Origin of the sequence: Lysinibacillus alkalisoli, from assembly GCF_014643595.1 — a bacterium.
Classification (GTDB): Bacteria; Bacillota; Bacilli; order Bacillales_A; family Planococcaceae; genus Metalysinibacillus; species Metalysinibacillus alkalisoli.
Genome location: NZ_BMJT01000003.1, coordinates 57,672 through 173,014 on the forward strand (window position 1 = coordinate 57,672; position 115,343 = coordinate 173,014).

At 37.5% G+C, this 115,343-nt stretch carries 131 protein-coding genes, 1 riboswitch and 1 other annotated feature (2 of these 133 cut by a window edge); of the genes, 114 read left to right on the forward strand and 17 right to left on the reverse strand.

Annotated features, from left to right (window positions below):
• From IEW44_RS04670 to IEW44_RS04705, 8 genes are all read left to right on the forward strand, one after another.
• Positions 1-625: the final stretch of a DnaD domain protein gene (locus IEW44_RS04670; protein ID WP_188613882.1), read on the forward strand. 2,006 nt of this gene lie to the left of the window's left edge; the window shows 625 of its 2,631 coding nt (coding positions 2,007-2,631); its start codon lies beyond the left edge, outside the window; the stop codon is at positions 623-625.
• A gap of 15 nt (positions 626-640) precedes the next feature.
• The gene (gene dnaI / locus IEW44_RS04675; protein ID WP_188613883.1) at positions 641-1,561 is read left to right on the forward strand and encodes a primosomal protein DnaI; all 921 of its coding nucleotides are present in this window, start codon (positions 641-643) and stop codon (positions 1,559-1,561) included.
• 322 nt (positions 1,562-1,883) lie between these two features.
• Positions 1,884-3,827: a threonine--tRNA ligase gene (gene thrS, locus IEW44_RS04680; protein WP_188613884.1), complete on the forward strand. Its 1,944-nt coding sequence runs from the start codon at positions 1,884-1,886 to the stop codon at positions 3,825-3,827.
• A 167-nt stretch (positions 3,828-3,994) separates the two neighbouring features.
• Complete coding sequence (locus IEW44_RS04685) at positions 3,995-4,450, forward strand: Lrp/AsnC family transcriptional regulator (RefSeq protein WP_188613885.1); 456 nt, start codon at positions 3,995-3,997, stop codon at positions 4,448-4,450.
• A 210-nt stretch (positions 4,451-4,660) separates the two neighbouring features.
• Positions 4,661-5,044, forward strand: a complete 384-nt coding sequence (locus IEW44_RS04690) for an ABC transporter permease family protein (protein WP_188613886.1) — start codon at positions 4,661-4,663, stop codon at positions 5,042-5,044.
• A 2-nt stretch (positions 5,045-5,046) separates the two neighbouring features.
• Positions 5,047-6,648, forward strand: a complete 1,602-nt coding sequence (locus IEW44_RS04695; protein WP_188613887.1) for a gamma-glutamyltransferase family protein — start codon at positions 5,047-5,049, stop codon at positions 6,646-6,648.
• A complete protein-coding gene (locus IEW44_RS04700) occupies positions 6,645-7,205 on the forward strand; it encodes a chromate transporter (RefSeq protein WP_188614199.1) in 561 nt (186 codons plus the stop codon). The genes IEW44_RS04695 and IEW44_RS04700 overlap by 4 nt, the downstream gene beginning before the upstream one ends.
• Positions 7,202-7,738 (forward strand): chromate transporter, encoded by a 537-nt coding sequence (locus tag IEW44_RS04705; protein ID WP_188613888.1) that lies wholly within the window; start codon positions 7,202-7,204, stop codon positions 7,736-7,738. The genes IEW44_RS04700 and IEW44_RS04705 overlap by 4 nt, the downstream gene beginning before the upstream one ends.
• 151 nt (positions 7,739-7,889) lie before the next feature.
• Here the strand turns inward: IEW44_RS04705 and IEW44_RS04710 are convergent, their stop codons facing one another.
• Entirely contained in the window at positions 7,890-9,572 is a 1,683-nt protein-coding gene (locus tag IEW44_RS04710; protein ID WP_188613889.1) for a methyl-accepting chemotaxis protein, read from the reverse strand.
• 257 nt (positions 9,573-9,829) lie between these two features.
• Positions 9,830-9,976 (forward strand) — a sequence feature (ribosomal protein L20 leader region).
• Positions 9,977-10,072: 96 nt separating this feature from the next.
• On the opposite strand from IEW44_RS04710, the gene infC reads away from it, so the two are divergent.
• The 6 genes from infC to IEW44_RS04740 all read left to right on the forward strand — a co-directional run bounded on the left by infC (position 10,073) and on the right by IEW44_RS04740 (position 14,405).
• Positions 10,073-10,576, forward strand: coding sequence for a translation initiation factor IF-3 (infC, locus tag IEW44_RS04715; RefSeq protein WP_188613890.1), 504 nt, complete (start codon positions 10,073-10,075; stop codon positions 10,574-10,576).
• 36 nt (positions 10,577-10,612) lie between these two features.
• Positions 10,613-10,813: a 50S ribosomal protein L35 gene (gene rpmI / locus IEW44_RS04720; RefSeq protein WP_108306712.1), complete on the forward strand. Its 201-nt coding sequence runs from the start codon at positions 10,613-10,615 to the stop codon at positions 10,811-10,813.
• Positions 10,814-10,858: 45 nt separating this feature from the next.
• The gene (gene rplT / locus IEW44_RS04725; protein WP_188613891.1) at positions 10,859-11,218 is read left to right on the forward strand and encodes a 50S ribosomal protein L20; all 360 of its coding nucleotides are present in this window, start codon (positions 10,859-10,861) and stop codon (positions 11,216-11,218) included.
• A 64-nt stretch (positions 11,219-11,282) separates the two neighbouring features.
• Positions 11,283-11,543 (forward strand): DUF1294 domain-containing protein, encoded by a 261-nt coding sequence (locus IEW44_RS04730; RefSeq protein WP_188613892.1) that lies wholly within the window; start codon positions 11,283-11,285, stop codon positions 11,541-11,543.
• Positions 11,544-11,759: 216 nt separating this feature from the next.
• Positions 11,760-12,716 (forward strand): BMP family lipoprotein, encoded by a 957-nt coding sequence (locus tag IEW44_RS04735; RefSeq protein WP_188613893.1) that lies wholly within the window; start codon positions 11,760-11,762, stop codon positions 12,714-12,716.
• A gap of 12 nt (positions 12,717-12,728) precedes the next feature.
• Positions 12,729-14,405: a methyl-accepting chemotaxis protein gene (locus IEW44_RS04740; RefSeq protein WP_188613894.1), complete on the forward strand. Its 1,677-nt coding sequence runs from the start codon at positions 12,729-12,731 to the stop codon at positions 14,403-14,405.
• Between the two features lie 103 nt (positions 14,406-14,508).
• On the opposite strand, the gene fabI is transcribed toward IEW44_RS04740, so the two are convergent.
• Positions 14,509-15,282, reverse strand: coding sequence for an enoyl-ACP reductase FabI (gene fabI / locus IEW44_RS04745; protein WP_188613895.1), 774 nt, complete (start codon positions 15,280-15,282; stop codon positions 14,509-14,511).
• 118 nt (positions 15,283-15,400) lie between these two features.
• Positions 15,401-15,649 carry a ferredoxin gene (locus IEW44_RS04750; RefSeq protein ID WP_188613896.1) on the reverse strand — a complete coding sequence of 83 codons (249 nt, stop codon included), beginning with the start codon at positions 15,647-15,649 and terminating at the stop codon, positions 15,401-15,403.
• Between the two features lie 95 nt (positions 15,650-15,744).
• Here IEW44_RS04750 and IEW44_RS04755 point away from each other — a divergent pair, with 95 nt between their 5' ends.
• The 62 genes from IEW44_RS04755 (at position 15,745) to cyoE (ending at position 70,337) form a co-directional block, all read left to right on the forward strand.
• The gene (locus IEW44_RS04755; RefSeq protein WP_188613897.1) at positions 15,745-16,740 is read left to right on the forward strand and encodes a YpbB family protein; all 996 of its coding nucleotides are present in this window, start codon (positions 15,745-15,747) and stop codon (positions 16,738-16,740) included.
• A gap of 1 nt (position 16,741) precedes the next feature.
• The gene (locus IEW44_RS04760) at positions 16,742-18,139 is read left to right on the forward strand and encodes a RecQ family ATP-dependent DNA helicase (RefSeq protein WP_188613898.1); all 1,398 of its coding nucleotides are present in this window, start codon (positions 16,742-16,744) and stop codon (positions 18,137-18,139) included.
• Between the two features lie 78 nt (positions 18,140-18,217).
• The gene (locus IEW44_RS04765; RefSeq protein WP_188613899.1) at positions 18,218-19,012 is read left to right on the forward strand and encodes a LysM peptidoglycan-binding domain-containing protein; all 795 of its coding nucleotides are present in this window, start codon (positions 18,218-18,220) and stop codon (positions 19,010-19,012) included.
• A 130-nt stretch (positions 19,013-19,142) separates the two neighbouring features.
• The gene (locus tag IEW44_RS04770; protein WP_188613900.1) at positions 19,143-19,874 is read left to right on the forward strand and encodes a metallophosphoesterase; all 732 of its coding nucleotides are present in this window, start codon (positions 19,143-19,145) and stop codon (positions 19,872-19,874) included.
• A gap of 59 nt (positions 19,875-19,933) precedes the next feature.
• On the forward strand, positions 19,934-20,902 hold the full coding sequence (locus IEW44_RS04775) for a YpdA family putative bacillithiol disulfide reductase (protein WP_188613901.1): 969 nt from the start codon (positions 19,934-19,936) through the stop codon (positions 20,900-20,902).
• 14 nt (positions 20,903-20,916) lie between these two features.
• Positions 20,917-21,885 carry an asparaginase gene (locus IEW44_RS04780; RefSeq protein WP_229704163.1) on the forward strand — a complete coding sequence of 323 codons (969 nt, stop codon included), beginning with the start codon at positions 20,917-20,919 and terminating at the stop codon, positions 21,883-21,885.
• Between the two features lie 148 nt (positions 21,886-22,033).
• A complete protein-coding gene (gene prsW, locus IEW44_RS04785; RefSeq protein WP_188613903.1) occupies positions 22,034-22,708 on the forward strand; it encodes a glutamic-type intramembrane protease PrsW in 675 nt (224 codons plus the stop codon).
• 20 nt (positions 22,709-22,728) lie between these two features.
• Complete coding sequence (locus IEW44_RS04790) at positions 22,729-23,382, forward strand: flagellar brake protein (RefSeq protein WP_188613904.1); 654 nt, start codon at positions 22,729-22,731, stop codon at positions 23,380-23,382.
• A 95-nt stretch (positions 23,383-23,477) separates the two neighbouring features.
• Entirely contained in the window at positions 23,478-24,152 is a 675-nt protein-coding gene (gene cmk, locus IEW44_RS04795) for a (d)CMP kinase (protein ID WP_188613905.1), read from the forward strand.
• 93 nt (positions 24,153-24,245) lie between these two features.
• The gene (gene rpsA / locus IEW44_RS04800) at positions 24,246-25,385 is read left to right on the forward strand and encodes a 30S ribosomal protein S1 (RefSeq protein WP_188613906.1); all 1,140 of its coding nucleotides are present in this window, start codon (positions 24,246-24,248) and stop codon (positions 25,383-25,385) included.
• Between the two features lie 157 nt (positions 25,386-25,542).
• Positions 25,543-26,421, forward strand: coding sequence for a M23 family metallopeptidase (locus IEW44_RS04805; RefSeq protein ID WP_188613907.1), 879 nt, complete (start codon positions 25,543-25,545; stop codon positions 26,419-26,421).
• A 110-nt stretch (positions 26,422-26,531) separates the two neighbouring features.
• A complete protein-coding gene (der, locus tag IEW44_RS04810; RefSeq protein ID WP_188613908.1) occupies positions 26,532-27,842 on the forward strand; it encodes a ribosome biogenesis GTPase Der in 1,311 nt (436 codons plus the stop codon).
• 15 nt (positions 27,843-27,857) lie between these two features.
• Positions 27,858-28,877: an NAD(P)H-dependent glycerol-3-phosphate dehydrogenase gene (locus IEW44_RS04815; protein ID WP_188613909.1), complete on the forward strand. Its 1,020-nt coding sequence runs from the start codon at positions 27,858-27,860 to the stop codon at positions 28,875-28,877.
• A gap of 300 nt (positions 28,878-29,177) precedes the next feature.
• On the forward strand, positions 29,178-29,390 hold the full coding sequence (locus IEW44_RS04820) for a DUF2768 domain-containing protein (RefSeq protein ID WP_188613910.1): 213 nt from the start codon (positions 29,178-29,180) through the stop codon (positions 29,388-29,390).
• 25 nt (positions 29,391-29,415) lie between these two features.
• The gene (locus IEW44_RS04825) at positions 29,416-30,210 is read left to right on the forward strand and encodes a YphF family lipoprotein (RefSeq protein WP_229704164.1); all 795 of its coding nucleotides are present in this window, start codon (positions 29,416-29,418) and stop codon (positions 30,208-30,210) included.
• A gap of 129 nt (positions 30,211-30,339) precedes the next feature.
• Positions 30,340-30,612, forward strand: coding sequence for a non-specific DNA-binding protein Hbs (gene hbs, locus IEW44_RS04830; protein WP_188613911.1), 273 nt, complete (start codon positions 30,340-30,342; stop codon positions 30,610-30,612).
• 189 nt (positions 30,613-30,801) lie between these two features.
• Positions 30,802-31,371 (forward strand): GTP cyclohydrolase I FolE, encoded by a 570-nt coding sequence (gene folE, locus IEW44_RS04835; protein ID WP_188613912.1) that lies wholly within the window; start codon positions 30,802-30,804, stop codon positions 31,369-31,371.
• A 61-nt stretch (positions 31,372-31,432) separates the two neighbouring features.
• Positions 31,433-31,651, forward strand: a complete 219-nt coding sequence (mtrB, locus tag IEW44_RS04840) for a trp RNA-binding attenuation protein MtrB (RefSeq protein ID WP_188613913.1) — start codon at positions 31,433-31,435, stop codon at positions 31,649-31,651.
• A 31-nt stretch (positions 31,652-31,682) separates the two neighbouring features.
• Positions 31,683-32,393 (forward strand): heptaprenyl diphosphate synthase component 1, encoded by a 711-nt coding sequence (locus IEW44_RS04845; RefSeq protein ID WP_188613914.1) that lies wholly within the window; start codon positions 31,683-31,685, stop codon positions 32,391-32,393.
• Positions 32,394-32,399: 6 nt separating this feature from the next.
• Positions 32,400-33,104 carry a demethylmenaquinone methyltransferase gene (locus IEW44_RS04850; RefSeq protein WP_188613915.1) on the forward strand — a complete coding sequence of 235 codons (705 nt, stop codon included), beginning with the start codon at positions 32,400-32,402 and terminating at the stop codon, positions 33,102-33,104.
• A 19-nt stretch (positions 33,105-33,123) separates the two neighbouring features.
• A complete protein-coding gene (hepT, locus tag IEW44_RS04855; RefSeq protein WP_188613916.1) occupies positions 33,124-34,101 on the forward strand; it encodes a heptaprenyl diphosphate synthase component II in 978 nt (325 codons plus the stop codon).
• Between the two features lie 89 nt (positions 34,102-34,190).
• The gene (gene ndk, locus IEW44_RS04860; protein ID WP_188613917.1) at positions 34,191-34,607 is read left to right on the forward strand and encodes a nucleoside-diphosphate kinase; all 417 of its coding nucleotides are present in this window, start codon (positions 34,191-34,193) and stop codon (positions 34,605-34,607) included.
• A 138-nt stretch (positions 34,608-34,745) separates the two neighbouring features.
• Positions 34,746-35,516, forward strand: coding sequence for a CheR family methyltransferase (locus tag IEW44_RS04865; protein ID WP_188613918.1), 771 nt, complete (start codon positions 34,746-34,748; stop codon positions 35,514-35,516).
• Between the two features lie 173 nt (positions 35,517-35,689).
• The gene (gene aroC, locus IEW44_RS04870) at positions 35,690-36,871 is read left to right on the forward strand and encodes a chorismate synthase (RefSeq protein ID WP_188613919.1); all 1,182 of its coding nucleotides are present in this window, start codon (positions 35,690-35,692) and stop codon (positions 36,869-36,871) included.
• A 1-nt stretch (position 36,872) separates the two neighbouring features.
• Complete coding sequence (aroB, locus tag IEW44_RS04875; protein ID WP_188613920.1) at positions 36,873-37,958, forward strand: 3-dehydroquinate synthase; 1,086 nt, start codon at positions 36,873-36,875, stop codon at positions 37,956-37,958.
• Positions 37,955-38,320 (forward strand): chorismate mutase, encoded by a 366-nt coding sequence (gene aroH, locus IEW44_RS04880; RefSeq protein WP_188613921.1) that lies wholly within the window; start codon positions 37,955-37,957, stop codon positions 38,318-38,320. Before aroB ends, aroH begins: the two co-directional genes overlap by 4 nt.
• 20 nt (positions 38,321-38,340) lie before the next feature.
• The gene (gene hisC, locus IEW44_RS04885; protein ID WP_188613922.1) at positions 38,341-39,441 is read left to right on the forward strand and encodes a histidinol-phosphate transaminase; all 1,101 of its coding nucleotides are present in this window, start codon (positions 38,341-38,343) and stop codon (positions 39,439-39,441) included.
• Positions 39,438-40,535, forward strand: a complete 1,098-nt coding sequence (locus tag IEW44_RS04890; RefSeq protein ID WP_188613923.1) for a prephenate dehydrogenase — start codon at positions 39,438-39,440, stop codon at positions 40,533-40,535. Before hisC ends, IEW44_RS04890 begins: the two co-directional genes overlap by 4 nt.
• Positions 40,536-40,549: 14 nt before the next feature.
• Positions 40,550-41,839: a 3-phosphoshikimate 1-carboxyvinyltransferase gene (gene aroA / locus IEW44_RS04895; protein ID WP_188613924.1), complete on the forward strand. Its 1,290-nt coding sequence runs from the start codon at positions 40,550-40,552 to the stop codon at positions 41,837-41,839.
• Between the two features lie 95 nt (positions 41,840-41,934).
• Positions 41,935-43,191 carry a tetratricopeptide repeat protein gene (locus IEW44_RS04900; RefSeq protein ID WP_188613925.1) on the forward strand — a complete coding sequence of 419 codons (1,257 nt, stop codon included), beginning with the start codon at positions 41,935-41,937 and terminating at the stop codon, positions 43,189-43,191.
• Positions 43,192-43,205: 14 nt separating this feature from the next.
• A complete protein-coding gene (locus IEW44_RS04905; RefSeq protein WP_188613926.1) occupies positions 43,206-43,721 on the forward strand; it encodes a ReoY family proteolytic degradation factor in 516 nt (171 codons plus the stop codon).
• 99 nt (positions 43,722-43,820) lie between these two features.
• On the forward strand, positions 43,821-44,273 hold the full coding sequence (locus IEW44_RS04910) for a DUF2487 family protein (protein ID WP_188613927.1): 453 nt from the start codon (positions 43,821-43,823) through the stop codon (positions 44,271-44,273).
• A 152-nt stretch (positions 44,274-44,425) separates the two neighbouring features.
• On the forward strand, positions 44,426-44,935 hold the full coding sequence (locus tag IEW44_RS04915; protein ID WP_188613928.1) for a Rieske (2Fe-2S) protein: 510 nt from the start codon (positions 44,426-44,428) through the stop codon (positions 44,933-44,935).
• A gap of 21 nt (positions 44,936-44,956) precedes the next feature.
• Complete coding sequence (gene qcrB / locus IEW44_RS04920; RefSeq protein ID WP_188613929.1) at positions 44,957-45,631, forward strand: menaquinol-cytochrome c reductase cytochrome b subunit; 675 nt, start codon at positions 44,957-44,959, stop codon at positions 45,629-45,631.
• Between the two features lie 48 nt (positions 45,632-45,679).
• The gene (locus IEW44_RS04925; RefSeq protein ID WP_188613930.1) at positions 45,680-46,492 is read left to right on the forward strand and encodes a menaquinol-cytochrome c reductase cytochrome b/c subunit; all 813 of its coding nucleotides are present in this window, start codon (positions 45,680-45,682) and stop codon (positions 46,490-46,492) included.
• Between the two features lie 69 nt (positions 46,493-46,561).
• Positions 46,562-47,173: a lipoprotein heptaprenylglyceryl N-acetyltransferase LhaT gene (gene lhaT / locus IEW44_RS04930; protein WP_188613931.1), complete on the forward strand. Its 612-nt coding sequence runs from the start codon at positions 46,562-46,564 to the stop codon at positions 47,171-47,173.
• Between the two features lie 74 nt (positions 47,174-47,247).
• Positions 47,248-47,895: a zinc metallopeptidase gene (locus tag IEW44_RS04935; protein WP_229704178.1), complete on the forward strand. Its 648-nt coding sequence runs from the start codon at positions 47,248-47,250 to the stop codon at positions 47,893-47,895.
• Between the two features lie 390 nt (positions 47,896-48,285).
• Positions 48,286-48,621: a nucleotide pyrophosphohydrolase gene (locus IEW44_RS04940; RefSeq protein WP_373286128.1), complete on the forward strand. Its 336-nt coding sequence runs from the start codon at positions 48,286-48,288 to the stop codon at positions 48,619-48,621.
• The gene (gene dapB / locus IEW44_RS04945) at positions 48,618-49,406 is read left to right on the forward strand and encodes a 4-hydroxy-tetrahydrodipicolinate reductase (protein ID WP_188613933.1); all 789 of its coding nucleotides are present in this window, start codon (positions 48,618-48,620) and stop codon (positions 49,404-49,406) included. Before IEW44_RS04940 ends, dapB begins: the two co-directional genes overlap by 4 nt.
• A gap of 15 nt (positions 49,407-49,421) precedes the next feature.
• The gene (gene mgsA / locus IEW44_RS04950; protein ID WP_188614201.1) at positions 49,422-49,814 is read left to right on the forward strand and encodes a methylglyoxal synthase; all 393 of its coding nucleotides are present in this window, start codon (positions 49,422-49,424) and stop codon (positions 49,812-49,814) included.
• A 23-nt stretch (positions 49,815-49,837) separates the two neighbouring features.
• The gene (gene bshA, locus IEW44_RS04955) at positions 49,838-50,980 is read left to right on the forward strand and encodes an N-acetyl-alpha-D-glucosaminyl L-malate synthase BshA (protein WP_188613934.1); all 1,143 of its coding nucleotides are present in this window, start codon (positions 49,838-49,840) and stop codon (positions 50,978-50,980) included.
• A complete protein-coding gene (locus IEW44_RS04960; protein ID WP_188613935.1) occupies positions 50,967-52,139 on the forward strand; it encodes a CCA tRNA nucleotidyltransferase in 1,173 nt (390 codons plus the stop codon). Before bshA ends, IEW44_RS04960 begins: the two co-directional genes overlap by 14 nt.
• Entirely contained in the window at positions 52,120-53,100 is a 981-nt protein-coding gene (locus tag IEW44_RS04965) for a biotin--[acetyl-CoA-carboxylase] ligase (RefSeq protein ID WP_188613936.1), read from the forward strand. The genes IEW44_RS04960 and IEW44_RS04965 overlap by 20 nt, the downstream gene beginning before the upstream one ends.
• Before the next feature lie 206 nt (positions 53,101-53,306).
• Positions 53,307-54,146, forward strand: coding sequence for a 3-methyl-2-oxobutanoate hydroxymethyltransferase (gene panB, locus IEW44_RS04970; protein WP_188613937.1), 840 nt, complete (start codon positions 53,307-53,309; stop codon positions 54,144-54,146).
• Positions 54,143-54,976 carry a pantoate--beta-alanine ligase gene (panC, locus tag IEW44_RS04975; RefSeq protein WP_188613938.1) on the forward strand — a complete coding sequence of 278 codons (834 nt, stop codon included), beginning with the start codon at positions 54,143-54,145 and terminating at the stop codon, positions 54,974-54,976. The genes panB and panC overlap by 4 nt, the downstream gene beginning before the upstream one ends.
• Entirely contained in the window at positions 54,961-55,344 is a 384-nt protein-coding gene (gene panD, locus IEW44_RS04980) for an aspartate 1-decarboxylase (RefSeq protein WP_188613939.1), read from the forward strand. The genes panC and panD overlap by 16 nt, the downstream gene beginning before the upstream one ends.
• Before the next feature lie 116 nt (positions 55,345-55,460).
• The gene (locus tag IEW44_RS04985; protein WP_188613940.1) at positions 55,461-55,934 is read left to right on the forward strand and encodes an RNA polymerase sigma factor; all 474 of its coding nucleotides are present in this window, start codon (positions 55,461-55,463) and stop codon (positions 55,932-55,934) included.
• Positions 55,931-56,953: a hypothetical protein gene (locus IEW44_RS04990; RefSeq protein WP_188613941.1), complete on the forward strand. Its 1,023-nt coding sequence runs from the start codon at positions 55,931-55,933 to the stop codon at positions 56,951-56,953. The genes IEW44_RS04985 and IEW44_RS04990 overlap by 4 nt, the downstream gene beginning before the upstream one ends.
• Positions 56,953-57,333, forward strand: coding sequence for a hypothetical protein (locus IEW44_RS04995; protein ID WP_188613942.1), 381 nt, complete (start codon positions 56,953-56,955; stop codon positions 57,331-57,333). Before IEW44_RS04990 ends, IEW44_RS04995 begins: the two co-directional genes overlap by 1 nt.
• 48 nt (positions 57,334-57,381) lie before the next feature.
• Positions 57,382-60,144 (forward strand): ATP-dependent DNA helicase DinG, encoded by a 2,763-nt coding sequence (gene dinG, locus IEW44_RS05000; RefSeq protein ID WP_188613943.1) that lies wholly within the window; start codon positions 57,382-57,384, stop codon positions 60,142-60,144.
• 29 nt (positions 60,145-60,173) lie between these two features.
• Positions 60,174-60,656, forward strand: coding sequence for a cell wall elongation regulator TseB-like domain-containing protein (locus tag IEW44_RS05005; RefSeq protein ID WP_188613944.1), 483 nt, complete (start codon positions 60,174-60,176; stop codon positions 60,654-60,656).
• Positions 60,657-60,671: 15 nt separating this feature from the next.
• Positions 60,672-61,865 (forward strand): pyridoxal phosphate-dependent aminotransferase, encoded by a 1,194-nt coding sequence (locus tag IEW44_RS05010; RefSeq protein ID WP_188613945.1) that lies wholly within the window; start codon positions 60,672-60,674, stop codon positions 61,863-61,865.
• Between the two features lie 25 nt (positions 61,866-61,890).
• Positions 61,891-63,186: an asparagine--tRNA ligase gene (gene asnS / locus IEW44_RS05015; RefSeq protein ID WP_188613946.1), complete on the forward strand. Its 1,296-nt coding sequence runs from the start codon at positions 61,891-61,893 to the stop codon at positions 63,184-63,186.
• A 69-nt stretch (positions 63,187-63,255) separates the two neighbouring features.
• The gene (locus IEW44_RS05020) at positions 63,256-63,969 is read left to right on the forward strand and encodes a DnaD domain-containing protein (RefSeq protein WP_188613947.1); all 714 of its coding nucleotides are present in this window, start codon (positions 63,256-63,258) and stop codon (positions 63,967-63,969) included.
• An 11-nt stretch (positions 63,970-63,980) separates the two neighbouring features.
• A complete protein-coding gene (gene nth, locus IEW44_RS05025; protein WP_188613948.1) occupies positions 63,981-64,637 on the forward strand; it encodes an endonuclease III in 657 nt (218 codons plus the stop codon).
• A complete protein-coding gene (locus tag IEW44_RS05030) occupies positions 64,634-64,930 on the forward strand; it encodes a YpoC family protein (protein WP_188613949.1) in 297 nt (98 codons plus the stop codon). Before nth ends, IEW44_RS05030 begins: the two co-directional genes overlap by 4 nt.
• Before the next feature lie 85 nt (positions 64,931-65,015).
• Positions 65,016-65,492 (forward strand): thioredoxin family protein, encoded by a 477-nt coding sequence (locus IEW44_RS05035; RefSeq protein WP_188613950.1) that lies wholly within the window; start codon positions 65,016-65,018, stop codon positions 65,490-65,492.
• A gap of 195 nt (positions 65,493-65,687) precedes the next feature.
• Positions 65,688-66,407, forward strand: coding sequence for a tetratricopeptide repeat protein (locus IEW44_RS05040; protein ID WP_188613951.1), 720 nt, complete (start codon positions 65,688-65,690; stop codon positions 66,405-66,407).
• Between the two features lie 206 nt (positions 66,408-66,613).
• Positions 66,614-67,810 carry an NAD(P)-dependent malic enzyme gene (locus IEW44_RS05045; protein WP_188613952.1) on the forward strand — a complete coding sequence of 399 codons (1,197 nt, stop codon included), beginning with the start codon at positions 66,614-66,616 and terminating at the stop codon, positions 67,808-67,810.
• A 56-nt stretch (positions 67,811-67,866) separates the two neighbouring features.
• Positions 67,867-68,424 carry a hypothetical protein gene (locus IEW44_RS05050; protein ID WP_188613953.1) on the forward strand — a complete coding sequence of 186 codons (558 nt, stop codon included), beginning with the start codon at positions 67,867-67,869 and terminating at the stop codon, positions 68,422-68,424.
• Positions 68,425-68,510: 86 nt separating this feature from the next.
• The gene (locus IEW44_RS05055; RefSeq protein WP_188613954.1) at positions 68,511-69,146 is read left to right on the forward strand and encodes an alpha/beta hydrolase; all 636 of its coding nucleotides are present in this window, start codon (positions 68,511-68,513) and stop codon (positions 69,144-69,146) included.
• 237 nt (positions 69,147-69,383) lie between these two features.
• Entirely contained in the window at positions 69,384-70,337 is a 954-nt protein-coding gene (gene cyoE / locus IEW44_RS05060; protein ID WP_188613955.1) for a heme o synthase, read from the forward strand.
• 86 nt (positions 70,338-70,423) lie between these two features.
• Here cyoE and IEW44_RS05065 read toward each other — a convergent pair whose 3' ends face one another.
• Together IEW44_RS05065 and IEW44_RS05070 are read right to left on the reverse strand one after the other, a co-directional pair.
• Complete coding sequence (locus tag IEW44_RS05065) at positions 70,424-70,654, reverse strand: CsbD family protein (RefSeq protein WP_188613956.1); 231 nt, start codon at positions 70,652-70,654, stop codon at positions 70,424-70,426.
• 88 nt (positions 70,655-70,742) lie between these two features.
• Positions 70,743-71,927, reverse strand: coding sequence for a YbfB/YjiJ family MFS transporter (locus IEW44_RS05070; RefSeq protein ID WP_188613957.1), 1,185 nt, complete (start codon positions 71,925-71,927; stop codon positions 70,743-70,745).
• A gap of 280 nt (positions 71,928-72,207) precedes the next feature.
• On the opposite strand from IEW44_RS05070, the gene IEW44_RS05075 reads away from it, so the two are divergent.
• Complete coding sequence (locus IEW44_RS05075) at positions 72,208-73,302, forward strand: aminotransferase class I/II-fold pyridoxal phosphate-dependent enzyme (RefSeq protein ID WP_188613958.1); 1,095 nt, start codon at positions 72,208-72,210, stop codon at positions 73,300-73,302.
• Between the two features lie 81 nt (positions 73,303-73,383).
• On the opposite strand, the gene IEW44_RS05080 is transcribed toward IEW44_RS05075, so the two are convergent.
• From IEW44_RS05080 to IEW44_RS05090, 3 genes are all read right to left on the reverse strand, one after another.
• Entirely contained in the window at positions 73,384-73,956 is a 573-nt protein-coding gene (locus IEW44_RS05080) for a hypothetical protein (protein ID WP_188613959.1), read from the reverse strand.
• The gene (gene ispG, locus IEW44_RS05085; protein WP_188613960.1) at positions 73,949-75,055 is read right to left on the reverse strand and encodes a flavodoxin-dependent (E)-4-hydroxy-3-methylbut-2-enyl-diphosphate synthase; all 1,107 of its coding nucleotides are present in this window, start codon (positions 75,053-75,055) and stop codon (positions 73,949-73,951) included. The genes IEW44_RS05080 and ispG overlap by 8 nt, the downstream gene beginning before the upstream one ends.
• Before the next feature lie 111 nt (positions 75,056-75,166).
• Positions 75,167-75,679: a DUF1189 family protein gene (locus IEW44_RS05090; protein ID WP_188613961.1), complete on the reverse strand. Its 513-nt coding sequence runs from the start codon at positions 75,677-75,679 to the stop codon at positions 75,167-75,169.
• 101 nt (positions 75,680-75,780) lie between these two features.
• On the opposite strand from IEW44_RS05090, the gene IEW44_RS05095 reads away from it, so the two are divergent.
• The 9 genes from IEW44_RS05095 (at position 75,781) to IEW44_RS05135 (ending at position 85,086) form a co-directional block, all read left to right on the forward strand.
• Positions 75,781-76,260, forward strand: coding sequence for a DUF456 domain-containing protein (locus IEW44_RS05095; RefSeq protein ID WP_188613962.1), 480 nt, complete (start codon positions 75,781-75,783; stop codon positions 76,258-76,260).
• Positions 76,261-76,377: 117 nt separating this feature from the next.
• Entirely contained in the window at positions 76,378-76,983 is a 606-nt protein-coding gene (locus IEW44_RS05100) for a superoxide dismutase (protein WP_188613963.1), read from the forward strand.
• A gap of 210 nt (positions 76,984-77,193) precedes the next feature.
• A complete protein-coding gene (locus tag IEW44_RS05105) occupies positions 77,194-79,398 on the forward strand; it encodes a peptidoglycan D,D-transpeptidase FtsI family protein (RefSeq protein ID WP_188613964.1) in 2,205 nt (734 codons plus the stop codon).
• Positions 79,399-79,622: 224 nt separating this feature from the next.
• On the forward strand, positions 79,623-80,600 hold the full coding sequence (locus IEW44_RS05110) for a PstS family phosphate ABC transporter substrate-binding protein (protein WP_188613965.1): 978 nt from the start codon (positions 79,623-79,625) through the stop codon (positions 80,598-80,600).
• A gap of 62 nt (positions 80,601-80,662) precedes the next feature.
• Positions 80,663-81,607 (forward strand): phosphate ABC transporter permease subunit PstC, encoded by a 945-nt coding sequence (pstC, locus tag IEW44_RS05115; RefSeq protein ID WP_188613966.1) that lies wholly within the window; start codon positions 80,663-80,665, stop codon positions 81,605-81,607.
• Positions 81,607-82,485 carry a phosphate ABC transporter permease PstA gene (pstA, locus tag IEW44_RS05120; RefSeq protein WP_188613967.1) on the forward strand — a complete coding sequence of 293 codons (879 nt, stop codon included), beginning with the start codon at positions 81,607-81,609 and terminating at the stop codon, positions 82,483-82,485. The genes pstC and pstA overlap by 1 nt, the downstream gene beginning before the upstream one ends.
• 71 nt (positions 82,486-82,556) lie before the next feature.
• Complete coding sequence (gene pstB, locus IEW44_RS05125) at positions 82,557-83,336, forward strand: phosphate ABC transporter ATP-binding protein PstB (protein ID WP_188614202.1); 780 nt, start codon at positions 82,557-82,559, stop codon at positions 83,334-83,336.
• A 14-nt stretch (positions 83,337-83,350) separates the two neighbouring features.
• Positions 83,351-84,010: a phosphate signaling complex protein PhoU gene (gene phoU / locus IEW44_RS05130; RefSeq protein ID WP_188614203.1), complete on the forward strand. Its 660-nt coding sequence runs from the start codon at positions 83,351-83,353 to the stop codon at positions 84,008-84,010.
• A 122-nt stretch (positions 84,011-84,132) separates the two neighbouring features.
• A complete protein-coding gene (locus tag IEW44_RS05135; protein ID WP_188613968.1) occupies positions 84,133-85,086 on the forward strand; it encodes an HNH endonuclease in 954 nt (317 codons plus the stop codon).
• An 11-nt stretch (positions 85,087-85,097) separates the two neighbouring features.
• On the opposite strand, the gene IEW44_RS05140 is transcribed toward IEW44_RS05135, so the two are convergent.
• Genes IEW44_RS05140 through IEW44_RS05150 form a run of 3 tightly spaced genes read right to left on the reverse strand, consistent with a single transcriptional unit; the run spans position 85,098 to position 86,491 of the window.
• A complete protein-coding gene (locus tag IEW44_RS05140; RefSeq protein WP_188613969.1) occupies positions 85,098-85,631 on the reverse strand; it encodes a hypothetical protein in 534 nt (177 codons plus the stop codon).
• Between the two features lie 51 nt (positions 85,632-85,682).
• Complete coding sequence (locus IEW44_RS05145) at positions 85,683-86,105, reverse strand: MltG/YceG/YrrL family protein (RefSeq protein WP_188613970.1); 423 nt, start codon at positions 86,103-86,105, stop codon at positions 85,683-85,685.
• Between the two features lie 2 nt (positions 86,106-86,107).
• Positions 86,108-86,491 (reverse strand): hypothetical protein, encoded by a 384-nt coding sequence (locus IEW44_RS05150; RefSeq protein WP_188613971.1) that lies wholly within the window; start codon positions 86,489-86,491, stop codon positions 86,108-86,110.
• A 164-nt stretch (positions 86,492-86,655) separates the two neighbouring features.
• Between IEW44_RS05150 and rpmG the strand changes: the two genes are divergently transcribed.
• From rpmG to IEW44_RS05170, 4 genes are all read left to right on the forward strand, one after another.
• A complete protein-coding gene (gene rpmG, locus IEW44_RS05155) occupies positions 86,656-86,805 on the forward strand; it encodes a 50S ribosomal protein L33 (RefSeq protein WP_188613972.1) in 150 nt (49 codons plus the stop codon).
• Between the two features lie 61 nt (positions 86,806-86,866).
• Entirely contained in the window at positions 86,867-87,457 is a 591-nt protein-coding gene (locus IEW44_RS05160; RefSeq protein WP_188613973.1) for a 5-formyltetrahydrofolate cyclo-ligase, read from the forward strand.
• On the forward strand, positions 87,441-87,650 hold the full coding sequence (locus tag IEW44_RS05165) for a YqgQ family protein (protein ID WP_188613974.1): 210 nt from the start codon (positions 87,441-87,443) through the stop codon (positions 87,648-87,650). The genes IEW44_RS05160 and IEW44_RS05165 overlap by 17 nt, the downstream gene beginning before the upstream one ends.
• A gap of 300 nt (positions 87,651-87,950) precedes the next feature.
• Positions 87,951-89,852, forward strand: coding sequence for an LTA synthase family protein (locus IEW44_RS05170; RefSeq protein WP_188613975.1), 1,902 nt, complete (start codon positions 87,951-87,953; stop codon positions 89,850-89,852).
• 125 nt (positions 89,853-89,977) lie between these two features.
• Here IEW44_RS05170 and IEW44_RS05175 read toward each other — a convergent pair whose 3' ends face one another.
• Entirely contained in the window at positions 89,978-90,154 is a 177-nt protein-coding gene (locus tag IEW44_RS05175) for a DUF2759 domain-containing protein (RefSeq protein WP_188613976.1), read from the reverse strand.
• A 157-nt stretch (positions 90,155-90,311) separates the two neighbouring features.
• Here IEW44_RS05175 and IEW44_RS05180 point away from each other — a divergent pair, with 157 nt between their 5' ends.
• Positions 90,312-90,956: an MBL fold metallo-hydrolase gene (locus IEW44_RS05180; RefSeq protein ID WP_188613977.1), complete on the forward strand. Its 645-nt coding sequence runs from the start codon at positions 90,312-90,314 to the stop codon at positions 90,954-90,956.
• A 46-nt stretch (positions 90,957-91,002) separates the two neighbouring features.
• Here IEW44_RS05180 and IEW44_RS05185 read toward each other — a convergent pair whose 3' ends face one another.
• Positions 91,003-91,245, reverse strand: a complete 243-nt coding sequence (locus IEW44_RS05185) for a DUF2626 domain-containing protein (protein ID WP_188613978.1) — start codon at positions 91,243-91,245, stop codon at positions 91,003-91,005.
• Positions 91,246-91,506: 261 nt separating this feature from the next.
• Here IEW44_RS05185 and comGA point away from each other — a divergent pair, with 261 nt between their 5' ends.
• The 11 genes from comGA to gcvPB all read left to right on the forward strand — a co-directional run bounded on the left by comGA (position 91,507) and on the right by gcvPB (position 100,032).
• A complete protein-coding gene (gene comGA, locus IEW44_RS05190) occupies positions 91,507-92,508 on the forward strand; it encodes a competence type IV pilus ATPase ComGA (protein WP_188613979.1) in 1,002 nt (333 codons plus the stop codon).
• A complete protein-coding gene (gene comGB, locus IEW44_RS05195) occupies positions 92,498-93,559 on the forward strand; it encodes a competence type IV pilus assembly protein ComGB (RefSeq protein WP_188613980.1) in 1,062 nt (353 codons plus the stop codon). Before comGA ends, comGB begins: the two co-directional genes overlap by 11 nt.
• Positions 93,560-93,569: 10 nt before the next feature.
• A complete protein-coding gene (gene comGC, locus IEW44_RS05200; RefSeq protein ID WP_188613981.1) occupies positions 93,570-93,872 on the forward strand; it encodes a competence type IV pilus major pilin ComGC in 303 nt (100 codons plus the stop codon).
• The gene (gene comGD / locus IEW44_RS05205) at positions 93,869-94,303 is read left to right on the forward strand and encodes a competence type IV pilus minor pilin ComGD (RefSeq protein ID WP_188613982.1); all 435 of its coding nucleotides are present in this window, start codon (positions 93,869-93,871) and stop codon (positions 94,301-94,303) included. The genes comGC and comGD overlap by 4 nt, the downstream gene beginning before the upstream one ends.
• Positions 94,293-94,583 (forward strand): type II secretion system protein, encoded by a 291-nt coding sequence (locus tag IEW44_RS05210; protein WP_188613983.1) that lies wholly within the window; start codon positions 94,293-94,295, stop codon positions 94,581-94,583. Before comGD ends, IEW44_RS05210 begins: the two co-directional genes overlap by 11 nt.
• A complete protein-coding gene (gene comGF / locus IEW44_RS05215) occupies positions 94,580-95,002 on the forward strand; it encodes a competence type IV pilus minor pilin ComGF (RefSeq protein ID WP_188613984.1) in 423 nt (140 codons plus the stop codon). The genes IEW44_RS05210 and comGF overlap by 4 nt, the downstream gene beginning before the upstream one ends.
• Positions 94,986-95,180 (forward strand): hypothetical protein, encoded by a 195-nt coding sequence (locus IEW44_RS05220; RefSeq protein WP_188613985.1) that lies wholly within the window; start codon positions 94,986-94,988, stop codon positions 95,178-95,180. The genes comGF and IEW44_RS05220 overlap by 17 nt, the downstream gene beginning before the upstream one ends.
• A gap of 19 nt (positions 95,181-95,199) precedes the next feature.
• Positions 95,200-95,712 carry a shikimate kinase gene (locus IEW44_RS05225; RefSeq protein ID WP_188613986.1) on the forward strand — a complete coding sequence of 171 codons (513 nt, stop codon included), beginning with the start codon at positions 95,200-95,202 and terminating at the stop codon, positions 95,710-95,712.
• A 153-nt stretch (positions 95,713-95,865) separates the two neighbouring features.
• Positions 95,866-95,954: riboswitch (glycine riboswitch) on the forward strand.
• A 161-nt stretch (positions 95,955-96,115) separates the two neighbouring features.
• Complete coding sequence (gcvT, locus tag IEW44_RS05230) at positions 96,116-97,210, forward strand: glycine cleavage system aminomethyltransferase GcvT (protein ID WP_373286129.1); 1,095 nt, start codon at positions 96,116-96,118, stop codon at positions 97,208-97,210.
• A gap of 22 nt (positions 97,211-97,232) precedes the next feature.
• Entirely contained in the window at positions 97,233-98,579 is a 1,347-nt protein-coding gene (gene gcvPA / locus IEW44_RS05235; protein ID WP_188614204.1) for an aminomethyl-transferring glycine dehydrogenase subunit GcvPA, read from the forward strand.
• Entirely contained in the window at positions 98,572-100,032 is a 1,461-nt protein-coding gene (gcvPB, locus tag IEW44_RS05240; RefSeq protein ID WP_188613988.1) for an aminomethyl-transferring glycine dehydrogenase subunit GcvPB, read from the forward strand. The genes gcvPA and gcvPB overlap by 8 nt, the downstream gene beginning before the upstream one ends.
• 166 nt (positions 100,033-100,198) lie before the next feature.
• On the opposite strand, the gene IEW44_RS05245 is transcribed toward gcvPB, so the two are convergent.
• Positions 100,199-100,588, reverse strand: coding sequence for a rhodanese-like domain-containing protein (locus tag IEW44_RS05245; protein WP_229704165.1), 390 nt, complete (start codon positions 100,586-100,588; stop codon positions 100,199-100,201).
• Between the two features lie 116 nt (positions 100,589-100,704).
• Here IEW44_RS05245 and lipM point away from each other — a divergent pair, with 116 nt between their 5' ends.
• Positions 100,705-101,535, forward strand: coding sequence for an octanoyltransferase LipM (lipM, locus tag IEW44_RS05250; RefSeq protein WP_229704166.1), 831 nt, complete (start codon positions 100,705-100,707; stop codon positions 101,533-101,535).
• Between the two features lie 222 nt (positions 101,536-101,757).
• On the forward strand, positions 101,758-102,852 hold the full coding sequence (locus IEW44_RS05255; RefSeq protein WP_188613989.1) for an S-layer homology domain-containing protein: 1,095 nt from the start codon (positions 101,758-101,760) through the stop codon (positions 102,850-102,852).
• Positions 102,853-103,013: 161 nt separating this feature from the next.
• On the opposite strand, the gene IEW44_RS05260 is transcribed toward IEW44_RS05255, so the two are convergent.
• Entirely contained in the window at positions 103,014-103,952 is a 939-nt protein-coding gene (locus tag IEW44_RS05260) for a DUF1385 domain-containing protein (protein ID WP_188613990.1), read from the reverse strand.
• A gap of 193 nt (positions 103,953-104,145) precedes the next feature.
• Between IEW44_RS05260 and aroQ the strand changes: the two genes are divergently transcribed.
• From aroQ to IEW44_RS05295, 7 genes are all read left to right on the forward strand, one after another.
• Entirely contained in the window at positions 104,146-104,586 is a 441-nt protein-coding gene (gene aroQ, locus IEW44_RS05265) for a type II 3-dehydroquinate dehydratase (protein WP_188613991.1), read from the forward strand.
• Entirely contained in the window at positions 104,580-105,641 is a 1,062-nt protein-coding gene (locus IEW44_RS05270; RefSeq protein ID WP_188613992.1) for a M24 family metallopeptidase, read from the forward strand. Before aroQ ends, IEW44_RS05270 begins: the two co-directional genes overlap by 7 nt.
• Before the next feature lie 19 nt (positions 105,642-105,660).
• Positions 105,661-106,218, forward strand: a complete 558-nt coding sequence (gene efp, locus IEW44_RS05275) for an elongation factor P (protein ID WP_188613993.1) — start codon at positions 105,661-105,663, stop codon at positions 106,216-106,218.
• A 394-nt stretch (positions 106,219-106,612) separates the two neighbouring features.
• Positions 106,613-107,110, forward strand: a complete 498-nt coding sequence (gene accB / locus IEW44_RS05280) for an acetyl-CoA carboxylase biotin carboxyl carrier protein (RefSeq protein WP_188613994.1) — start codon at positions 106,613-106,615, stop codon at positions 107,108-107,110.
• Between the two features lie 14 nt (positions 107,111-107,124).
• The gene (gene accC, locus IEW44_RS05285; protein WP_188613995.1) at positions 107,125-108,489 is read left to right on the forward strand and encodes an acetyl-CoA carboxylase biotin carboxylase subunit; all 1,365 of its coding nucleotides are present in this window, start codon (positions 107,125-107,127) and stop codon (positions 108,487-108,489) included.
• 591 nt (positions 108,490-109,080) lie between these two features.
• Positions 109,081-109,965: a putative RNA methyltransferase gene (locus IEW44_RS05290; RefSeq protein WP_229704167.1), complete on the forward strand. Its 885-nt coding sequence runs from the start codon at positions 109,081-109,083 to the stop codon at positions 109,963-109,965.
• Between the two features lie 102 nt (positions 109,966-110,067).
• Positions 110,068-110,454 (forward strand): Asp23/Gls24 family envelope stress response protein, encoded by a 387-nt coding sequence (locus tag IEW44_RS05295; protein ID WP_229704168.1) that lies wholly within the window; start codon positions 110,068-110,070, stop codon positions 110,452-110,454.
• Between the two features lie 130 nt (positions 110,455-110,584).
• On the opposite strand, the gene IEW44_RS05300 is transcribed toward IEW44_RS05295, so the two are convergent.
• The gene (locus IEW44_RS05300; RefSeq protein WP_188613998.1) at positions 110,585-111,454 is read right to left on the reverse strand and encodes a YitT family protein; all 870 of its coding nucleotides are present in this window, start codon (positions 111,452-111,454) and stop codon (positions 110,585-110,587) included.
• Positions 111,455-111,557: 103 nt separating this feature from the next.
• Positions 111,558-112,724, reverse strand: coding sequence for an MFS transporter (locus IEW44_RS05305; RefSeq protein WP_188613999.1), 1,167 nt, complete (start codon positions 112,722-112,724; stop codon positions 111,558-111,560).
• Between the two features lie 399 nt (positions 112,725-113,123).
• Between IEW44_RS05305 and nusB the strand changes: the two genes are divergently transcribed.
• The 3 genes in view from nusB to xseA are tightly spaced (at most 49 nt apart) and all read left to right on the forward strand, a layout consistent with a single transcriptional unit that may run on beyond the window.
• On the forward strand, positions 113,124-113,501 hold the full coding sequence (nusB, locus tag IEW44_RS05310; protein ID WP_188614000.1) for a transcription antitermination factor NusB: 378 nt from the start codon (positions 113,124-113,126) through the stop codon (positions 113,499-113,501).
• Positions 113,502-113,531: 30 nt separating this feature from the next.
• Positions 113,532-114,380, forward strand: a complete 849-nt coding sequence (folD, locus tag IEW44_RS05315; RefSeq protein ID WP_188614001.1) for a bifunctional methylenetetrahydrofolate dehydrogenase/methenyltetrahydrofolate cyclohydrolase FolD — start codon at positions 113,532-113,534, stop codon at positions 114,378-114,380.
• 49 nt (positions 114,381-114,429) lie between these two features.
• Positions 114,430-115,343: the 5' portion of an exodeoxyribonuclease VII large subunit gene (gene xseA, locus IEW44_RS05320; RefSeq protein WP_308421626.1), read on the forward strand. Its footprint extends 436 nt past the window's final position; only the first 914 of its 1,350 coding nucleotides appear in the window; it begins with the start codon at positions 114,430-114,432; its stop codon lies off the right edge, out of view.

Below are 115,343 nucleotides of genomic sequence, written 5' to 3' on the forward strand. Positions count from 1 at the left end.
AAATGTGTTAGTTGAATATGTGTTTGGGTTAAAACAACAACTCCCTAAACGCTATGTAGAGACGATTGCGAATACATGGCGATTGCAACAAATTGATACTGTATCAAAAGCAAAAGAGGCCACACAGTTCTCTCAACAGTACCAAGCCCAAATTACTGAGGCAAACGTTGTTGATGACAAGTTTGTGCAGTATGAAGGCCATACCCCACAAGCATTTTTACAACAATTGTTTAAAGGTAAGCCTTTAGAAAAAGATATTAAGATGGCAGAGACCTTGGTATTAAAACAAGAAATGCCCATCGGTGTCGTGAATGTGTTAATGGAGTATATTTTTACTATTAAAGAGGGCGTATTAAATGAGCGTTATGTAGAGACAATTGCTACGTCATGGCGTGCAAAAGAAATTCATACGACAGAGCAAGCTGTCAATGAAGTAACAAGAGCTAATAAAGCGTATGAGGAGCGACAAAAAAGAGCTCAAGTTAAGCCATGGGGCAAAGTAGAAGTAGTGCCAGACTGGTTAGATAAAACGTATGATACCGTGACGCCACCAACACAGGAAGAGGCCATTGACTTTGAACAAGAGCGTGAGAAGATTATGGCTTTATTAAATCGTAAACAATAATGGATGGTGAATGCTATGGAGCCAATAAAAAAAGCGTTAGAACGTATGCAAATTCCTAATTTTAGCGAACGCTATGAGAATGCTCGGCAAGAGATATTAGGTCATCCTGATATTCAAAATTTTATTCAACAACATCAATTAGAAGCATCAGAAGTAGAAAAGGCGTTGCCTAAGTTTTTAGAATATGTGGAGCAAGCCGCTGTGTGTTGTCATCAAGGTAGTGTGAAGGCATGCACAAACACTGTGCCAGGTTGTGTGCCTGTCTTGATAAAAGATGCCTATGCAATTAACGTGAAATATGTAGCCTGTCAGCAAAAGAAACGAGAAGATGAACAACGTCAAGTTGCTGCGCGTATTACAAGTTTACACATGCCTAAAGATACATTAAATGCTTCTATGCAAAATATTGATTACAATACGAAAGAGCGCCTAGCATTAGGGACGTTTATAGGCCATTTCTTATTGCAAATCAAACAAGGACAAACACCAGCTAAAGGGCTATATTTGCATGGCTCTTATGGTGTAGGTAAGTCGTATGTTTTAGGCGCTTTAGCTAATGATTTAGCTTTACTCGGTGTGGCGTCTGTGTTAGTTTATGTACCTGAGTTTTTATTGGAATTAAAGCAAGCGATTGATGATCGAACATTACTAGACAAAATCAAATTGGTGAAAGAAGCACCAATCTTAATGTTAGATGATTTAGGGGCAGAGACATTAAGTGCTTGGTCAAGAGATGAAGTATTAGGCTCTATTTTACATTATCGAATGGCAGAAAAATTACCTGTATTCATTTCGAGTAATTTTGATTATGATGAGTTAGAAGAACATTTCGCTCACGTAAAAGGGAATGTAGAACGGGTGAAAGCAACGCGTTTAATGGAGCGTATTAAAGCTACGACAGAGCCAATCAATATGACAGGTGAAAGTCGTCGCTAATAAAGGGTTGCCAAATCACTCAATGAGGCGTATACTGTCTGTATTCAAATAACAAATGCGATGATGTAGGACATGAACATGATGTATCAACTTAGCAGAGAGGGAAGTCGCTGGCTGAAAACTTCCTAAGCAGAGCATAATGCTTTACTCCCTACTAGCAGTAAAAGGGTCAAATCTTTTACCGTACCCAGCACGTTAGCTGATGTAGAGCTTCGTCTAAACTATTTTGTTTGGAAGGAAGAAGGGTGGAACCACGAGCACAATCCTCGTCCCTTTTAGGACGAGGATTTTTTGTGTGTAAAAAAAGAAGGAGTGTATTAACATGGCAGAGATGATTCAACTTACTTTTCCAGATGGTGCAGTGAAGGAGTTTCCTAAAGGCACATCAACAGATGATGTAGCGGCTTCAATTAGTCCAGGGCTACGTAAAAAAGCATATGCAGGTAAAATTAATAATGAAGTAGTTGATTTATCAACACCAATCGATGTGGATGCATCGATTGCAATTATTACACAAGATGATGAAGAAGCGCTAGAAGTATTACGTCATTCAACAGCTCATTTATTAGCACAAGCTGTTAAACGTTTATATCCAGATGCCAAATTAGGGATAGGCCCTGTTATTGAAAATGGCTTTTACTATGACATTGACTCTCCGACAACAATTACAGCAGAAGACTTGCCAGCAATTGAAAAAGAGATGAAAAAAATTATTGCAGAAAATATACCTGTTACGCGCAAAGTGGTTTCTCGTGAGGAAGCAAAAGCGCTTTATGAAGAAGTTGGCGATGAATATAAATTAGAGTTATTAGATGCTATTCCAGCAGGGGAGCAAGTATCAATTTATTATCAAGGCGATTTCTTTGATTTATGTCGTGGGGTGCATGTGCCTTCAACAGGTAAAATCCGTGAATTTAAATTATTATCATTAGCAGGCGCTTATTGGCGTGGTGATTCTAATAATAAAATGTTACAACGCATTTATGGTACAGCATTCTTTAAGAAGGATGAACTCAAACATCATTTACAAATGCTTGAAGAAGCAAAGGAACGTGATCATCGTAAATTAGGACGAGAGCTAGAAATCTTCCACCTTAGCCAAAAAGTAGGCATGGGTTTACCATTATGGTTGCCAAATGGCGCAACAATACGCCGTACAATCGAGCGTTATATCGTAGATAAGGAGCTTTCACTAGGTTATAGCCATGTATATACGCCTGTATTAGGTTCTAAGGAGTTGTATCAAACATCAGGTCACTGGGACCATTATCAAGAAGATATGTTCCCTGCTATGGAACGTGACAATGAAACCTTTGTGTTACGTCCAATGAACTGCCCTCACCATATGATGGTTTATAAATCAAAAATGCGTTCGTATCGTGATTTGCCAATTCGTATCGCTGAGTTAGGAAATATGCATCGTTATGAAATGAGTGGCGCTGTTTCTGGTTTACAACGTGTAAGAGGGATGACATTAAATGATGGCCATAACTTTGTGCGTCCAGACCAAATCCGTGATGAGTTAGTACATGCACTTGAACTTGTACGTGAAGTATATAGCGATTTTGGGATTGAAGATTTCCGTTTCCGCTTATCTTATCGTGACCCAGCAGATACAGAAAAATATTTTGATGATGATGAGATGTGGGAAAAAGCACAAAAAATGTTAAAAGAAGCTGCAGATACTGTAGGGCTAGCGTATTACGAGGCAGAGGGTGAAGCGGCTTTTTACGGGCCTAAAATAGATATTCAAGTGAAAACAGCAATTGGTAAGGAAGAAACATTATCAACTGTACAGCTAGATTTCTTACTACCCGAACGCTTTGATTTATCTTACATTGGCGAAGATGGCAAACATCACCGCCCAGTTGTTATTCACCGTGGTGTGGTCTCTACGATGGAACGTTTCGTAGCCTTCCTATTGGAGGAATATAAAGGGGCTTTACCGACATGGTTGTCACCAATTCAAGTGCAAGTGATTCCTGTATCAAATGATGCACACTTTGACTACGCTAAACAAGTGGAAGTTGCTTTATTAAGAGCTGGTGTACGTGTTGAGATTGACCACCGTGAAGAAAAATTAGGCTATAAAATTCGCGAAGCGCAAATGCAAAAGATCCCTTATATGCTAGTGCTTGGTGACAAAGAAAAAGAAACCGAAGGCGTAAATATTCGTCGTTACGGTTCAAAAGACTCTGAAACAGTTGCATTAGAAGATTTTGTAGCATTGATTACAGAAGAGATTACAACAAAAAAGAAAAAATAAGTATGAGCTAGAGCACTGATAATATGCAGTGCTCTTTTTCTATGATAATAGTAGAGTAGCTCATTTATTAATGAACTCACTTTTTTACGTAATGTGAATTTTCTTTCCATTCCTATTCTTAGCTCATATAATAAAGGTAAGGTACTATGAGGATTGGAGGAATGGCAATGACTACCGAGATTGATGAGATGGATAAGAAAATAATAAATATTTTAATACAAAATAGCCGTATTTCATTTGCAGAGATGGGTAAAGAATTAAATTTATCGCGTGTAGCAATACGGGAGCGTGTTAATAATCTACGTGAAAAGGGTGTAATTGAAGCTTTTACAGTTGTTGTTAATTCAGAGAAAGTAGGCAAACAAGTATCTGCTTTTTTTGAGGTAGATTGTGAGCCAATGTATTTAGTAGAAGTCGCGCAAAAATTAGCAGATAATGAAAATGTAGCGAGTTGTTATCAAATGACAGGCCCTTCAACGTTACATATGCATGTTTTAGTTGATGATTTTTTAAGTTTAGAAAAATTTATCAATGAGGAACTTTATGCGTTAGAAGGCATTAGTCGTGTTGAGAGTCATATTTTATTGCGTCGATTTAAAAGTAGAAGAGGCCTTAAATTATAAAATAAGAAGTAAAGACATCCATTTTATAGGTTGTCTTTTTTGTTAGTGACGATTTTTTCAAATGAATGTAAAAAACAATATAGAATTTACAAAGGAATAAATTTTTTGAAAAAACATAGACTATTCAGAAATATTAATCTATAATGTGATTTATTGATTGAACATTTGTTAATAATAATCAATGAAATGATTAACAATTGAGATGATAAAGTGCTGTTAAAAGTAATCATTAGTCGATTACTACAAGTAGTTATATTACTAATTGGTATTTCTTTTCTTGTTTTTAGCTCTATGCATCTAGCGCCAGGAGACCCAGCAGAAATGGTTGCTGGTGTAACAGCGACAGCACAAGATATTCAACAAGTAAGAGATAATTTAGGGTTAGATGCCTCGTTTATTGTGCAATATGGTTGTTATTTATCAAATGCTGCACAATGTGATTTACCCAATCCACCATTTGACTGTCCTTTTTATATAAGATGTCCTATTGCACAAAATATTTGTAGTGAGCAAAAGCCAAGGCGGGAAGCCTATCATGAAACACATTATGTAGCATGTCATTTTAAAGATGCAAGTAAATTGGAGGTTATATAAGTATGGATTATTTACATCATCCCTTCCCAAGTAAACGTACAACAACGATTGCAAAAAAGGGAATGGTTGCTACATCTCATCCATTAGCTGCACAAGCAGGATTAGAGATTTTACAAAAAGGTGGAAACGCTATAGATGCAGCCATTGCAACGGCCGCGGCATTAACAGTAGTAGAGCCAACATCGAATGGCATTGGTGGCGATGCATTTGCATTAGTGTGGATGAAAGATAAACTATATGGTTTAAATGGTTCAGGGCCATCGCCACAAAACATTTCTAAAGAAGCGCTTGTAGCAAAAGGGCTTGATAAAATTCCTATGTACGCCGTTGTACCTGTTACAGTTCCTGGTGTGCCAGCAAGTTGGGCAGCTTTGGCTAAACGCTTTGGTAAGTTAAGCTTACAAGAAACTTTAACCCCAGCAATCCGCTATGCAGAAGAGGGGCACCCTATTTCGGTCATTACAGGTCAGTTTTGGCAGATGGCGTATCAAAAATTTCAACAACAATGTACAAGTCTCGTCTTTCAACCTTGGTTTGATACATTTTCGATTGCGGGGCGTATGCCAGAAATTGGCGAGATTTGGCGATCACCAGGGCATGCAAGGACGTTGCGTTTAATTGCAGAAACAGATGCTAAAGCTTTTTATCAAGGAGAGTTAGCAGATGAAATTGACGCTTTCATGCGTGAACATGATGGTTATTTAACCAAACAAGACTTAGCTAACTATGAGCCGGAATGGGTAGACCCTATTTCAGTAAATTATAAAGGTTATGATGTATGGGAGATTCCCCCAAATGGGCAAGGCATTGTCGCTCAAATGGCACTTAATATTTACCAACATAGTACACCTAAATGGCATGATGCAGAAACAGTACATCAACAAATCGAAGCTATGAAACTCGCTTACACAGACGGCAAAGCATATGTGACAGCACCAGAAGATATGCCTATTACAACCGATGAATTATTATCTCAAGCTTATGGGGCTTCGCGCTTTGCAGAGATTACAGACAAGGCATTAACACCTAAGCCCTATCCTATTCCAAAGGGGGGTACAGTGTACTTAGCAACAGCAGATGATGAAGGGAATATGGTGTCGTTTATTCAAAGTAATTATATGGGATTTGGCTCAGGTGTTGTTGTGCCAAACACAGGTATTGCTTTACAAAATCGTGGTTATGATTTTTCGATGGACGAAACTCATCCTAACTTCTTAAAACCAAATAAAAAAGTGTATCATACCATTATTCCTGGGTTTTTAACAAAAGATAATCAAGCGGTGGGACCATTTGGTGTTATGGGTGGTTATATGCAGCCTCAAGGTCATTTCCAAGTGGTGACAAATACTGTGGACTTTGCAATGAATCCACAAGCTGCTTTAGACATGCCAAGGTGGCAATGGATTGGCGAGAAAACAATTCATGTAGAGCCTCACTTCCCTAATGATTTAGCGCTTGCATTAAAGCGTAAAGGTCATGATATTGCAGTCATGATTGATGGTGGCACATTTGGTCGTGGTCAAATTATATGGCGTGATATTACTACAGGTGTTCTTTATGGTGGGACAGAATCACGTACGGACGGAGCAATTGCTGCTTGGTGAATGACACAACAAAAACGTATTGGCATCTTTTTTTAGCTTTTTTTAGAGTGGGAATTTTAGGTTTTGGTGGGGGCCCTACAGTAGTGCCGTTAATTCAACACGAGGTAGTTAAAAAAAATTGCTGGCTTAATGATGATGATTTTTCTCAAATACTAGCTATAGGTAATGCATTGCCAGGCCCTATCATTACAAAATTAGCAGGCTATATTGGTTACCGAGTTAAAGGTATAGTAGGATGTGTAATTGCCATTATAGCAAGTGTAGTGCCAACGGTTATACTATTGATTGTTATTTTAGAAATACTTGTGAAATATCGTGATAATGTTTATATTGCGGGTATGATTGGTGCTATTTTCCCTGTAGTAGCAGTAATGATGGCTGTAATGGCGTATGAATTTTTACAAAAATCTTGGCAAGACTTAAAAACGTTGAAATTCATTATAATTCTTGCTATTGTTACGGTTGCTTTATGGTTGAAAGTTTCGCCACCAGTAATTATTATTGCAACAATTATTTTTATCTTCGTACCTTTAATATGGAGGCGGCCAAAATCATGATTTATATACAAATATTTTGGGCATTTTTTATTTCAGGTATTTTGTCTTATGGTGGAGGCCCTTCTGTTATCCCTTTAATTAAAGAGCAAGTTGTAGATCGCTATCATTGGATGAATAACCACGATTTTTCAGAAATGATAGCGGCAGCGAATGCATTACCAGGCCCAATTGCAACAAAAATGGCGGGGTATATTGGCTATGATGTTGCTGGTTGGCAAGGCGCAACAGTAGCGTTATTTGCAGCTATTGCACCGACATTACTAATGATGATTGCTCTATTGGGCATCTTAATGAAATATAAAAATAGTGTCTACGTTAAAAATTTAACAGCTTATATACGTCCCATTATTGGTGTATTATTCGTGCTTATTACTGTGGAGTTTGTGATGGATGCCATTAAAGCGAGTAATATCCTATTTACAGTCATGTTAATGGTAATTTCCTTTGTTTTATTACAAAAGATGAAATGGCATCCTGCTATTGTAATAGGTGTTGCTATGGGGCTTGGGGCATTGCGCATTTATTTCATTTAAATAAGTGTATAACAATGCTTGATGTTAGTGAGGCTGATTTAGTCATATGAAAAGGAAATTGCCTAGGCAATTTCCTTTTTGAATGGCTGATAAAGGATATTATCTGCTCATCTGCTATGCGTTTTTTTGTTTGAGGCATACAAATTTATGGTTAAAATTTAAACTGGTTGACTGCACTTTGTAAGGTAACAGAACGTTCTTTTAACTGGTTAGCCTCTTCTTGCAAATCTTGTAACGTTTGATGTTGCATATCCATGGTTTCTAATGTAGTGGAAGCACCCTCTGCAATTTGCCCAGCATTAGTAGCAATTTCGTTAACAGAAGCGGCAACTTCTTCCGCAGCAGCAGAGATTTGTTCTGTTACAGCAGAAATATCTTCTACTTGGTTTTGCATGTGATCGATGGCGTTTGTAATATGCTCAAATGATGTGCCAGCTTTTGCAATGACATTAACACCTTCTGTGACTGTAGTTAAATTTTCTTGTATCGCAGTCTCAACATTTTGTGTTTCTTGTTGAATAGTTGCTGTTAAATGGCTAATTTGAACGGCAGATGCATTAGATTCCTCCGCTAATTTCCGAACTTCATCTGCAACAACGGCAAAGCCTTTACCATGGTCACCCGCACGCGCGGCTTCAATGGCCGCATTTAAGGCAAGTAAGTTAGTTTGTTCTGTAATGGCAGTAATTACAGCTGTCATTTTTTCAATTTCTTGTGATTGTTGAATTAAGTTTTCAATTAAGGTTGTTGTTAGCTTTGTTGATTGTTGGATATTATTCATTTGAACGGTAGCCGATTCAATTGCTATGCCACCTTCATGTGCTACTTGTGCTGTGTCAGTAGATGTATGGTGTAAAACTTGAGCAGACTCTGCGATTTTTTGTACAGCTTTTGCTGTCTCGTCCATAGCTACTGCACTATCTTGAGCAGACTGTGACGTGCCCACCATATTTTCTGTGACATTACGTGATGATAATGCCACTTCTTGCGCAGCCTTTGTCATATCGGTAGTTGTGATAGTAAAATGTTCAGCCGTTTGATTGAGATGGCGGGCATTTTCCTGTAAAGATTGCGTAAGTGTTTTTAGCATTTGTTTCATTTGATTAAAAGCGGTTGTTAATTGTCCTACTTCATCTTTAGAGACAACGGGTAGGTCGTCTGTACGTAAATCGCCGTCCGTCACTTTTTGAACATCAGCTTGTAGTAAACGAATTGGTCGAACGACAATGCGTGTTAAAATCATCCCAATAACAATGCCTAAAATAACAGCCACCCCTCCAATAACAATAGCTACAATAGCAGCTTGATTGGCGGTGTTTTCGGCACCTGCTTTAGCTTTTGCAATAAAAGCATCAATACCCTTTGCTAATTCTTGATGGGCTTCTTCAATAATGGCTTCGTGTTTAGCTGTTGTTTCGTTGTAAAATCGTAAAGCTTCATTATGTTTGCCGGCTGTGTATAGCGTGATTGCTGTTTCGGCATCTTTAGAAAAGGCACGATGTTGATCAGCAATGTTTTGCATAATTTTAGCGCTTTCTTCTTGGTTTGCTAACTCTGTTAAGTGAGCGATGGTTTGTGTCTTTTCTCCCTCTAATGTAGCGAAATTATTTGCTGCACCAGGTATATCAAGTAACGTATCTTGCACAGCGGTCATTTGAGCATTGTAGTCACTTTCTAATGTGCGCACATATGATAGTAATGGGAGAGCTTCTGCCAATGTAGAATTATATTGATCTTCAACTTGCTTTAATTGAAAGAAGATCGTAGCACAAGCAATGACAGTTAAAGAATTTAAAATTGTAAATACAGTAATAAACTTTTGACGGATAGTCATGATGAAAAACCTCCTACATGATGTACTGATTATATCTAATATACTAATAAAAAGGGATATAAAAGGTAAAAACTATGCAATGTGTGGCATATCACGGTGAAATATGTACTACTTTTAGGAAATGTATGAGAGATTAGGTGATATGAGTTATATCGTATCCAAGAGGTTTTTATTTAATGACAATATGTTGAACGATTATAGATTGACATTTGTTTAATAAACATGTTATTATGTATAAGGTTAATGAATACAGATTGTGGTTCAAGCAGAAGCTGCCCGCTTCTCACCTGATTTAGACGCACTTTGCTGTTTACAGGTTTGACTAGTTGAATTGTAATACGTTGGTAAACGTATGCACATATAGCGGGCGGACATCTCTTATATGTCCGTCTTTTTTTTATGGGCATGAGGTAAGAGTATGTACCGTTCAATTAGGCATATAATAGCTTAATTCATGTATTCGCTATAACATTTGGAGGTGGATTACTATTAGCAAAGACATGTATGTAAACGAAGGCATTCGCGCACGTGAAGTACGTTTAATCGATCATAATGGTGACCAATTAGGTGTGAAATCACGTAACGAGGCGTTAGACATTGCTGCTCGTGTAAACTTGGATCTTGTCCTTGTAGCCCCTCAGGCGAAGCCACCAGTCGCTCGTATCATGGACTATGGTAAATTTAAGTTTGAGCAACAAAAGAAAGATCGCGAAATTCGTAAAAATCAAAAGGTCATCGTAATGAAAGAGGTTCGTTTGAGCCCAACGATCGATGAGCATGATTTCCAAACGAAACTGCGCAATGCGATTAAGTTCTTAAGCAAAGGCGATAAAGTAAAAGCGTCAATCCGTTTCAAAGGGCGTGCTATTACGCACAAAGAAATTGGACAACGTGTACTAGACCGCTTTGCGGAAGAATGCGCTGAAGTCGGAACGGTTGAAACAAAACCGAAGATGGAAGGCAGAAGCATGTTCTTAGTATTACAACCTAAGAATGAAAAATAATTTCATTTCATTGATTTAGTTTAGGAGGAAATTAATATGCCAAAAATGAAAACTCACCGCGGCGCGGCGAAACGTTTCAAAAAGACAGGTACAGGTAAATTAAAGTTTGACCGTGCTTACGGTTCTCACTTATTCGCTAACAAATCTACTAAGCAAAAACGTCATTTACGTAAAGCTAAAGTAGTTTCTTCAGGCGATTTCAAACGTATCCGTACATTATTAACTTACATGAAATAATTTAAAACAATTCGATTCTAGAGAATCAAGCAGGAGGTAATGATTATGCCACGCGTAAAAGGCGGTACAGTAACGCGCAAGCGTCGTAAAAAAGTTTTAAAATTAGCTAAAGGTCACTTCGGATCTAAGCATACTCTATATAAAGTTGCGAACCAATCAGTAATGAAAGCAGGTATGTACGCATACCGTGACCGTCGCAACAAAAAACGTGACTTCCGTAAATTATGGATTACACGTATTAACGCAGCTGCACGCATGAATGGTCTTTCTTATAGCCGTTTAATGCACGGTTTAAAAGTAGCAGGTATTGAAGTGAACCGTAAAATGCTTGCTGACTTAGCTGTAACAGATGCTCAAGCATTTGCACAATTAGCTGAAGAAGCTAAAAAAGCAGTAGCTAAATAAAAAACACACTTCAACTGGTAAGTTGCATTTCCGCAACCTACCAGTTTTTTATTAGGAGGATAAAATGACAGCCGTTGTTATTGCTTACATTACCGTGATGAGTACATGCTTATTTATTGCTATGGGATATGATAAAACGCAGGCTAAAAAAGGAAAGTGGCGTATGGAAGAGGCGACGCTTCATATTTTAGCGTTTTGTGGTGGTGCTATTGGTGGTGTATTGGCCATGTATTTGTTCAGACATAAGACGAGGAAGAATGCCTTTGCCTTTGGTTTTCCATTGTTGGCCGCTATTCAAACTTTCATTATTGTGACATTACTCTAATCCTAATATAAAAGATCTTATCGTATGCAGTGGCAATGAGGCACTGTATGCGATTTTTTTAGTCTGAAAAATCAAATAACTAACGATTTGTAATAAGATTACGGGTGATTTACCACCATTGTTTAACCAGTATTGCAGTACTAAATGATTAGTGCTAATGTATTGTAGTAGTTTATTAATGATAAGCATAAAGTTTTATATGAAGGGGATTAATATATGAAGAAAATAGGTGTTTTAACCCTGCTTATAACGTTGTTATTAACAGGCTGTACGTCCAAGGAAAGTACAACAGCTAAAACAGTAGCAGAACGTTATCATGTAGGTCTTATGTTATCGGATATGGGATTAGGTGATTTGTCGATTAGTGACTTAGCTTTTGATGGTCTTGTGCGTGCAACAGAAGATTTTGATATTGTATTTCGTTATTTAGACCCACAAGAGGTTAAAGATTATGAGCAAGGTATTGAACAATTAGTAAAGCAAAAAAATGATGTTATTTTTGTGATTGGTTATATGCCACAAGAGGCTTTAGAAAAAGTAGCGAAAAAATATCCAAAACAACAATTTGTTATTGTAGATACTGTGTCAGACTCCCCTAATATTTCCTCTATTACGTTTGATGAAGAGCAGGGAAGTTATTTAGCAGGAGCGCTTGCTGCCACTATTACTCAATCGAATGTCATTGGTTTTATAGGTGGGGAAGATGTGGATGTGATTCATAATTTTGAACGAGGTTATATAGAAGGAGCTAAAAAAGTAAAGCCAACGATTGATGTACTTACACAGTACGCTAATACCTATACAGACGAAGCAAAAGGTACAGCAATCGCAAAAGAAATGATTACTAGTAAGGCAGATGTTCTCTTTGCGGCTGCTGGCATGACAGGAACAGGTGTATTAAGAGAGGCAGCAAGAGCTAAAGCTTATGCAATTGGTGTAGATTCTGACCAATACTTTTTAGCAGAGAAAGCTGTCGTAACATCTATGATGAAAAACATTGACGTTGCTGTGTATGAATATATTCGTAAAGATATCGAAGCGCCACGTTCGCAAATGGGACAACATATTACAATGGGTATTCAAGATAATGGGGTAGGTTTAGCGCCAATTCGGGTGATTGATCCTATTGCGCCAGTAGAACAAGCCATTGAAAAAATAAAGCGGGCGATGTAGGGAGGTAGTATGATGTCCATTCAAAAAAAGTTGATGATACATGCGTTACTCATTATTGCAATCTTTAGTATAATGCTCTCATTTATTGTTTATCATTTAAAATCGGTACAACAGTCGAATGCGAATACAGTGCCGGAATTAATGGTGATTCAAGAAGCACAGCTGCAAGTAAATAATATGCAACAACAGCTTGAGAATTATGCAGTTCTTATTAATGTCCCTCAAGATGAGGCGGTTGTTACACAAATGACGAGCACAATGGAAACGACAGTCAAGAAATTAGATAAAACTATTGGACAAATTGAGCAAATACCTTTTACTGGCGAGGCTAAAAATACCGTACAAATGCTTGTTAAGCGGTATCAGTTAATAAAGGAAGAGACGTTTGCTATCATTCCTACTAAAGATGTGACAGCAACAAAACGTTTAGCGGTACGTACAGGCGGTATTAGCAATGATATCGAGCATATTAGCCTCTACCAACAAGACGATTATTATAAAATGTTAGAAGGGTTGAACAAACGTATACAAAATGTCATATGGTATACCATCATTGGCACATTATTCATTGTTATTTTAGCTATTACATTAACGTATCTTGCCACGCGTAAAATTACAAAACCATTAGCAACTATAGCCAATCATGCAGTACATATTGCAGATGGTGATTTACGTATCGAAAAAATGACTTATACGAATAACGATGAGTTAAAACAGTTAAATGATGCCTTTCACTCAATGGGTGAATCTTTACAACAACTCATTCAACGCATACAACAAACAGGTGTCGGCGTAGAACAACATACAGCGCAAATTGTAAAAGATAATACTCACGTGAAGGAGATGAGTAATGCTATCACATTAGCATCAAGCGAGCTAGAACAAGGCACACATGAAATTAAATCGAGTGTACAAAATACAGTGAATTTAGCAGAGCGCATGAATGCCACATTTGACGATACAGTTGCAATGGCAACGCATAATGTACAACGTGGAAAAGATATGATGCAGGCAATTGAGGATAGCCAACGCCATATTGAAGCGCAACGTGAGACGATGCAAGCGAGTATGACCACAAGTGAGAAAATGGAAAGTGCTTTTAATGAGTTAAAACAACAAACAGTAGAAATTGAAGAGATGGCACAAAGTGTTTCAGCTATTTCTGACCAGACACAATTATTAGCTCTTAATGCCTCCATTGAAGCAGCACGTGCAGGCGATTCTGGTAAAGGTTTTGCTGTAGTGGCAGAAGAAGTAGGTAAGTTAGCAGCCGACTCTACAACAGCTACCACAACGATATTTGATCTTGTGCAAGCTATACAGCAACAATTTGCCATCTTTACAACAGCGATTGAGCAAAATCAACAAGTAAATCAAGAACAACACAATGCTACAGAGCAAGCTGTGAAAGCCTTTACCTTTATTCAACATAAAATCACGAGCATGATGCAAGATATTAGTCAAATGGCTACGGATATGCAACATACCAAAATGCAAAGTGAACAAACCGTTGCTAATATGGAAGAAATGAGTAGTATTATTGAAGAAAACGCAGCAAATACCACGCATATTTCACAAGCAACAGACGAGCAGTTAGAGGCATTAACACAAGTAGCTAAGCAAATTATTCATTTGCAACAATTGACAAATGAACTAATGAGTGGTGTTAATCGCTTTAAATTAAAATAACTGCTATTTAATATAATACAGAAAAAAGGCACTGACAATTATAATCGTCAGTGCCTTTTGAGATTGTTTTGAATACTCATATAAACCAGTTTATAGTAAGAGGTTATCCCATAATATGATAGCCACTATCAATATAAATCGTTTCGCCTGTGACACCACGTGATAAAGGTGATAACATGACGACCGTCATATCTGCTACTTCATCTTGAGAGATATTACGTTTTAACGGAGCGGTTTCTTCGATTTTGTGTAAAATCGTGTTAAAAGAAGGTACGCCTTTAGCGGCTAACGTACGTACAGCACCTGCTGAAATAGCATTAACACGAATATTGTCTTGGCCAATATCGGCAGCTAAATAGCGCATAGCCGCTTCTAATGCAGCTTTAGCGACGCCCATAACATTATAACCATCTAACACACGCTCAGCACCTAAATAAGTCATAGTAACGATAGCGCCGCCTTCTGTCATATAAGGATGGGCAGCTTTAGCCGCAGCAATTAAAGAATAAGCACTTGTATCTTGTGCAAATGCATAACCTTCACGTGATGTCTCTAAAAAACGATTATGTAAATCTTCTGCACGTGCATGTGCAACAGAGTGAACGATGCCATGAATGGTGCCGAATTTTTCGCCAATCTCTGTGAATGCTGTTGCAATACTTTCATCACTGTTAACATCACATTGTATAACAGTGGCTTTATAATTATTTTTTTCAAGTAAGAGGTTTAATTTTTTGGCAGAGCGCTCTTGGCGATAAGTAAAAATGACATTGGCTCCTACCGCAAATAGTTTTTTAGCAATCCCCCAAGCGATACTTCGATCATTAGCGACGCCCATAACTACAATGTTTTTATTTTCTAATTGTAAAATATCCATTTCACAAAACTCCTTCATGATATCAGTTATTAGTACCAACTACTAATCATACTATCATGTGCAAGAAAACCACGCAATAAAAAATCGGTAAACCGTTAAGATTTACCGATGCTTGCTACTATTCAAATTTTAATGAATCACCGTCAAATGTTTCTTCTGCTACTTTAATAGAATCTGTTGGACAACCTTCAAATGCGTCCTCCATGTCTTCTAACAAGTCTTCTGGCACTTCTGCAGTCCCCATGTTATCATCTAAAATAACGAAGGCAATCCCTTCATCATCATAGTCATAAATATCTGGCGCAGCAGCACCGCAAGCGCCACAAGCGATACATGTATCTTTATCAACGATTGTATACTTAGCCATTGTATTCTCTCCTTTGCATATCCACTAATGTTCCCATTACATTTTAATGCTGTTTTTCATACATTTCAACAGTAACAACTCAATTGGAGGAATTTATGTCAATGTTTAAGCAATTGGTTCATCATATTTTAACAAAATTGCAACAAGAACGTACAGTATCTTCCGTCTATCATTTGCTTAAAGGCAAAAAATCTGGACAAACTTTAGAAGATGTAGGCATGTATCAGTTGCACGCTTTTTATCACTTGCTCCCTAAACTTAAAAGAAGTGTGTACGATGAAGTTATTGTAGCATTAGAGCAAGAGCATAAAATACAACGCACAGAGCAAGGATATATTTTACATGAGCCTTACGAAGGTCATTATCATTTTAATGGTTGGATTTATCGCGGTAAAGAGCATCTTTTTTTTGAACGCTGTGTGCTAGTCACACAAACATTATCCCATGTCAAAGCACAAGATATGCACTTTACACCCATGGTCAAGTCCATTACAACTCAACAATTTGTGAAGCAATTTTTACAAGCGGAACATTATCACGATAACCAGTTAACAACACGTTGGCTAACAGAGTTAAAGCAGGCGCTACAACACGCTGATTTAACAGAGATGATGCGTGTAAGTTTTGTTTATCGTTTAAGTGGTCATGCATTACCAGGTTATACATGGCAACAATTAGCAGATGCGCAAAAGATGAGTGTGTTAGATATGCAAATCATTTTTATTGAGAGTTTACACATTATGATGCAAGCTAAAACACCACTTTTACTCGCATTACAAAAAGATTGTATAACGAGCAACTTTTTAACGGTGTCATCACGTCAAACATATGAGATGTTGCAGCTAGGTTATACGCTTGAGCAAATTAGCCAACAACGTTCCTTAAAAATAAATACGATACAAGACCACATTGTTGAGATTGCACGCAATGTACCAGGCTTTTCACTTCAGCCATATGTGCAAGCAGATACGGTTCGCCAAGTGTGGGAAGCTGTCAACGCTTATCAAACATTTAAACTTAAAACATTACAAGAAATTTTACAACTACCATATTTCGAATTAAAGCTTGCTTTGACACGAAAGGGGGAATAGTATGTTACACCACTTAAAACATTATTTAGGTTATAATGAGTTCCGCCCTGGGCAACAAGAAGTGGTTGAAGCTTTATTACAAGGTAAAGATGTGCTGGCACTTTTACCCACAGGTATGGGCAAGTCGCTCTGTTATCAATTAACAGGGAAAATGATGCAACGAACAGTATTGATCATTTCACCTCTGCTTTCCTTAATGCAAGACCAAGTAGAACAAATGAAGAAGATGGGTATTAAGCGCGTTATAGCATTAAATTCATTTTTAACAAGAATGGAAAAACAACAAGCTTTACAACAGTTATCGCAATATGAATTTATATTTACCTCTCCCGAAATGCTACAACAAGGTGATGTAAAGGAGAGACTGACTCAATTAAATATTGGTTTAATTACTATAGATGAAGCCCACTGTATTTCACAATGGGGCTATGATTTTAGACCTGACTATTTGCGCTTAGGCAAATGGCTGAAGTCGCAAAAAAACATACCTATTTTAGCGCTTTCTGCCACTGCAACTTATGAAGTAATGGACGATATAAAAAAAGTGTTGCACATGACATCACCCTTTGTATACTTGCATAATATGGACCGTAAAGAATTACATTTCAGTCGAAAGTGGTTTAATACTACAGATGAAAAGGTAAGATGGATTAAGGAGCATGTTATGCAAACAATGGGGCCAGGCATTATCTACACGCCGTCTCGTAGAAAGACAGAAGAAATTGCCCGATTATTACAAGATGTGCATATTCAAGCCGCTGCCTATCATGCTGGTCTAGAGTCACATGATAGACAGTTAATACAAGCACAATTTATTGCCAATGAGTTGGAATGGATCGTTGCTACTAGTGCTTTTGGAATGGGTGTTCATAAACCAAATATTCGGCAAGTCATTCATGAAACGATGTCACCAAGCCTTGCTCATTATATGCAAGAAGCAGGTAGGGCTGCACGTGATGGTCAAGATGCAGTTGCCACGTTATTGTGTGCACCGGGAGACGATGAAATTATTCGCTTCTTAGCCTTAGATGATCTTCCGACTAAAAATATGGTGACAGACTTTTATGCAGGGCGCCAACTTGAGCTGAGTGAAACCCAGCTGCGTGTTTTGACGTATTGGTATAGTGAATGGTCTTATGATGAAGCAATTCAAAAATTAAAAGAGCTTATAACACAGAAGATGACAGCTATTCGTGCTACCCAAGATGTTTTGTACACGGATGAGTGTATGCGCGTCTTGCTAATGTCGCACTTTGGCCAAAGTAAACAAGTAGAGGAATTGTGTTGTAGTTTGTGTAGTGATGCAGTGGATAATTTAATTAAAGTGAGAAAGTGGATGCCACTGCCGCAGCAAATGAAGCTAAATTGGCAAGAGAGATTGGACAAGCTTCTAAATTAACATGGCCTCAAACGTTTACAATTCGGGTTTTATTCGTCATAATGTGTTATAGAAAGCTTAGTTGGAGGGTAATTACATATGAGCAAAAATGATGATTACAAAGATAAATTTGAAGCGCATCGTCAAGCTATAGGTAATGAAGAAGAAGACGATCAACAAAAGATGTCACGCACAGAGCGTTATAAAACGGACAAAGGTGAAAAAATTCAGCCTTCAAATCGTAAATTTACAAGAGTGTTGTTCGCAGCTTTTATTATTTTACCATTAGCATGTCTGGTGTATGCGATATTCTTTTATGAACCAGGGGATAAAATTCCTGAAGCAAAAGACAATGATGAAATGGAAATTGTAGATAATAAAGACGACAAAAAAACAGATGCTGAGAAAGAAAAAGAAGAAGAGCAATTAGCGAAAGAAAAAGAAGAAAAGAAAAAAGCGGAAGCTGAAAAGAAAAAAGAAGAAGCTAAAATAGCAAAAGAACAAGCCGAAAAAGCAGAAGCGGATAAAAAGGCAGAAGAAGAACGTCAAGCGGAAGCACAGCGTCAACAAGAAGCACAACAACGTGAGGCTGAGCAACAACGCCAAGCCGAAGAACAGCAACGTCAAGCGCAAGCCGCTGAGCAACAACGCCAAGCCGAACAACAAAGACAAGCTGAGGAAGAACGCAAACGACAACAGCAACAACAAAACCAGAACAAAAATCAGAACCAAAATCAACAACGTTCACATACGGTGCAAAAAGGTGAAACATTATATCGTATTGGTGTAAATTACTATGGTAGCGGAGACGAAGGCACACTGCAAAAAATCCGAAGTGCCAACGGTCTTTCATCAAATAATATTGTTGTAGGCCAGACTTTAGTATTGCCATAACTTTATGAACTTGTAAGAGTGAATTTACAGTTAGTCATCATGCTAACTATAAATTCACTCTTTTTTTATAAACTTTTTGGCAGCGTAAACGTCAAAAAATATAACATTTAAAATAAAAGAAGGTTTTATTATGATAATCGCTATCCCCGCACTACTCATAAGTTTATTACTGCTTTATATGTGGTATGAAGCCAATCAAAACAATATCGTCACACATACTATCCCTACAACATATACAAACCAATACCACATCGCATTTATTTCGGATGTGCATGCACGTAAAATTCACTATCATCTGTTACAAAAGATGCGACATGTGGATGCGGTTATTATTGGTGGTGATTTTTGTGATAAAAGAACACCAATCCAACTAGTGGAGCGAAACCTACAAACGCTCGCAACACTAGGTAAAATATATTATGTTTGGGGGAATAATGACCGTGAAATAGAGGAAGCTCAACTACGTGCATTATTTAAAAAATATCATGTGACAGTACTAGAAAATGAAAGTGTGATGTTACAGGAGAAATTATGGCTTTGTGCGATTGAAGACACATCGACGAGAAAATATAGCTTTGAGAAAGCTTTTGCAAGTGTGCCACAAGCTGTAGATACTATTTGTGTGTCGCATAATCCTGGCGTTTTTAATCGTGCATATGTTTATAAACCCACGTTATTATTAGGTGGACATTGGCATGGTGGACAGATTAGGCTAGGGCCATATGGTATGCGTCCACTTGGTTATACAAAAATTGATGAAATTTCAGAAGTAGTAAGCAATGGGTACGGCACTACATTACTACCACTGCGTTTATTTGCCCGTCCAGAAGTACATCTCATTACATTACATGCACAAAAGTGAGTTTTTTTTATGTACTCGTATTATAATGAATAAGGAATGATATAAAGGAGTGTTAGATGATGAAGCAAGTAGATGCGCTTATCGTAGGTGGAGGGCCCTGTGGCTTAGCAGCGGCTATTGCGTTACAAGAACAGGGGCTACAACCCATAGTGATTGAGAAGGGAAACATTGTTAACGCTATTTATAACTATCCTACACATCAAACTTTTTTTAGTACAAGTGAAAAGTTAGCTATTGGTGATGTACCATTTATTATTGAAGAACGCAAGCCCAAAAGAAACCAGGCACTTGTCTATTACCGTGAAGTAGTAAAACGCAAGCAGTTACAAATACATCGTTTTGAAACCGTTTTGCATGTGAAAAAAGAAGGAGCGCTTTTTCATGTAGAGACAACAAAAGAGCGGTATCAAACCCCATATGTGATTATTGCCACAGGCTATTATGATAATCCAAACTATATGGAGATTCCGGGTGAAGACTTAGCTAAAGTGCATCATTATTTTAAAGAGGCGCATGAGTGCTTTGATCAAGATGTATTAGTAATTGGTGGTAAAAACTCAGCGATTGATGCTGCATTAGAATTGAATAAAGCAGGTGCGCGTGTAACAGTAGCCTACCGTGGCAGTACCTATTCACCAAGTATTAAACCATGGGTGCTCCCTGAATTTGAAGGAGTTGTTCGTAGTGGAGAGGTGAATATGTTGTTTGATACGAATGTAGAAGCTATTACTGCGCATGCTGTAACATTAAATATTGCTGGTGAAGAACGCGTGATCCCAAATGATATCGTATTTGCTATGACAGGCTATCATCCTGACCATGCTTTTATAAAGGAGATGGGTGTCGAGATTGACGAAGCTACTGGCCGTCCAACTTTTAATCTTGATACGATGGAAACTAATGTAAGCAACTTATTTATTGCAGGGGTTATTGCAGCAGGTAATAATGCGAATGAAATCTTTATCGAAAATGGCCGATTTCATGGTCAATGTATCGCACAAGCAATTGCTCAAAAAATACAACAATAAGGGTGGTAATAACCGTGAAAAAGAAAGTGGCGTTAATTACAACAGGTGGCACAATTGCGAGTACGCGTAATGAACATAACAAATTAGAGTCAGGGAAGTTAAATGGCAACGAAATATTAGCGATGTGTCAATTAGAAGATGAAATTGACATCACATTAGTTGATTTGTTCCAAGTACCTTCTATGCATGTAACATTCCAGCACTGGAATCAATTACATAATGAAATTGAACGTTTATTTCAAGACGATTCGATTTGTGGTGTTGTTGTCACTCATGGTACAGACAGCTTAGAAGAGACGGCTTACTTTTTAGAACTTACGGTAAATGACCATCGTCCTGTTATTGTAACAGGTTCACAAAAGTCACCAAGTGATACAGGGACGGATGTGTATGCCAACTTGCGTAATTCTTTATTAGTTGCTGCAGATCAAAGTAGTCGTGACATTGGAACATGTGTGGTGTTTAATGAAAAGATATTTCATGCTAAATATGTGAAGAAAACTCATTCTTCTAGTATCAATGGTTTTGGTGCTATTGGTTATGGCATGCTAGGTTATATTGATAATGATGAGGTTGTGATTTATCAAAAGCCAACAAAGAGAGAATATTATCGCATACAACATACATACCCTTATGTAGAAATTGTGACAGCGTATTTAGGTGCAACAGAAGCACTATTAAACTATTTATTATCAACCGATATTAAAGGTGTCGTATTAGTAGGAGCAGGACGAGGTCAAATTACCCCCGCTATGACAGAAGCAGTCGAGGCACTTTGTCAAAATGATGTGCGAGTTGTATTAACAACAGCAACAGAAGAGGGGCGTGTATTTCCAACGTATGATTACTACGGTAGTGCAAACAATTTAGAGCAACGTGGTGTGATTATGGGCGGCGATTTTGAAGCTAAAAAAGCACGTATTAAACTCATGTTAATGTTAGCGAATGATGAGACCAACTATCATTCGTTTATGCATGGGTAAATGGTATGTAACAGGCGGCTTAAAACTGTTGTTTTGAGTCGTTTTTACTACAAGATAAGCAGATAAATTTACGTTAGCAATTTTACAGAAATGGCTGAAAATAATGGTATAATATGATACATAACGCTTATCGAGAGGAGCGGTTATTTTGTTAATTTTGTTATCCGCTGCTATCGCACCAGGTTTAGCGCTATTTAGCTATTTCTATTTGCGAAATCAGATGGCTACGGAACCACGAAGAACGCTCTTTCATACATTTATTTATGGCCTATTAATTACATTCCCCATTTTATTTATTCAATATGTATTTATTGAAGAAGGTGTTATATCGCATGGCTTTTTTCAAGATGTCTTATTTTCTAGTACAATGGAGGAATTTTTTAAGTGGTTTATCTTATTGATTACTATTTATAATCATGGAGAGTTTGATGATCCCTACGATGGCATTTTATACGGGGCGAGTATATCCTTAGGGTTTGCCACATTAGAAAACGTATTATATTTATTAACGTATGGTTTAGATACCGCATTTTTACGTGCATTATTACCTGTTTCAAGTCATGCTTTATTTGGTGTAGTGATGGGTTATTATTTTGGTCAATCTAAATTCTCCCCGAAAAAAGGCAAGAAAACCTTAATTGTGCTAGCTTTAATAGCGCCGATGTTATTGCACATTATTTATAACACCATTCTTACATTTAGAGGACAGTGGTTATATTTAATTGTGCCTTTCATGCTCTTCTTATGGTGGTTTGGTTTACGCAAAGTAAAACAAGCACATATTCATTTAGTACGACATTTGCATGAGCAAAATAAAATTTAACACGTATGAGGAGATTTAAAATGGAGTTAAAGGCAGGTACAGAATTTTATTTAGAGCCCACTTATACCGATCGTGTAGAGCGCTTTCGTTGTAAAGTGGGCGAAACAACAAACGAGGCAATATTTATTCATTATCCAATCAATACGTTGACACAAAAAACCGCATTTTTTGTAGATGGTATGCAGTTTAGAGTTACTTACATGGTAGATAATAATTCATCGTATGCTTTTCAAACAGAAGTAATAGGGCGAAAAGTAGTTGACCAAATTCCTATGTTAATGTTAACGATGCCAAAAGATGAAGATGTGCAGAAAATTCAACGTAGAGAATATGTACGAGTTGAGACAGCTGTAGACGTAGCGATTAGTATTGATGGACAGCATTATCAATATGTCACGGAAGATGTGAGCGCAGGTGGTGTAGCATTAAAGTTACGTAATGATACGGTGTTAAAAGAAACAATGGAAGTACTTGTGACTATGGTATTGCCATTTACAGACGGTACCATCTCATATGTAACAACAGAAGCTACGGTGATGCGTATTTTTGAGAGGGAGCCGATGCGCATTGCCTCTTTGCAATTTACAGATACAGATGAGTTAGATAAACAGCATATCGTTCGTTTTTGTTTTGAGCGTCAGTTAGCAGACCGAAAAAAACAAACAGAAATTTAATACACTTCGCCTTTCTCAGTGCAGAAGGGCGATTTTTTTAGTTAAAAGTGAGAGTATGATAAACTAAATAAGATTGTTAAAAGGAAGGTAAGATGATGATGAAAAACATTCAAATCGCCATTGACGGGCCAGCAGGTGCAGGCAAGAGTACCATTGCTAAAATTGTAGCAGAAGCTTTGCAATTCACATATATTGATACAGGGGCTATGTACCGTGCCGTAACATATGAAGCCTTGCAAAGACAAATCCCTTTACATGACGAACAAGCTTTAACAGCTCTTGCAAAACAATTAAATATTACGTTACAACCATCATCAGATGGCCAGCTTATTTTTATTGATGGTCGAGATGTGACAGCAGTTGTACGTTCGCAAGAAGTAACAGCCAATGTATCTGAAGTGGCTGCACATGCAGGGGTTAGACAGTTGATGGTAACAGCACAACAAAAGCTTGCTAAAGCAGGTGGTGTAGTGATGGATGGTCGAGATATTGCTACGCATGTCTTGCCACAAGCAGAACTTAAAATATTTATGTCAGCCACTGTGGAAGAACGTGCTAAAAGACGTTTATTAGATAACGAAGCACGAGGTATTCCCTCTACATTAGAAGCATTAAAGCAAGATATTGCACGCCGTGACCAATTTGATAGTGAACGAGAAGTCTCGCCATTAATTCAAGCTGAGGACGCTGTATTTTTAGATACAACAACATTGTCAATTGAAGAAGCTGCACAAGCTATTTTACAATTGGCACATGAAAAAATGGTATAAATCAATATTTTTTCAAAAAAAGATGGTTATTTTTTGTCTTTGAGGGAAAACTTTAATAAGATAGATAGTGAAGGATGCGAAGGAGGGTTACATATGTCAGAGGAGACAAACATTACAAACAGCAGTTTTAATGAAGGAGATATCGTTACAGGTGTAGCAGAGCAGGTGGAATCAAAATCAGTTACTGTTTCAATTCCTGGTGCACCATTCGATGGCGTTGTACCAATTAGCGAGATCTCAAGCTTGCATATTGAACAAGCTTCTGATGCCGTATCTGTAGGCGATAAATTAGAGTTAATGATTACTAAAGTAGAAGAAGAGAATTTTGTATTATCCAAACGTAAAGTGGATGCTTTAAAAGCATGGGACGATTTAGAAACACAATTTGAAGCGGGTGAAGTATTCGAAGCGGAAATTAAAGATGTTGTAAAAGGTGGCCTAGTAGTTGATTTAGGCGTGCGTGGCTTTGTACCTGCCTCATTAGTGGAAGATTATTTCGTAGAGGACTTTGAAGACTATAAAGGTCAAACGTTAACACTTAAAATTGTAGAGCTTGACCGTGAGAAAAATCGTCTGATCTTATCTCACCGTGCAGTTGTTGAAGAAGGTAAAGCCAAACAAAAACAACAACTGATTAATGAGATTGAAGTGGGCAATGTACTAGAAGGTAAAGTGCAACGATTAGCCGACTTTGGTGCATTTGTCGATATTGGTGGCGTAGATGGTTTAGTGCATATCTCACAAGTTGCTCATGAACATGTCTCAGATGTGCGCGATGTGTTAAAAGAAGGCGATGCTGTTACTGTAAAAGTATTATCTGTTGACCCAGATAATAACCGTATTTCGTTATCTATTAAAGATACACTGCCAGGACCATGGTCAAACATTGAAGAGAAAGCAGCTGTTGGTGCGGTGTTAGATGGTACAGTTAAACGTTTAACTTCATTTGGCGCATTTGTCGAAGTTTTCCCTAATGTTGAAGGTTTAGTGCATATCTCACAAATCGCACATAAACATATTAATACACCACAAGAAGTGTTAAAAGAAGGCCAAGACGTACAAGTAAAAGTCTTGGATGTTAATGCGGAAGAAGGACGTTTATCACTAAGCATTAAAGCATTATTAGAGGATGAAGGCGCTGAGGAAGTCATTGACTATGAATTGCCTGAAGAGACGTCAGGTTTCTCATTTGGTGATGTGATTGGCGACCAATTAAAAAACTTTAAAAAATAAATCGTAGACATCCTATCTAATTCGTAGACGAGATCTAATACAGGTCTCGTCTATTTTTTTGTATGGGGAAATTGTTGAGAACGATTATCAATAATTTTCGAATAATAGTATCATTTTTCCTATCACTTCAAGTAGAATAGAGAGAGGAGGGTATAAAATGATTTTACAAATGATTATTATTTATATTATGCCAATTGCTTTTACTATAATGATTTGTGTAAAACAGCATAATCGCCTTGTATGGCTTTTTAATAGTTTATTGCTACTGGCATTTACGATATGGATTTTCCAAGCAGGAGCATGGGACCTCGTTTATTGGTACCGTTACATTATGCTACTTATAGCTATATTTGCAGTTGTAATGACAGGTATTAAAAATCAAGCTTTACCATGGATTCAAGGTAGATATAAGTTTGATATCTTTATCTCTGGCGCATTAGCTTTATTTTTTATCGTAAACTCGTTTAATATTATGGATAATTACAGCTATGAAGGAAAGGTTATGCATATCGCATCGCCATTGCAAGATGGGGTATTTATGGTAGTGCAAGGTGGTGGTGGTACAGGTTTAAACTATCATGCTGCGTATCCCCCACAGCGCTATGCCATGGACATTGTAGAGTTAGCGTATTATACTTCACGTGCTAAAGGCATTATGCCAAAAGCGTTATCAGATTATGTGATTTATGAGACACCTATTTACAGCCCTTGTAACGGTGTTGTGACGAGTGTAGAAAATAATTTACCTGATATGAAAATAGGAGCAACAGATAAGGACAATGCAACAGGCAATCATGTGGCAATTCAATGTGAGGAGACGGATGCAACGCTTTATTTGGCTCATATGAAAACAGGTACTGTAGAAGTAGCAGAAGGTGATGTATTACAAGTAGGTGAGCGATTAGGTCAAGTGGGCAATAGTGGTAACACAAGCGAGCCACATCTCCATATTCATGCAGAGTTGGACGGGAATGGTGTCCCTTTACTTATTAATGATCGTTTCTTAAAGCGAAATTCTTTATTAAAAATGCAATAAAATATTGTCAAACATGCCCTAGCACGCTATGATTGCTAGGGCATTTAGATGAAAGTTGATACTTTCTCATGTATAATGTACGCATATTGAGGTTGGAAGGATTGAATAAAATGACGAAACCAGTAATAGCCATCGTAGGTCGTCCGAATGTCGGAAAGTCTACGATTTTTAACCGTATAGTTGGCGAACGTATCTCGATTGTTGAGGACGTACCTGGCGTTACACGTGACCGTATATATAGCTCTGCAGAGTGGTTAACACATGATTTTAATATTATTGATACAGGCGGCATCGAGATTGGTGATGAGCCTTTTTTAGAGCAAATTCGTCAACAAGCTGAAATCGCTATGGATGAAGCAGACGTTATTGTCTTTATGACAAATGGGCGCGAAGGTGTTACAGCAGCTGATGAAGAAGTAGCAAAAATTTTGTATAAAACGAAAAAGCCAGTTGTTTTAGCTGTTAATAAAATTGATAATCCCGATATGAGAGAAATGATTTACGATTTCTATGCATTAGGATTTGGTGAACCTTTCCCAATCTCTGGCTCACATGGTTTAGGTTTAGGTGATTTATTGGACGAAGCAGCTAAGCATTTCCCGAAAGAAGAAGATATCGGATATGGAGACGAAGTAATTAAATTTTCTTTAATTGGTCGTCCAAATGTAGGGAAATCCTCATTAGTTAACACCTTTTTAGGTCAAGACCGTGTTATTGTGAGTGATGTAGCAGGTACGACACGCGATGCTATTGATACACCATATCATTATGATGAACAAGATTATGTCATCATTGATACAGCAGGCATGCGTAAAAAAGGTAAAGTATATGAATCAACAGAAAAATATTCTGTGTTACGTGCTTTACGAGCGATTGAACGTTCAGACGTTGTCTTGATTGTATTGAATGCTGAGGAAGGGATTCAAGAGCAAGACAAAAAGATTGCAGGCTATGCACATGAGGCTGGTAAAGCGGTTATTATTGTGGTTAACAAATGGGATACTATTGAAAAAGATGATAAAACAATGAAGCGTTTTACAGATGATATTAGGGAGAATTTCCTATTTTTAGATTATGCACCTATTATTTTTGTGTCAGCTAATACAAAACAGCGCGTGCATCAAATTTTACCAATTATCAATCGTGTAAGTGAAAATCATGCTATGCGTATTCAATCATCCATTTTAAATGAAGTGATTGAGGATGCCGTTGTACGTAACCCTGCGCCTTCTGACAAAGGTAAACGACTACGTGTGTACTACACAACACAAGCAGCGATTAAACCACCAACATTTATTGTGTTTGTAAATGAGCCAGAATTAATGCATTTTTCTTATGAGCGTTTTATTGAAAATCGCATTCGAGAAACATTTGATTTTGAAGGCACGCCAATTCGTCTGATTACACGTGCACGTACGTAAATAGGAGTGATTAAGGTGGAAAAAATAACGGTTTTAGGTGCAGGTTCATGGGGCACAGCACTTGCTATGGTTTTAGCTGAAAATGGACACGATACATTATTATGGTCTCATCGTGAGGACCAAGCGACTGAAATTGCACAAGGACATACAAATGAACGGTATTTGCCAAACCTTACGTTGCCAACAACTTTGCGTGCAACAGCCAATCTACAAAATGCTACGGCACATGCTGATATTTTTATCGTTGCTGTCCCTACAAAAGCAATAAGAGAAGTTTGTCAGCAATTGAATGATTATTTAACAAAACCTGCATTGTTTGTTCCAGTATCAAAAGGGATCGAACCGCATACACATAAACGTGTATCAGAAATGATTTTAGAATCTGTGTTACCTCAATATGTCGATGATGTTGTTGCTTTATCTGGACCAAGTCATGCCGAAGAAGTTGTGAAACATCATCCTACAACGATTACAGCAGCTTGTGTTAATTTATCAGCGGCTGAAAAGGTACAGGATTTATTTATGAATCAATATTTCCGAGTGTATACAAATGAAGATATTATAGGTGTAGAGATTGGTGGCGCCTTAAAAAATGTGATTGCTTTAGCTGCTGGGATTACAGATGGTTTAGGTTATGGGGATAATGCTAAAGCAGCTCTCATTACAAGAGGATTAGCTGAAATTACGCGCTTAGGTGTAAAAATGGGGGGCAATCCATTCACTTTCTCTGGTTTAACAGGTATGGGTGATTTAATCGTCACTTGTACGAGTGTACATTCTCGTAACTGGCGAGCAGGGAATTTACTAGGGCAAGGGCATAAACAACAAGAAGTACTTGCTCAGATGGGGATGGTTGTTGAAGGAGTTCGCACTACCCAAGCAGCATATCAGCTTGCTCATAAATATGAAGTGGTCATGCCCATTACGAATGCGTTATATGCGGTATTATTTGAAGATGAAGAACCAAAAGTAGAAGTGGATAAACTTATGATGCGCATGAAAAAACGTGAAATAGACGAAATGATGCAAGAATAATAAAAGATTAAAACGGTCTTGTAGTGGCTATTATTAACCTAGCAGGCGTTTAGCGATAGATGCTAGACTCTGTTAACTATTTACAAAATTTAGCAATTTCAATGATAAACGAAAAAGTGGTAAGGAAAGATTCATTTTTCCTTACCACTTATTTTGTGCACGCCTTTAAAATGTTACGATTTTTAAGTGATCTTGTCACAAAATAAAATTAGTCATTAAAAACCACTGGCGGTTTCTGTTCTTTTTATGTTTACATAGTATAATGAAAAAGATGAACTTGTGAAGAAAGGTGGTATTTTATTGGGTCCGCTAGCACATATGCCTGCGTTAGATGTGATGTGGGTTTCTTTTTATTGTATTGGTTTTTTATTAGCTTCTATTTTGTTAATTTATTTAAGCCGCAATAAAATAAAAAATGGTTTTGTACGAGTCATAATAAATTTAATTGCGTATATTTTATTTGGATTAGGCTCGTTTTTAATGGTATTAATTGTTGCCACATGGCCAGCGTAATTGATAGGGTAGAGGTGAATTATACATGAAGAAACAAGGAACACTTATCGTGTTTTTAGTAATAGCTGTTATGGCATTATCAGGTTGTATGTTTCCTGATAGTGAAAAGGCAGCCAATCAAATTCCTTATGCTGACCAACTTGCCGCAGTACAACAGGCTGTAAATCAGTATAAAGAGGATACAGGTGGGCTTGTACCCATTAAGGACCGTGACATGGATACAGACCCTTATATTAAGTATTTAATTGATTTTGAGAAATTAGTACCGCGTTATATGGCAGAACCTCCTGGTACAGCCTATGAAAAAGGTGGCATCTATCAATACACGATTTGGGATCCCGAAAATACAGCAGAAGTAAAATTAGTGGATTTAAACATACCTGAGCGTATGCGTGAGATTAAAATTCGTGCAATGGGGAGATATTTACCAACGAAAGACTTAATTAATCCTTTAGCGTTTCGCATCGATTACGAAGCTTTAGGTTTTAAAGAAGAAATTACAGTGAAAAGTCCCTATTCACAACATCAGTTGCCAATATTTATGACAGGAGATGGCGAATTACATGTGGATTATACGTTAGATTTAGCGGATATTTTGCGTGAGGAGAAGCCAGACGTAAAACCAGGTGATGATATTCGTGACTTATTAGTAGAACGCTCTCCAATCGTGCCTGCCTATTCGGTGCCATATACGGTAGATGATAATAATGAACCTGTTATGGTAATTGAAATTACTAAGGCAAAGGATCGTAAGGAAAATTCAGATAATAAAGAAGAAAATCCTACGGTAGATGATAAAAACGAAAAAAATGATAAATGATTTCGTAAAAAAGGGCTAAATCTCTTTAAAATGGGTATTGTAGTAAGGAATTCAGTTGCACCGCAGTTTATGTTATGTTAATCTTTTTACATGATTCGGTGTATTTCCCTTTGAGAGGAGGTGAATGGTGTGAATAAAACAGAACTAGTAAACGCTGTTGCAGAAGCTACAGAACTTTCTAAGAAAGATGCTGCTTCAGCAGTAGATGCTGTATTTAATACAATCCAAGACACTCTTGCAAAGGGTGATAAAGTACAATTAATTGGTTTTGGTAACTTTGAAGTACGTGAACGTGCGGCTCGTAAAGGTCGTAACCCACAAACAGGTAAAGAAATCGAAATCGCTGCAAGCAAAGTACCTGCGTTTAAACCAGGTAAAGCGCTTAAAGATGCTGTGAAATAATTTCGTAGTTTCTACATAGAGGCAAGCTAAACAAGTCCGTTTAGCTTGCCTCTACTTTTTTTATCATAATTGCGTCATTTCCTAACGCATAAAAGGGTGCTACAATGAACAATGTATGCGTTGAAACATAAATTATGCTACTATGCAAAGAGTAGCTGAAATGTTGTTGAGAAGCAGGAGGATTTTGGAATGACAAATGTGGATTTGAAAAAGATTGAAGAAGCAGTAAAAATGATATTAGAAGCGGTTGGGGAAGATGTAGACCGTGAAGGATTATTAGACACACCGAAACGTGTAGCAAAGATGTACCAAGAGATGTTTAGCGGCTTACATGAAGATGCTAAAGATTATTTCAAAACAGTGTTTCATGAAGATCACGAAGAGTTTGTGCTTGTAAAAGACATCCCTTTTTACTCGATGTGCGAACATCATCTTGTCCCTTTCTATGGTAAAGCACACGTGGCTTATATTCCACAAAATGGAATAGTGGCAGGTTTAAGTAAATTAGGACGTGCAGTTGAAACAATAGCAAGACGTCCGCAATTGCAAGAACGTATCACTTCCTCTGTGGCAGATACGATTATGGAAATGTTAGGGGCAAAGGGAGCCTATGTTGTAATAGAGGCTGAGCACATGTGTATGACAATGCGTGGATTGAAAAAGCCTGGTGCTAAAACGGTGACAGCGGTAGCTAGAGGGATTTATGAAGAAAATGAAACAATGCGAAAAGAAGTCATCTCATTTATTCAAATGTCTTAATCTAGAGCTTACATTGTGATATGATGAACAAAGAAATTGTAGCGTGAAGGAGTGTGTACATATGGCGCAAGATTATATTATTATTCAAGCCGAAGAAGATGGTGTGCAATTAATCGGTTTAACGAGGGGAACAGACACAAAATTCCATCATTCTGAGAAGTTGGATAAAGGTGAAGTGATGATTGCGCAGTTCACAGAACACACATCGGCTATGAAGGTGCGAGGTAAAGCCTCCATCCATACGTCACATGGTGTCATCCATAGCGAAACACGTAAATAAAGGAATGAAATTAGTGATTGGAGTAGAGTCTATGAATGCAACAGACGCCCAAAAAGTAGTGGAACAATTTAAAACAGCAATTTTTAATGATGTTCGTCATAGCGCTTTACTAAGAAATACAGGTGAACCAAGAGTAGACGACAACCGCATGTTTTATCTATTACTTCCTTTCTTAAATGGTGAAAAACAAGACAGTGATGCAGTAATCGTAGGGATTGTACACGCGGCTTTAGCTGCTCACGATTTAATTGAGGAAAAGGATGCAACAACAAAAGAACAACAATTAATGGTTTTAGCAGGGGATTATTATAGTGGGCGCTATTATCAAATACTAGCCGAAACAGGTAATATTCGTTTGATACGCGCTTTATCTTCAGCAATTGTAGCACGCTGTGAACAAAAGGTACGAGGATATGAACAAGGTGCGATTACGTTCCAAGATTGGCTCATGTCAATCGAGATGGCTGAAACCGCTTTAATCGAAGCTTATTTTAACGAAAAATCTTTTACACAATACACGACAATTATGAAAAAAGGGATTTTGCTGATTCGCTTGTTTGAAGAGCAGCAAGCAATTGGACGATTAGCTGAGAAATTAAAAGTAAATGATGTGCAACGAGAGATTACAGATGCCATACAAGTTGTACAACAAAGATTTACTACTGAAGTGCAACAATCTGCCTTATCTTCAGAACTTAAAGAACTTGTGCTAAAGTGTGGCATGAAGAAAAGTGAGGTTTAACTCGTTATGGTAAAGACAAAAGAAGAACGTGTACATGAGGTATTCGAAAGCATTTCAGGCAATTACGATAAAATGAATAGCGTGATTAGTTTCCAAATGCATACTTTGTGGCGTAAAGATGTAATGAAGCGTATGCAAGTTAAAGAAGGGTCAAAAGCATTAGATGTTTGTTGTGGCACAGCTGACTGGACACTGACATTAGCAGATGCTGTTGGAGCTCAAGGTGAAGTCGTGGGCTTAGATTTTAGCGAAAATATGTTAAAAGTAGGCGAGCAAAAGACAGCTCATCTCCCACAAATTACGTTGATGCAAGGCAATGCGATGGCGCTGCCATTTGAAGATAATACTTTTGATTACGTTACAATAGGCTTTGGTTTACGTAACGTTCCCGACTATATGCAGACATTAAGTGAGATGTATCGCGTGCTAAAACCAGGCGGTATTTTAGTCTGTTTAGAAACATCTCAGCCCGAGCTACCTGTTTATCGTCAACTCTTCCGCTTTTACTTCCGCTTTGTCATGCCGATATTTGGTAAACTATTTGCTAAAAGCTATGATGAATATTCATGGTTACAAGAGTCAGCAAATGACTTTCCAGGTATGAAGCAACTTGCTCGTATGTATGCTACTACTGGCTTTGAACGTATTGAGTATAAAGGTTATAGCGGTGGAGCAGCAGCCATGCACTTAGGTTATAAACCAAAAAACTAATGGAGGAAGGATTTTTCAAGTGGAAAAGTTGAAGTTGAAGTTACTTTACGCTGATTTAAAATCAGATTTAGAAATTATTGAAAAAGAGCTCGAAAAAGCGTTGAACTCGTCTTCACACTTGCTAAACGATGCTTCACTCCATTTACTGCAAGCAGGTGGCAAAAGAATACGTCCCATCTTTGTATTGTTAGGAGCAAAGTTTGGAGACTATGATATTCAGCAAGTGAAAAATGTTGCTGTGCCATTAGAACTTATTCATATGGCATCTCTTGTACATGATGATGTTATTGATAACTCAGATATGCGCAGAGGGCGTGAAACAGTAAAAGCACAATGGAATAACCGCGTTGCAATGTATACAGGTGATTTTATTTTTGCGCGAGCGTTAACATATATGACAGAGTTAGACAATCAACGTCTCCATCAAATTTTGGCACATACGATGGTTGAGATTTGCAATGGCGAAGTGATTCAAATTGAAGATAAATTTATTGTAGATCAAAGTTTAAAAGATTATTTCCGCCGTATTAAACGTAAGACGGCATTATTAATCTCTTCAAGTTGTGAGTTAGGAGCTGTGGCAGCAGGTGCTACAGAAAAAGATGCTCGACACTTACGTCGGTTTGGTTATTTTGTAGGTATGAGCTTTCAAATTATTGACGATATTTTAGATATTATGGCAACAGATGAGGAACTTGGTAAACCAGCAGGCAGTGATTTATTACAAGGTAATATTACCCTACCGATTTTGTTAGCCTTACAAGATGAAGCAGTGCGTCCTTATATTGAAAAAGTTGTGGCACATGAGCAGTTATCTGAAGAAGATCGTCAAGCGATGCTAAAGAAATTACGTAAATCACCAGCGATTGCTGAAGCAAAAAAAGTAAGTGATAAATATTTACAAAAGGCATTGCGTGAAATTGAGCAATTACCTAAACATCCCACACGTAAAAAACTGCGAGACATCGCATTGTTCATGGGTAAACGTAAGTTTTAACATATGTATTGAACAATGTTAAATAGTTTGATACTATTTATCGGTAGGTGAAAAACCTCTTAGACGAACTAAAGGAGTTGTAAACAACAATGGCAATCGAAAAAACATTTTTAATGGTTAAACCAGACGGTGTAGAACGTCAATTAGTTGGCGATATCGTAGATCGCTTTGAACGTAAAGGTTTCACACTTTGTGAAGCAAAATTAATGACAATTACAGAAGACTTAGCTAAACAACACTATGCAGAGCACTCTGAGCGTCCATTCTTCGGCGAATTAGTAGACTTCATTACTTCTGGTCCTGTATTTGCAATGGTATGGGAAGGCGAGAACGTAATTTCAGTTGGTCGCTTAATGATGGGTGCTACAAACCCACTTGAGTCTGCGCCAGGAACAATCCGTGGTGACTACTCAACAACAGTATCTCACAACGTAATTCACGGTTCTGATTCATTTGCGTCAGCACAACGTGAAATCACATTATTCTTTGGTGAAGAAGCACTATAAGAGTAGAAATGTCGATAAAGCTATGTGCTTTGTCGGCTTTTTTTGTTTCGTAGTACAAAATATAGAAAACTTGGTTTCAGAATAATCATTTTTCAGCTATAATGGTACATACAATACAGCGAGAGGATAGATGTGTGAATGTCGGATTATCAACAATTCGTTGCAGGCATTAAACGAAAAACAGGTATTGACTTAGCCTTATATAAAGAAGCACAGATGAAGCGACGTTTAACTTCTTTATATGAAAAAAAAGGCTTCAAGAACTTTACTGATTTTTTACAAGCCGTAGAACGCGACCGCAATTTAATGAATGAATTTTTAGACCGTATGACGATTAACGTTTCAGAGTTTTATCGTAACGGAAAGCGTTGGGAAGTATTAGAGAATAAAATATTTCCAAGATTATTGCAAAATAGTCGTCGCTTAAAAATTTGGAGTGCAGCATGTTCCACTGGTGAAGAGCCATATTCTCTCGTAATGGTTTTATCAAAACATTTACCACTTTCTCAAATTCAAGTTGTGGCAACAGACCTAGACGAAAATGCGATTGCCAAAGCTAAGCGTGGTGTTTATCCAGAACGTTCATTAGCGGAAGTGCCAAATGATATTAAAGCAAAATACTTTGATAAAGATGGCGAGTTTTATTGTGTCAAAGAGGAAATTAAACGCTGCGTTACTTTTAAAAAACATAATTTATTAAACGATACATATGACAGCAACCATGATTTAATTGTTTGTCGTAATGTTATGATCTATTTTACAGAGGAAGCGAAAGATCAAATCTATCAAAACTTTAGCAAAGCGCTAAAGCCTGGCGGTGTATTATTCGTTGGTTCGACCGAACAAATTTTTTCACCAGCACGTTATAATTTTGAAGTGGAAGATACTTTCTTTTACCGAAAAATATAAACATAAAGCGCTCATCGCAATCGCGGTGTGCTTTTTTTATAAGATACAAAATGTTCATATAATTCAATGGGTTTTGAATAGTAGAGATTCATAAAAAACAGCACTGTTTTTTATGATAGATTATGTTATAGTGTAATACACATACTTTAGCGAGTTGAAGGAGGAAAGCGCAAATGCGTTATTTAACATCTGGAGAGTCACACGGCCCTCAATTAACAACTATTATTGAAGGATTACCTTCACAACTATCCATTTCATTAGATCAAATTAATCACGATTTAAAACGTCGACAAGGTGGGCATGGTCGAGGACGACGTATGCAGATTGAAACAGATACTGTAGAGATTGTTGGTGGTGTAAGACATGGTAAGACATTAGGTTCACCAGTGGCCCTAGTTGTAAAAAATGATGACTGGAAGCACTGGACTAAAATTATGGGGATTGAAGCGTTACCAGAAGACGTTGACCCGAACGAGATTAAACGACAAATTTCACGACCACGACCAGGGCATGCTGATTTAGTTGGTGGTATGAAATATGGGCATCGTGATTTACGTAATGTGTTAGAACGCTCTTCAGCACGTGAGACAACCGTACGCGTTGCTGTCGGTGCTGTTGCAAAATTACTATTACAAGAGTTAGGTATTCATATCGTAGCCCATGTAACTGAGATTGGTGGCATTAAAGCCGACCGAACATTAACAAATGGAAAATCTGTAGCAGAGATTCGAGCGATTATTGAAAATGACCCTTGTTATTGTTTAGATGCCAAGGCATCTGAAGAGATGGTGCAGTTAATAGACGAGACGAAGCATAATGGTGACACCATTGGTGGTGTCGTAGAAGTTATTATTGAAGGTATGCCAGCAGGTGTTGGTTCGTATGTCCATTATGACCGTAAATTAGATGGCAAGTTAGCACAAGCTATGCTAAGCATTAATGCTTTTAAAGGTGTGGAGTTTGGTGAAGGTTTTGAAGTAGCACGCTTAAAAGGTTCTGAAGTTCATGATGAGATTGTTTGGGATGAAAAATATGGTTATACACGCAGTACAAATCGTTTAGGTGGTTTAGAGGGTGGCATGACAACAGGTATGCCTATTGTTGTACGTGGTGTTATGAAGCCAATTCCAACCTTATACAAACCATTGCAAAGTGTCGATATTGAAACAAAAGAGCCTTTTGCGGCAAGTATTGAACGTTCAGATAGTTGTGCAGTACCAGCAGCATCTGTAGTGGCAGAGCATGTTATTGCCTGGGAAATTGCCACAGCTATTGTTGAACAATTTCATAGTGATCAAATGCCACAATTAAAAAGCCAAATTGAAGCTCAACGCCAATATGCGAAGGAGTTTTAATATGGAATGTGTGCAAGTAACAACTAAAGACCAAAACTACGATGTCTTCATTGGTACAGAGATGTTAGCTGAGGCATGGATATTATGTGATAATAAGGTAAAGCAAGCTGACCATATCTTTGTTTTCACAGATCAATCGGTCTGGGCAGCACAGCAATCATACTTTGAAAAAAACTTTGATTATCCTTTTGATGTTTTTATTTTTCCAGGAGGAGAATCAAGTAAAACTTTTGAGCAATATGAATTAGCACAAACTTTTTTATTACAGCAAAACGCGACAAGACAATCTTTAATTATTGCATTTGGCGGTGGAGCTATAGGTGATGTGACAGGGTTTGTTGCAGCTACTTATATGAGAGGGATTCCTTTTATTCAAGTTCCTACTACTATTTTAGCGCATGATAGTGCTGTTGGTGGCAAGACAGCAATCAATCACTCTTTAGGCAAAAATATGATTGGCGCTTTTTATCAACCACAAGCCGTTATTTATGATACACACCTTTTGAAAACATTACCAACTCGTGAAGTACGTTCTGGTATGGCAGAAGTAGTGAAGCATGCTTATTTATCCGATGAACAATGGCTTGCTACACTACTACATGAATCACAGCAAATCACTCCTTCATTGAATCATCATTTAAAAAGAGGGATTGAAGTAAAAGCAGCGATTGTATCACAAGATGAGACAGAACAATCCGTACGAAAATATTTGAACTTAGGGCACACATATGGGCATGCTGTAGAGGCAGCAGCAGGTTATGGCAAGCTAGCTCACGGTGAGGCTATTATGATTGGTCTAGTCTTTACCTTACTATTGAGTGAAACATATGGGGATATTTCACATGAGGATACCTTACAATTTGTACAGTATGCGTTGCGAAATGATTACCCTTTAGATGCCATTCATGATTATCCTTTTGACCAATTAGCCAACTACTTAATGAAGGATAAAAAAGTGGAGTATGGTGAGCTTAAATTTGTCTTACTAAAGGTTATTGGCCAACCTATAGTACAAACAATCACACTCGAAGAATGTCGCATAGTAGATGCGAAATTAAGAGCGATTATAAGGGAGGCTGCATTATGATACGTGGATTAAGAGGAGCGATTACGATCACGCAAGATGAGCCACAGCAAGTGTGGCAAGAGACAGCTAAACTTGTCCAAGCTATTGCAGAAGCTAATCAAATTGTAGCGGAACAAATTACATCTGTTATTATTTCAACAACACCAGATATTACATCTGCTTTTCCAGCACGTGCTGTGCGTGAAATGGAAGGATGGCAATTTGTGCCTGTAATGTGTATGCATGAGATGAATGTAGCAGGCGCATTACCTTTATGTATACGCGTATTAATCCATGCAGAAGTTGCAGTAGGGCAACAAGAAGTACAGCATATTTATTTGAATGATGCAATTAAATTACGACCAGATTTAGTAAATCGATAACGATAGAGGAGACGGTAGTCATGAAATGGAAACAACAAATACACGGAATGAAAGCTTATCAACCAGGTAAACCGATGGAAGAAGTAAAAGCAATGTACCAACTAGAAGAAGTTGTTAAATTAGCTTCTAATGAGAATCCATTCGGCTGTTCACCACAAGTAAAAGCCTATTTAGAAAATATGAATGTGGATCATGCGATTTATCCAGATGGTTATGCGCAAAGTTTGCGTACGATAATGGCAGACCATTTCAACATAAGTGAAGATATGCTGATATTTGGTAATGGTTCAGATGATTTAATCGCGATTATTACACGTGCTTTGTTGTATCCAGGTGTGAATACAGTGATGGCAACCCCATCATTTTCTCAATATAAACATAATGCTATCATTGAAGGAGCAGAAGTGAGAGAAATCCCGTTAATTAATGGGGCTCACGATTTACAAGCCATGCTAGCAGCTATTGACAAACAAACATCTGTTATTTGGATTTGTAGCCCAAACAACCCAACAGGTGTTGTTATTCCAGATAAAGCATTACGTACATTTTTACAACAAGTGCCAAAAGATGTGCTTGTCGTGTTAGATGAAGCTTATTGCGAATATGTACAAGATGAGGAGCATACATCAACCATCCCATTATTAGCAAAATATGATAATGTCATATCGTTACGTACCTTTTCAAAAGCTTATGGTTTAGCAGGTTTTCGTGTAGGATATGGCATTGCGCATCCCGCAATTATTGCTAAATTAGATCCTGTACGTGCACCATTTAATAATACCGTTCTAGGTCAAAATGTGGCTAAAATTGCGATTAAAGACCAAGCCTTTATTACACAATGTATAGAGGCCAATGAGGCTGGGAAACGACAATTTGAAGCATTTTGTGATAAACACGATTTACATTACTATCCTTCAGCAACAAACTTTATCTTATTTGAAATCAAAACAGATAGCGATATCGTATTTCAAAAACTAATGGAACGTGGTTTTATTGTGAGGAGCGGTAAGGCGCTAGGCGTCCCTAACTATTTACGTGTGACGATTGGTACAAAAGCACAAAATGAAGCCTTCTTTACGCAATTAGAGGCCGTGTTAGAGGAGCAAGGAGTGCTTGTATGACACGTAATGTATTAGTTATTGGCTTGGGGCTTATTGGTGGCTCGATTGCTTTAGCATTACAAAAAGCACCAGAGGTAAAGATTGTAGGCTATGACCAAGATGAAAATACCGCCAAACAAGCTGAAATGTTGAACGTGGTGCATGAGACAGTAATAGCACCAGAAATAGCGGCAAAAGATGCCGATGTGATTATTTTTGGCACGCCTGTAAATGCCACATTAGTTTGGCTCGACCAATTAAAGGATTGGCAGTTAAAATCAACGGTTATCATTACAGATACCGGAAGTACTAAAAAAGCAATTATGCAAAAAGCAGCGGAGTTACGTGCAAAAGGTATTACTTTTATAGGGGGACATCCGATGGCAGGGTCGCATAAAAGTGGTATTTTAGCGGCTAAGCCACATCTCTTTGAAAATGCCTATTATATGTTAACGCCATTAGCAGGTGAAGAAATTGTGCATATGGCAAAGCTTGAAAGCTTATTAAAATACACACATGCTAAAGTGGTAAGTGTATCCGCACATGAACATGATCATATGACGGCAGTAGTAAGTCATTTTCCGCATATTATTGCAGCCTCTCTTGTGCATCAATTACGCACAGAGGATGATAATTATCCTATGACCCGTTCATTAGCAGCGGGTGGTTTCAGAGATATTACCCGTATTGCTTCATCTAATCCGATTTTGTGGCGTGATATTACTTTGCAAAATCGCAAGGAATTATTAATGCAATTAAAGGATTGGCAAGCTGAGATGGGGAGAGTGCAACAATTACTAGAGCAGGGCGAGGCAGCAGATATTGAACAATACTTTGCCTCAGCTAAATCGGTGCGTGATGAGTTACCAGTTGGAGCAGGTGCTTTCTTTACACCATTTGACTTATATGTAGATGTGCCAGACTATGCAGGTGTAATCGCAGAAGTAATTGGGTATTTAGCAGATGAGGCAATCAGTATTACTAACTTGCGAATTGTCGAGTCTCGTGAGGATGTTTTTGGTGTGCTTGTCATTAGTTTTCAAACAGAAGAAGACCGGAAACGTGCTGCAAACTGCATTGAGAAACGAGCGAAATTTGAAACATATATATCGTAAAAAGAGGTGCTTGAATGTCAGAAAAAGTATTGCACTATAATCAGCCAGCGTTACAAGGTGCGTTACAAATCCCAGGAGATAAATCAGTATCTCACCGTTCTATTATGCTAGGTTCCATAGCAAAAGGTGTGACCACAGTAGAAGGCTTTTTACTTGGTGATGATTGTTTAGATACCATTGCATGTTTTAAAAAGCTAGGTGTAGAGATTCACGTAGAAGGCACAAATGTTAAAATTGAAAGCCCAGGTATAGATGGGTGGAGTGAACCGAGTGAAGTGTTATATACAGGGAATTCGGGCACGACTACACGCTTAATGCTTGGTATCTTATCAGGCACGAATGTACATGTCATTATGACTGGAGATAGTTCCATTGCTAAGCGCCCCATGAAGCGTGTGGTAGAGCCTCTTCGACTCATGAAGGCTGATATTCGAGGGAGAGCAGATGGACAATATACACCACTAGCCATTCAAGGCACAACATTGCAAGGCATTGATTATAAAATGCCAGTAGCAAGTGCTCAAGTAAAATCAGCTATTTTATTAGCAGGTTTACGCGCACAAGGCACAACAATAGTGAGAGAAGAAGTTGTATCAAGGGATCATACAGAGCGGATGTTACAACAATTTGGCGTACAGGTAGATGTGGCAGATGGTGTCGTGACATTAGAGGGGCAGCAGCAACTTACAGCGACTCATGTTACTGTACCAGGCGATATTTCTTCAGCAGCCTTCTTTTTAGGAGCAGGTGCTATTGTGCCAAATAGTGAGATTGTGTTAAAGAACGTAGGTATTAATCCGACACGTGATGGTATTATTGATGTTTTAAGAGCGATGGATGCAAATATTGAAGTTCATATCAATGATGAAGCCGTAATGGAACCTACTGCTTCTATCCATATTAGTACATCAACTTTACAAGGTACGACGATTGACGGCGCTTTAATTCCAAGGTTGATTGATGAGATTCCTTTAATTGCATTACTTGCTACACAAGCACAGGGCAGGACAGTTATTAAAGATGCGGAAGAGTTAAAAGTGAAAGAAACAGACCGCATACAAGCAGTAGTAGATGAGTTAAAGAAATTAGGAGCGACAATTGAAGCGACTCATGATGGTATGATTATTGAAGGGCCCACACCGTTACATGGTGCAAAATTACAATCGTACGGCGATCATCGCATTGGTATGATGAATGCGATTGCGGCATTATTAACAGAAGGTGCTGTGACAATAGATGATGTAGATTGTATTGCCATTAGTTATCCTGCTTTCTTTGAACATATCGATCAATTAATGAAATAATGAGAGTTGGAGTGAGAAGGATTTCTTTGCTCCAACTCTTTTCTTATGGTAATCTAATGTACTCAAGTGAGTGGACGGAAAGGAATAGGTGAATCATGCCAGCATATGAACAAATGCTACAAGTAATCGAAACAGGAAATTTACAATTACTACACCAACAATTAAGTCAATTTTTATTAGAGGCATCATTAGAGGAACAGTATGCTTTGTATGAACAGTTAGCACAGTTAGGTTTTTTACAAGAGGCAGATGAAGTATTACAACATCTTCAATTTTTATTGCCAGATGAACCACAATTGTTGATTGACCGCGCCATTGTATTAATGGAATTAGGACAAGAAGATGAGGCATTATCATTACTACTCGAAGTCGACCCAAAGAGTGAAGAGTATGTACAAGCACTGTTAACATTAGCAGATTATTACCAGATGCAAGGCTTATTTGAAGCGGCCGCTAAACGAATGGATGAGGCATTAACCATCTTACCCAATGAACCATTATTGCAATTCGCTAAGGCAGAACTATTATTTGAGACAGGACGTTTTTTAGAAGCTGCGCGTATTTATGAGGATTTGCATGCGCATAATGTGCAAGTGGATGATGTCTCACTCATTGAACGTTTAGCTGAAGTGTATCGCGCAGGAGCAGCTTATGAAACTGCATTACAATATTATAAACAGGCATTAGAACAAGAGTTAAAGCCAGATGTGTTGTTTGGAGCAGCATATGCAAGCTTTCAAGCTGGAGAATATCCTTATGCCATCACAACATTAGAACAGCTCAAAACATTAGACCCCGATTATTTCTCCGCTTATTTGCTATTAGCACAAAGCTATGAGATGGAAGAACAGGTAGAGCAAGCTTATAAGGCAATTCAAGAAGGTTTGACGCGTGATGAGTATGACAAAGCCTTGTATTTATATGCAGGGAAACTTGCTTTAAAGATGGGCAAAGCGCAGGAGGCAATACAATATTTACAAGAAGCCATTGCATTAGACCCCGAATATATGGAGGCAATTATTGTACTTATGTCTCTCTATCGTAAAGAAGAAAACTATGAGGCAATCATTCAACTGTATCAGGCATTAGAAAACGAACAATTTGACTGGTCAGCTCTCTATCCATTTATGGCTAAAGCTACAGAAGCGTTAGAATTGTATGATGAAGCAGCAAAGTGGTATGATTTAGCTTATCAGGACTTTGCAGAAGACGTAGCGTTTTTAGCTGAATATGTGTACTTTTTGATTGAAGAAGGCCACAGAGACCAAGCTCTTATTATAGCAAGAAAATTAGCACAAGAAGAACCTGCGATTGAAAATTGGCAACATTTAGTGGAGTCATTACAACAATAAAGGAGTAGAACGCAATGACAGCTGTATCATTACAAGATAAACGTTCATTCATCGAATGGTTTTTAGCGCATCATGACCTTGCCTTGCGAGAAGCGGTTTGGATTTTAAATTATTTATTAACAGATGATCAAACGTTAGCGCGTATTCATTTTGTAGAGCATTCCGAAGTATGCCCTAAAGGGATTTTTATTACAACAGAAGAAGATGTTAACTTGCCATTTCGTTATTATACAGAAGATGTATTAGTCGTAGATGCTGAAAAGGCTTTTCATGATATTCGCTTACATGAAGAAGAAATTTATGTTGAAGTATTATTTAAAGATGCTATGAAAAGCCCTCATTATGTCGCTGTGTTAGAAGACAATCCATTTATGCCAAAAGCAGAAGTAGACTATGGCATGTCTAAACTAGCCGAGGAATTATTACAGCACAATAATAAACAACATATTTTATCAGCCATTGACGAAGCACTTGATCGAGGCGATGCTGCAGCTTTCCATTATTGGAGCGAGAAACTACAACAACTTTAAATTCCACATAAATGTAACGTCTATGAAGGTGTAAATTATGGTATGTTAGTACATATCGAAATGCCTTTATAGGCGTTTTTCAGTTGGAGGGAAAGAACTATGCAATTTCATGCAAAGGATGTAAGTGATGTGTTAGCAAATAAAACATTTATCGACACGGTCATTGTGCCAGTGATTTCGATTGACTTTTCAGAGACAACAATGATTCAATCTAGTTCAGCTGCAGACTATATTACGAATCTCACAAATTTTATTGAGCATCAATTTAGAGGGAGAATTTTATTATTGCCTCCTATGACCTATGCGTCAGGTATAGATCAAACAGCACAATTAGCTCAGATGCAAGAAAAAATCATTGCTGCAGGTTTTAAACATGTATTTTTCATGACAAGTGAACATGAAATCCATAAACTAAATGAGCAATTTGCTGTGATTTGGTTACCTGCTATTCCATTGGAATCGATGGACAATAATATGAAGCAAAAAATTTTAGAAGATCAATTAGCAAAAGTAATTCCATTATTTACTGATAAATGGGCAAATCAAAACTGAATACATTCAATAAATGTTCACAAACTTGCCAAATGAATTGAATGCTATATTGACCTACCTATTTTATTGATATATCATGGATATGTCCTAGTATTACTATTTATTAAAAGTATGTCCGTTGGACTGACCTTTACGGTAGAGGGGGGAAAAAGATGAGTAACAATCGAGTTTCAAGACGCCAATTTTTAAACTACACATTAACGGGTGTAGGTGGATTTATGGCGGCAGGTATGCTAACGCCGATGATACGTTTTGCGATTGATCCTGTGTTACAACATAAAGGTGCAGGTGACTTCTTACCAACATCGCAAAAAGTAGCAGAACTTACTGACACACCAGTAAAAGTTAGCTTCTCATTTGAACAAGTAGATGCTTGGTATAAATCTGAAGTTTCAGCTATGGCGTGGGTGTATAAAGAAGGCGACAAAGTTATTGCTTTATCACCAGTTTGTAAACACTTAGGTTGTACAGTAGGTTGGGAAGGTAGTCCTAGCCACAAAAATGAATTCTTCTGTGCGTGTCACGCAGGTCGTTACACGAAAGATGGAGGTAACATTGAAGGTACGCCACCTCAAGGTCCATTAGATCAATACGAGGTAGAGGAAAAAGATGGACTTTTATATCTAGGTCCAATAATTCCAAATACGCTAGTTAAAAAATGATTATAAGGGGGTACGATATCAGTGCTAAACAAAATTTACGATTGGGTCGATGAACGACTAGATATTACACCGATTTGGCGTGATATTGCCGACCATGAAGTACCAGAACACGTAAACCCTGCCCATCACTTCTCTGCATTCGTATACTGTTTTGGTGGATTAACATTCTTCATCACAGTTATTCAAATTTTATCAGGTATGTTCTTAACAATGTACTACGTGCCTGACATTGAGAATGCTTGGAAATCCGTTTATTATTTACAAAACGAAGTAGCTGCCGGCGAAATCGTTCGTGGTATGCACCACTGGGGAGCTTCATTAGTAATTGTAATGATGTTCTTACATACACTTCGTGTATTCTTCACAGGTTCATATAAGAAACCTCGTGAATTAAACTGGATTGTTGGTGTAGGTATTTTTGGTGTTATGATTGGTTTAGGCTTCACAGGTTATTTATTACCATGGGATATGAAAGCGTTATTCGCGACTAAAGTAGGTCTAGAAATCGCAGGTTCTGTTCCATTTATTGGTGATATGATTAAAGTACTATTAGCGGGTGACACGACAATTATTGGTGCTCAAACGTTAACTCGTTTCTTTGCGATTCATGTATTCTTCTTGCCAGCAGCATTATTTGCATTGCTAGCAGCACACTTTATCATGATTCGTCGTCAAGGTATCTCTGGTCCACTATGATTGCTTGACAAAATAAATCGCATTTGAATTTTTAAAGGAGGGGACACCATGCATCGCGGAAAAGGAATGAAATTCGTTGGCGACTCACGTATTAAAGCGACTGGTCGTATGCAAAATCTTCCAAAAGATTATTCCGAATACCCAGGTAAGACAGAAGCGTTTTGGCCAGACTTCTTACTTAAAGAATGGATGGTAGGGGCAGTTTTCTTAATCGGTTATTTGATTTTAACAGTAGCGCATCCATCGCCACTTGAAGGTCCAGCTGACCCAACAAACGCAGGTTATATTCCATTACCTGACTGGTATTTCTTATTCGTATATCAATTATTAAAGTACTCATATGCTTCCGGTGCATATAACATTATCGGTGCGCTTGTAATGCCAGGTATTGCTTTCACAGCTTTACTATTAATGCCATTCTTAGATACTACGCCAGAGCGTCGTCCATCTAAGCGTCCGTTACCAACAGCATTTATGTTGTTATCAGTAGCAGCCATTTTCTATTTAACATGGGAATCAGTTGAGTACCATGACTGGGAAGCTGCAAAAGCACAAGGTGAAATTCAACCTAAAGATTTAGGATTACTACCAGATGTAGATCCTGAAGATCACAATGATTTACCAGGATACGAGATTTGGATGGATGAAACTGGTCCAGCTTCATCATGTATTGGATGTCACGCAACAGACTTATCAGGTAACTCAGGTCCAATGCTTCTTAACACAGGTTTAGATGCTGAGGAGATTGAAAAAATCGCTAAAGATGGCCGTGGCGGTATGCCAGCTGGCGCATTCGGTGGTACTGATGAAGAGTTGAAACAAGTAGCAGAATTTATTGCTGCACTTAAAGAAGAGAAATAATGTTCTGAGGATGTTACGATAAGTTGAATAACTTAACGTAGCATCTTTTTTAATACGAGGAGTTTTGAGATGGCTAGATTACAAGCACAAATTACATTTGTTATGACATCAAGATACTTTTTATGGTTGTTACTTATTGTCAATGCGTTAGGCACCGTTTATGGCTATTGGTGGTATGGCGGGCAATTAGCTGTCACAAAACCTATTTTTTATATTTTTGTACCCGATAGCCCAACAGCTAGTTTATTTTTTTGTTTTGTGTTAGTAGGCTGGCTTTTAGGAAAACAGTGGCGTCTAATGGAAGCCTTAGCACTAATTACGTTAGTGAAATATGGGATATGGGCAGTAGTAATGAATTTTTTATTGTTAAATGAGGTCGGCTTAATTGGACCTGATGGTTGGATGTTAGTTGTCTCTCACAGTGCCATGGCAATTCAAGCCGTGCTTTATATGGTCTATTATAGTTTCACATACAGACATGTGATCATCGCTGCTATTTGGACGTTACATAATGATGTTATTGATTATGTATTTAAACAAATGCCAAGTTATGGTCCTGTTAATCAGTATATGACCTATATTGGTTACTTTACATTTTGGCTTTCTATAGGCTGTATTGGTATAGCGATATATTGTATAAAAAAGCGCAGATTGGTTGCCCAAAAGATACCTAGCCATTAAAATAGAAGTAGAAATGGAAGAGGGAGAGAATAAAATTGTCATTAGGTTTGTACATCGTGTATTTCATCGTTATTATGCTGTTGCCCCTGTACGCACAAATGAAAGTAAAAAGCACATATCGCAAGTTTTCAGAAGTACATTCAACTTCTGGGATGACAGGTGCTGAAGTTGCAAGAAAAATATTAGACGAGAATGGTTTGTATGATGTTCGTGTTGTACCAAACCAAGGTTTTTTATCTGACCACTATAATCCAGCAACTAAAACTGTAGCATTGTCTGAAGATAACTTTTATGGTACAAGTGTTGCGGGGACAGCCGTTGCAGCTCATGAAGTAGGGCATGCGATTCAACATGCTGAGGCTTATAGTTTCTTAACATTACGTTCTAAGCTAGTGCCTGTTGCTAATATTTCTTCAAGTGCTTCTTGGATTTTTGTTATGATCGGTATTTTAGCATCGTCATCTAATATGCTGTTATTAGGTATTGTATTATTAGCAGCGGGTGTAGTATTCCAGATTGTTACATTGCCTGTTGAGTTTGATGCCTCAAACCGAGCAATGAATCAAATTGTTTCATTAAACATTATTCGTAATGAAGAAGAACGTAGTGCACGTAAAGTGTTAAATGCAGCAGCTATGACATATGTAGCAGCAACATTGGTAGCTGTGTTAGAGTTAGCACGTCTATTACTAATCTTCACAGGTATGCGTTCAGATGATTAATTTCATACAATAACGTTTTAAGGGTGTGATGCTAAATCGTAGGATTTAACATTATGCTCTTTTTTTAACGGTTTTACGAAAAAACATCCCTTCCCTCATCTTATGATGCCATAAAAAGGAACAAATGCCTTATGTATTTTGTCCAAGCATGAGAAACGCGTCATATGTTAGAACATATTATGACTTGTAATGTTTAAGTTTAGGAGGCAGTTAGTTATGGATTTCGTTCATCACGAATCAAGAGAGTTAGCTAGTGACTTTTATCACGTTGCGAATATGAGAAAAAGGGATACGTTGTTTGGAGTTTACGATATGTACTTTGTAATTCAAGTATAGGCAAGAATGTATGACTTTGATAAGCTATAGTATATAGTGTAAGGAGTGAGAATCATGACAAAACCAACTATGCAACAGCTTCAGCAACAAGTAGATGATTATATCGGGCAATTTAAAGAAGGCTATTTCCCCCCTTTTGAATTGCTAGCACGCCTAACAGAAGAGTTAGGCGAACTCTCTCGCGAAGTACAGCATGTTTATGGACAGAAAAAAAAGAAAATAACAGAAGAAGAAAATAGTATTGAAGAAGAATTAGGCGATTTTTTCTTTGTTTTAATTTGTTTTGCTAATGCACAAAATATACAACTAGACGAGGCACTTGCACGTGTATTACATAAATTTAATACAAGAGATCACAGTCGTTGGACAAGAAAGGACGAAGATGTATGATTAAAGTAGCAATTGCAGGTGCAAGAGGAAAGATGGGAATAGAAGCGGTACATACGATGACGAAGCAGCCTGACATTACATTAGTAAGTGTACTAGATTATAAAGAGATTGGGGCTACTCTACGTGCAACAGGTTTGTTTACATACGATGTGCCTGTTTACACAGATATGGCAACATTAGTAACAGAGACAAAGCCTGATGTCTTAATTGATTTAACGAGCCCACAAGCGGTATATGCCAACACAAAGCAAGCCTTACAATTAGGCGTGCGCCCTGTGGTTGGTACAACAGGTTTCACAGATGAACAATTAATAGAGCTAACTGCTTTAGCAGAGACCTCGCGTTTAGGTTGTATTATCGCACCAAATTTTGCGTTAGGTGCCGTTTTGATGATGAAGTTTGCACGAGAGGCTGCGCGCTATTTCCCTGACGTTGAGGTGATTGAAATGCATCATGACCAAAAATTAGATGCACCATCAGGAACAGGTATTAAAACGATGCAAATGATGCAAGAAGTGAGAGATGTAAAACAGCAAGGGCATCCTGATGAACATGAAACCATTGCTGGCGCAAGAGGCGGCAATGTTGACGGTATGCGTATCCACTCTGTGCGGTTACCTGGTTTAGTCGCTCATCAACAAGTGCTATTTGGCGGAGATGGGCAATTATTAACGCTTAGACATGATTCCTTCAATCGTGGTTCATTTATGTCAGGTGTTGTATTTTGTGTAGAGCAAGTGATGACAAAAGAGACATTAGTTTATGGCTTAGAAAATATTTTATAAAAGAGGAATTGTATGATGAATATTGCCTTAATCGCTCACGATCAAAAGAAAGAAAAGCTCGTCGAATTCACAATTGCTTACGAAGAAATATTACGAAAACACACCCTATTTGCTACAGGTACAACAGGTAAGCGTATTATGAATGCTACCACATTACAAATTCATCGTTTTCAATCAGGGCCTCTCGGTGGCGACCAACAAATTGGAGCAAAAATTGCTAATAATGAGATGGACATGGTAGTTTTCTTTCGCGATCCTCTCACTGCTCAGCCGCACGAGCCTGATGTTTCCGCATTAATGCGGTTATGTGATGTATATCATGTACCGTTAGCAACAAATATGGGCACAGCTGAAATTTTATTAAAAGGTTTACAAGCTGGTTTTGTGGACTGGCGTAAACATCATTAACATAAGTTGTAAGGAGTTTTTACATGCGCAAATTAAAAATCGGCATTACGTGCTATCCCACAGTGGGAGGGTCAGGTGTCATTGCAACAGAATTAGGCAAGCTTTTAGCAGAAAAGGGTCACGAAATACATTTTATCTCATCAAGCATGCCCTTTCGTTTGAATAAGCTTTACCCTAATATTTTTTTTCATGAAGTAACCGTTACGAATTATGCTGTGTTTCAATATGCTCCTTACGATATTGCATTAGCTAGCAAAATGGCAGACGTCATTCAAGATGAGGCGTTAGATGTGTTACATGTGCATTATGCGATCCCACATGCTGTATGTGCAGCTTTAGCAAAAGGGATGAGTAAGAGAGCTATTGGCATTGTTACCACACTACATGGGACAGATATTTCTGTTTTAGGGCAAGACTCTAATTTAGCTCGCGCTATTGAATACGGGATTGAACAATCTGACATTGTCACTAGCGTGTCACATGCTTTGAAACAACAAACATACGATTTAATTCAAACTAAGAAATCGATTGAGACCGTATATAATTTTGTTGATGAACATGAGTATCACCCTATTCATGCAGGTGACTTAAAACAACAATTAGGGATAAAAGCCGATGAGCGCGTGTTAATTCATGTTTCAAACTTTAGGAAAATTAAGCGAGTGGAAGATATTGTAGCAACATTTTGTAAGGTAAGGCAACATCAGGCTGTAAAATTACTGCTTGTTGGTGATGGTCCTGAAAAGCAACGCATTATGGATTGTGTTCGTTTATCCCCTTATGCTGCTGATGTGTTGTTTTTAGGTAAGCAAGAAAGCCTCGTTGAGTTATATGCGATTAGTGATGTTAAGTTATTGATGTCAGAAAAGGAATCATTTGGTTTAGTCTTGCTAGAGGCAATGGCGTGTGGTGTGCCGTGTGTAGGTACAAATATCGGAGGTATTCCGGAAGTTATATGTGATGGTAAAGATGGTTATATTGTGCCATTAGGTGATACAGCCTTGGCAGCTAATCGCATTTTACAACTTCTACAAGATGACACATTGCATGAAGCTTTTTGTGAGGCAGCTGTGCGCAGTGTGTATGATCATTTTCATTCTAGTAAAATCGTTGCCGAATATGAAAAACTCTATTATGACGTGGTAGCAAAGTATGCAACAAAGTAAGGAATGGCAAGCAGCATATGACATTATTGAAGTGCTAGAAGGTGCACAACATGAAGCCTATATTGTAGGGGGAGCTGTTAGGGATACTTTATTGGGCAAAAAAGTGCATGATGTGGATGTGACAACAAGTGCCACTCCGTATGAAGTGAAAGCCTTATTTACAGCTACGGTGGATGTAGGAATTGAACACGGTACGGTACTTGTCATTCATCCGTTAAGTGCTATAGAAGTCACTACTTTTAGAACAGACGGCGAATATCGAGACCACCGTCGCCCCAATGAAGTCACATTTGTGCGCAGTTTATCTGAAGATTTAGCAAGACGAGATTTTACAATTAATGCGATGGCATTAACACGACAACACCAAGTTATTGATCTATTTCATGGTCAACAAGATATAAAAAAAGGTATTATTCGAGCGGTTGGTGATGCCCATGCGCGCTTTTCAGAAGATGCTTTACGCATGCTACGCGCTGTGCGCTTTGCGGCACAGCTGCGCTTTGTTATTGCACCTATTACTAAACAAGCTATAAAAGATTGTGCCTATGATTTAACACATATTGCAGTAGAGCGCATTAAAATGGAGTTAGATAAAGCGATGCTTGGAGATATGGGTATTGCTGTGCAACTACTACAAGAGACGACATTAGACCATTATTTAACAGGGCAATGGCTTGTAGAGCAATGGCGTGGCTTTCAAATAGATGAAGCACAGCTAGGATGGGCTTATTTTTGTTATTGTAATGAACCGGAAGTAGCGTCTATTTTAGCTGCATATCGCTTCTCAAACAAAGAAAAGCAATTTATTAAAGATGTGTTGGCAGCTACGCACCAGCGTATAACAGATGGTTATACAGTGATGGATTATTATCAGTATAGTGAACGAGTTCTTTTGGGAGCAGCCAAAATTGCTTACCATCGTTTTAAGATTCCAGTAGAGAGTGATAAGATTAAAAACAATAAAAGTAATTTACCACTCAAAAATCGACAAGCATTAGCTGTCACAGGCTATGATTTACAAGTATGGTGCAATAAAAAACCTGGCAAATGGTTAAAAGAGGCGCTAAATGATATTGAGCGAGCAGTGCTTTACGGTGACGTCTTAAATGATAAACAACAAATAAAGGAATGGTATTGCAATGACATCAATGAAAGATAAAATTGTAAAAAAATTACTTGCTTCTAACGGAGAAGCGGTTTCTGGTCAACAATTAGCAGATGAGTTTAATGTGTCGCGTACAGCAATTTGGAAACATATGAAAACTTTACAAGAAGAGGGCTATTCTTTTGAAACGATTAAGAAAAAAGGTTATGTGTTAACAGGGGTACCGAATACAGTGACAGCAGCTCAAATTAAAGCAGAATTACAAACCGAACAATTTGGGCAAGATATTTATTATTATGATGTGGTTGACTCTACACAAAATATTGCCCATCGTTTAGCTCAAGACGGCGCTAAGCATGGAACGGTAGTTATTAGCGAAGAGCAAACAGCAGGCAAAGGACGATTAATGCGTCCTTGGGAATCGACGCGCCAAAAAGGGATTTGGTTAACGGTTATTTTACGCCCTGACGTACCACCACATCGTGCACCACAATTCACACTCGTTACAGCTGTTGCAGTGGTACAGGCTTTGCAAGAGCTACTTGTACAAGCAAAGCCACAAATTAAATGGCCAAATGATGTGTTAATTAATGGTAAGAAATGTACAGGTATTTTAACGGAAATGCAAGCCGAATCAGATGTTATCCAAGCTCTATTGATAGGCATAGGAATCAATGTGAGTCAAAGTGAAGCAGATTTCCCTAAAGAGTTACAATCAATTGCAACCTCACTCAAGTTAGAAGAAGGCATTGATATAGACCGTTCGAAATTAATTGCTACATTGTTACATAAGCTTGAAATTTACACAGCCCTTTATGTGACAGACGGTTTTGATCAAATTCGTAAACTATGGGAAGCAAACTCCTGCACTATTGGTCAGCGTTTAGAAGTGACAACAGCTCGCGAAACATTTATAGGTGAAGCCATTGGCATTACGAATGATGGCGTTTTACGTGTGCAAAAAGATGATGGCGAAGTAAAAGAGATTTATACAGCGGATATTAAAATTTTATAATGGCGAAGGTTAGTAGCTTTTGTTATAGTGTGAGTAGGACTGTATCGTGAGAACAGTACCTACTCTTTTTTATGATAAAAAAATCTGCCTTGATCATACAAATGACAGGGACGGAAGAAAACAGCGCATAGGATTACACGCTACCCTTCTGTCTATTTTTACGCAGAAGGTTTTTTGTTTTCTTCCCTTAATGGAGGAGGAACATAATGAAAACAACACAAGATTTCATTACTATGAAACAAACAGGAGAAAAAATCGTGATGCTAACAGCTTATGATTATCCCTCTGCTCGCCAAGCAGAAGAAGCGAATGTAGACATGATTTTAGTAGGCGATTCTTTAGGTATGGTCGTATTAGGTTACGACTCAACAGTACCAGTAACTGTACAAGATATGATACATCATGCGAAGGCAGTAAAGCGTGGAGCACCGAATCGCTTTATTGTAGTAGATATGCCATTTGCCTCTTATCATGGTAACTTACAAACAACAATGCAAACAGCAGCCCATATGATGCAAACCACATTTGCTAACGCGTTGAAGCTTGAAGGTGCTGGCACTGTCATTGATACGATGGCTCATTTAACTTCGGCAGGCATACCTTGTGTAGCGCATTTAGGATTGCTGCCCCAATCAGCGCAAGTGCAAGGTGGCTATAAAGTACAAGGGCGCTCAGCACAGGCAGCTGAGCAATTGCTAAAAGATGCTAAAGCCTGTGAGAAAGCAGGAGTGATAGCTATTGTACTGGAGTGTGTACCCCATCAATTAGCGAAAATGGTAACAGATTCTGTTACGATTCCTGTCATTGGCATTGGTGCGGGTAAGGATGTCGATGGTCAAGTTCTCGTTTATCATGATGTACTAGGCTATGGCAACCATCATGTACCGAAGTTTGTAGCGCAATATGCACAGGTTGAGCCGATTATGTTAAAGGGCATTAATGAGTATGTAGCACAGGTACGCACGCAACAATTCCCCACATTGCGCCATAGCTTTTCTATGAAAGAAGAAACTTTACAAGCACTTTATGGAGGCACAAAGGCATGAAGGTTATTACAACAATTGGGGATATGAAAGCGGTTATTAACAAACATCATCATCAGACGATAGGGTTAGTACCTACAATGGGCTACTTACATGAAGGGCATGTAGCATTAGTTACACAAGCTAAAAAAGAAAATGATATTGTCGTCATGAGTATTTTTGTTAACCCAACACAGTTTGGGCCTAACGAAGACTTTGAAAGCTACCCAAGAGATTTCGACAGGGATGTAATGTTAGCTACCGAAGCGGGTGTAGATTATATCTTTGCACCAAGTGTGACAGAGATGTACCCACGTACTTCTAGTTTACACTTGCATGTAGGTGAGATGGCACAAACATTGTGCGGCGCTTCACGACCAAATCATTTTGACGGGGTGGTGCAAATTGTCACCAAGTTATTGCATATTATTGAGCCTACCCATGCTTACTTTGGACAAAAGGATGCGCAACAATTAGCCATTATTGAAGCCTTGGTGAGAGATTATAATTTCCCTGTTATTATTCGTTCTGTGCCGATTATTCGAGAAGCGGACGGACTAGCCAAGTCATCGCGTAATGTGTATTTAACACCAATAGAAAGACAACAAGCTCCTGTTATTTATGCAACATTGCAACAAATACAAAATGAGGTATGGACAATTGCTGAAGGAATTGCCCATATTGAAAAAGTAACAACAGGTAAAGTGGATTATTTAACAAAACTCAGCTATCCAGATTTAACGAAGCCAACAGCTGAAACAACAGCATTTATTCTAGCTGCAGCGGTATATATCGGAACAACGAGGTTGATTGACAATGTGATTTGGGAGGTGACAGCATGTTGCGCACAATGATGCATGCAAAGATTCATCGAGCGAGTGTAACAGAAGCAAACTTAAATTATGTTGGCTCTATTACGATTGATATCGCACTTTTAGAAGCTGTAGGTATTTTGCCAAATGAATTAGTTGCTGTTGTTAATAATAATAACGGGGCTAGATTTGAAACGTATACGATTGCTGGAGCGCGAGGCAGTGGTGTCATTTGTGTTAATGGTGCAGCAGCAAGACTTGTACAACCAAGTGATATTATTATTATTATTGCTTATGGTCAAATGACAACAGAAGAAGCTAAGCAACTACAACCTAAAGTCGCTGTTATGAATGCAGACAATACCATTAAAGAAATGATTAACTATGAACCGCCACTCACAATAGGATAATAAGAGGATGTGCCTAAAATAGGGCACATCTTTTTTTGTGAAATTTTACTATTTACCAATTTAGCAAACTATTAAGAGGGAGTGGGCAGTCTAATAGTGGAAGAGGTGGTGTATTCGTGTTTAAAGAGCAAGATTTTATCCAACAATATAAAGCTATTGAAAATGATTTGTACCGTGTCGCTTATATTTATATGAAAAATGAAGCGGATACATTAGATGTGATGCAAGAAGTAGCATATAGGGCTTATAAATACAGGCATCAACTAGAGCAACCTAAGTATTTCAAAACATGGGCAACAAGAATTACAATGAATTGTGCTCATGATGCTTTACGTAAAAATGGATGTTACGTAGCAACAGAGCAAATTATAGAAACCCCAATACTTGATGATGTGTCTTCAATTGAATTAGCAGATGTAATGGAAAAATTAACACCAAAAGAAAAAGATGTCATTATATTGCGTATTTTTTATGATTATACATTCCAACAAACGGCGCATTGTTTGAATAGTAACGAAAATACGGTTAAAACTATTTATTATCGTAGCTTACGCAAGCTCAAGCAACAGTTAGAGGAGGGAGAACGATGAAGAAAGAATGGAATCGTATACATATCCCAAAATCATTAAGTCAACAAACTAAAAAAGGCATAGCAAAAGCTAAACAAGAAGAACAACGTCAAAAATTTCGCCCATTGCGTTTTGTTGGGATTGTAGCTGCTTTATTTCTCTTAATAGCAACAACGCGTATAAAACAAGTAACCGCTTATTCAGAAATCTCTAACATACCAATCATCCTTGTGATTATTATACTAGCGAGTGGCATTATTCTCTATCATATATTAGGTCATGCCTTTCAATGGTTTACAGTGCCTCTCATTTTACTTGCTGTAGCCCTTTATCTCTTTAGCATGCCCTATCGCCCTGCCTCTCCTTTACCTTTACATGCTAAGGTAATTTATACGACAAATGATGGTAAAGAAGCCAACAACACGAAAGTGGAGCTAAAAGTAGCGCAAGCATTAGGTGAGGCTAATGTAAAGCGCATTAAGGCTATCCATATTGGTCATCAAACATTAACAAAACAAGACTTTGTCTTTACCTTTACGTACGAAGCATTTCGACAAAGTGAGATACAAAAAGCCATATGGCAAAGAGATGAAAAAATCAGCATTAACCGTGCAGTGAATACATTAGCTGTAGAATGGCATAGTGGGAAAACAACACAAGTACCATTAACCATTATGTATGAGTTTCCTTCGTCTACTGAAGGGCTAATAAAACACCCTACAGAAGATCAACATTATACGTTGGCAGAAGCTACGACAATTACAGCATTCATTCCTGGTGAAGCTGTAGCCATTTCTCATTTACAAGTAGAAGGTAGTACTATAACAGCCGAACAATTACCAATTACGCTCGAAAAGGGAAGTGTGATAGAGGTAAACTTGGTGCAACAGCCAGAGGTGCATCTACAGCAACCTACGCTACCTCTAATTAAGACAACTAATAACCATTATGAAATCGTATATTTGGATGAGCACCCTATGTTAAAACAACAAAAATATGAAGAAGCTATTAAAAAATTATTACAAGGAGTGAGCGCGTAATGATGCGTTATTACATCGGAATCGTTTTGACACAACTGATCGTTAGCCCATGGATTACCACACTCCTTTTTAGTTTATATATGGTGTACGAGTTTATTAAGATAAAACGTAAAGTATTTGCTTATGTGATGTTAGGAATGCTGGTACTTACAAGTTTGTTGACGACACAAATATATGTGATTATTATCGTTGCCATGGCCTTATTTGTTGTCATTCGAGATATAGAACAAGTGCGTAAAAGCTTTATGATAGTAAATATTGCACTTGCGATTGCTTTATTGTTAGCATTTATGGGATGGCACTTTGTCTATGTTGAAAAAGTTGTTTTATTGTCAGTTTATTTTGTTCTCTTCTTTTACACCTCACCTGTAGCGAAATAGTATGTTAAAATAAAGCAAAACATTTAGTGAACTGTGAGTTGAAGTACAATGAAAACTTATGCTGTAGTCGATATTGAAACGACAGGGCATTCCTCAAAAAATGGCGACCGCATGCTACAATTTGCGGTCGTTTTTGTGCGTGACTGGCAAATTGTTCAACGTTATTCCACATTTATTCACCCAGAACGTGCCATTCCACATTTTATTCAAGATTTAACAGGTATTACAGATGTGGATATTGCAGATGCCCAGCCATTTGAAGCACATGCTCAAAAGATCTATGATTTATTACAAGATTGTGTGTTTGTAGCACATAACACAGACTTTGACTTACCCTTTTTACAGGCAGAACTCAAACGTGTAGGTTTGCCATTATGGCGTGGGCAAAAGATTGATACAGTGGAGTTGGCTAAAGTGTTGTATCCTACTGCTTTAAGCTATAAATTGGGAGACTTAGCACAAGAATTACGCATTCCACTATCACAAGCGCACCGAGCGGATGAAGATGCTGAAGCAACAGCTGAATTATTGATTGCAAGTTTTAACAAATTACAGACATTACCTTTAAATACAATTGAGCAAATGCATAAATTAAGTTTTCAATTGAAAACGAATATCGCGAGCTTGTTTTTTGAAGTATTGGCATGGAAACGTCAAAGAATATCCACTGAAGCACAACGATATTATCATGAGTTGGCTTTAAGTCAGCCAGTCATGCAACACACATCTACCAAAGAGGTGAGTTACCCTCACACAGATGATGATAAGATACAATTGATGCAGAGTCGTTGGCCTCATTTTGAAAAACGTCAAGCCCAGTTTGAAATGATGGATACGATTTACGCCACATTAACAACAAAACGAGAAGTCGTTATTGAAGCTTCTACTGGTATTGGTAAGACGGTCGGGTATTTACTTCCAGCGGTCACATATGCTTTACAACATCATAAAAAAATAGCGATTAGTGTGTATACCTCTCATTTGCTAGACCAGCTTTATACAGAGGAATTACCTAAAGTAGAACAAATGCTAGGTGTCACTATTCAAAAGGCAGTGCTTAAGGGAAAGCGACATTACATTGATTTAAAAAAAGTGCGACACCAATTAGCTTACCCAAAGCTCAATTACGACGAGACATTAACATTAATGCAAGTTCTTAATTGGCTGACGACTACAACAACAGGCGACGTCAATGAAATTAACGTAACAGGTGGTGGTCACTTAGTTATTGAAAAGTTACGTAAAGATCAAGAAAGTAAGCGTACAACACCTTTTGATTATTATCATTATGCGATTGCTCAAAGCGAACAAGCTCAAATTATTGTAACAAATCATGCGATGGTGCTAGCAGATGCGGAGCGAGAACGAGGATTATTTTCACAAGTGGATGGTTTTATTTTTGATGAGGCGCATCAAATGGTACAATCTGCTATGCAACAAGAAGCATGTATGTTAATTTATTCCGATTGGAAATATTATTTCGGGCAAATCGGTACAATAGAAGATGAGCGATTATTCTCAGCCATTGTACAAGTGAATGAAACAACACATCGGGTTTCACAACATACCATAACACAAGCAACACGTGCGTTTGAGCGCATGGTAACAAGCTTTGACCAAACATTACAACAGCTGATGCTCATTGTTAAAGCACATTGGCAGTCAACAACAGAAGATAAACAACTTGTGTTTTTAGATGAAATCACCTTGCCTACTATGCAAAATGTCGCACAGAACATGCAACATTTTATTGACCAAGCACGTGATATTAGTAGCCAATTTAGCAATGAGATTGTGCAGTTAACGGAATATGAGCAACATTTGTTATCAGAGTGGCGTTATGCAGTACAAATTATAGAAGATTTACTGTTACAATGGGATGCCATTAGCCACCCACAAAAACAACAGACAACTTGGTTAGAGGTAGACCGTCGTGGTTTATTAAATAGTCTGCGCATTATACAAAAGCCTATTGAAACAGCCCACACGATTAATCACGTAATTGCACCATTGCGTCAACAAGCAGCTTTAATATGGACATCAGGCACGATGACAGTTCCACAAAACAAAACATTTATTACAGAACAATTAGGTATTGATGATGATGTAGCTTTACATCAATTACAAGCGCCAAGTAGTTATTACAACGGCGCTCAAACTTTTATCGTATCAGACATGCCAGATATCCAAAAAGTCTCTCAACAAACGTATATTGAACATGTTGCGCATGCGATTACTTTAACAGTGAGAGCAACAAAAGGTCGTTGTTTTGTGCTTTTTACATCTCAAGATATGTTAAAGAAAACAGTGGAGTTAATTGATGAGAGCGGTTTATTACAAGACTATATGTTATTTGCGCAAGGTGTGACGTCAGGAAGTCGCATGCGTATTTTACAATCCTTCCAGAAATTTAGTCATGCTGTGTTATTTGGCACAAATAGCTTTTGGGAGGGGGTAGATGTACCAGGTGACGCATTGGCCTCTGTCATTGTTGTGCGCTTGCCATTCTCTACACCTAATGCCCCTCTTTTCAAAGCGCGCAGTGCCAAGTTAACAGCTGCAGGTAGTAATGCTTTTCAACAACTTGCCTTACCAGAAGCCATTTTGCGATTTAAGCAAGGATTTGGTCGTTTAATCCGCTCGTCACATGATAAAGGGGCTTTTATTGTGCTAGATCGTAGGATAGAAACAAAATCGTACGGGGCCTCTTTTATTAAGGCATTACCTGAAATAAAGGTGTACAAAGTATCCTTAACAGATATGGTGTTACAGTTGGAAAATTGGTATAATAAAAAAGATGAGGAGAATTAAATTTCTTCCATAAAAAATGAGGTACTGTTATGAAGAAATGGATGATTACCGTTTTAGCACTTGGTTTATCAGTCGTGCTAATCATTGGCTTTACAATCTTAATAAAAGCGAATTCACCGTTTAATAAAACAGAGAAACAAGCCGTTGCTTTAGCCGTAAAAGAGAAAGTAATAGCTGAAGTGCAAGATGCTTATGTTTACAATAGTGAACTAAGTTATATTACGGTGCGAGGTAAAGATGAAGAAGGGAACAGCAAAACGGTTTTTGTGCCTTCTAATTTTAAAGCCTCAGCAATACAAGAAGTATACAATGATGATGGCATTACAAAAAACCAAGCATTGACACAGCTTCAGGAAACAGCAAATGTGCAAAAAGTTCTACACACAAAATTAGGTTATGAAGAGCCTGGCGCCGTATGGGAAATCACGTATATTGATGCCAACAATCAGCTCAATTATATGTATTACTTATTTGAAAGCGGCGAAGAGTGGAAACGCATTTTAAATTTATAAGGAGATTGATGACTTGTGAAAAATTTATTAGCAGATCGTGTCAAAACATTAACACCATCGACAACATTAGCGATTACAGCAAAGGCGAAGGCAATGAAGGCTGAAGGCATTGATGTAATTGGTTTAGGTGCTGGAGAGCCTGATTTTAATACACCGCGTAATATTTTAGATGCAGCGATTGATTCAATGGAAAAGGGTCTTACAAAATATACGCCTGCTGGGGGATTGCCCGTATTAAAAGAAGCCATTATCAATAAATTACAGCGCGATAATAATTTAGCCTATACACCAGGAGAAGTAATGGTAGGCGTTGGGGCAAAGCATGTGCTATATACGTTATTTCAAGTCATTTTAAATAAGGGTGACGAAGTAATTATTCCCATTCCATATTGGGTATCGTATCCTGAACAAGTTAAATTAGCTGGTGGTGTACCGGTTTACGTAGAAGGTACAGCTGAGCAACAATATAAAATTACACCTGAACAATTACGTGAAGCGATTACAGACAATACAAAAGCAGTCATTATTAACTCGCCAAGTAACCCTTCAGGTATGATTTACAATCAACAAGAATTAGCAGCACTCGCAGCAGTAGCTGTTGAAAAAGACATTTTAATTGTTTCTGATGAAATATACGAGAAATTAGTGTATGGCGGCATTACGCATCATTCGATTGCGCAAGTATCACAAGAAGTGAAAGCAAGAACTATCGTAGTAAATGGTGTAGCTAAATCACACTCTATGACAGGATGGCGCATTGGATATGCAGCAGGCGATGCCGCTATTATTAAAGCCATGACGGACTTAGCTTCTCATTCAACATCAAATGCAACAACTACAGCACAATATGCAGCCGTTGAGGCATATAATGGTTCACAAGATGCTGTAGAACATATGCGTCAAGCTTTCGAAGGACGTTTAGCTACTATTTTCCCTAAAGTAGCTGCTATACCAGGCTTTAGCGTATTACAGCCACAAGGTGCTTTTTATTTATTACCAGATGTAGCTGAAGCAGCAAAACATACAGGTTATGAGTCCGTAGATGCCTTTGTGAGTGCATTATTAACAGAAGCTAAAGTAGCTGTAATTCCAGGCTCAGGCTTTGGTGCACCAAATACGATTCGTTTATCTTATGCAACGTCTCTTGAGTTGTTAGAAGAGGCAGTGCGTAGAATGGACGAATTTGTCAAAGCAAAATGGCAAAATTAATTAACGAGCAACTTAGGAGGACAACATGGAAAAAATTATGATTCAAGATATGCCTAAGCATATTGGCGAAACAGTTAAAATTGGTGCTTGGCTCGCCAATAAGCGTTCTAGTGGTAAAATTGCATTTTTACAATTGCGTGATGGCTCAGGCTTTGTACAAGGTATTGTAGTCAAAGCAGAAGCGGGCGAAGCGTTATTTGCCAAAGCAAAAGGATTAACGCAAGAAACATCTATGTATGTCGTTGGTGAGATTACTAAAGATGAGCGTTCAACTTTTGGCTGTGAATTACAAGTGAAAGAAATTGAAGTTATTCATGCGGCTGAAGATTTTCCAATCACACCAAAGGAGCATGGGACAGAGTTCTTAATGGACAATCGTCATTTATGGTTGCGCTCACGTAAACAGCATGCCATTATGAAAATCCGTAACGAAATCATCCGTGCGACATATAATTTCTTTAATGAACGTCACTTTGTTAAAGTAGACCCACCCATTTTAACAGGCTCTGCACCAGAAGGTACATCGGAGTTATTCCATACTAAATACTTTGATGAAGATGCTTATTTATCACAATCTGGTCAATTATATATGGAAGCAGCGGCGATGGCACTAGGTAAAGTATTTTCATTCGGCCCAACATTCCGTGCAGAGAAGTCTAAAACACGTCGTCATTTAATCGAGTTTTGGATGATTGAACCAGAAATGGCGTTTATCGAGCATGATGAGAGTTTAAAAGTACAAGAGGAGTACGTAGCTTATTTAGTACAAGCTGTACTAGCGAATTGTCAAGTGGAGTTAGAGCGTTTAGGGCGTGACTTAACAAAGCTTGAAAAGATTAAAGCACCATTCCCACGTATTTCCTATGATGAAGCTATTGAATTTTTACATGAAAAGGGCTTTGATGATATTACATGGGGCGATGACTTTGGTGCGCCACATGAAACTGCGATAGCGGAACATTATGATATGCCTGTGTTCATTACATGTTATCCTGTAGGTATCAAACCATTTTATATGCAACCACATCCAGACCGTGATGATGTTGTATTATGTGCCGATTTAATTGCGCCAGAAGGTTATGGCGAGATTATCGGTGGCTCAGAACGTATTCATGATTATGATTTATTAAAACAACGATTAGCAGAACATAAATTAGATGAAGAAGCATACGCTTGGTATTTAGATTTGCGCAAGCAAGGTTCCGTACCACATTCTGGTTTCGGGCTTGGTTTAGAGCGTACAGTAGCATGGATTAGTGGTGCAGAACACGTACGTGAATGTATTCCATTCCCACGTTTGTTAAATCGTCTATATCCATAAACGCATCATAAAAGGGTGTCTAAAGGCGTTAGCTTTTAGCATCCTTTTGTTATTAAAGGAGTAGATATTATGACAAATGAAACAACATTTCGTATTTGGTTGGAGCAGCGTCAAGTACTGATCCCACAATTATTGTTTCAACACTATAAAGCATTAAAATTAGATGATGAGGAAGCATTAATAATTATGCATTTGATTGCTTTTCAAACAGAGGGCAATAGTTTTCCAACACCACAAGAGTTAACATTACGCTCTACATTGTCCACTAATCATATTTCCACATTATTACAACGATTAATGCAAAAAGGTATGCTAGAAATTGTGCAAACAAAAGATGATAGCGGGATTTTATATGAGAGTTTTTCGTTATATCCTTTATGGGAGCGTTTAACGAGTCAAATGCAGTTAGAAACCTTTAATATTGTAGAGCAAGCGCAACAAAATGAAGCAGGATTATTATTCCAAGCATTTGAAGATGAGTTTGGTCGTACATTTTCACCGCTAGAAATTGAAAAGATTACAAAATGGCTACAAGAAGACCAGTTCTCGCCAGAGCTTGTAAAAGAGGCTTTAAGAGAGGCTGTGTTAGCAAGTAAACTAAGCTTTAACTATATTGATGCTATTTTGCGTAATTGGTCAAGTAAAAAGCTAACTTCTATACAAGGTGTAAGACAAGAAGCTGCTCAATTTAGACAGCATACAATGCCACCTGCTGAAGTAGAGTTAAAACCATTAACAGACGATGAAGAACCATTTTACAATTGGTTGGAGGAGAGAGAGTAGGAGGGTGAATTTTGTTAACATTAAAGCAATGGCAAACCTGTAGAGACGAGATGGACCGCATGTTTCCGAACGCACATTGTGAACTTGTCCATGATAATCCTTTTGAGTTAACGATTGCTACATTGTTATCAGCACAATGTACAGATGCATTAGTTAATCGCGTTACAAAAGATTTGTTTCAAAAATATAAGACACCAGAGGACTATTTAGCAGTGCCAATTGAAGAGTTACAACAAGATATTCGTTCGATTGGATTGTACCGCAATAAGGCTAAAAATATTCAGGCACTTAGTCAAAAGATCCTTGATGATTTTGATGGTGAAGTCCCGAGCACTAGAGAAGGGCTAGAGAGCTTGCCTGGTGTAGGTAGAAAGACTGCTAATGTGGTGTTATCGGTAGCTTTTGGTGTACCTGCTTTAGCCGTGGATACACATGTGGAGCGCGTCTCAAAACGTTTAGGTATGTGTCGCTGGAAAGACAGCGTCATGCAGGTAGAAGAAACATTGATGAAAAAAACACCTATTGACGAGTGGTCTAAAACGCATCATCAACTCATTTTCTTTGGGCGCTACCACTGTAAAGCACAAAATCCTGGCTGTGGCGCATGTCCTTTATTCCACCTGTGTAGAGAAGGACAAAAGCGAGCAAGGAAGGGGCTAGTGAAATGAATGTTGACCAACTAGCTGTTAATGAATGGTTTGCGGAGTGGGAACAATTGCAACAAACGATCCACACACTGCATCAAGAGCGCGATGCAAATGTTGTTGTTCATATGAGGAAGGCAATTGCGCTTTTTGAAAACTTTGTGACAGATGAAAATTTAATGCCAACAAATGGACAAGAGCGTCTAACCTTTGTTAAATCAAGGCCGGCTCAGTATGCTTGCTACCGACAACTAGACGAATTATTTAAAGAAACGAAGAAAAGAGCAGCTCGTTTGCGCATTCAACAAAAAAAGTAGTTTGAATTCGAATCATATTAGTTTACGATTGTGTAAGAAGTTACTATAATCGAATTTGTACTGTAATAAAGGGAGGCATTTACCAGTGAAAAAATTAGCCATCGTTGGCGGCGTTATCGTCGTTTTATTCATTGCCATCATTGCACTAACTAAAATGGCAAATAACGATAAAGTAAGTAATTACAATCCTTATACGGATAAAAAAGTAGAAGAATTACAACAACCTACAATTGATTTATTAACAGATGAAAATTATCAAAAAGTAATGTTACCTAAAGATTTAGAAGAGAAAATTAAGAGTGGCGATGCCGTTAATGCTTATTTCTTTAGCCCAACATGTTCGCATTGTCGTGCATTAACACCAAAATTAATGCCCATTTTAGATGATATGGGTATTGAAGTGGCTCAAATTAATTTACTTGAATACGATGAGTGGGATCAATACAATATTACAGCAACGCCAACATTTATTCATTTTGAAGGCGGAGCAGAGGTTGAACGCTTTGAAGGGAATTTACCTGAAGAAGATTTAAAAGCGTTTTTAAAACCATATGCTAAATAAGTGATACAGATGAGATAGTAAAGGGAGTGTCAATTTTCCCTTTACTTTTTTTATCGTTATTTTTTTGTCGTGTTGGTGCTTATCTATGTTTGTGTGATAGGTTTATTCATCCATAACTTTTCTTGATTATGCGATTCACGTTGAAGCGATAATCGAGAGTCGCTATACTATAAAGATAATAAGGGAGAGATGTTTATGTTTGAAATGGATCATTTATTTTTTGAAGGGAAAATAAAAGCTACGTTACTTACAGCCGAGAAAATACTTGTTAAAAAAGATGTTACTACAGATGAACTTGAACGCGCAAAAAAGTATTGTAAATTGTTAACACCCTATCAATTATCACAATACCCTACACTTACACCACCATTAGTGGCACCAAGTATTGAAAGAGCGGATGAAACATATGAAGAACTAGACGAAGTAAAAACGATTCGTGCTATTAAAGATGAAGATGCATTTCAGCAACGTATTCAACAATTAGAAGCACAGGCTACAACAAGTAACGCTGCGACTCGTGCACAGAGCTTGATGGTACAGGCACAATTATTCTTATTAGCACACCATTATAACGAAGCCGTACATTGCTTTAAAGAAGCCATTAAAGCTAACCCAAATCATGATTTATATTGGGGGTTGGCAGGTCAAACGATGCACCGCTTTGGTTGGACGCCATTTGATGCGCTTAGCTACTTAGAACAAGCGGTGTTATTAAATCCGACGAATGCAAGATGGCAATGGAACCAAGCACTCGTCTTATTACAGCTAGCTAAAGATTTGCAAGAACCAGCATTTTTAGCGAATGCTTCTTTACTATTAGAGGATGCCATTATGCAATGTGCATCTCATCAAGCCTCTTTACAACAAGCAATTCAATCGACGTATGATGAAATGGACAATTATATATTTTCTTGAAAAAAGCTATTTTTCGTATGATTTTCATGCGGAAAATAGCTTTTATTGTTATTTGTGTCTAAGTTGTGAACGAGAACTATGTTGAAAGCGCTAACAAAATATGTGAAAAAATCACAAGATTGACTTCACTTAGATGAAGTTCTATAATTTTCAGAATATAAAGGCATCTTAGAGCAAATAATTAGTAGAGTTAGGGGAATGATGAGATGAGTGTAATGGAGAAAGCAGTTCAAATGCATAAGGAGTACCAAGGAAAGGTGGCAATCCATTCAAAAGTGCCAATGCGTGATGCGTACGATTTAAGCTTGGCATACTCGCCAGGAGTGGCACAGCCATGTATTGAGATAGAACAAAACCGTTCAAAAGTATATGACTACACCATGAAAGGGAATATGGTGGGCATTGTTACAGATGGTACAGCTGTATTAGGTTTAGGCGATATTGGGCCAGAGGCTGCGCTACCTGTTATGGAAGGAAAGGCTATTTTATTAAAACATTTTGCCGATGTAGATGCTTTTCCGATTTGTTTAGATACAAAAGATGTCGATGAAATTGTAGAGACAGTAAAACGTATTGCCCCAACATTTGGTGGTATTAACTTAGAAGATATTTCAGCGCCACGCTGCTTTGAGATTGAAGACCGATTGCGTCAAGAGTGTGGGATTCCTGTCTTTCATGATGATCAACATGGCACAGCTATTGTAGTAGGTGCGGGCTTAATTAATGCTAATAAAATTGTCAAAAAAGATGTAGCAAGCATGAAGGTAGTAATTAATGGTGCAGGTGCAGCAGGCATTGCTATTTTACGTATATTAGTGCAAATGGGGTACGAGAATATTATTATGTGTGATACAAAGGGGATTATTTATGAAGGTCGTGTAGAAGGCATGAATCCCATTAAAGAAACGATTGCTAAAATTTCTAATCCTAAGCGTCTTGTTGGCGATTTAAGTGATGCCATTCGTGATAGTGATGTGTTTATTGGTGTTTCTGTTGCTAATTTATTAACAAAAGAGCATATTGCATCCATGAAAGAAAACCCAATTGTTTTCGCCATGGCAAATCCCAATCCAGAAATCACTTATGAAAATGCTAAGGAATGGGGTGTGCGTATTATTGGTACAGGGCGTTCCGATTATCCTAACCAAGTGAATAATATGCTGGCTTTCCCTGGTATTTTTAGAGGGGCATTAGATGTACGTGCTACAGATATTAACGAAGCAATGAAGCTCGCTGCTGTAGAAGCAATTGCTAGTTTAGTGCCAGAGGATGAGTTATGTGAGGAGTATGTCATTCCAAAATCATTTGATATGCGTGTGGCTGAAGAAGTAGCAAAAGCAGTAGGGAGTGCTGCGATTGAAACAGGTGTTTCTAAGCTGTTTGCTCAACCAATTTCACTGTAATTTTAATGAATAATCATGCTATGATAAGTTTACATGAAGGATAAGGAAGTGGCATGATGGAACAAACGAAGCAGAAAGTAAACAAATGGATTGAACAAACCTTTTATCAAATGGTGAATGGTATTGACATTGCGCACTTTGAACAACATATTCAACAAGCCATCCACATGAAAAGGGCGCAATCTACAACCTCCAATTACTTGGATGATGTCATGATGAATTTAACGTATTATGAGCAAAATAACGCACAGTGGTATGCTCTATTTGAACAAATGTTAGCCAATCAAGTACCGTTTACGACGGATTTTATGGAAGCGGAATTATTGATGGCACAAATGCAAATTCGTCAACAAATGACAGAACAGCGTGCCGCCTTATTGCAATTATTTACAGAGGCTTATACTACACAAAATCTTACAGAAAATATCATCTTGTATGATTATGCCTACGCTATGATTGCTCATGGACTGCGGATCGATTTTTTAACAATGGCAACGAAGCACCCACAAAAAGAACTATTAACTACAGTAAATGCAGAAGAAACTTTGCGCATTATAGATGGTTATGTGAATTATCATGCAGATCAAATCGCACGTCAATTAACACTAGTGTAAGACGAAAGAAGGAGGCAAAAGACGCTTCCTTCTTTTTTGCTCTATGCTACAATAGATTTACTTATAATCATAAAAGGAGATTTTTAATGAATACACCATTTACATTTACACACACTACCATCCAGGCTACAGCGCAACCTATGCCTGCCATTGTGTTATTACATGGTATGGGTAGCAATGAACAAGATTTACAACAGCTATTACAAGGGTTATCATTACCTGCACATGTATTTGCTATTAGAGGTCCCATTTCACACCCACCAGGTTATGCTTTCTTCCAAATTGGTGAAGAAGAACAACCCGTACGACAAACTTTTGATAAAGTAATTGTCGCATTACAACAGTTTATAGAAGAAATTGTTAAACATTACAATGTGGACCCATCGCGCATTTTACTAGTAGGCTTTAATCAAGGCGCAGTGATAGCACAAACCGCAGCTTTAACAGTAGGTGATAAGATTGCAGGATTTGCAGCGCTAAGTGGATTTTTACCACGCTTTGTTAAAGAAGAATATGTAAAAAAGGATGTATCGCACATTAAAGGCTTTATTTCACACGGGCAATATGATTACATTTATCCTTATGCTTTGGGGCAACAAAGCGCTAATTTATTTGAAGCATATGAGGCTAGTGTTGTATTCAAGTCATATGCAGATGGGCATGGGGTAACTGCCGAGAATCGCCAAGATTTACAACAGTTTATTCAAGAGGTATTGGTGTAAGTACGAAAATTCACAAATTGCACACATCGTTTTCACATGTATTACGGTAAAGTATTCATTTTATTACTGTGCAATGTTATCATTATAGGCGTACGCTTTTCTAATCCAATACACATATAAAATAGCAGATTTTTGCTTGTTATTTTTTTATGGAATGCCGAAAAGAGTAGAATAGAGGGGGCAGTTTACTGCTTTGGAAGGTTGGATTGATGAAAACATATGGAGAAGGAACTAGATATGAAGCATAATGAGAAAATCGCAAATGATGCGAGTAATGTGTCGATCGAAACAACATTACAGCCGTCACTGTCTCAAGTGCTTGCTCAAACAGTAAAAACTGGCATCATAAAATCAAATCTTATCCCAATGTGGGCAGGTTTGGCGTTAGCTCTGTACAAAACGCAATCTGGCTTACTGGACTATGCATGGGCTATATTATTAGCAACATTAGGCTCTGCATGTGTGATTGGTGCAGCAGGTGCTTTCAATAATGTGTATGATCGTGATATTGATGCGATTATGCCAAGAACAAAAGAAAGACCAACAGTTACAGGGAAAATGACTGTTAAAAACACAATGGCTTTAGGTATTATATTATTAATTATAGGGTTAGTTGCCCTCTTTTTCGCATCACCATTAGCGGCTTTATTAGGCGCATTAGGTGTGTTTTTATATGTGTTCCCTTATACAATGTGGTCAAAGCGTTATACTATTTACAATACAGAGATTGGGAGTTTATCAGGTGCTGTACCGCCACTGATCGGTTGGGCAGTCGTATCATCAGATTTAACACACCCAGCCATTTTAGGTTTATTTGGTGTAATGGTGATTTGGCAAATGCCACACTTTTATGCCATCGCTATTCGTAAACATGCGGACTATGAAGCCGCACGTATTCCTATGTTACCTGTAGCAAAAGGTTTAAAACGCACCTATTACCAAACAAACTTTTATTTAATTATTTTAATTTTATTAAGTTTCCTATTTGGCTCATTAAGCGTAGGTATTATGTTAGTGGCGCTTATTTTAAGTATTGCGTGGCTCGTTATGAGTATTTATGGCTACCATAAGAGTCAGGATCAAGTTAAGTGGGCGACTAAAATGTTTGTCTTTTCACTCATGCACATGACGATTCTCTTTTCGACAATTATCATTTATTGTGTAGTAGGTGTCGTTTTTAAATTATATTAATATGTCGTAAAGCCACTGGAGGAATAGCATCCAGTGGCTTTTTTGCATCAAAAAACGTGGCAAGTATAAGTTTGCCACGTTCATTATTATTTATCTTCTTTTTTCTTGTCTTCAAATTTTTGGCTAAGATCATCCATTTTTTCAGAGATGACTTCTTTCGCTTCAGCCATCTTTTCTTGTGCAGCACCTTTTAATTTATCAAAAGTACCGCTTGCTTGTGTTTCCACATCACCAGTAGCTTTGCCGTACTGTTCTTTCGCTTCGCCTTTTACTTCGTTACCTTTAGCTTTTAAGTTATCTGTAAATTTGTTTGACATACAGAACAACCTCCTTTGTAATTTAAGCTTAGTACTTTTATTCCCAAGGTGAAACAAAAATAAACATCAGACGTAGCATTTTTTATTTTTAAACGATAGTTTGTGTTTTACGAGATGGGCGATTTACCAAGGCACCAATCCACATAATACACACACCTACAAATACCATAATACCTGCAAACCATAACGCTGCATTGTAGCTATTATAATGTGAGGCAAATTTACTCGCGCCAAGTGGTCCTATAATTTGGCCAAATGCATAGAAGGTCGTTAGGATTGATACAACGGGCCCGCTTCTAGTAGGAAATAATTGACGAGCATATGCGGTTGACATCGTCACGATCCCAACAAAAGTCATACCAAATAAAAAGGCAGATAGCAGTACACTCCCTATAGATTGTGAGAATACAGGTAATAATATCCCGAACACTTGTAATATGTAAGCGATAGATAGCACTTTAATAGGCGAGTATTTTGTAATGAGCATACTCCAAATCGGTGCTGACGGAACAGCTGCAATACCAGCTATCACCCAACTCAGTGATGAGTAAGCTTGTAAAGCAGGGATATTGTGAATGATATCAACTAAAAAAGTCCCTGTAATAATATAACCTAATCCTTCTAATCCGTAAGCTGCAATAAACCAAGGCATAAAACCTTTCGTCAGCTTTGGTGTATGAGCGTCTTGTTTCTTAGGTGATTTAGTTAAGTCTGTTACATGTAGTTTTCGCCATAAAAACCCTGTAACCAAAATAAAGAATAAAGATAAGGCCCCAAGCCCAAGCCACGTACCTTTCCACGTATAAGCAGCCTCTAAATAGGGCACTAAAAGACCTGAAATAGCAATGCCAAGTCCGATGCCGCTAAATAAATAACCAGACCAGCTAGATAAGGCATGTCTTGCTAGATAGTCCATGACAATACTTGATGTTAAAACAAATACTAAGCCTCCTGTCACCCCTGCCACAAAGCGTAGTATCAACCACAACGAATAACTATCTGTTATACCCATCCAAACGACAGACCCTACATTGATGAAGGCTGCTATTAATAGCCAGCCTTTTCGCTTTTGTATAATAAAGCCTGCCCACAATGCACCAACAAAATACCCAATATAATTACTTGACGCTAAATAACTAGCTACTTCAACAGAGAAGCCCACGTCATGGCGCATAAAAGGGAGTATTGGTGTAAAGGCGAAGCGACTAATGCCCATCGCTACTACAAGTAGCAGTACCCCACCAAAAATAATACCCACATGATCTTTTTTCATATTTTTACCCCTTTGTTATTGTTAAAAAATATTTTATTTCTTAATCATAGAGGTAATATTCGGAAAATTCAATAACTTGTAGCGAAATAATTAACATAAGCGAGCAATATTGTACCATTACTTTATAAATGAATAATATTGTGCAAATTCATTCACAAATTAGACAAAAATAGCAGTGGCAACATAAATATATGAAAAATCAATGAAAGATTTGTTAGGGCGATTGTAATTCGCTATATTCTCTGTTAATTTTAACGACACAGTAGAGGAGGATGAAAATATGGTGAAAATAGATACGGCATTAGTACAATTAGGTAACCGCAGTGATGCATCAACAGGTGCAATAAGTGCACCCATTTATATGTCAACAGCATATGAGCATGTAGGTTTGGGCGCGTCAACAGGTTACGATTATAGTCGCACAAAAAATCCAACACGTACCATTCTAGAGCAAGGTATCGCTCAGTTAGAGAAGGGAGATGTTGGCTACGCCTGTAGTTCAGGTATGGCGGCGATTCAATTAGTTTTACAATTATGTAAAGCAGGCGATACGATTATTGCACCTACGGATTTATATGGCGGCACATATCGTTTGTTACAAGTGATGTCGCAACAATACCAATTTAATGTAATTTATCATGATTTTATTGACTTACACACATTAGCACAAGATACACCAGAAAAAGTAGCAATGATTTTTGTAGAGACACCGACTAACCCTTTAATGCAAACTCATAATATTAGTGATATTGCGTACTTTGCCAAGCTAAAAGACGCGCTATTTGTGGTGGATAATACGTTTGCCACCCCTTATTTTCAACAGCCTCTGACAGAGGGTGCTCATATTGTTGTACATAGTGCAACCAAATATTTGAGTGGGCACAATGATGTATTAGCTGGTTTACTTGTAGCTAAAGGGGAAATTTGTGAGCGCTTAGCTTATTTGCATAATACGAGTGGTATGGTTTTGTCGCCTATGGATAGTTGGTTATTGATGAGAGGTATGAAAACGCTACATTTACGCATGCGTCAACATGATGCGAATGCACGTGAGCTCATTCAGTACTTACAACAACAGCCTAAAGTGACCGAAGTTCTTCATACAGCTAAAGGAGGTATGCTATCTTTTCGTTTGGCAAAAGAGGCATGGGTGGCGCCGTTTTTACAAGCGTTATCATTAATTGCCTATGCGGAGAGTTTGGGTGGTGTAGAAAGCTTTATTACGTATCCTGCAACACAAACACATGCCGATGTACCTTATGATGTACGTGTAGCAACGGGCATTTGCAATTGTTTACTTCGTTTTTCGGTTGGCATTGAAGCTGTAGATGATTTAATTCAAGACTTGGATCAAGCTTTCGCGAACTGTAAGTAAAAAAAGTGGGAGGGGCGTGCCCCTTCACCACTTTAAAAAATACGTATGACAAGTTATCATATACGGCTGTACTATTTTACCTTATGTAAACAAGCGACGAATTGTCTCATCGGCTTGTTGCCAAGAAGAGACACGAATGACATTGTCAGGGGTTGCTTCTCGGTTATAAGGTGTATCAAATAATAATACAGGAATTTGTAATGTCTCGGCTAACATGACCGCATTATCATGCTTATCTTCAAAAAAGGCATGAACGTCTAAGCGTTTAGCTGTTTCGATTTTATCATGACTACCAACAAGCTCAATACGATCAAATGGCACTTGTTGTTGTTCAAACCAGTGCACAGTAGTATCAAGTAAATCATTATGCCGAGCAGAAATGTAAAAAAGGTCATAACGTTGATGCCAATGACTTAAAATTTTTTGAGCATCTGGATAAATCTCAGATACCTCATACATGTAACGTTCGTTAGCTTTAAACCATTGGGCAAAAGCATGGCGGTCTACATCATAAGGAAAAGCGGATAAAAAATCATACTCTTTGACATCATCAAGTGTAAGATTAACTTGATAAGCCTGATTGATATGAGGTAGCAAAGTATCTGGTGTTGTTACTGTACCATCAATATCAATCCCAAAGCGTAGCTTAGACATTAGCTTGCTCAGCCGCTATTTTTTCTTCCATTTCAGCTGCTAACTTATCAATTTCTTTTTTCAGCTCTTCAACCATCGTTTCTTCAGGGACTTTACGTACCGTTTTCCCCTTCATAAATAACAGCCCTTCACCACGTGCACCAGCGATTCCGATATCCGCTTCACGTGCCTCACCAGGCCCATTTACCGCACAACCTAAAACAGCTACTTTTAAAGGTACTTTTAATGTAGAGATATACTCTTCCACTTCGTTAGCAATTGAGATTAAGTCAATTTCAATACGTCCGCAAGTAGGGCAAGAAATTAGCGTGGCCATATTAGAAGCAAGACCGAAAGACTTTAATAATTCTCTAGCTACTTTAATTTCTTCCACAGGGTCAGCCGAAAGTGAGATACGTAATGTGTTACCAATCCCTTTTGATAAAATAGCGCCAAGACCAGCAGCCGATTTTATTGTACCTGCAAATAACGTACCAGACTCTGTAATCCCTAAGTGAAGTGGGTAATCAAATGCTTTTGAAGCTTTTTCATAAGCTTCAATTGCTAAGTTAACATCGGAGGCCTTCATTGACACAATAATGTCATGGAAATCAAGGTCCTCTAAAATTTTAATATGATGCAGTGCAGACTCTACCATACCATCAGCCGTTGGATAGCCGTATTTCTCTAAAATGTGGCGCTCTAGAGAACCAGCATTAACACCAATACGAATAGGCACGCCTTTTGCTTTAGCTGCATTTACTACTGCTTCTACTTTTTCGCGACGCCCAATATTACCAGGATTAATACGTACTTTATCAACACCGGCCTCAATTGCTTTTAATGCCAGTTTATAATCAAAGTGAATATCTGCTACTAATGGAATCGAAATGCGAGATTTAATCTCAGCTAATGCATCAGCTGCACGCTCATCAGGCACAGCTACGCGTACAATTTGACAGCCTGCTTCAGCTAAGCGTTCAATCTCAGCTACTGTTGCTTCGACATCATGCGTTTTTGTTGTTGTCATACTTTGAATAAATAACTCATTACTACCACCGATTGTTAAGTTACCAACACGTACGGGACGGGTTTTAGAACGGTGAACGATTTCACTCATTTGTTTCTCTCCTTTTTGACCAAGCTTATATAGGTCATCACTGAAACCATTTTATCAGTATCACAAATTTAGGACAAGGAAGAAACGCTAAAACAAAAAAACTACCGCCAATTAAGCTTGTGGAGGTAGTTTCGGATATTTCGTTAAACCGATGATGATATATAACATCGTGATAAAAATACTAATCGATGTGGTAATAATAGGGGGAATTACAGGGGATAATTCGAAAAACATCGTTAAAATCGTAGCCCAAGTAATAGCAAAGGTAGCTGTGCGGAACACATTGCGGTACTCGCCTCTTCGTTTCATATTGTGCATAATCAATGTGCCAACAAAAGCAAATGTAGCAACAAAAATGAAAAATAATAGGGTAATCATGACAAATAATAAAATAAAGGCTACTGGGTATAAAAGAAAGCCGATATCTTTTAAATACTGTAGTAAGCCCTCCATATCCATAGGAGCATTACGCGCATCAACAGTAAATTGAGCAAAAGAAAATACCGTAATCATAGTAATGAGTAAAAACGCGTATTGTATCACTTTACCAATAGGCATAAACCTCACAGCACCAAGTTTTTTAGGGCTAAATAAACTCATGATAAAGAGTTGTGTATGTGTCATAGTTCTCTCCTCCAACAGCCATTCTAACATGTTTTTAATGCTTCTTTGAAACCTTTTGTCTGTTTCCATCGTAAATACTAAAAAACAGTAGGGGGTATACCATGGAAGTCGTAGCATGGATTGTCATTAGTATATTATTTGTCATTGCTTTTTTAGGTTTAATTTATCCAATCATCCCTTCTGTATTCTTTATTTTCGCAGGCTTTATCGCGTATGGCTTGTTTTTTAGTTTCCAAGATGTCCCGTGGTGGATTTGGCTCGTTGAGATATTGTTTGTCATTTTATTATTTGGCGCAGACACACTTTCTACTATCATAGGTGTTAAAAAATTCGGCGGAACAAAGGCTGGTTTATGGGGTAGTACAATTGGTTTGATTATTGGCCCATTTGTCATTCCTATGTTTGGTGTAATAGTGGGACCCTTTATAGGTGCGGTAATTGGAGAACTTATTATAGCTCCTAAAGCATTTAAACATGCTTGTAAGAGTGGGATTGGTTCCGTTATTGGTTTTTTAACGTCTATCGTAACGAAAGGCATCATTCAAATTATTATGATTATCCTCTTTTTTGTATGGATTTGAATTCAGTCAAAAGGCTGAATTGTGACAGATTAGTGCTTTTTCGTTGAAGGAACATAGTATTTTTGCTATCGTAAACATGTAACAAGCAATATTTAATTCCAAGGAGGAACTTTGATTATGGCACATGAACTACCAAAATTAACTTATGCGTATGACGCACTAGAACCACATATCGATGCAAAAACTATGGAGATTCACCATACAAAACACCACAATACGTATGTAACAAACTTAAACGCAGCGATTGCAGGTACAGAGTTTGAAGGTAAAGAATTAATCGAACTAATCTCTAATATCGATGCACTTCCTGCAGATAAACAAACTGCAGTACGCAATAACGGTGGCGGCCATGCTAACCATACATTATTCTGGGAAGTGATTGCTCCAGGTGGTGCTAACGCGCCAACAGGTGATTTAGCAGCAGCAATCGACAAAAAATTCGGTAGCTTTGACGCATTCAAAGAAGAATTCGCAAAAGCAGCTACAACTCGCTTTGGCTCAGGCTGGGCTTGGTTAGTAGCAAATAACGGTGAGGTTGATGTGATTTCAACACCAAACCAAGACTCACCACATATGGAAGGTAAAACACCTATCCTAGGTTTAGACGTTTGGGAGCATGCTTACTACCTAAACTATCAAAACCGTCGTCCAGATTACATTGCAGCATTCTGGAACATTGTAAACTGGGATGTTGTAGCAGAAAAATTTGCTGCAGCTAAGTAAGTACTTGTATACGTAAAACAATAATTTAAGGTCTCTTACTTTTCCGTGTGAAAGGTGAGAGGCTTTTCTTTTTATTAAAAGTAAAAGAGCAACTTTTTTCAATTATTGTCGTTATACAATAACGAAAAGCACTTAATGTAACCTTTTCTAAAGCGGTTAACTAATGGTATAATCATCTTTATGTGAATCTGATGAAAAGGGGGGCGTTGCATGCGTAGAGATAAAACAAAACGTAATAATGCAGAGAGTGAACAAATGAATACAACGTTTCGGATGAATATTCTATTCTTTGTCATTTTTCTCGTGTTCTCCGTTTTAATTTTTCGCTTAGGGTATTTACAAATTGTTGAAGGCGATGAGTATGTGCGAATGTTAGAGAGCACAGAGGAAGTACCTGTCAATACAAGTGTGCCACGTGGCAGGATTTATGACCGCAACGGGCGATTACTTGTAGACAACGAGCCTGAAAATGCGATTACGTATACTAAAATGCAAACAACTAAACAAGATGAAATGCTAGAAATCGCAGAGCAATTAGCAGAGTTGATTGAACAACCTGATGACAAAGTGACATTGCGTGACAAGCAAGACTTTTGGATATTGCGTAATCCAGAAAAAGCACAGGAAAAAGTGCCACAAAAAGAACGTGATAAAATGCAGGCACAATTTGGTGAAGATGGCGATAAAGAGTTTACCATGGCGGTAGATGATTTAACGCGTGAGCGCATTACAGAAGAAGATTTAGCTACGCTTGAAGGTAAAGAAATGGAGATTTTAGCAATTTATCGCGAGATGCAAGCAGGTTACAATTTATCCCCACAAATTATTAAAGGTGAAAACGTGAGTGATGAAGAGTTTGCTCGTGTATCAGAGCGGTTAGCAGAATTACCTGGTGTGAATACAACGACAGATTGGAAACGTGTGAAATTATCCCCACTTGCCATTTTAGGTCGTACAACTACGCCGTTACGCGGGATTCCGAATGAAAAATTAAATTATTTCTTAGCAAGAGATTATTCACGTAATGACCGTGTCGGTGAAAGTTATGTAGAAGCACAGTATGAATCTTTACTACAAGGTCAAAAAGCGGTAGTGAAAAATATTACGAACAAGCAAGGACAAGTTGTTGATACTGTAACAACGTATGAAGGTGAACCTGGTAAGGAATTAAAGCTAACGATTGATAGTGAGTTAGAGGATAAGTTAGGCAAGATTGTAGAAGAAGAGTTAAGTAAGCAAAAATCAAAATATGGTTCTTACTTATTAGACCGTGCATTTTTAGTGATGATGAATCCACAAACAGGCGAATTACTGTCAATCATTGGGCGTAAATACGAAGAGAATCCTGATACAAAAAAAATTGAGTTGATTGATTATTCTTATGGTGCATTTACGACAGCTTATGAGGCAGGTTCTACAATTAAAGGGGCTACGGTTTTAACAGGTTACCAATACAATGCCTTCCAAGTTGGCGAAGGTATTCTTGACCAACCGTTATACTTCCGTGGCACAAATAAAAAAGCTTCCTTAGCCAACCAAAATGGGTATAATAATCGCTGGATGACAGATGTAAGTGCATTAGAGCGCTCATCCAACGTCTATATGTTCTATGTTGCCATGCGTATTGGTGGTTTACCAAGCTATTATCCAAAAATGATGTTAGGATTAAATGATGATGTCTTTGAGAAAATGCGTAAAGGTTTCCATCAATTTGGGCTTGGTGTAAAGACAGGCATTGACTTGCCAAACGAACAAGTTGGGGTAAAAGGTAGTGACAATTTACTTGAAAAAGGTAAAGCGTTAGACTTTGCTATCGGTCAGTATGATACGTACACACCTATGCAATTAGCGCAATACATTTCAACGATTGCAAACAACGGTTATCGTGTGAAACCTCACATTTTAAAAGAAGTAAGAGAGCCATCGATTGATGGGGAAACAATGGGTGAATTATTGAAACAACAATCACCTGAAGTGTTAAACCGTATTAATAATAGCGATGCTGAGATTAAACAAGTACAAGCAGGCTTACGCCAAGTTTATGTAGGCGCTGGTGGTACAGCAAGACAATTCTTTGGTGATGCGAAATATACAGCAGCTGGTAAAACAGGTACAGCAGAGGCAGGGTATTACGGTGCTCGTAAGGACTACTATGGTACAAGAACACTAACATTAACACATGTCGGTTATGCGCCATATGATAATCCTGAGGTAGCTTATGCTGTTGTCATCCCATGGATGACGACATTAATGTCTGGTTACGATCAAACGGCTAGTGTAATTGCTAAACGTGCAGTAGATGCTTACTTTGAAGTAAGTGCTAAACAAAATAAAGAAGGCGACTACACACCAGGCACAACAGAAAAAATCAAACCAGCTTGGTCAGAAGAAGTCATTCGAGAAGACGAAGAGTAATATAAAATTAATAATAAAGTAAAGCACTTGTAGTGAAAACACCACTACAAGTGCTTTTTTTGTTAATTATATTAGATAAAAGTCATCTTAAACTTCGTATGGTATTTACAAACCAAAACATTCATTTACATTCTCTTAACAGTTCGTTTATATCGCATCAATAATTCATGGGTATAGTGAAATTTGTAAGGTAATTAATTAAATGTCATGGAGGCAATGTAAAAATGAAAAAGTGGAAGTACTTAACGATGACAGCTGTACTAGGCTCAGCATTAGCGCTTGGCGCATGTGGTGGCGGTAACGAAACAAAAGATAATAATGGTTCAAGCAACACAGGCGGTAACAAAACAGAGCAAACAGAAAACGAAGATAAGCTTCAAGGTTCTGTAGCAGGCGATGGTTCATCAACAGTAGCACCTATCGTTGAAGCTGTTGTAGAAGAATACGCAGGTGCACAACCAGATGTTAAAGTATCTGTTGGTGTTTCTGGTACTGGTGGCGGCTTTGAGAAGTTCATCGCAGGGGAAACTGATTTTTCAAATGCATCTCGTAACATTAAAGATGAAGAAAAACAAAAATTAGAAGAAGCAGGCGTTGAATATACAGAGCTTCAAATCGCTTATGATGGCTTATCAGTTGTCATCCATCCTGATAACGATTGGGCAACGGATTTAACAGTAGACCAATTAAAAAAATTATGGATTGAAGATGGCACAGAGAAGAAATGGTCAGACATTGACCCATCATGGCCAGATGAGAAAGTGGTATTCTACTCACCAGGTACAGACTCAGGTACGTATGATTACTTTGATGAAGTCATTTTAGACGGTGAAGACTTAGTGAAATCAGCTACATTATCAGAGGACGACAACATGTTAGTTCAAGGTGTAGCAGGCGATAAAAATGCCATTGGTTTCTTCGGTTATGCGTACTACTTAGAAAATAAAGATAAATTAGGCATTGTGAAAGTAGATGGCGTAGAGCCAAATGCTGACACAATTGAGAGCCAAGAATATACACCACTTTCACGTCCATTATTCACATATGTGAAAAACGATGCAATGAAAGAAAACGAAGCAGCTTATGACTTCATGCACTACTTGCTTGAGAATGCAGGCGATATGGCTGGCGCTGTTGGTTATGTAAGTTTACCAGAAGAACAGTATAAAGAAGAGTTAGCTAAGTTAGAAGCATTAAAATAATTAAAGAAAAAAAGGGGGTGTGATTTCACGCCCCTACTTGTGTATTAAGGGAGGATTAAATCATGGCTGCTCCAAAGGATGGCGCAACATCTGTACAAGATATGATTGCGCAATCGCAAGGTAAAAAAGGAAAGAAGTTTACTGAAAAATTGATGCCGATTTTATTATTTATCGCAGCAACGTTGTCAGTATTAACGACTATAGCTATTGTATTCACATTAATCTTTGAAACATTTGAATTTTTTCAGAGAGTATCAATTACCGACTTCTTATTTGGGACAGAATGGCTACCCTTCTCAAGTAAAGAGCCAATGTTCGGTATTTTACCTTTAATTGCAGGGACGTTAAAGGTAACGTTAATTGCCATTGTAGTAGCTGTACCATTAGGGATAGCTTCTGCTGTTTACTTGAGTGAATATGCTAGCGACCGCATACGTCGCATCGTTAAACCTATTTTGGAGGTATTAGCAGGCGTACCTACTATTGTTTATGGTTTCTTTGCTTTAACTTTTGTGACACCATTACTACAAGAATTGATACCATCGCTGAAAGTATTCAACGCCTTGAGTCCTGGGATTGTAGTGGGTATTATGATTTTACCTATGATTACGTCATTATCAGAAGATGCTATGTCAAGTGTGCCTAACTCAATTCGTGAAGGTGCATTAGGGCTAGGCTCTACTAAACTTGAAGTGGCAATAAAAGTAGTGCTACCAGCTGCGCTTTCAGGCATTATAGCTTCTGTTGTGCTAGCTGTTTCACGTGCGATTGGCGAAACAATGATCGTATCACTTGCAGCAGGGTCTACACCTAAGTGGGACTGGGCAGTTAATGATTCGATACAAACGATGACAGCTTATATTGTACAAGTAGCAACAGGTGATGCTGGTTATGGTACAACTATTTATTATTCAATCTATGCTGTTGGTTTCACATTATTTATCTTCACATTAGTGATGAATTTACTTGCTCATTATATTTCTAAGCGCTTTAGGGAGGAATATTAATGCGATATATGGATGAAGCGCTTGTCACCAAGCGCATGTCAAAAAGACTAGCTTATAATAAACTATGGCGCACCATTTTCTTTATTGCGACATCATTTGCTTTAATTACATTAGCCATTTTATTGTATCGTGTTGTTACACAAGGAGCAGGCTATTTAAACTGGGAGTTCTTAACGAACTTTGCATCTCGTTTTCCAGCAAAAGCAGGTATTAAAGCCGCTTTAATAGGCTCGTTATGGTTGATGGCAGTAGTAGCACCCGTATCCATTATACTTGGGGTAGGTACAGCGATTTATTTAGAGGAATATGCCAAGAAAAATAAAATCAATGATTTTATTCGTATGAATATCTCTAACTTAGCAGGCGTTCCTTCCATTGTATTTGGGTTATTAGGATTAACCATTTTTGTTCGTACATTTGGTTTTGGCAAAAGTATTTTAGCAGCAGGGCTAACAATGAGTTTATTAATTTTACCTGTTATTATTGTAGCAGCACAAGAGGCGATTCGTGCTGTACCAAATGATCAGCGTGAAGCCTCATATGGTATGGGCGCAACCAAATGGCAAACAATTATTCGAGTCGTGTTACCGGCTGCCATTCCTGGTATTTTAACAGGAAGTATTTTAGCTCTTTCACGTGCTATAGGCGAGACAGCACCACTAGTTGTTATTGGTATCCCTGTAATTCTACAATTTTTACCAACAAGTGTATTTAGTGAATTTACAGCATTACCAATGCAAATTTATGACTGGGCAAAACGTCCACAAGAAGAATTCCAATATGTTGCAGCAGCAGGAATTATCGTATTGATGACTGTGTTAATTATTATGAACTCTATTGCTGTGTTTATCCGTAATAAATTCCAAAAACGTTATTAATGAGGTGTATATAAATGGTAGTTTTACAAGATGCACAAAAAACAACCGCTACAAATCCAACCGTTAAACCAATGATTGTAACAGAAAATGCCACTAAAAAAATTGTTTATGATACAAGAAATTTAGACTTATGGTATGGTGAGCATCACGGTTTAAAAGACGTAAATTTAGAAATTTACGAGAATGAAGTGACAGCTATTATTGGACCTTCAGGCTGCGGGAAATCAACGTATTTAAAAACATTAAATCGCATGGTTGAGTTAGTGCCATCTGTGCGTACATCAGGGCAAATTATGTACCGTGAGCGCAATATTTTATCCAAAGAGTATCCTGTGGAAGAGTTGCGTACGCATGTAGGGATGGTATTCCAAAAGCCAAATCCTTTCCCGAAATCAATTTACGATAATATTGCTTATGGCCCACGTATTCATGGCATTCGCAATAAGAAAGTATTAGACGAAATTGTAGAGAAGTCATTGCGTGGTGCAGCCATTTGGGATGAGGTTAAAGATCGTCTTAATCAAAACGCTTATGGTTTATCAGGTGGTCAACAACAGCGTATTTGTATCGCACGTTGTTTAGCTATTGAGCCAGACGTTATTTTAATGGATGAGCCAACTTCAGCGCTTGACCCTATTTCAACATTAAAGGTGGAGGAGCTTGTACAGGAGTTAAAAGAACAATATTCCATCGTTATTGTGACACATAATATGCAGCAAGCAGCACGTATTTCAAACCGCACAGCCTTTTTCCTAAGTGGTGAAGTAGTAGAATACGATGAAACCGATAATATTTTCCAAAATCCAACAGACCAACGTACAGAAGATTATATTTCTGGACGTTTCGGTTAAGGAGACGAATAATGATGTCAGTGAGAGAACGTTTTGATTTAGATATTCAAGCCGTGCAAAATCAGATGCTAGAACTATGTAATATGAGTATTAGTGCTTTGCAACGCTCATATCAAGCATTGATGGAACAAGACCTTGATTTAGCGCTCGAAATTATTGAAGATGATAGCGAACTTAATCATATAGAAGAAGAAATTAATGATAAAGTTATCTTACTTATTGCTAAGCAACAACCAGTCGCTACAGATTTAAGACGCTTAATGGTTATTACGAAGGCAGCTTCAGATATGGAGCGTGTTGGGGATTATGCTGTAAATATTGCAAAAGAAACGATACGCATTGGCAAAGAGCCACTCATCTTCCCTATGACTAATTTTGAGTCGATGTGTCAAAAGGCAATTCAAATGTTAGAAGGTATTGTAGAAGCATTTGTGCATGAAGATACAACAAAAGCTAAAGAAATTGCAGACCTTGATGATTACGTAGATGATCTGTACGGAGCAACTGTAGAATTATTAATCCGTAAAGCAGGCGAAAACCCTGAAGCAATTAAACAAATCACGCATTTAAGCTTCATTTGTCGCTATTTAGAGCGTTCCGCAGACCATGCAACAAATATTGCAGAGCACCTCTTCTATTTAGTAAAAGGCCGCCATTATGAGCTGAATGCGTAAATAATGAACATGTCAAACAGCCTCATTGTGCTAGTGAGGCTGTTTTTGTTATGATGGCATACAGTGCATTTATTCACATAAGTGATGAAATAGCGACTAGATAAGCACCGAGGTGAATCGTAATGGCGTGGGATTTAAAAGTAGGCGAACTAAAAGAAAGTTATGTGACAGAGGATATGATTTGGCAACGGTTAAATTATTTCTTTTTTGACGCTAAAACAACGACGTCGTATAAATATGGCTTTTTTAAAGCATTATTAGAAAATTTATATGTTATGGATGAAGAAAGAAATTTACACTATGATTATTTGTTTTATGACTTTACTAAAATTTATTGGAATTTAGTTGTGCACCATCAACTATGGCAGTCCAATGCCAAAAGTCAATATTCCAGCATCCAGCGTATTTTAGAAGATGTACAAATAGAACATACCATTCCGAAAAATTGGCGTTTTGACCAATTGCCAGTATCTTTACAACAAGAAATTGTCCAAAATATTAAAAAAGCAGGTAAGCAATATGTTATTGGCGCCTTTTACGGCGACGTGGATGGCTTGTTTTACCGTTTTCATTTAAAAGATGAGAGTTTACAAATGAATCCACCTGTTTTGCAATTTTTAAAAAAGTATCAACGTTTGATTACAAATTTAACAAATTATCAGCTCGCTAAATTTTTAGAAAAATATAACCCTGATTTTACACAAATGTTAATCCGTGTAGAACAAGTATCACAAAGAGAGAACTTAAAAGAATTTAGAGAACTATTGCAAACAGCTTGTGGCGCAACTTGTTTTTATTGTGGAAAAACTTCCAAGAAGACGCTACACGTTGATCATTTTATCCCTTGGTTTTATGTGCAAAATGATAAACTATGGAATTTTGTCTTAGCGTGTGCGAGTTGTAATACCCGTAAAAATAAACGTGTACCAAGCCAACATTACGTAAAGGCATTGTTGTTACAAAATCAACAAGTCCAACAACAAGTACGTATGGATTATTTTTACGCTTATCAGCCTGAAAAGTTAGAAGAACTTTATCAGTTTGCGATAAGCAATGGTTGTAAAGTTTGGTTATGATACGCGATCCATCATATCTCATCTTCCCATAATAACTGCATTATGAAATCAGCATCTTTTAAAAATACTTGGTATATAAAATAACTTAAGATAGCCAAGCCAAATAATGCTTGGTTAGTGAGTAAAGCGTCTTCTAAGTGATACACAATAAAAGCATCTTTTTTTGTGCCATGCATTACGCCTAGCTTCACACCATCCACTTTAATCTCCACATCCTTGTCCCAGTTTTCTTCTATTATAATAGTGTGTGAATGAATCGTTCCTGTCACACAAAAATAGATGAGGTTAGGGCCAAGTTTTTCTTGTAGTGTATAACAAGTATCATTATGCGTTAGCGTGTAGGAGGTGCGTACGAGACGCATGAGCCCAGTCTTGTTGATCCCTAATGTGGTGTTATTATTATTGTCTTGAAAACAAAATAGACGTTGATCTTCATAATCTTTGTCCTTTTTAAAAGAAACATAGCCAGTGATGTGTTCATGCTCGTCACGCAATAGTAATGCTTTGCTAGTAGGGAACAGCGGGTTTTGTAATGAAAAACGCAATCCAATCAACTCCTTTATTAGTAATACGGGAGATAATCAGATTGCGTTTCACTATTGTTTCGTAATTAGCTCTGCGATGTCCTCAATGGTCATATTAGCAGTGATGTTAAATACCCCTACTTGAATGCTTGTCGCATAAGGCTCGGAGTTTAAAAAGATTTCGATGTCTTCTTTATTGTCAACAATGCCAGCTGCTTGTAAATCAGAGGCAATAGAAGATGGTGTTGCACCACTATAAATCTTTAATTGGTAGATGGTTTCTGTCGACTTTGGTTGTTCTTTTTGTTCAGAAACTTGCGGTGACGCTTTCTTTTTTACAGGTTCTTGCTCTTGGGTGTTAGCGGGTTTTTCTTTATTAACATTTTCTTTAACAGGCGTTTCTTTAGGTGGAGACGTCATGTTTTCTATGTAAAAAAAGCTGAAAACACCTGCTAGAAATAATCCTGCACCAAGTCCAAAGAGTAGTTGTCTCAAAATTAACGCCCTCCATTTGCAATAACAGATTTCACTTGTTCTTCCGTTAATGTGCTGCGTACACTAATCTCGTGAATAGAGAGCCCTTGTTTTTGCAAAGCCATTACTTGACTTTTTAAAATGTCATGTATTGGTTTTTCTGTATAAGTCGTAGGCATAGCAAATGATGAACTTTTTTGTTGCGGTTTTTTCACTTGAAATTGCGGTTCTAATAATAATTCTTCTTCAACAATGCGCAAGCGTTTTTTTAGGGCATTTGTTTCTTGGAAAACCGTAATTGATAAATCTTCCATCTCTTTTGAAAGTTTTTTGTTTCCAGTAGAAAAGAAGAAAGAAACCGCCATTAAAATACAACCTGCAACCATTAAAATAATGGGTAATGACATGAGTGTCACCTCGCGTTAGTAGTAGTCATACAGCTATTTTAGCATACCCAAAGTTAATATGAAATCATACTAGATTTTTTTTCGTTTTATGTTATAATTGAAAAGTCGTATGAAACATGCTCATTAAAATTAAAAATTTAACATATAGAGTGGGAGGGTTAATAATGCGCGTAAACATTACTTTAGCTTGCACAGACTGCGGCGAACGTAACTATATTTCAAAGAAAAACAAGCGTAACAATCCAGAGCGTCTTGAACTTAACAAATATTGCTCTCGCGAGAAGAAATACACTCTTCACCGTGAAACAAAGTAATCGCTCTATTAGCCAAAGCCCATGTGGTTTTGGCTTTTTTATATAAAGGAGTGAATGAATAGTGAAAGCACAAATTCGTCAACAAATTTTACATACGCTGCAACAGCAATCTGAAGATGTTTATTTAGCGCAGTCTCAAGTTATTGTAACAAATGCATTGCAACAACCTATGATTCAACAAGCGCTATGTGTTGCAGTTACAGTATCACGCCGCCCTGAAGTGAATACATGGCCTTTTATTGAAGCTTTATGGGCTCAAGGGAAAAAGGTCGTAGTACCTAAATGTACACCTAAAACAAGACAAATGACATTTTATCATTTGACGCAATTCACAGAACTTGAAACAAAGTATGCGGGTTTATTAGAACCTAAACCAAGTGAGACGACTGTCATTGACGATGCAGCGATTGATATAATCGTCGTACCAGGTGTAGGCTTTAATAAGGAAGGTTATCGTATTGGTTTTGGTGGTGGTTATTATGATCGCTATTTAGCAACACATCATAAGCCAACAATAGCTTTAGCATTTGAAGCACAAATAAAAGACCATATACCACATGCCAGTTATGATATTCCTGTAGACCAAATTGTAATGGCACAACGAGTGATACAGTGTAAAGAGGAGCGCGAGTACAATGAAATCAATGATTGATATTTATGACTTATTAAAAGAGTATGGCACATTTATTTATACGCGTGACCCTATTGGCGACTTAGTGCTAATGGAAGACGAAATTAGACAATTATACCAAGCTCAAGTACTAGATATTAAAGATTATCAGATGGCTTTATTGTTAATTCGTCAACAAGAAACAAAAGAGCGTATAAAAGAGCAAAATCGTTAATTGATGTCGCAATTTATGTAATAGATTAAACCAACTCTATTATGAGGTGGTTTTTTCTTTATTTACGACAAAAAAAACTTGAATCTGCAAAAAATCGAAACCTTTATAGTGAGACAACGTATTATATTAAGGTACTGTATATTAGTTTACATTTAAGCTAAATTTGTTAAGCTAGTATGTAAGGTTTGCTAAAAATCGTAAAGCCGTATAAAGTTGTTAATGCTTTTATATTCGTTACTGAAGATGAAAAATGTTAAACACATGATTGCGCTCGAAACAAAAAGAGAAAGGATGTCGAGAATGGAGTCAAAAAAATGGCCGAAGCACACGCTTCTAATTCTTGCCATACTAGCAACGTGGATTAAGACAGTTGTTGTATATTACACAAGCTTTGATATAAAAATTGAAAACGTTATGCAACACGTCATTTTAATTATTAATCCATTGAGCTTTTTACTATTTATTTATGGGATTTCGTTATTCTTTAAAACAAGTAAGGGGAGAAACCGTTACCTTGTCATTACAATGACAATATTGTCATTAATTTTATATGGTAATGCGGTTTTCTATCGTTTCTTTAATGACTTTGTCACACTACCTGTATTATTCCAAACGAATAACTTTGGAGATTTAGGTAACTCCGCGTTAGAAATGATTTATTTTACAGACCTTTTATTCTTTAGTGATGTTATTTTACTTATTATTGCTTTAAAATTAGCACCTAAAGTGAAAGAAAAAGTAACTGCAATTAATGTAGAGTTCCGCCGTGCTTATTTTGTACTAGCAGTGGCTATGTTATTCCTTAATTTAGGTTTAGCTGAAACAGAACGCCCACAATTATTAACACGTAGTTTTGACCGAGAGCTACTTGTAAAAAATATTGGTACGTATAACTATCACTTATATGATATTTATATTCAATCCAAATCATCTGCACAACGTGCGTTAGCTGATGGCAGTGAGTTGGTTGAAGTAAACAACTATATCCGTTCAAATCAAGCAACTGTTAATGCAGAGATGTTTGGTAAATACAAAGGTCGCAACGTAATTGCTGTCTCTTTAGAGTCACTACAAAACTTTGTAATTAACAATGAAATGAATGGTGAAGTTATTACCCCATTTTTAAACGAACTAACACAAGATAAAGATACGTATTACTTTAACAATTTCTACCATCAAACAGGCTTAGGTAAAACATCTGACTCTGAGTTTATCGTTGAAAACTCATTGTTTGGTTTAGGTCGAGGTGCTGTGTTCTTCACACATGGTGGTAACAAATATAACTCTATGGCAAATAGCTTAAGTAACAATGGTTACTTTACAAATGTCATGCATGCTAACAATAAGTCGTTTTGGAACCGTGATATGATGTATAAATCACTCAACATTGATAAATTTTATGATGTGAACTCATATGAAATTGGTGAGGGTGAAGCGGTTAACTGGGGAATGAAAGATATCCCATTTATGGAACAATCCGCAGACTTAATGAAAGATATGCCACAGCCATTTTACTCGCGTTTAATTACGTTAACCAATCACCATCCCTTCCGTTTAGATGAAGAAGATAAAATGATTGAAGAGTATAACTCTAATTCAGGTACGTTAAATCGTTATTTCCAAACGGTACGTTATATGGATGAAGCTGTGAAGAAGTTCTTTGATCAACTAAAAGCAGATGGTTTATATGATAATTCTATTATTGTTATGTATGGTGACCACTACGGGATTTCTGAAAACCATAATAAAGCAATGGCCATGTATTTGGACAAAGAAGAAATTACACCATATGATAGTGCATTATTACAACAAGTACCGTTATTCATTCATATCCCAGGCTCAGGCGAGGGTCAAGTAATGGATGAAGTAGCAGGACAAATTGATTTACGTCCTACAATTTTACATTTATTAGGTATTGAAACATCTAAAGATTTGCAACTAGGTGCCGATTTATTCTCACCAGAACATGAAGATTTTGTTATTTTCCGTGATGGTCGCTTTGTAACAGATAAGTATGTGTATGCTGGCGAAGTATGTTATGACCGCGAATCTGGAGAGCCGCTAGATAGTATAGAGCCATGTCAGCCTTATATTGACCGTGCTTCATTAGAGTTGAAAAACTCAGATACTATCATTAATGGTGACTTAATGCGCTTCTATGATGAAAAAACAGGTAATTTAAAACAATCCGCTGTTAAATAAACTGTTATTATAAAAAGCCGTAAACTGATATTTATCAGTTTGCGGCTTTTTTGAGCAGTCATAGCAAGAAAAGTCAAAATAAAAATGCTACCTTGTCTAATAAGGATAGCATTTTTATAGGAGTATTAAGCTGTTGGTGGGTAACCAGAGTGGATAATCGTCATTACTGTAAACCAACCAAATACTAGCGCACTCACCAAGTTTAAAGCAATACTCAAAATATTTTTTTCTTTAAATGCTTGGAAAGTACCTACAACTGATAAAATTGCAACTAAACCAAAAATAACCATTAATAAGTTCATTATAGACACTCCTTTCGACCGTATCGTCGTTAAAACAATATTCCTATTCTATTGTAAGGCTTTCTATAATATTTGTCGAGATGTATTCCGTCTTGCTTTATGAACTTTTATCGTCAAAATAATACTTTGAAGGTATAATAGTCATGAGGTGAATAACATGTTAAGTGTGAGAGGTTTTGCATTAGGCCCTGTTCAAACGAATTGTTACATTGTAGCAAACAAAGAGAAAGAGTGTTTAATCTTTGACCCAGGTGAGGAAGCTAGTCGTATTTTAGCGGAGGTAAGAGGGCGTAATTTAACCCCATTAGCCATTTTATTAACACATGCCCATTTCGACCATATTGGAGCAGTAGACGAAGTGCGAGAGGCTTTTGGGATTCCTGTTTATATTCATTATAAAGAGGTGGATTGGCTAACAGACCCTCATAAGAATGGTTCTGCTAAATATGCGATGCTACCAAATTATACGGTTACACCACCACAAGATGACCATATTATTAAAAATGAACAAACGTTAGTCATTGGTTCATTTAAGATGGATGTTGCATTTACACCAGGGCACTCGCCAGGCAGTATTAGTTATATTTTTAAAGAGGATGGTTTTGCTATTGTCGGTGATACATTATTTGAACAAAGTATTGGCAGAACAGACTTATTAGGTGGTTCTACAGAGGTTTTACTAAAATCGATTCATGATAAACTACTGAGTTTACCTGATAATACCGTAATCTATCCTGGGCATGGTAGAGAGACAACGCCAGAAGCGGAAATGGATCATAATCCATTTATCAATGGTTTCTAACATAAAAAAGAGGGTGTACGAAAACTCGTACGCCCTCTTTTATGCATTAATGTCCGCCACCTGGTACGTGAAGGAATTGTGTATAATATGTGAAGCCGGCAAAGAATAGTGTTAAGTAAGCGCCGAAGATATACATATACATACGTTCTGATAAGTTTAAGAAACCTAATAAAATAAATAGACCAGTATTAGCTAAGAATAATAACGAAACTTCTTTCATACCACCAACATAAAACATAACTGCAAAAATTCCTGTCCAGAATCCAAGCATTTTATATACGTTATCCATTCATCTTTCCCTCCTTCTCTAAAAAGACACATATTCTCTCATCCATTATAAGATACAAGAGCGAGTAATGTAAACCGCAAGTTAATTAAACTTGTGACAAACAGATGGATTTTAAAGAAATAACGATTAGCTTGTATGAAAAGTGCTGAAAATAAAGCTTTTAGAAGAGGACGACTTACAAAACAAAGCTTTAGCAAAAAGGCTAGGCAAACAGAGATTTTCTAGCTATACTGCAACTATTACGAGAAAGGAGGTTGCTCTTTGGCAGCTATTTTATCCATTACAGAAAAGCGATGTGAAGAAATTCTCTCGCAGGCACTAACTTTTGGTGCTTCAGATATTCAAATTGTCCCTAATCATGAGCAATACGAAATTTATTTTAAACGATTTAACGAGCGCATCTTTGTACAGCATCTTATTGCCGATTTTGCTGAGCGTATTATTTCGTACTTTAAGTTTCAATCGTCCCTTGATATTAGCGAGAAAAGAAAACCGCAAAGTGGGGCATTTCATAAGACACTCTATCAACAAATCTTTGCTTTTAGAATTTCCACCTTACCTTCAATTTTTATGCGAGAGAGTTTAATGATTCGTATATTGCCACAGCAACAAGCTACCACGCTTCAACAATTAAGCTATTTTCCTCATATGGCTAAGTTCCTACAACAATTAACACAATATGAGCAAGGTCTAATTTTATTCACAGGCGTAACAGGTTCAGGTAAGACGACTTCCCTTTATTCCCTCATTCAATATTGTGCTACAGATTTGCACCAAAATGTGATTTCACTAGAAGACCCTGTAGAATATCAACAATCCTCTATTTTACAAATCCAAGTAAATGAGCGTGCTGGCGTCACATATGCTAGTGGACTACGTGCCATTTTAAGACATTCACCAGACGTTATCATGTTAGGTGAAGTAAGAGATGATCAAACCGCACACGTTGCAGTTGATGCAGCATTGACAGGTCATTTAATCTTTACAACAGTTCATGCTAAAAATACAGTGGGTTGTTTATATCGACTAATGGCAATGGGTGTGCGATTTGAAGATTTAAGACAAAGCATTGTAGCTGTAGTTGCCCAGCAACTTGTGACTATTGAAGGGGAGCGAACAGCCATTTTTGAAGTGTTATACGGGGAAGAGTTAGAACAAGCCTTTTTAGCGATTCAAAAGAGAGAGGCTTACCAAATTCCATATGACCAATCTCTAGAAGCACAACGCTCACTTGTTAATCAGGAGCACCAATATGACCGCTAATGTACGACAACATTTTTTAAAATGGCGACAAAAAAGACAAACTACCATTCAAAGTGTTCCTACGTTTTTTCGTAAGTTACAAGAGTTACTAGCAGAGGGGTATCCATTTCACGATGCTTTATCTTTATTATTACCTTATCATGTGAAGGATGTTCAATTAGCTCAGCGAAGGGTTGAAGCGGCTTTACGTGACGGTTTAGGTGTAGCCGAAGTATTACAGCAACTACATCTGCCATCAGTTGCCTTAGTTTCATTAACTATCGCTGAAAAAGACGGGCAAATGTTACGTGTCTTGCAACAATTAACGCTGCAATTTGACATGCGAGAAAAATTAGCTCGTAAGTTAAAGCAGACGCTATTATATCCTATTGTGTTATTAGTATTCTTAATAGGTATGTTCTTTATATTTCGCACGGTTTTCTTTCCAAAAATTGTACGTATCGTAGAAAGTAGAGATGATGTGAATAATAGCGTCTCACTCGCTAAAAAGCTTTTGTATATGCCTGATATTTTACTGATTTCCATGACAGTTATTATTGTCTTTCTACTACTCTTTCGTTTGTGGCTACGTACTAAATCCATAGCTAGACAACTCCAGATTCAAAAAAGAATCCCATTTTGGCACCATATTTTAGCTACCTCTTTAACAAGACAACTCACTCACCATCTCGGACACTTACTACATGCAGGCATTTCCCTTCAAGATAGTCTTATCTTATTAAAACAACAGCATTATCATCATTATTTACAGTATTTAGCACAAGAGCTACAACTAGGGGTGCGAGAAGGCGATTCCATTACTCAAATGGTGATGACTAATCCTTATATTTTACCCCAACTAGAAGTATTTGTAACCCATGGTGAGCACCATGGATTATTAAGTAAAGAACTGCTTTTATATAGCAGTTTATTAGATGAACAAATCACAAGGTGGTTAGAACGTAGCATAGCATTAGTGCAGCCTGTGCTCTTTATGTTAGTAGCGCTTTGTATCATTGCTGCATATATTAGTTTATTACTACCCATATACAATATGATGACAATTTATTAGGAGGTTTCATATGTTAAAAAGACAAGACGGTTTTACATTATTAGAAATGTTAATTGTGTTATTTATTATAGCGATCCTACTACTGATTATTTTACCTAATGTTGCGCAACATTTTGCAACAATTGATAAAAAAGGATGTGATGCACATATTGCGATGGTGCAAGGACAAGTAGAGGCTTATCGCATTGATCACATCACATACCCCACTTTACAACAATTAGTTGCAGGTAAATATATTAATGAGCATCATGAGGCTTGCCCAGATGGAAGACCAATTAAAATTACTGCTGATGGTACTGTTGCATTGCAATGAATAAGCAACATGGCTTCACATTATTAGAGACATTACTTGTGCTACTTATAGTGGGGGTTATCACTTTTTTTAGTATACGTATTATCGCTCACACGCAACAAAAAGATGAAATGGAGCAATTTTTTCAAAATCTGAAAGCGGATGTTGCGTTAACTCAAAGCTATGCTATGGCAACAGGTGTACCAACCCATCTTTTATTACGGACGACAGAACAGACATATAAAGTGTATCAGATTGGTAAAACAATTAAGGAAGTGCCTTATCCACCTAGTGTGAAGTTAAAAAACATAGGCGCATTAGTGATTATTACGTATTTAAGTAATGGCTCCATATCACAATTTTCTACGTATTATTTTTCTCGGGAACGTATGAGCGATTATCGTATGACAACAAATTTAGGTAAAGGGAGGGTGCGATTTAGTGAAATGTGAAGCGGGTTTTACCTTGATAGAATCACTTCTAGGTATGATGATTGTGAGTCTTATTATAACAACGATTGTGCCGGGCTATATTATCACACAAAAAAATATGCGTATGCGGTATGAGTCATTGCAAGCAACGCACGTAGCTTTAGATGGCATAAAGCGCTTTTACTATGAACAACAAGAGGAAGGGCATCAGGTAATTGAAGGTACTACATATCGTTGGCAAGTAGTAGAAGCAGGTATTTGTGTATATTATCATGAGCAGTCAAAGTGCACCACGTTATGAGAAGGAATGGCTATACATTAATAGAAGCTATGATTAATTTACTGGTGCTTGCCATCATTGCCTCAATACTTATTATAGCCTTGCGTTTCTATTTTCATGTACATACGACAGCTTATGCACAAGAACATGTGGATTGGGAGCTTTATATGATCGATTTAGAAACGTATCTCTATGATGTACTTGCTATGTCAACAGAAAATAACGGACAGCGACTAGTGCTAAGAAAGAGCAATGAGACAATTATGTTAGAGCGTTATGATACGTTGATTCGTAAACAACGTTCAGGTTTAGGACATGAGCTCCAGTTAGTTAATGTTAAAAAAGCTCAATTTACCACATATGATAATGAAATGAAGATTGCAGTTACTTTTTTAAATGGCATACAAAAGGAGCGAACTTTTTATGTTATTAAAGAATGAAAAAGGTACAGTATTAATGCTGAGTTTAGCTTTATTGTTTGTACTAACAAGCGGTATATTATGGTTCACTACTTTATATATGACACAATTAAAAACGTATGAGTATTTGGAAATTGTAAATGTTCGTGCTACTATAAAAATAGTAAGACAAATTGTGTCAGAACGTGTACAATCGTAGTTATAAAGAAGGTGAAGCCATGCGAAAAATATATTTAGTAGGGTTCATGGGATGTGGCAAAAGCTTAATAGGTAGAAGATTAAGTTTTCAATTAAAAATGCCGTATTATGATATGGACCAAGAGATTGTACGACAACAAGGCATGACAATACCTGAAATTTTTGCTCAGCATGGAGAGGCGTATTTTAGACAGTTAGAAACAGAATTTTTACAAAATTTTCGTGACGAGGCGTGTATTATTTCAACAGGAGGCGGCGTCGCAATGAATGCAGCTAATCGCAAAATTTTGCGTCAAACAGGGCTTGTATTTTTCTTAGATGCCACTTTTGAAGATATTTATAAACGTATTCGTAATGATGTCAATCGCCCAATCGTACAACGCTCCACAAAAGAAGAACTTGAATCACTTTATTATGATCGTAGGAAATTTTACCGACAAGCGAGTCATATTAGAGTAAAAACAGAGCAGCGTACTGTTCGACAAATTTTAGAATATGTTGCATTTCAAGTAAGAAGGTTAAAAGGCGAATAAATATAACCTATAGTAATTGAAAGTTCGCTTTTTGATAGATAATAAAAAAATGTTTGCGTTTTACCCTTATACAAGGTAGGATAAACACAAACAAAGCTTTATTTTTAAAAGAAATGCCATCTAAATGATATCAAGAGTTCACCTCTTGAGCGGATGAATGTACGGGGAGAGAGCCAATGTGCCGCCGAAGGAGCAAGTAGTCAAACTATGAATCTCTCAGGCAAAAGGACTCGTACGTGACGCAACTCTGGAGAGTGTTAAACGAAAAATTCGTTTAACCACCAAAGGGGAAAGCCGTTTGAATATTCACGGTGTAACTTTCAGGTGCAAGGACAGAGAAACTACCTAAAAGGGGTTTCTCTGTCCTTTTTTTGTTGCCAAAAAGTAAATAGGAGGAATGACAATGTCACCATTAAAAAAGACGCCATTATTTGATTCATATGCAAAGTATGGTGCAAAAACGATTGATTTTGGCGGTTGGGATTTACCTGTTCAATTTTCATCAATTAAAGAAGAACATGAGGCTGTGCGTACAAAAGCGGGTCTTTTCGATGTGTCTCACATGGGAGAGATTATAGTTAAAGGCGAAGAAGCCCTATCTTATTTACAACATTTATTAACGAATGATATTAGTAAAATTGCGATTAACCAAGCTCAATATACAGCGATGTGTTATGAAAGTGGCGGCGTAGTAGACGATTTACTAACCTATAAATTATCAGAAAATGAATACTTATTAGTTGTAAATGCTGCCAATACAGAAAAAGATTATGGCTGGATGCTTGAAAATAAAGGGAATTATAATGTAGAAATTATAAATGTTTCAACAGATTATGCCCAAATTGCTTTACAAGGCCCACTTGCTGAAGAAGTGTTACAACGCTTCACTCAGACTAATTTACGTGATATTACATTTTTCCGTTTCCAACAAGATGTATTAGTATCAGATTATTCAGTTTTACTATCGCGCAGCGGCTATACTGGCGAAGATGGTTTCGAGATTTACGGGTCACCATCCGCAATTGTAGCTTTATGGGACATTTTGTTAGCTGAAGAAGAAGTATTGCCAACAGGATTAGGTGCACGTGATACGTTACGCTTTGAAGCAGGTTTGCCATTATATGGACAGGAAATGGGCGAAACAATTTCACCATTAGAAGCGGGTTTAGGATTTGCTGTGAAATTACAAAAAGAAGTCGACTTCTTAGGTAAAGAGGCTCTAATTGAGCAAAAAGAAAATGGGGTGCCACGTAAATTAGTTGGCATTGAAATGATTGATAAAGGTATACCACGTACAGGGTACAAACTTTTTAAAAATGGTGAAGAAATCGGTGTTGTAACAACGGGTACACAATTGCCATTAGCTAAGCGTAATGTAGGGAATGCGTTAGTACAAACGGAATTTGCTAACATTGATGAGGAATTTGAAATAGAGATTCGTAATAAACGCTTACAAGTAAAAACAGTAGCAACACCTTTTTATAAACGCGCAAAATAAATGGAAAAGAGGGTCACATATGATAAAGCATCGTTATTTACCAATGACAGAACAAGATCAAAAAGAAATGCTTGATGTAGTCGGTGTATCATCAATTGACGAATTATTTGAGGATATTCCTGAGCAAGTACGTTTTAAAGGGATGTATGATATTAAACCAGCAAAATCAGAAGCTGCCTTAATGAAAGAGTTAGCACAGTTAGCAGCAAAGAATAAAGATACAGCAAGCTATACATCTTTCTTAGGTGCTGGTGTATATAACCACTACAAACCTGTTATTGTAGACCATGTTATTTCACGCTCAGAGTTTTATACGGCTTACACGCCTTATCAACCAGAGATTTCGCAAGGGGAATTGCAAGCTATTTTTGAGTTCCAAACAATGATTGCGGAGTTAACGGGAATGGAGTTAGCAAACTCATCTTTATATGATGGGGGTACAGCGTTGGCAGAAGCAGGGATGCTAGCAGCGGGCCATACACGTCGTAAAAAAATTATCGTATCAGAAGCTGTACATCCTGAGTATCGTGACGTAGTGAAAACATATGCAGATGGTCAATCGATTGAAGTGGTAACAGCACCTCAAAAAGATGGTGTAACAGATTACGAAGCTTTACAACAATTAATGGATAGCGATACAGCTGCAGTTATGGTACAGTACCCTAACTTCTTTGGTCAAATTGAAGATATTCAACCTATTGGCGAATTAGCTCATGAACATAAGGCGTTATTTGTTGTATCAGCTAACCCATTAGCATTAGGTATTTTAACACCTCCAGGCAAATTAGGCGCTGATATTTGCGTTGGTGATGCACAGCCATTTGGCATTGCTGAAAGTTTTGGTGGCCCGCATTGTGGTTATTTCGCGGTAACTAAAAAATTAATGCGTAAAGTACCAGGCCGTTTAGTTGGAGAGACAGTTGATGGCGAAGGTAGACGTGGCTACGTATTAACCTTGCAAGCACGTGAACAACATATCCGACGCGATAAGGCAACATCTAACATTTGTTCTAATCAGGCTCTATTAGCATTAGCGGCATCTGTTGCAATGACAGCATTAGGTAAACAAGGTATGCGTGAAATGGCCTTACAAAATATCGCTAAAACACGCTATGCAAAAGAGGCATTTGAGCAAGCAGGATTTGAAGTAGTTTATCAAGGCGCTCATTTTAATGAAATTGTTGTTAACACAAAGCAAGATGTTACCGCTATGAACAAGGCGCTTTTAGAGAAGGGTATAATTGGTGGCTTTGATTTAGCTCGTGTAGATGAGCGATTCGTTAATCATGTACTATTAGCAGTAACAGAATTACGTACAAAAGAAGAAATCGATGCATTAGTTGCGGAAATGGGGGCTCTTCATGCATAAGGATAATCAACCATTAATTTTTGAATTAACGAAAGAAGGCCGTGTTGGCTATAATTTAGAAGCATTAGATGTGCCATCGTATGATTTAGCAGATTTAGTACCAGCCACTTATATCCGTGAGGAACAAGCGGAGTTACCTGAAGTGTCTGAATTAGACATTATGCGTCATTATACGGCATTATCTCGTCGTAATCACGGGGTGGATTCAGGGTTCTACCCATTAGGTTCTTGTACAATGAAGTACAATCCTAAAATTAATGAGACAGTTGCGCGTTATGCAGGCTTTTCTCATGTTCATCCTTTACAAGATGAGGCTACTGTGCAAGGTGCGATGGAATTATTATACGATTTACAAACATCTTTAACAGAAATTACAGGTATGGATGAAGTAACGTTGCAACCAGCAGCAGGTGCACATGGTGAATGGACAGCTTTAATGATGATTCGTGCGTTCCATGAAGCCAATGGTGAAGGTCATCGTAATAAAGTAATTGTGCCAGATACAGCACATGGTACAAATCCTGCTTCAGCTACTGTAGCAGGTTTTGAAACGGTAACGGTACAATCAGATGAAAATGGTTTAGTTGATATTGAAGATTTACGTAAAGTTGTAGGTGAAGACACAGCTGCGTTAATGTTAACAAACCCTAATACATTAGGTTTATTTGAAGAAAACATTATTGAAATGACAGAACTTATCCATAGCGTAGGTGGTAAAGTTTATTATGATGGCGCTAATTTAAATGCTGTTATGTCTAAAGCACGTCCTGGAGATATGGGCTTTGACTGTGTGCATTTAAACTTGCATAAAACATTTACAGGGCCACATGGCGGTGGTGGTCCTGGCTCAGGTCCAGTAGGTGTTAAAGCAGATTTAATTCCATTTTTACCTAAGCCAGTACTAGTAAAACAAGAAGATGGTTCATTCCACTTTGACTATAATCGACCACAATCCATTGGTCGAGTTAAGCCGTATTATGGTAACTTTGGCATTAACGTGCGTGCTTACACGTACATTCGCACGATGGGGCCAGATGGCTTAAAAGCTGTAACAGAATATGCCGTATTAAATGCCAACTATATGATGCGTCGTTTAGAGCCATACTTTGAATTGCCGTTTAACCGTCATTGTAAACATGAGTTTGTGTTATCAGGGCGCATCCAGAAGAAATTAGGCGTGCGTACATTAGATATGGCAAAACGTCTGTTAGACTTTGGCTATCATCCACCAACCACATACTTCCCATTAAATGTTGAGGAAGCGTTGATGATTGAGCCAACTGAAACAGAGTCTAAAGAAACATTAGATGCATTTTGTGATATTATGATTCAAATTGCTAAAGAAGCAGAAGAAACACCTGAAGTTGTACAAGATGCTCCGCATACAACTGTAGTATCACGCTTAGACGAAACAAGGGCAGCACGTACGCCTGTGTTACGTTACCAAGGTTAATTATATGTAAAGGCCGCTTAGGAAGTATTCACTTTCCAAGCGGCTTTTTTAGTGATTAACAACAGGCGAATAGTCATATTATTTAATCTCAGCTAGATCGTAACAATATAAGGTGAAAGTAAAAAAAGCCATCTATGCTTTTGCATAAACGGCTTTTAATGATGAATTATTTATTTTTGTATTTGATTTTGCCTGTCCATTTGCCAAAACCGCCATCCAACATATAAAGCTGGTGATAACCACGTTTCTTTAAAAAGAGAGCGGCACGTGCACTACGTCCAGAGTTTTGGTCATACATATAAACAGGTAAGTCAGGTCTTATTTCTTTATGGCGTTGGCGCAATTGTGTTGTCGGAATGTTGCGTGCACCTAAAATATGGCCTGCTTCAAAATCTTTAGCTTCTCGTAAGTCAATAAGTTGCGCTTTACGATAGCCTTTAATAAAGTCTTCTTGTGTTAAAGTTGTTACTGCTTTTTTTAGTCGCATACCATTTATTAAAATGTAAACAACAACAATAACAATAATAACAGCTAATGTAATTAATGTGCTTTTCAAAACGATGTGACCCCTTTCTATCTTCTTTCTTATTATAAAAGATGGAGTGGCGATAGTCCAATGAGTTTGCTAAAATGAATGGCGATAGCTTATAAAAATAAAGCGAGGAATGCAAAATGACAACTTGGTATTTTTTAAATTCAGGAAAATGTAGCCCTTCTTATAATATGGCACTAGATGAGGCATTGATGGATTGGCATAGTGAGGGGCTTATTCCACCTGTGATCCGCTTTTATGAGTGGGAGCCAGCTACAGTATCAATCGGTTATTTCCAAACAGCAAGTAAAGATATTGATTTGCAAGCGGTAAAGAGGCAAGGCTTGGGGTTTGTCAGACGCCCTACAGGTGGCCGTGCTGTATTACATGAGCATGAATTAACGTATAGCATCATTGTTGCAGAGAGTTACCCTAACATGCCACCAACTGTCACAGAAGCGTATCGAGTGTTAAGTGAAGGTCTACTCGAAGGCTTCAAAAATTTAGGCATGGATGCTTATTTTAGTGTGCCAGAGACGGCTGAACAACAAGACGCTTTAAAAAAACCTAAGAGTGCAGTTTGTTTTGATGCACCAAGTTGGTATGAACTCGTTGTAGAAGGTAAAAAGGTAGCAGGTAGTGCACAAACGAGACAAAAAGGTGTTATTTTACAGCATGGTGCAATTTTATTACATTTAGATATTGAAAAATTATTATCTGTCTTTGCATTCTCATCAGATGCTGTAAAAGAGCGTATGCGCATTAATTTACCAAATAAGGCAGTAGCAATGGATACGCTAATTGATCGACATATTACAGTTGAGGAGTGTGTTACGGCTTTTAAGGCGGGCTTTGCAAAAGCGCTCGATATTACGTTTGAATCATTTGTATTATCAGACGATCAAGAAGCCTATGTTAAAAAAATTGAAGCTGAAAAATACGGCAATGATAGTTGGAATTTTAAAAAATAATAGTTGAACATAATGGAAAGGTGTTTTTTTATGCGACAGTATCGTGTAAAAAGGCATCTTTTTTTAGTGGTTAAACGTAATTCATCAATAATATGGAAGTAATATTACTGACATGTAACAGAATTGTAATCATATTGTAAGTAAATTACCGCATAATTCGTAATATAGAATGTGATAAGCTTGAACAGCTTTGTGCATATCAATATAAAAGGAGAGTAACTCATGAAAAAAATATTGGCTACAATTGTAGCTTTTGTCGTCGTGGGAAGTTTCGCCATAACTGGACATGCTCAAATGTTTAAAGATATATCACCAACGAGTAGTTCTTATTTTGAAGTGAATTTTTTAATTTCGAAAGAAGTTATTAATGGTTATAGTGATGGAACATTCCGCCCCAATGCATTAATTCAAAAACAACATATTGCTAAAATGTTAGTAGAAGCACTAGAACTTCGTACAGAAGGTGTAGAGAACCCGAACTTTAAAGATGTGCCAACAACGGCTGTATATTATAAGCAAATTGCAGCAGCTACTCAAGCAGGCTTATTTGAGAAAAGCGAGTACTTTAATCCAACAGAACCTATTACACGTGCACAAATGGCACAGATTATCGCAAATGGTTTTGAATTAAAACGTACAGTAACAGAACCTATATTTGTAGATGTTAATGACAATACACCAAATATTGATGCGATTTACGCACTTGTAGAAAATGATATTACGACAGGTATTAAACAAGCAGATGGAAAATTAGCATTTGATCCAAATCGTCAGTTAACACGCTTACACTTTAGTGCATTTTTAGCGCGTGCAATGACATTGCGTGATATGGATTTAGCTATGGACTCATCACGTGATTATTACTACAATACGATCTTGAGTGATGGCATAGAACGCAGCCTGTTCTATGAGATTCGTCCAGACCAAGCATGGAATGTGGCCAACTTTACAGATGCATTAGAATTGCCCACTTATCAAGAGCAAGAGACAGATGACTATTATGTGATGAATGGTTTAAATGAGAATCAAACAGCACTCTACATCTCTAAACCATTGCGTATTGGTAGTCAAGCGTTAGCAAAAGAAAAAAATAACACAGAAGTAACTGTGCTATCAACGAATATGTGGACAACAGTTAATGGTGAGACAGAGCGTAATTTAGTGCTCGTTGAACAAAAATATGCTAATAAAAACTATATTTATCACTATTATTTTAAAGAAGGTGTGGGGCTTGTTAAACAAGAACTCATGGCAATAGATGATAAAGACGAATTTCGTCAAAATATGATTTTGATGAAAGAAGCAACAGCTTATTAACGCAAATAATATCCGCGCTATAAAATAGAAGAACCCCCTTGTTTTGAGCGAGTATGGCATCAAAATGAAGGGGGTTTTATTCATGATTAATGACGGGAAAGTAGCACGCTACTTAGCCTATTACGAGAGTAAAGAGAAGTCTTTGCTCTTTTATTCATACTTTAGTCATGATGTAGTGTAGTAGCGATTTCTGGATGTTTCTCAACTTCTAATAATTTATTAAAAGAAGCGATAGCAACTTCTACTTGGTCGTCTTTTGGCTCTTTTGTTGTTAATAATTGTAGCCATAATCCAGGATAGCCTAAAAAGCGTAGTACAGGAATATTACGCACAGCATTCGTCGCTTGTAATACTTCAAACGAAATGCCAAGTACAACAGGGATTAACAAAATACGGTTCACAATGCGCAACCAAAAAGGATCTGTTGGCACAAAAAAGTAGACAAACATCCCTACAATAACAGTAAATAAAATAAAACTACTACCACAACGGTAGTGTAAGCGAGATTGTGCTTGTACATTCGCTACAGTTAATGGCAATTTGGCTTCGTAACAATTAATTACTTTATGTTCAGCACCATGATATTGAAAGACACGTTTAATAAGTGGTGTCATGGAGATAATATATAAATAACTGAGCAATAAAATTAATTTAAAACCACTCTCTAATAAAATTTGCCCTGTCTTACCAGGTACCCAAGTGACTAAACCTTGAGCTAAAAATACAGGAACTAACGTAAAAACAAACTTGCTAAAAAGAAAAGAAATAATGCCAATAATGGCAACGCCTAAAATCATTTGAAGTTTAGAACCCTCTTCTTTAGTAGCAGTCTCTTCTTCACCAGGTGTTACATCATAACGGTCGCCTGAAAACTGCATATGCCGTGAGCCGACACCTGTTGACTCAATAATCGCAATGATCCCTCGTAAAAAGGGGATTTTTTTAAGCTTTTGAAGAACAGGGCGTACGGGCTTTTCGTAATGATAATAATCAAGAGAATTATCATTGCGACGGATGGCTGTTATCGTATGTTTTCGACCACCAAACATCACACCCTCTAATAATGCTTGACCACCATAAACAGGACTAGAATTACTCATATAAAACACCACACTTTACTATATAAAAGTTTTTCACAATATTAGTATTGTACTAAAAAAACACAAAAAGCACTAATATTACGTATGGCACTTTTTTCTTACTTTTCATCATACCTATAAGGTGAGGAAATAAATGCACTGATAATAAAGAATTATGCTAAAATATAGGCAGTAGCAAAAAGGGGGAAGAGATGTGAAGGTGTTAGTATTAAATGGGCCAAACCTCAATCGTTTAGGGAAGCGTGAGCCGCATATTTATGGTTATGAAACATTGCAAGATGTGGAACAGCGTCTACATGATATTGCAGGTGAAAAAGCAACCATCATTTGTAAACAATCTAATCATGAAGGGCAATTAGTGGATTGGCTTCATGAGGCAGCAGATGAACAATATACAGGGATTATTATTAACCCCGCGGCATACACACATACAAGCATTGCATTACACGATGCGATTGCAGGTATTGATGTACCCGTGATTGAAGTACATATTTCTAATGTACATAAGAGAGAGGCCTTTAGACATCATTCTTACCTTGCACCAGCTTGCCTTGGTCAGATTGTTGGCCTAGGTACATTCGGTTATGAGTTGGCATTGCGTACATTTTTAGAAAAGGGAGAGACATCATGTTAAAACTAGAAAAATTACGTCAAGCGTTAAAAGAGCAACAAGTAGATGCATTATTAATTACAAATGGCTATAATCGCCGTTATATGACAGGTTTTACAGGTACAGCAGGTGTGGCATTAATTTCACAAAATGATGCGGTATTTATCACAGATTTTCGTTATATGGAGCAAGCAAATGCCCAAATTGAAAATTTCCGCATTGTGCAACATACAGGCCCTATTATTGAAGAAGTAGCAAAACAAGCAAAAGAGATGCAAGTGAAACGAGTGGGCTTTGAAAAAGAGGCGATGAGTTATGGTGTGTATGAGCAATATAATAAAGTAGTGGCAGCGGACCTTGTACCACTTTCAGGTTTAGTTGAAAAAATTCGCTTGATTAAGACGCCTCAAGAGATTACTATTATTAAGGCTGCGTGTGCCATAGCAGATGAAGCATTTACACATATTGTAGATTATATTCGTCCAGGACGCACAGAACTTGAAGTCTCTAATGAGTTGGAGTTCTTTATGCGCAAACAAGGCGCAACATCATCTTCATTTGATACAATTGTAGCTTCAGGCTTACGCTCAGCGTTACCACACGGTGTGGCAACAGATAAAGTGATTGAAAAAGGCGATATGGTAACACTTGATTATGGTGCCCTATACAATGGCTATATTTCCGATATCACACGCACAGTAGCAGTAGGAGAGCCGTCAGCAGAATTAAAAAATATTTATGATGCTGTATTGGCTTCACAATTACTGGCTGTCGAAAAAGTAGGCCCTCATATGACGGGGAGAGAAGCGGATGCGATTGCACGTGACTACTTAACATCACAAGGTTATGGCAAGGCATTTGGTCACTCATTAGGTCATGGGATTGGTTTAGAAGTACATGAGGCACCATCTTTAGCCGCTAAAAGTGAAACGGTACTTATGCCCAACATGACAGTAACGATTGAGCCAGGCGTTTACATTCCAGGTGTAGGCGGTGTACGTATTGAAGATGATATTTTAATTACCGAAACAGGAAATGAAAAGCTATCACATGCAACAAAAGAGTTAATCATTTTATAATTAATTGGAGGAATATAGCATGATTTCAGTAAACGATTTTCGCACAGGATTGACTGTTATTATTGATGGTCAGTTATACCGTGTTATGGATTTCCAACACGTTAAACCAGGTAAAGGTGCGGCATTTGTCCGCTCAAAATTACGTAACTTACGTAACGGTTCTGTCAATGAAAAAACATTCCGTGCAGGTGAAAAAGTAGAAAAAGCACAAATTGATAACCGTAAAATGCAATACTTATACGCACAAGGCGACGAACATGTATTTATGGATTTAGCGTCTTATGAGCAAACGGAATTATCAGAAACACAAATTGAGTATGAGTTACAATTTTTAAAAGAAAATATGGAAGTGCATATTCAATCTTATCAAGGTGAAGTATTAGGTGTAGAATTACCTAATACTGTAGAACTTGAAGTGGCTGAAACAGAACCAGGTATTAAAGGAGATACGGCTTCTGGTGGTTCTAAACCAGCGAAAATGGAGACAGGTTTAGTCGTACAAGTGCCATTTTTCGTTAACCAAGGAGATATGCTCGTTATTAATACAACAGATGGTTCCTATTCTTCACGTGCATAAACATAAGCGCCTGCAAATTATTGCAGGCGTATTTTTATTAAAATTATGCAATTTTCTGTATTTTACGAAATATTTCTGCTCACTTGCACAAATTCGTGAGTGAGTTGTCTGAAAACATTGATTAAAATGTTAATAAAGCGTAAAATGTCTGTAATGTTTATTCTTTAGTTGTATAATCCGTTATTACCGTAATTGGGTGACCGAGCGTTCAGTGGGTGTATTTTAGTTATATATAATATAGTTTTGGTTAACTCATATTAGTTTTTATTCAAACAAAGGCTGATTATTTATGCATAAATGTGTAATATTTAATTAACTATTTCCAAGTATGCAGAAAAACTATAGAATAGACTATGTAAGTCACAAAGATTTTATTCAATAAGGAGAGTTAATAATGTTCAAAATTCAAGAAATTCGCGAAATCATTAAGTTAGTAGATTCATCTTCAATCGACGAGTTTGTGTATGAAGTTAAAGATGCAAAAGTTAAATTAAAGAAAAATGCAGGTGTTGTAGTGACTGAGGTTAAACCAGCACAAGTAGCACCAGTACAACCCGCACCAAAAGTGGAAGCGCCAACAACTGCGGCAGCTCCTGCTCCAGCAAAAGAAGAAGCACCAGCAAAAGCAGTGACAGTTAATGATGATGCATCATTACATAAAATCACTTCGCCAATGGTAGGTACATTCTACGCAGCGCCAAATCCAGAGTCAGATGCTTACGTTAAAGTAGGCGATAAAGTGGATGACGAAACAATCGTATGTATCGTTGAAGCGATGAAGTTATTCAATGAAATCGAAGCAGAAGTGAAAGGCGAAATCGTAGAAGTGCTTGTTAAAGACGGCGAATTAGTGGAATATGGTCAACCATTATTCCTTGTAAAAGCTGAGTAAGGGGTGCATGAAGAGTGAAAAAGGTTTTAATCGCTAACCGTGGTGAAATCGCGGTTCGTATTATTCGAGCATGTAAAGAATTAGGCATTCAATCAGTCGCTGTTTATTCAGAGGCAGATGCAGATGCATTACACGTAAAATTAGCAGATGAAGCATATTGTATCGGTCCGAAATTATCAAAAGACTCTTACTTAAGCTTCCCAGCACTATTAAGCGTAGCTGAAAAAACAGGTGCGGATGGCATTCACCCTGGTTACGGCTTTGTCGCTGAAAACGCTGAGTTTGCTGAAGCTTGTGAAACAGCAGGCATTAAATTTATTGGGCCATCTTCAGACTCTATTAAAGTAATGGGGATTAAAGACGTTGCACGCGCAACAATGGAAGAAGCAGGCGTACCTTTAGTGCCAGGTACAGGCATTGTGCCAGATATTGAAACAGGCGTGAAATGGGCTCATGAAATCGGTTTCCCAGTTATTATCAAAGCTACAGCAGGTGGCGGTGGTAAAGGAATCCGAGTGGCACGCACCGAAGAAGATTTGCGTAAAGGCATTGATATTACCCAAAAAGAAGCAGCAGCAGCGTTTGGTAATCCAGGCGTTTATTTAGAGAAGTTCATTGAATATTTCCGTCACTGTGAAATCCAAGTACTTGCTGATAGTTTTGGTAATACGATTCATTTAGGTGAACGTGACTGTACAGTACAACGTCGCATGCAAAAACTTGTTGAGGAAGCACCTTCACCAGCATTATCTGAAGAACGTCGTGCTGAAATGGGGCAAGCGGCAGTTACAGCAGCAAAAGCATGTAGTTATGAAGGCGCAGGTACTATTGAGTTTATTTATGACTACCAAGAAGACCGCTTCTATTTCATGGAAATGAATACACGTATTCAAGTAGAGCACCCTGTTACAGAAATGATCACAGGGGTTGACTTAGTGCAACAACAGTTAAAGATTGCTTCTGGCGAAAAATTAACGTATACGCAAGAAGATATTAAAATTAATGGCTGGGCTATTGAATGCCGTATTAACGCAGAAAATGCCTATAAAAACTTTATGCCTTCAGCAGGTACAGTAGATACGTATGTTGTACCAGGTGGTTATGGTGTGCGTATTGACTCAGCAGTGTATGCTGGCTATACTATCCCGCCATTTTATGATTCAATGGTGGCAAAGTTAATTGTACATGCAGATACACGTGATGAGGCAATTGCAAAGATGAATCGCGCATTATCAGAGTTTGAGGTATCAGGCCCTGGCATTCACACAACAATTCCATTCCACGAAGCATTGATGAACAATGACGTATTCCAATCTGCGAAATTTAACACAAAATTCTTGGAAGAGAACGATGTGTTAGGCATAGCAAACAAAGCATAATAAAAGAAACCTTCTAACCTCTACAAGTTAGGAGGTTTTTTATTGTTTAAAATAGTTAGCAAGTTATATTTCAAGCGTATGTTAATTTACTTCACAGTCAAAAATATAGATACAACTATAGTCAAAATCTACAGATCGTTCTGAGGCTTTTCTATTAATGAATATCACTTTTATTCTTGACTAAAAATACATTATGTGGAAGTAAAGCACGTTACATATAAAATGGAGACGACATTAACCGTTTTCTTTATGAGGCACTTTGTCCCAAACTTTTGTAGCATGTTGACATTGTAGACGCTCATTCATTTGTTGTAATAATTGAGATTGGCGCTTTTGTTGTTTTACAATAGTAATAGAAAGTGAAGTGAGTACTGTAAGTGTAATAATAGGAAGAAAAATAAGAACGAAAGTAGTAAAGAAATCAGCAAGATTGACATGTAATATTGGTAAAAACCTCCTTGCGAATGATGTGTAATTATACCATATAAAGGATTATTTTAAAAAGATTTTTAATTAGTATGGCAGCATGTGCGCATCTCCTATAAAATAATGAGGAATGTATGAAAAGAATAAGGTGATAATTTGTCTAAAATGAATAAAAGAATGCGTAGTGCTAGTTATATGCAACAGTACGAAACAATGTTTCAATGTCCAATTTGTCAAGCTGCTATACAAATTAAAGATTTAAAAAGTATGGTTTGTAAGAATCAGCATACGTTTGATTTCACGAAGCAAGGTTATGTTAATATGACCACTCACGCGATAAAAACGAAATATGATAAGGCTTTATTTGAGTCTCGCAGAAAGATTAGTGATGACCATCGCTTTTTTTATCCTGTAAGTGAGCTGTTGGCGCAAAAAATTTCGCAGTATATGAAGGATAAAAACATGACTATCGTTGATATGGGCTGTGGTGAAGGCTCTCAGTTATCCGACATTAATGATATTTTAACGCAAGTTTATCATAAGCAAGCAGTGAATATAGGGGTAGACCTTGCGAAGGAAGGCATTTTAACTGCTGCTAAATATGATGATGCGCCGATGTGGCTTGTAGCAGATTTAGCTTACAGCCCCTTTAGCAAACAGCAATTTGACGTAGTGTTAAATATTTTATCACCTTCCAATTATGAAGAATTTACACGTATTTTAAAAGATGATGGCTTCATTATGAAGGTTGTACCACAACATCATTATTTACAGGAGTTACGCAAAGCCATTTTTGCTGATACAGATAAACAAACTTACTCTAACAAGGATACAGTAGAGCGTTTTAAACAAAGCTTTGGATTAGTGGAAAAAGTAGATATTTGTTACACTGTTACGTTGCAACAAGACGCTTTGCAAGCACTTATTCAAATGACGCCTTTGGGCTGGACAATTACTGAACAGCAAATGCATGAATTTCTACACGAAGGCATGAGAGAAATTACAGTAGATTTAGCTATCTTAATTGGGCGTAAACGTTTTGTGGTATAAAAAGTTCTAGAAAAAGCTTGTGTGGATTTTTATGAAAGTACATGTTATTTATAGTATAATGAAAGACACAATCGTTTTGGACAGTGAGAAAGGATGAGAGAAGTGGCTGAAAAAGCAGGACAATCTTTCGTACAACCGACACCATCAGGTAAAGAAGAATTAGGTAAAATAGAAGTGGCTGCAGAAGTACTTGAAATTGTAGCAGGTATCGCTGCTACAGAAGTAGAAGGTATTGCAGAAACAAGAGGTAATTTTGCTTCAGGCGTAGTGGAACGCTTCGGTAAAAAAGTGCATAATAAAGGCATTAAATCAGGTGTAGCAGATAATGGTGATGTGATTATTGATGTCTTTTGTTCGATTAAATATGGTTTCTCTATCCCTAAAGTAGCAAAAGATATGCAAGCACAAATCAGACAATCTATTCAAACGATGACAGCAATTGAAACAGCAGAAGTGAATGTACATATTACAGACATTCATTTTGATTAAAATGGCTAATCAATGATAAAATGCGAACAAAGTAGTGTAAAAACTTTGTTCGCATTTTTATAGGGTGTCCAACATAACACATACGAAAAAGTACAGCCGATATTACTCGGCTGTACTTTTTATATATTTATTATTTTTTGTTTCCATATACTTTTGCCATCGAGAAGCCACGACCTAAAATTTCAGAAGCATTTAAGAAGATAACAAAGGAGTCGGGTTCTTCTGTTGAGATGATTTGTTTAAAATAAATAGCTTCTCGTTGTTCCATCACACAAAGTAGTAAAGCTCGTTCTCTTTTGGAGAAGGCGCCAAATGACTGTACTTGTGTAACCCCTCGGTTAACATGCTCATAAATGAGAGAGGTTACGCGTTCCTCGTTATTAGTAATAATAAACACAAGTTTATTATCACCCGTTTGTAATTGCACAAAGTCAATGACTTTGCTCGTAACAAAGATAGAGATTAAAGCATATAATGCCAGCTCAAAGCTAAAGACAAAGGCACTGGCTACAACGACAAAGCCATCTACAATTAATTGAGAAAAGCCACTTGAAATATTAGCATATTTTTTTAAGATTTGGGCTAAAGCGGCGGTACCACCTGTAGAGCCACCTCCACGATACACTAATCCAAGTCCTACACCTAACACAATACCTCCGTAAATAGAAGATAAAAAAGCATCATGAGAACCTTTGGCCACTAATCCCTCTGTTAAAAAAATAGTAAGTGGAACCATCATTGTCCCGATTAGTGACTTTACGCTAAAATCTTTACCTAATGTTAAAAAGCCAACAATAAATAAAGGCAAGTTAATAATTGCTTGTACAAGGGCAGGTTTCGTCCCATAAAGTTCATATAAAATGGTACTAATACCACTTACGCCACCTGCTGCAAGTTGAGCAGGTAATAGGAATAGGTTATATGCAATACCAACAAGGGCGGCACCTACAACAATATAACCATAATTTAATGAAGTTTGTTTAAATGTTTGTTGATTCATCAAGATGTTCCTTTCTTTTAAACGATTAACGTCTTTAGTATAGCAAGTTAATGTTTGAAAAAAAGGAGTTTGACAAAAGTTGCTAGCGCGTTAGTGCACTGAATTATGTGAGATCAGGACGTTTCCAGCGTAGCGTAATTAATACACCAATGACTAGTACTACAACTGAAAAATAGTAAGGGTAGTTTAAATTTTGATCAAAGAGTGCGCCACCAATAATAGGCCCGAAAATATTGCCAAGGCTTGAGAACATCGAATTCATTCCACCAACAAAACCTTGCTCATTACCAGCAACACTAGATAGGTAGGAGGTAACGGCTGGACGAATCAAATCAAAGCCGATAAATATGACAAAAGTTACTAATAAAATCATAAAGTAACTAGATACAACTGTCATTAAGAAAGCTAAGATGGCAGATACAAATAACGCTAAGCGGATTAACCCAATCTCACCTAATCGTTTAACGAGTGGGTCTAATAGCAAAATTTGTGCAATCGCGCCTACAACTGCACCACCTGTAATAACAATCGCGATGTCACGTGCAGTAAAGCCAAACTTATGGTCAACGAATAAGCTAAATAAAGATTCAAAAGCAGCTAATCCGAAAGTGGAAACAAAGATCACAACAAAGGCAATAAAGTAGTAAGGATGGAAGATACGCTTAATCCCTTTTGTTTGCGTTGTACTTGTTTGTTTCACTTCTTCATAATCACGTGCAGGTTCTTTCAATAAAAGGAAAGATAAAATAGAAGCAATCACACCTAGTACACCAGCTGAGTAGAACGGGATACGTGTACCAAATTCAGCAAGGAATCCTCCAATACCAGGGCCAATAATAAAGCCTGTATTAATAGCAGCAGACATATAGCCAAGTGCCTTAGGGCGTGTATCTAGCGTAGTGATGTCTGCAATAAAAGCCGTTACAGCAGGCATGATGAAAGCCGCGCTGACCCCACCAAGCATACGTGAAATAAATAATATTTCCACCGTTTTACCAAAGCCAAATAAAAATTCGGAAACCCCAAAAATAAATAGGCCTATAATAATCATAGGTTTACGCCCAATAGAGTCAACGAATTTCCCTGCGATTGGTGAGACAATCAATTGTACAATGGCAAAGGCAGCCACCATAAAGCCAACGACCTGTCCACTAATATTGAGTTCATTCATAATGGTTGGCAACACAGGAATGACTAAACCAATGCCAAGAAAAGCAATAAATAAATTACTTAATAAGATAGCAAGCGTAAGTTTTGTTTGTTTGTTCATAATACAATCTCCTTTGCAGTTAAAATAAAAGCTCACACTTATAGAACATGGCATCTTTGATTGCGTCATCGGTTTTTGTCAATTCGTTAACATAATTGTCGATAAGAAAAAGTGCCAATAAAATCATGAAAGATTTTACCGACACTTTCGAAATAGAAAGTAACCTATTGAGATCTCATGCGTTCTATACTAATGTGAGGTTATTATAGCACGCTTCATTTATTTAGTCTTGTAAGAAGTGAGTAAAAAAGCACAACTTTTTTTACAGTAATTTAACAAGTGAAAGATTTGCTTGAAAAACGAATTTTATTACGTAAAATGTACGACGAGCTGTGTGTAACAGAATAAAATATGCTATGATAAATGCTAATGCTACAAGTAGAAGGAGTACTAATAATTATGAAACGACGTGAGGCACGGGAGAAAGCATTACAAGCGCTTTTTCAGCTTGATAATACAGAGCTAACAATAGAAGAAGCTGTGAGTTATATTGAGGGAAATAATAATGCTTTTTTTGAACATCTTGTTTTTGGTACAGTAAATCATTTACAAGAAATTGATGAAAAAATTGCAGGTCATTTACAAAATTGGTCTTTTGACCGTTTACCTAAAGTAGAAAAGACAGCATTGCGTCTAGCAGTGTTTGAACTACTATATATGGAAGAAACACCTAAAAATGTTGTAGTTAATGAAGCAATTGAACTGTGTAAAACATTTTCTGATGATAAAGCTGCTAAATTTGTTAATGGCGTATTATCAAAAATGATTGAACAATAATAATGGAGTTTGGAAGGGGAACTTAAGACCATGTCACAAATCATTAATGGCAAAGAAATTGGACAAAAAATTCGTGAGGAAGTACAAACGCGTGTAGCCACATTAAAAACGCAAGGCGTTACACCAGGCTTAGCTGTGATTCTTGTAGGGGAAAACCCTGCTTCAAAAACATATGTGGCGAATAAACAAAAATCGTGTGAAGCCATTGGTATGCACTCTGCTTTAATTAAGCTAGCAGAAGATGTTTCACAAGAAGCGTTACTAGCTGAAATCGCAAAATTAAACCAAGATGATGCGATTCACGGGATTTTAGTACAATTGCCATTGCCAAATCATATTGATGAGGATGCTGTGATTGGCGCTATTACACCAGCGAAAGATGTCGACGGCTTCTCACCAGTAAGTGTTGGTAAGATGATGTTAGGACAAGATACGTTTTTACCATGTACACCATATGGCATAATGAAGTTACTAGCGTATAGTGGTATTGAAGTGGCAGGCAAACATGCTGTAATTGTAGGACGTAGCCACATTGTAGGTAAACCAATGGGGCAATTATTGTTAAATGAAGATGCAACTGTAACTTATACACATTCAAAGACAGTAAATCTGCCTTATTATACAAAACAAGCCGACATTATTATTGCAGCAGTAGGGCGACCAAACTTTATTACAGCGGAACATGTAAAAGAAGGTGCTGTGGTAATTGATGTTGGTATTAACCGCAATGAACAAAATAAATTATGTGGTGATGTTGATTTTAAAGCGGTTGAAGGCATCGCTTCACATATTACACCTGTACCAGGTGGCGTTGGTCCAATGACGATTACGATGTTACTGGATAACACCGTAAAAGCAGCAGAAAATACAGTTAAGTAAAAGTGTGGGGCTTGCCAAAAAGGGAGCCTCCTTCTTTTTTGCGAGGAGTGTGTGTATGACAAATTATTTAACCGTTCAAGCATTAACAAAATATATTAAAAGAAAATTTGAGGTAGATCCTCATTTGCGTAATGTCTTTGTACAAGGGGAGTTATCCAATGTTAAACTGCATACCTCAGGCCATATTTATTTTACATTAAAAGATGAGAAAACACGGATCAATGCCACAATGTTTAAAACACAAGCGCAGAAGCTGAGCTTTCGCCCCGAAAATGGCATGAAAGTGCTCATTCAAGGGGATGTCAATGTATATGAAGGTTATGGTACATATCAATTGTACGTACAAGACATGCAACCTGATGGTATTGGAAGTTTATTTGTTGCTTTTAATCAATTAAAAGAGCAGTTGCAAAAAGAAGGGTTATTTTTACCACAGTGGAAACAAACGATTCCTACATACCCTAAAACAATCGCTGTTATTACAGCAACAACAGGGGCTGCTATTCGAGATATTTGTACGACCATTAATCGCAGGTATCAACAAGCAAAAATTGAAATTTATCCTGCACTTGTCCAAGGGAAACAAGCTGCACCTTCGATTGTAGAACGTATACAACAAGTGAACATGTTAGGGCGAGCTGACGTTATTATTTGTGGTAGAGGTGGTGGCTCTATTGAGGATTTATGGGCTTTTAATGAAGAAGTCGTAGCACGTGCTATTTTCGAAAGTAGAATTCCTATCATTAGTGCAGTAGGTCATGAAACTGACACAACAATTGCCGATTTTGTTGCTGATTTACGTGCCCCAACGCCTACAGCGGCAGCGGAGCTAGCTGTACCAGACGATAAGGAATTACAAGAAAGAGTGTATAGTTACCAAACACGTATCAGTCATATGCTAAATACCAATTTAGCGAAACAACAACAGCGCTTACAATATCTCACACAATCCTATGTATTGTT

Coding starts and splice junctions, on each gene's coding strand:
- aroC (WP_188613919.1), top strand. CDS start 35,690: ATGCGTTATTTAACATCTGGAGAGTCACACGGCCCTCAATTAACAACT.
- phoU (WP_188614203.1), top strand. CDS start 83,351: ATGTCAGTGAGAGAACGTTTTGATTTAGATATTCAAGCCGTGCAAAAT.
- IEW44_RS04730 (WP_188613892.1), top strand. CDS start 11,283: ATGACAGCCGTTGTTATTGCTTACATTACCGTGATGAGTACATGCTTA.
- IEW44_RS04890 (WP_188613923.1), top strand. CDS start 39,438: ATGACACGTAATGTATTAGTTATTGGCTTGGGGCTTATTGGTGGCTCG.
- IEW44_RS05290 (WP_229704167.1), top strand. CDS start 109,081: ATGAATAAAAGAATGCGTAGTGCTAGTTATATGCAACAGTACGAAACA.
- IEW44_RS04900 (WP_188613925.1), top strand. CDS start 41,935: ATGCCAGCATATGAACAAATGCTACAAGTAATCGAAACAGGAAATTTA.
- IEW44_RS05305 (WP_188613999.1), bottom strand. CDS start 112,724: ATGAACAAACAAACAAAACTTACGCTTGCTATCTTATTAAGTAATTTA.
- rpsA (WP_188613906.1), top strand. CDS start 24,246: ATGTCAGAGGAGACAAACATTACAAACAGCAGTTTTAATGAAGGAGAT.
- IEW44_RS04965 (WP_188613936.1), top strand. CDS start 52,120: ATGACATCAATGAAAGATAAAATTGTAAAAAAATTACTTGCTTCTAAC.
- gcvT (WP_373286129.1), top strand. CDS start 96,116: ATGTCACCATTAAAAAAGACGCCATTATTTGATTCATATGCAAAGTAT.
- asnS (WP_188613946.1), top strand. CDS start 61,891: ATGGAAAAAATTATGATTCAAGATATGCCTAAGCATATTGGCGAAACA.
- pstB (WP_188614202.1), top strand. CDS start 82,557: ATGATTGTAACAGAAAATGCCACTAAAAAAATTGTTTATGATACAAGA.
- IEW44_RS05170 (WP_188613975.1), top strand. CDS start 87,951: ATGGAGTCAAAAAAATGGCCGAAGCACACGCTTCTAATTCTTGCCATA.
- aroH (WP_188613921.1), top strand. CDS start 37,955: ATGATACGTGGATTAAGAGGAGCGATTACGATCACGCAAGATGAGCCA.
- IEW44_RS04990 (WP_188613941.1), top strand. CDS start 55,931: ATGAAGAAAGAATGGAATCGTATACATATCCCAAAATCATTAAGTCAA.
- nusB (WP_188614000.1), top strand. CDS start 113,124: ATGAAACGACGTGAGGCACGGGAGAAAGCATTACAAGCGCTTTTTCAG.
- comGC (WP_188613981.1), top strand. CDS start 93,570: ATGTTAAAAAGACAAGACGGTTTTACATTATTAGAAATGTTAATTGTG.
- dapB (WP_188613933.1), top strand. CDS start 48,618: ATGATTAAAGTAGCAATTGCAGGTGCAAGAGGAAAGATGGGAATAGAA.
- IEW44_RS05090 (WP_188613961.1), bottom strand. CDS start 75,679: ATGACACATACACAACTCTTTATCATGAGTTTATTTAGCCCTAAAAAA.
- dnaI (WP_188613883.1), top strand. CDS start 641: ATGGAGCCAATAAAAAAAGCGTTAGAACGTATGCAAATTCCTAATTTT.
- panD (WP_188613939.1), top strand. CDS start 54,961: ATGTTGCGCACAATGATGCATGCAAAGATTCATCGAGCGAGTGTAACA.
- IEW44_RS04695 (WP_188613887.1), top strand. CDS start 5,047: ATGGATTATTTACATCATCCCTTCCCAAGTAAACGTACAACAACGATT.
- IEW44_RS04940 (WP_373286128.1), top strand. CDS start 48,286: ATGACAAAACCAACTATGCAACAGCTTCAGCAACAAGTAGATGATTAT.
- IEW44_RS05040 (WP_188613951.1), top strand. CDS start 65,688: ATGTTTGAAATGGATCATTTATTTTTTGAAGGGAAAATAAAAGCTACG.
- gcvPB (WP_188613988.1), top strand. CDS start 98,572: ATGCATAAGGATAATCAACCATTAATTTTTGAATTAACGAAAGAAGGC.
- mtrB (WP_188613913.1), top strand. CDS start 31,433: ATGGCGCAAGATTATATTATTATTCAAGCCGAAGAAGATGGTGTGCAA.
- IEW44_RS04685 (WP_188613885.1), top strand. CDS start 3,995: ATGACTACCGAGATTGATGAGATGGATAAGAAAATAATAAATATTTTA.
- IEW44_RS05300 (WP_188613998.1), bottom strand. CDS start 111,454: ATGAATCAACAAACATTTAAACAAACTTCATTAAATTATGGTTATATT.
- IEW44_RS05065 (WP_188613956.1), bottom strand. CDS start 70,654: ATGTCAAACAAATTTACAGATAACTTAAAAGCTAAAGGTAACGAAGTA.
- IEW44_RS05110 (WP_188613965.1), top strand. CDS start 79,623: ATGAAAAAGTGGAAGTACTTAACGATGACAGCTGTACTAGGCTCAGCA.
- IEW44_RS04915 (WP_188613928.1), top strand. CDS start 44,426: ATGAGTAACAATCGAGTTTCAAGACGCCAATTTTTAAACTACACATTA.
- IEW44_RS05055 (WP_188613954.1), top strand. CDS start 68,511: ATGAATACACCATTTACATTTACACACACTACCATCCAGGCTACAGCG.
- IEW44_RS05030 (WP_188613949.1), top strand. CDS start 64,634: ATGAATGTTGACCAACTAGCTGTTAATGAATGGTTTGCGGAGTGGGAA.
- IEW44_RS04850 (WP_188613915.1), top strand. CDS start 32,400: ATGGTAAAGACAAAAGAAGAACGTGTACATGAGGTATTCGAAAGCATT.
- comGB (WP_188613980.1), top strand. CDS start 92,498: ATGACCGCTAATGTACGACAACATTTTTTAAAATGGCGACAAAAAAGA.
- IEW44_RS04910 (WP_188613927.1), top strand. CDS start 43,821: ATGCAATTTCATGCAAAGGATGTAAGTGATGTGTTAGCAAATAAAACA.
- IEW44_RS05225 (WP_188613986.1), top strand. CDS start 95,200: ATGCGAAAAATATATTTAGTAGGGTTCATGGGATGTGGCAAAAGCTTA.
- IEW44_RS04775 (WP_188613901.1), top strand. CDS start 19,934: ATGAAGCAAGTAGATGCGCTTATCGTAGGTGGAGGGCCCTGTGGCTTA.
- lhaT (WP_188613931.1), top strand. CDS start 46,562: ATGGCTAGATTACAAGCACAAATTACATTTGTTATGACATCAAGATAC.
- IEW44_RS05175 (WP_188613976.1), bottom strand. CDS start 90,154: ATGAACTTATTAATGGTTATTTTTGGTTTAGTTGCAATTTTATCAGTT.
- IEW44_RS04750 (WP_188613896.1), bottom strand. CDS start 15,649: ATGGCTAAGTATACAATCGTTGATAAAGATACATGTATCGCTTGTGGC.
- accB (WP_188613994.1), top strand. CDS start 106,613: ATGTTCAAAATTCAAGAAATTCGCGAAATCATTAAGTTAGTAGATTCA.
- pstA (WP_188613967.1), top strand. CDS start 81,607: ATGCGATATATGGATGAAGCGCTTGTCACCAAGCGCATGTCAAAAAGA.
- IEW44_RS04770 (WP_188613900.1), top strand. CDS start 19,143: ATGATAATCGCTATCCCCGCACTACTCATAAGTTTATTACTGCTTTAT.
- dinG (WP_188613943.1), top strand. CDS start 57,382: ATGAAAACTTATGCTGTAGTCGATATTGAAACGACAGGGCATTCCTCA.
- panB (WP_188613937.1), top strand. CDS start 53,307: ATGAAAACAACACAAGATTTCATTACTATGAAACAAACAGGAGAAAAA.
- IEW44_RS04765 (WP_188613899.1), top strand. CDS start 18,218: ATGAGCAAAAATGATGATTACAAAGATAAATTTGAAGCGCATCGTCAA.
- IEW44_RS04710 (WP_188613889.1), bottom strand. CDS start 9,572: ATGACTATCCGTCAAAAGTTTATTACTGTATTTACAATTTTAAATTCT.
- mgsA (WP_188614201.1), top strand. CDS start 49,422: ATGAATATTGCCTTAATCGCTCACGATCAAAAGAAAGAAAAGCTCGTC.
- folE (WP_188613912.1), top strand. CDS start 30,802: ATGACAAATGTGGATTTGAAAAAGATTGAAGAAGCAGTAAAAATGATA.
- IEW44_RS04740 (WP_188613894.1), top strand. CDS start 12,729: ATGTCCATTCAAAAAAAGTTGATGATACATGCGTTACTCATTATTGCA.
- IEW44_RS05095 (WP_188613962.1), top strand. CDS start 75,781: ATGGAAGTCGTAGCATGGATTGTCATTAGTATATTATTTGTCATTGCT.
- der (WP_188613908.1), top strand. CDS start 26,532: ATGACGAAACCAGTAATAGCCATCGTAGGTCGTCCGAATGTCGGAAAG.
- IEW44_RS05020 (WP_188613947.1), top strand. CDS start 63,256: ATGACAAATGAAACAACATTTCGTATTTGGTTGGAGCAGCGTCAAGTA.
- IEW44_RS05165 (WP_188613974.1), top strand. CDS start 87,441: ATGAAATCAATGATTGATATTTATGACTTATTAAAAGAGTATGGCACA.
- ispG (WP_188613960.1), bottom strand. CDS start 75,055: ATGAGTGAAATCGTTCACCGTTCTAAAACCCGTCCCGTACGTGTTGGT.
- IEW44_RS04905 (WP_188613926.1), top strand. CDS start 43,206: ATGACAGCTGTATCATTACAAGATAAACGTTCATTCATCGAATGGTTT.
- hisC (WP_188613922.1), top strand. CDS start 38,341: ATGAAATGGAAACAACAAATACACGGAATGAAAGCTTATCAACCAGGT.
- IEW44_RS05270 (WP_188613992.1), top strand. CDS start 104,580: ATGTTAAAACTAGAAAAATTACGTCAAGCGTTAAAAGAGCAACAAGTA.
- IEW44_RS04790 (WP_188613904.1), top strand. CDS start 22,729: ATGGAGTTAAAGGCAGGTACAGAATTTTATTTAGAGCCCACTTATACC.
- IEW44_RS04845 (WP_188613914.1), top strand. CDS start 31,683: ATGAATGCAACAGACGCCCAAAAAGTAGTGGAACAATTTAAAACAGCA.
- thrS (WP_188613884.1), top strand. CDS start 1,884: ATGGCAGAGATGATTCAACTTACTTTTCCAGATGGTGCAGTGAAGGAG.
- IEW44_RS05180 (WP_188613977.1), top strand. CDS start 90,312: ATGTTAAGTGTGAGAGGTTTTGCATTAGGCCCTGTTCAAACGAATTGT.
- IEW44_RS04925 (WP_188613930.1), top strand. CDS start 45,680: ATGCATCGCGGAAAAGGAATGAAATTCGTTGGCGACTCACGTATTAAA.
- IEW44_RS05255 (WP_188613989.1), top strand. CDS start 101,758: ATGAAAAAAATATTGGCTACAATTGTAGCTTTTGTCGTCGTGGGAAGT.
- lipM (WP_229704166.1), top strand. CDS start 100,705: ATGACAACTTGGTATTTTTTAAATTCAGGAAAATGTAGCCCTTCTTAT.
- IEW44_RS04735 (WP_188613893.1), top strand. CDS start 11,760: ATGAAGAAAATAGGTGTTTTAACCCTGCTTATAACGTTGTTATTAACA.
- aroB (WP_188613920.1), top strand. CDS start 36,873: ATGGAATGTGTGCAAGTAACAACTAAAGACCAAAACTACGATGTCTTC.
- IEW44_RS05220 (WP_188613985.1), top strand. CDS start 94,986: ATGTTATTAAAGAATGAAAAAGGTACAGTATTAATGCTGAGTTTAGCT.
- ndk (WP_188613917.1), top strand. CDS start 34,191: ATGGCAATCGAAAAAACATTTTTAATGGTTAAACCAGACGGTGTAGAA.
- IEW44_RS05105 (WP_188613964.1), top strand. CDS start 77,194: ATGCGTAGAGATAAAACAAAACGTAATAATGCAGAGAGTGAACAAATG.
- rpmI (WP_108306712.1), top strand. CDS start 10,613: ATGCCAAAAATGAAAACTCACCGCGGCGCGGCGAAACGTTTCAAAAAG.
- IEW44_RS04705 (WP_188613888.1), top strand. CDS start 7,202: ATGATTTATATACAAATATTTTGGGCATTTTTTATTTCAGGTATTTTG.
- panC (WP_188613938.1), top strand. CDS start 54,143: ATGAAGGTTATTACAACAATTGGGGATATGAAAGCGGTTATTAACAAA.
- cmk (WP_188613905.1), top strand. CDS start 23,478: ATGATGAAAAACATTCAAATCGCCATTGACGGGCCAGCAGGTGCAGGC.
- IEW44_RS04825 (WP_229704164.1), top strand. CDS start 29,416: ATGAAGAAACAAGGAACACTTATCGTGTTTTTAGTAATAGCTGTTATG.
- IEW44_RS05070 (WP_188613957.1), bottom strand. CDS start 71,927: ATGAAAAAAGATCATGTGGGTATTATTTTTGGTGGGGTACTGCTACTT.
- fabI (WP_188613895.1), bottom strand. CDS start 15,282: ATGGATATTTTACAATTAGAAAATAAAAACATTGTAGTTATGGGCGTC.
- IEW44_RS05185 (WP_188613978.1), bottom strand. CDS start 91,245: ATGGATAACGTATATAAAATGCTTGGATTCTGGACAGGAATTTTTGCA.
- IEW44_RS04865 (WP_188613918.1), top strand. CDS start 34,746: ATGTCGGATTATCAACAATTCGTTGCAGGCATTAAACGAAAAACAGGT.
- IEW44_RS04805 (WP_188613907.1), top strand. CDS start 25,543: ATGATTTTACAAATGATTATTATTTATATTATGCCAATTGCTTTTACT.
- IEW44_RS05050 (WP_188613953.1), top strand. CDS start 67,867: ATGGAACAAACGAAGCAGAAAGTAAACAAATGGATTGAACAAACCTTT.
- bshA (WP_188613934.1), top strand. CDS start 49,838: ATGCGCAAATTAAAAATCGGCATTACGTGCTATCCCACAGTGGGAGGG.
- IEW44_RS05260 (WP_188613990.1), bottom strand. CDS start 103,952: ATGAGTAATTCTAGTCCTGTTTATGGTGGTCAAGCATTATTAGAGGGT.
- comGF (WP_188613984.1), top strand. CDS start 94,580: ATGAGAAGGAATGGCTATACATTAATAGAAGCTATGATTAATTTACTG.
- rpmG (WP_188613972.1), top strand. CDS start 86,656: ATGCGCGTAAACATTACTTTAGCTTGCACAGACTGCGGCGAACGTAAC.
- IEW44_RS05045 (WP_188613952.1), top strand. CDS start 66,614: ATGAGTGTAATGGAGAAAGCAGTTCAAATGCATAAGGAGTACCAAGGA.
- IEW44_RS05100 (WP_188613963.1), top strand. CDS start 76,378: ATGGCACATGAACTACCAAAATTAACTTATGCGTATGACGCACTAGAA.
- IEW44_RS05075 (WP_188613958.1), top strand. CDS start 72,208: ATGGTGAAAATAGATACGGCATTAGTACAATTAGGTAACCGCAGTGAT.
- pstC (WP_188613966.1), top strand. CDS start 80,663: ATGGCTGCTCCAAAGGATGGCGCAACATCTGTACAAGATATGATTGCG.
- infC (WP_188613890.1), top strand. CDS start 10,073: ATGTATGTAAACGAAGGCATTCGCGCACGTGAAGTACGTTTAATCGAT.
- IEW44_RS05005 (WP_188613944.1), top strand. CDS start 60,174: ATGAAGAAATGGATGATTACCGTTTTAGCACTTGGTTTATCAGTCGTG.
- IEW44_RS04755 (WP_188613897.1), top strand. CDS start 15,745: ATGTCAATGTTTAAGCAATTGGTTCATCATATTTTAACAAAATTGCAA.
- IEW44_RS04995 (WP_188613942.1), top strand. CDS start 56,953: ATGATGCGTTATTACATCGGAATCGTTTTGACACAACTGATCGTTAGC.
- IEW44_RS04960 (WP_188613935.1), top strand. CDS start 50,967: ATGCAACAAAGTAAGGAATGGCAAGCAGCATATGACATTATTGAAGTG.
- IEW44_RS04935 (WP_229704178.1), top strand. CDS start 47,248: ATGCTGTTGCCCCTGTACGCACAAATGAAAGTAAAAAGCACATATCGC.
- IEW44_RS05080 (WP_188613959.1), bottom strand. CDS start 73,956: ATGTCTAAGCTACGCTTTGGGATTGATATTGATGGTACAGTAACAACA.
- IEW44_RS04760 (WP_188613898.1), top strand. CDS start 16,742: ATGTTACACCACTTAAAACATTATTTAGGTTATAATGAGTTCCGCCCT.
- cyoE (WP_188613955.1), top strand. CDS start 69,384: ATGAAGCATAATGAGAAAATCGCAAATGATGCGAGTAATGTGTCGATC.
- rplT (WP_188613891.1), top strand. CDS start 10,859: ATGCCACGCGTAAAAGGCGGTACAGTAACGCGCAAGCGTCGTAAAAAA.
- folD (WP_188614001.1), top strand. CDS start 113,532: ATGTCACAAATCATTAATGGCAAAGAAATTGGACAAAAAATTCGTGAG.
- IEW44_RS05135 (WP_188613968.1), top strand. CDS start 84,133: ATGGCGTGGGATTTAAAAGTAGGCGAACTAAAAGAAAGTTATGTGACA.
- efp (WP_188613993.1), top strand. CDS start 105,661: ATGATTTCAGTAAACGATTTTCGCACAGGATTGACTGTTATTATTGAT.
- aroA (WP_188613924.1), top strand. CDS start 40,550: ATGTCAGAAAAAGTATTGCACTATAATCAGCCAGCGTTACAAGGTGCG.
- comGD (WP_188613982.1), top strand. CDS start 93,869: ATGAATAAGCAACATGGCTTCACATTATTAGAGACATTACTTGTGCTA.
- IEW44_RS05150 (WP_188613971.1), bottom strand. CDS start 86,491: ATGTCATTACCCATTATTTTAATGGTTGCAGGTTGTATTTTAATGGCG.